This window comes from Asaia lannensis NBRC 102526, from assembly GCF_024054035.1.
GTDB classification, from domain to species: Bacteria; Pseudomonadota; Alphaproteobacteria; order Acetobacterales; family Acetobacteraceae; genus Asaia; species Asaia lannensis.
Map to the genome: position 1 here is coordinate 1 of NZ_JAMXQU010000008.1, position 115,343 is coordinate 115,343.

General features: G+C 58.9%; 96 protein-coding genes, 1 pseudogene and 1 riboswitch (1 of these 98 running past the window's edge). Of the genes and pseudogenes, 45 read left to right on the forward strand and 52 right to left on the reverse strand.

The window, feature by feature from the left end; translation table 11 throughout:
- Positions 1-139: 139 nt before the first annotated feature.
- From NF685_RS10690 to gap, 3 genes are all read right to left on the reverse strand, one after another.
- Positions 140-475 (reverse strand): hypothetical protein, encoded by a 336-nt coding sequence (locus NF685_RS10690; protein ID WP_252849581.1) that lies wholly within the window; start codon positions 473-475, stop codon positions 140-142.
- Between the two features lie 345 nt (positions 476-820).
- Complete coding sequence (locus NF685_RS10695) at positions 821-2,038, reverse strand: phosphoglycerate kinase (RefSeq protein ID WP_252849582.1); 1,218 nt, start codon at positions 2,036-2,038, stop codon at positions 821-823.
- Positions 2,039-2,062: 24 nt separating this feature from the next.
- A complete protein-coding gene (gene gap, locus NF685_RS10700; protein WP_252849583.1) occupies positions 2,063-3,082 on the reverse strand; it encodes a type I glyceraldehyde-3-phosphate dehydrogenase in 1,020 nt (339 codons plus the stop codon).
- A gap of 171 nt (positions 3,083-3,253) precedes the next feature.
- Here gap and NF685_RS10705 point away from each other — a divergent pair, with 171 nt between their 5' ends.
- Positions 3,254-3,739, forward strand: coding sequence for a hypothetical protein (locus NF685_RS10705; protein WP_252849584.1), 486 nt, complete (start codon positions 3,254-3,256; stop codon positions 3,737-3,739).
- A 312-nt stretch (positions 3,740-4,051) separates the two neighbouring features.
- A complete protein-coding gene (locus NF685_RS10710) occupies positions 4,052-4,969 on the forward strand; it encodes a glucosamine inositolphosphorylceramide transferase family protein (RefSeq protein ID WP_252849585.1) in 918 nt (305 codons plus the stop codon).
- Between the two features lie 55 nt (positions 4,970-5,024).
- Here the strand turns inward: NF685_RS10710 and NF685_RS10715 are convergent, their stop codons facing one another.
- Entirely contained in the window at positions 5,025-6,428 is a 1,404-nt protein-coding gene (locus NF685_RS10715) for an RtcB family protein (protein WP_252849586.1), read from the reverse strand.
- A 185-nt stretch (positions 6,429-6,613) separates the two neighbouring features.
- Here NF685_RS10715 and NF685_RS10720 point away from each other — a divergent pair, with 185 nt between their 5' ends.
- On the forward strand, positions 6,614-8,215 hold the full coding sequence (locus NF685_RS10720) for an RNA repair transcriptional activator RtcR family protein (protein ID WP_252849587.1): 1,602 nt from the start codon (positions 6,614-6,616) through the stop codon (positions 8,213-8,215).
- Between the two features lie 22 nt (positions 8,216-8,237).
- Here NF685_RS10720 and NF685_RS10725 read toward each other — a convergent pair whose 3' ends face one another.
- Complete coding sequence (locus NF685_RS10725; RefSeq protein WP_252849588.1) at positions 8,238-9,680, reverse strand: protein adenylyltransferase SelO; 1,443 nt, start codon at positions 9,678-9,680, stop codon at positions 8,238-8,240.
- A gap of 251 nt (positions 9,681-9,931) precedes the next feature.
- Here NF685_RS10725 and NF685_RS10730 point away from each other — a divergent pair, with 251 nt between their 5' ends.
- Complete coding sequence (locus NF685_RS10730) at positions 9,932-11,341, forward strand: lipopolysaccharide biosynthesis protein (RefSeq protein WP_252849589.1); 1,410 nt, start codon at positions 9,932-9,934, stop codon at positions 11,339-11,341.
- Positions 11,342-11,353: 12 nt separating this feature from the next.
- Here NF685_RS10730 and NF685_RS10735 read toward each other — a convergent pair whose 3' ends face one another.
- From NF685_RS10735 to NF685_RS10765, 7 genes are all read right to left on the reverse strand, one after another.
- A complete protein-coding gene (locus NF685_RS10735) occupies positions 11,354-12,742 on the reverse strand; it encodes an NADH-quinone oxidoreductase subunit D-related protein (protein WP_252849590.1) in 1,389 nt (462 codons plus the stop codon).
- Positions 12,739-13,893, reverse strand: a complete 1,155-nt coding sequence (locus tag NF685_RS10740; protein ID WP_252849591.1) for a hypothetical protein — start codon at positions 13,891-13,893, stop codon at positions 12,739-12,741. Before NF685_RS10740 ends, NF685_RS10735 begins: the two co-directional genes overlap by 4 nt.
- Positions 13,886-14,440, reverse strand: coding sequence for a hypothetical protein (locus NF685_RS10745; RefSeq protein WP_252849592.1), 555 nt, complete (start codon positions 14,438-14,440; stop codon positions 13,886-13,888). Before NF685_RS10745 ends, NF685_RS10740 begins: the two co-directional genes overlap by 8 nt.
- Positions 14,437-15,339 carry a hypothetical protein gene (locus tag NF685_RS10750; protein ID WP_252849593.1) on the reverse strand — a complete coding sequence of 301 codons (903 nt, stop codon included), beginning with the start codon at positions 15,337-15,339 and terminating at the stop codon, positions 14,437-14,439. Before NF685_RS10750 ends, NF685_RS10745 begins: the two co-directional genes overlap by 4 nt.
- Positions 15,336-16,931, reverse strand: coding sequence for a hypothetical protein (locus tag NF685_RS10755; protein ID WP_252849594.1), 1,596 nt, complete (start codon positions 16,929-16,931; stop codon positions 15,336-15,338). The genes NF685_RS10750 and NF685_RS10755 overlap by 4 nt, the downstream gene beginning before the upstream one ends.
- 353 nt (positions 16,932-17,284) lie before the next feature.
- A complete protein-coding gene (locus NF685_RS10760) occupies positions 17,285-17,560 on the reverse strand; it encodes a hypothetical protein (protein WP_222548313.1) in 276 nt (91 codons plus the stop codon).
- Positions 17,561-17,741: 181 nt separating this feature from the next.
- Complete coding sequence (locus tag NF685_RS10765) at positions 17,742-18,587, reverse strand: aldo/keto reductase (RefSeq protein WP_252849595.1); 846 nt, start codon at positions 18,585-18,587, stop codon at positions 17,742-17,744.
- Positions 18,588-18,778: 191 nt separating this feature from the next.
- Between NF685_RS10765 and NF685_RS10770 the strand changes: the two genes are divergently transcribed.
- Together NF685_RS10770 and NF685_RS10775 are read left to right on the forward strand one after the other, a co-directional pair.
- Positions 18,779-19,810 (forward strand): cupin domain-containing protein, encoded by a 1,032-nt coding sequence (locus NF685_RS10770; RefSeq protein ID WP_252849596.1) that lies wholly within the window; start codon positions 18,779-18,781, stop codon positions 19,808-19,810.
- 185 nt (positions 19,811-19,995) lie between these two features.
- Positions 19,996-21,411: an L-serine ammonia-lyase gene (locus NF685_RS10775; protein ID WP_252849597.1), complete on the forward strand. Its 1,416-nt coding sequence runs from the start codon at positions 19,996-19,998 to the stop codon at positions 21,409-21,411.
- Between the two features lie 141 nt (positions 21,412-21,552).
- Here the strand turns inward: NF685_RS10775 and NF685_RS10780 are convergent, their stop codons facing one another.
- The 3 genes from NF685_RS10780 to NF685_RS10790 form a co-directional block, all read right to left on the reverse strand.
- The gene (locus NF685_RS10780) at positions 21,553-22,332 is read right to left on the reverse strand and encodes an acetoin reductase (RefSeq protein WP_252849598.1); all 780 of its coding nucleotides are present in this window, start codon (positions 22,330-22,332) and stop codon (positions 21,553-21,555) included.
- 181 nt (positions 22,333-22,513) lie between these two features.
- Positions 22,514-22,960, reverse strand: a complete 447-nt coding sequence (locus NF685_RS10785; RefSeq protein ID WP_252849599.1) for a DNA polymerase III subunit chi — start codon at positions 22,958-22,960, stop codon at positions 22,514-22,516.
- Positions 22,957-24,456 (reverse strand): leucyl aminopeptidase, encoded by a 1,500-nt coding sequence (locus NF685_RS10790; protein WP_252849600.1) that lies wholly within the window; start codon positions 24,454-24,456, stop codon positions 22,957-22,959. Before NF685_RS10790 ends, NF685_RS10785 begins: the two co-directional genes overlap by 4 nt.
- Positions 24,457-24,642: 186 nt before the next feature.
- Between NF685_RS10790 and NF685_RS10795 the strand changes: the two genes are divergently transcribed.
- Positions 24,643-25,428: a sulfite exporter TauE/SafE family protein gene (locus NF685_RS10795; protein WP_222548306.1), complete on the forward strand. Its 786-nt coding sequence runs from the start codon at positions 24,643-24,645 to the stop codon at positions 25,426-25,428.
- Positions 25,429-25,562: 134 nt separating this feature from the next.
- Here the strand turns inward: NF685_RS10795 and NF685_RS10800 are convergent, their stop codons facing one another.
- From NF685_RS10800 to NF685_RS10820, 5 genes are read right to left on the reverse strand one after another with little or no spacing between them, the layout of a single operon-like run.
- A complete protein-coding gene (locus NF685_RS10800; RefSeq protein ID WP_222548305.1) occupies positions 25,563-25,997 on the reverse strand; it encodes a molybdenum cofactor biosynthesis protein MoaE in 435 nt (144 codons plus the stop codon).
- A complete protein-coding gene (locus tag NF685_RS10805; RefSeq protein ID WP_252849601.1) occupies positions 25,994-26,236 on the reverse strand; it encodes a MoaD/ThiS family protein in 243 nt (80 codons plus the stop codon). The genes NF685_RS10800 and NF685_RS10805 overlap by 4 nt, the downstream gene beginning before the upstream one ends.
- Before the next feature lie 32 nt (positions 26,237-26,268).
- Positions 26,269-26,745: a cyclic pyranopterin monophosphate synthase MoaC gene (gene moaC / locus NF685_RS10810; protein ID WP_222548303.1), complete on the reverse strand. Its 477-nt coding sequence runs from the start codon at positions 26,743-26,745 to the stop codon at positions 26,269-26,271.
- Between the two features lies 1 nt (position 26,746).
- Positions 26,747-27,787: a GTP 3',8-cyclase MoaA gene (gene moaA, locus NF685_RS10815; protein WP_252849602.1), complete on the reverse strand. Its 1,041-nt coding sequence runs from the start codon at positions 27,785-27,787 to the stop codon at positions 26,747-26,749.
- On the reverse strand, positions 27,777-29,054 hold the full coding sequence (locus NF685_RS10820; protein WP_252849603.1) for a molybdopterin molybdotransferase MoeA: 1,278 nt from the start codon (positions 29,052-29,054) through the stop codon (positions 27,777-27,779). Before NF685_RS10820 ends, moaA begins: the two co-directional genes overlap by 11 nt.
- 585 nt (positions 29,055-29,639) lie before the next feature.
- Between NF685_RS10820 and NF685_RS10825 the strand changes: the two genes are divergently transcribed.
- The 22 genes from NF685_RS10825 (at position 29,640) to cobJ (ending at position 55,663) form a co-directional block, all read left to right on the forward strand.
- Positions 29,640-30,761: an HlyD family secretion protein gene (locus NF685_RS10825; protein WP_252849604.1), complete on the forward strand. Its 1,122-nt coding sequence runs from the start codon at positions 29,640-29,642 to the stop codon at positions 30,759-30,761.
- Positions 30,758-32,338: a DHA2 family efflux MFS transporter permease subunit gene (locus NF685_RS10830; protein WP_222548299.1), complete on the forward strand. Its 1,581-nt coding sequence runs from the start codon at positions 30,758-30,760 to the stop codon at positions 32,336-32,338. The genes NF685_RS10825 and NF685_RS10830 overlap by 4 nt, the downstream gene beginning before the upstream one ends.
- 62 nt (positions 32,339-32,400) lie before the next feature.
- Positions 32,401-33,954, forward strand: a complete 1,554-nt coding sequence (locus tag NF685_RS10835; protein WP_252849661.1) for an efflux transporter outer membrane subunit — start codon at positions 32,401-32,403, stop codon at positions 33,952-33,954.
- A 96-nt stretch (positions 33,955-34,050) separates the two neighbouring features.
- Entirely contained in the window at positions 34,051-35,553 is a 1,503-nt protein-coding gene (gene zwf / locus NF685_RS10840) for a glucose-6-phosphate dehydrogenase (protein ID WP_252849605.1), read from the forward strand.
- Positions 35,554-35,676: 123 nt separating this feature from the next.
- The gene (locus tag NF685_RS10845) at positions 35,677-37,497 is read left to right on the forward strand and encodes a glycoside hydrolase family 15 protein (RefSeq protein WP_252849606.1); all 1,821 of its coding nucleotides are present in this window, start codon (positions 35,677-35,679) and stop codon (positions 37,495-37,497) included.
- 266 nt (positions 37,498-37,763) lie between these two features.
- Positions 37,764-38,219 (forward strand): NADH-quinone oxidoreductase subunit A, encoded by a 456-nt coding sequence (locus tag NF685_RS10850; RefSeq protein ID WP_222548295.1) that lies wholly within the window; start codon positions 37,764-37,766, stop codon positions 38,217-38,219.
- Between the two features lie 2 nt (positions 38,220-38,221).
- Complete coding sequence (locus NF685_RS10855; RefSeq protein WP_147092016.1) at positions 38,222-38,863, forward strand: NADH-quinone oxidoreductase subunit B; 642 nt, start codon at positions 38,222-38,224, stop codon at positions 38,861-38,863.
- A gap of 13 nt (positions 38,864-38,876) precedes the next feature.
- Positions 38,877-40,655, forward strand: a complete 1,779-nt coding sequence (gene nuoC, locus NF685_RS10860; RefSeq protein ID WP_373317788.1) for an NADH-quinone oxidoreductase subunit C/D — start codon at positions 38,877-38,879, stop codon at positions 40,653-40,655.
- On the forward strand, positions 40,642-41,151 hold the full coding sequence (nuoE, locus tag NF685_RS10865) for an NADH-quinone oxidoreductase subunit NuoE (protein ID WP_222548294.1): 510 nt from the start codon (positions 40,642-40,644) through the stop codon (positions 41,149-41,151). The genes nuoC and nuoE overlap by 14 nt, the downstream gene beginning before the upstream one ends.
- The gene (gene nuoF / locus NF685_RS10870; RefSeq protein ID WP_222548293.1) at positions 41,151-42,467 is read left to right on the forward strand and encodes an NADH-quinone oxidoreductase subunit NuoF; all 1,317 of its coding nucleotides are present in this window, start codon (positions 41,151-41,153) and stop codon (positions 42,465-42,467) included. Before nuoE ends, nuoF begins: the two co-directional genes overlap by 1 nt.
- A gap of 13 nt (positions 42,468-42,480) precedes the next feature.
- Positions 42,481-45,192, forward strand: a complete 2,712-nt coding sequence (gene nuoG, locus NF685_RS10875) for an NADH-quinone oxidoreductase subunit NuoG (RefSeq protein ID WP_252849607.1) — start codon at positions 42,481-42,483, stop codon at positions 45,190-45,192.
- Positions 45,189-46,151, forward strand: coding sequence for an NADH-quinone oxidoreductase subunit NuoH (gene nuoH, locus NF685_RS10880; protein WP_222548291.1), 963 nt, complete (start codon positions 45,189-45,191; stop codon positions 46,149-46,151). The genes nuoG and nuoH overlap by 4 nt, the downstream gene beginning before the upstream one ends.
- A 13-nt stretch (positions 46,152-46,164) precedes the next feature.
- Entirely contained in the window at positions 46,165-46,677 is a 513-nt protein-coding gene (gene nuoI / locus NF685_RS10885) for an NADH-quinone oxidoreductase subunit NuoI (RefSeq protein ID WP_222548290.1), read from the forward strand.
- A gap of 2 nt (positions 46,678-46,679) precedes the next feature.
- Positions 46,680-47,183, forward strand: a complete 504-nt coding sequence (gene nuoJ / locus NF685_RS10890) for an NADH-quinone oxidoreductase subunit J (RefSeq protein ID WP_222548289.1) — start codon at positions 46,680-46,682, stop codon at positions 47,181-47,183.
- 1 nt (position 47,184) lies between these two features.
- Positions 47,185-47,496: an NADH-quinone oxidoreductase subunit NuoK gene (nuoK, locus tag NF685_RS10895; RefSeq protein WP_222548288.1), complete on the forward strand. Its 312-nt coding sequence runs from the start codon at positions 47,185-47,187 to the stop codon at positions 47,494-47,496.
- Positions 47,497-47,506: 10 nt separating this feature from the next.
- Positions 47,507-49,339 (forward strand): NADH-quinone oxidoreductase subunit L, encoded by a 1,833-nt coding sequence (gene nuoL / locus NF685_RS10900; protein WP_252849662.1) that lies wholly within the window; start codon positions 47,507-47,509, stop codon positions 49,337-49,339.
- Entirely contained in the window at positions 49,339-50,838 is a 1,500-nt protein-coding gene (locus tag NF685_RS10905; protein WP_318286348.1) for a complex I subunit 4 family protein, read from the forward strand. Before nuoL ends, NF685_RS10905 begins: the two co-directional genes overlap by 1 nt.
- Positions 50,838-52,286: an NADH-quinone oxidoreductase subunit N gene (locus NF685_RS10910; RefSeq protein ID WP_252849608.1), complete on the forward strand. Its 1,449-nt coding sequence runs from the start codon at positions 50,838-50,840 to the stop codon at positions 52,284-52,286. The genes NF685_RS10905 and NF685_RS10910 overlap by 1 nt, the downstream gene beginning before the upstream one ends.
- Positions 52,287-52,392: 106 nt before the next feature.
- Positions 52,393-53,496, forward strand: coding sequence for a precorrin-3B synthase (locus NF685_RS10915; protein ID WP_252849609.1), 1,104 nt, complete (start codon positions 52,393-52,395; stop codon positions 53,494-53,496).
- 54 nt (positions 53,497-53,550) lie between these two features.
- Positions 53,551-54,186 (forward strand): precorrin-8X methylmutase, encoded by a 636-nt coding sequence (locus NF685_RS10920; protein WP_252849610.1) that lies wholly within the window; start codon positions 53,551-53,553, stop codon positions 54,184-54,186.
- A complete protein-coding gene (locus tag NF685_RS10925) occupies positions 54,183-54,905 on the forward strand; it encodes a precorrin-2 C(20)-methyltransferase (protein WP_252849611.1) in 723 nt (240 codons plus the stop codon). Before NF685_RS10920 ends, NF685_RS10925 begins: the two co-directional genes overlap by 4 nt.
- The gene (gene cobJ / locus NF685_RS10930; RefSeq protein ID WP_252849612.1) at positions 54,902-55,663 is read left to right on the forward strand and encodes a precorrin-3B C(17)-methyltransferase; all 762 of its coding nucleotides are present in this window, start codon (positions 54,902-54,904) and stop codon (positions 55,661-55,663) included. Before NF685_RS10925 ends, cobJ begins: the two co-directional genes overlap by 4 nt.
- Here cobJ and NF685_RS10935 read toward each other — a convergent pair.
- Positions 55,646-56,407: a cobalt-precorrin-6A reductase gene (locus NF685_RS10935; protein WP_252849613.1), complete on the reverse strand. Its 762-nt coding sequence runs from the start codon at positions 56,405-56,407 to the stop codon at positions 55,646-55,648. The two genes, cobJ and NF685_RS10935, sit on opposite strands and share 18 nt — an antisense overlap.
- 3 nt (positions 56,408-56,410) lie before the next feature.
- On the opposite strand from NF685_RS10935, the gene cbiE reads away from it, so the two are divergent.
- From cbiE to cobM, 3 genes are read left to right on the forward strand one after another with little or no spacing between them, the layout of a single operon-like run.
- Positions 56,411-57,652: a precorrin-6y C5,15-methyltransferase (decarboxylating) subunit CbiE gene (gene cbiE, locus NF685_RS10940; protein ID WP_252849614.1), complete on the forward strand. Its 1,242-nt coding sequence runs from the start codon at positions 56,411-56,413 to the stop codon at positions 57,650-57,652.
- Positions 57,649-58,104: a cobalamin biosynthesis protein gene (locus NF685_RS10945; RefSeq protein ID WP_252849615.1), complete on the forward strand. Its 456-nt coding sequence runs from the start codon at positions 57,649-57,651 to the stop codon at positions 58,102-58,104. The genes cbiE and NF685_RS10945 overlap by 4 nt, the downstream gene beginning before the upstream one ends.
- Positions 58,101-58,898 carry a precorrin-4 C(11)-methyltransferase gene (gene cobM / locus NF685_RS10950; RefSeq protein ID WP_252849616.1) on the forward strand — a complete coding sequence of 266 codons (798 nt, stop codon included), beginning with the start codon at positions 58,101-58,103 and terminating at the stop codon, positions 58,896-58,898. The genes NF685_RS10945 and cobM overlap by 4 nt, the downstream gene beginning before the upstream one ends.
- Before the next feature lie 102 nt (positions 58,899-59,000).
- On the opposite strand, the gene NF685_RS10955 is transcribed toward cobM, so the two are convergent.
- Positions 59,001-59,384, reverse strand: a complete 384-nt coding sequence (locus tag NF685_RS10955; RefSeq protein ID WP_222548278.1) for a helix-turn-helix domain-containing protein — start codon at positions 59,382-59,384, stop codon at positions 59,001-59,003.
- A 77-nt stretch (positions 59,385-59,461) separates the two neighbouring features.
- Entirely contained in the window at positions 59,462-60,388 is a 927-nt protein-coding gene (locus NF685_RS10960; RefSeq protein WP_252849617.1) for a LysR family transcriptional regulator, read from the reverse strand.
- Positions 60,389-60,476: 88 nt separating this feature from the next.
- On the opposite strand from NF685_RS10960, the gene NF685_RS10965 reads away from it, so the two are divergent.
- From NF685_RS10965 to NF685_RS10980, 4 genes are all read left to right on the forward strand, one after another.
- Complete coding sequence (locus NF685_RS10965) at positions 60,477-61,178, forward strand: pirin family protein (RefSeq protein WP_252849618.1); 702 nt, start codon at positions 60,477-60,479, stop codon at positions 61,176-61,178.
- Positions 61,179-61,239: 61 nt separating this feature from the next.
- Positions 61,240-61,506, forward strand: coding sequence for a metal-sensing transcriptional repressor (locus NF685_RS10970; protein WP_222548275.1), 267 nt, complete (start codon positions 61,240-61,242; stop codon positions 61,504-61,506).
- A gap of 14 nt (positions 61,507-61,520) precedes the next feature.
- Positions 61,521-62,822, forward strand: coding sequence for an efflux RND transporter periplasmic adaptor subunit (locus tag NF685_RS10975; RefSeq protein ID WP_252849619.1), 1,302 nt, complete (start codon positions 61,521-61,523; stop codon positions 62,820-62,822).
- A 9-nt stretch (positions 62,823-62,831) separates the two neighbouring features.
- A complete protein-coding gene (locus tag NF685_RS10980) occupies positions 62,832-65,897 on the forward strand; it encodes an efflux RND transporter permease subunit (RefSeq protein WP_252849620.1) in 3,066 nt (1,021 codons plus the stop codon).
- A 7-nt stretch (positions 65,898-65,904) separates the two neighbouring features.
- Here the strand turns inward: NF685_RS10980 and NF685_RS10985 are convergent, their stop codons facing one another.
- Positions 65,905-66,285, reverse strand: a complete 381-nt coding sequence (locus tag NF685_RS10985; RefSeq protein ID WP_222548272.1) for a VOC family protein — start codon at positions 66,283-66,285, stop codon at positions 65,905-65,907.
- A 293-nt stretch (positions 66,286-66,578) separates the two neighbouring features.
- Positions 66,579-69,116, reverse strand: coding sequence for a TonB-dependent receptor plug domain-containing protein (locus tag NF685_RS10990; protein ID WP_252849621.1), 2,538 nt, complete (start codon positions 69,114-69,116; stop codon positions 66,579-66,581).
- Between the two features lie 657 nt (positions 69,117-69,773).
- Between NF685_RS10990 and NF685_RS10995 the strand changes: the two genes are divergently transcribed.
- A complete protein-coding gene (locus tag NF685_RS10995; RefSeq protein ID WP_252849622.1) occupies positions 69,774-71,864 on the forward strand; it encodes a S46 family peptidase in 2,091 nt (696 codons plus the stop codon).
- 279 nt (positions 71,865-72,143) lie between these two features.
- On the forward strand, positions 72,144-73,328 hold the full coding sequence (locus tag NF685_RS11000; RefSeq protein WP_252849623.1) for a hypothetical protein: 1,185 nt from the start codon (positions 72,144-72,146) through the stop codon (positions 73,326-73,328).
- A gap of 399 nt (positions 73,329-73,727) precedes the next feature.
- Here NF685_RS11000 and NF685_RS14350 read toward each other — a convergent pair.
- Positions 73,728-73,991, reverse strand: a pseudogene (locus tag NF685_RS14350) (transposase); the annotation flags it as partial.
- Positions 73,992-75,176: 1,185 nt separating this feature from the next.
- Between NF685_RS14350 and arfB the strand changes: the two are divergent.
- A complete protein-coding gene (gene arfB, locus NF685_RS11005; RefSeq protein WP_252849624.1) occupies positions 75,177-75,599 on the forward strand; it encodes an alternative ribosome rescue aminoacyl-tRNA hydrolase ArfB in 423 nt (140 codons plus the stop codon).
- Between the two features lie 284 nt (positions 75,600-75,883).
- On the opposite strand, the gene NF685_RS11010 is transcribed toward arfB, so the two are convergent.
- Positions 75,884-76,747 (reverse strand): SDR family oxidoreductase, encoded by an 864-nt coding sequence (locus NF685_RS11010; protein ID WP_252849625.1) that lies wholly within the window; start codon positions 76,745-76,747, stop codon positions 75,884-75,886.
- A gap of 131 nt (positions 76,748-76,878) precedes the next feature.
- Positions 76,879-78,249 (reverse strand): NAD-dependent succinate-semialdehyde dehydrogenase, encoded by a 1,371-nt coding sequence (locus tag NF685_RS11015; protein ID WP_252849626.1) that lies wholly within the window; start codon positions 78,247-78,249, stop codon positions 76,879-76,881.
- 198 nt (positions 78,250-78,447) lie between these two features.
- Positions 78,448-78,661, forward strand: a riboswitch (cobalamin riboswitch).
- Between NF685_RS11015 and NF685_RS11020 the strand changes: the two genes are divergently transcribed.
- Positions 78,651-78,794 (forward strand): hypothetical protein, encoded by a 144-nt coding sequence (locus tag NF685_RS11020; RefSeq protein ID WP_252849627.1) that lies wholly within the window; start codon positions 78,651-78,653, stop codon positions 78,792-78,794. It overlaps the preceding riboswitch by 11 nt.
- A complete protein-coding gene (locus NF685_RS11025) occupies positions 78,791-79,831 on the forward strand; it encodes a HoxN/HupN/NixA family nickel/cobalt transporter (RefSeq protein ID WP_252849628.1) in 1,041 nt (346 codons plus the stop codon). Before NF685_RS11020 ends, NF685_RS11025 begins: the two co-directional genes overlap by 4 nt.
- Positions 79,832-79,886: 55 nt before the next feature.
- Here the strand turns inward: NF685_RS11025 and NF685_RS11030 are convergent, their stop codons facing one another.
- The gene (locus NF685_RS11030; RefSeq protein ID WP_252849629.1) at positions 79,887-83,183 is read right to left on the reverse strand and encodes a TonB-dependent receptor domain-containing protein; all 3,297 of its coding nucleotides are present in this window, start codon (positions 83,181-83,183) and stop codon (positions 79,887-79,889) included.
- 1,408 nt (positions 83,184-84,591) lie between these two features.
- On the opposite strand from NF685_RS11030, the gene NF685_RS11035 reads away from it, so the two are divergent.
- Positions 84,592-86,217 (forward strand): glycosyltransferase 61 family protein, encoded by a 1,626-nt coding sequence (locus NF685_RS11035; RefSeq protein WP_252849630.1) that lies wholly within the window; start codon positions 84,592-84,594, stop codon positions 86,215-86,217.
- 72 nt (positions 86,218-86,289) lie between these two features.
- Here NF685_RS11035 and NF685_RS11040 read toward each other — a convergent pair whose 3' ends face one another.
- The 12 genes from NF685_RS11040 to gspG form a co-directional block, all read right to left on the reverse strand.
- On the reverse strand, positions 86,290-87,150 hold the full coding sequence (locus NF685_RS11040) for a type II secretion system minor pseudopilin (protein WP_252849631.1): 861 nt from the start codon (positions 87,148-87,150) through the stop codon (positions 86,290-86,292).
- On the reverse strand, positions 87,147-89,561 hold the full coding sequence (gene gspD / locus NF685_RS11045) for a type II secretion system secretin GspD (RefSeq protein WP_252849632.1): 2,415 nt from the start codon (positions 89,559-89,561) through the stop codon (positions 87,147-87,149). Before gspD ends, NF685_RS11040 begins: the two co-directional genes overlap by 4 nt.
- The gene (locus NF685_RS11050; RefSeq protein WP_252849633.1) at positions 89,558-90,061 is read right to left on the reverse strand and encodes a hypothetical protein; all 504 of its coding nucleotides are present in this window, start codon (positions 90,059-90,061) and stop codon (positions 89,558-89,560) included. Before NF685_RS11050 ends, gspD begins: the two co-directional genes overlap by 4 nt.
- Positions 90,058-90,660, reverse strand: a complete 603-nt coding sequence (gene gspM / locus NF685_RS11055) for a type II secretion system protein GspM (protein ID WP_252849634.1) — start codon at positions 90,658-90,660, stop codon at positions 90,058-90,060. The genes NF685_RS11050 and gspM overlap by 4 nt, the downstream gene beginning before the upstream one ends.
- Positions 90,657-91,445 carry a PilN domain-containing protein gene (locus NF685_RS11060; RefSeq protein ID WP_252849635.1) on the reverse strand — a complete coding sequence of 263 codons (789 nt, stop codon included), beginning with the start codon at positions 91,443-91,445 and terminating at the stop codon, positions 90,657-90,659. The genes gspM and NF685_RS11060 overlap by 4 nt, the downstream gene beginning before the upstream one ends.
- Before the next feature lie 295 nt (positions 91,446-91,740).
- Positions 91,741-92,325 carry a prepilin-type N-terminal cleavage/methylation domain-containing protein gene (locus NF685_RS11065; RefSeq protein ID WP_252849636.1) on the reverse strand — a complete coding sequence of 195 codons (585 nt, stop codon included), beginning with the start codon at positions 92,323-92,325 and terminating at the stop codon, positions 91,741-91,743.
- Complete coding sequence (locus NF685_RS11070; RefSeq protein ID WP_252849637.1) at positions 92,322-92,723, reverse strand: prepilin-type N-terminal cleavage/methylation domain-containing protein; 402 nt, start codon at positions 92,721-92,723, stop codon at positions 92,322-92,324. The genes NF685_RS11065 and NF685_RS11070 overlap by 4 nt, the downstream gene beginning before the upstream one ends.
- Positions 92,720-93,157 (reverse strand): prepilin-type N-terminal cleavage/methylation domain-containing protein, encoded by a 438-nt coding sequence (locus NF685_RS11075; RefSeq protein ID WP_252849638.1) that lies wholly within the window; start codon positions 93,155-93,157, stop codon positions 92,720-92,722. The genes NF685_RS11070 and NF685_RS11075 overlap by 4 nt, the downstream gene beginning before the upstream one ends.
- Before the next feature lie 34 nt (positions 93,158-93,191).
- Entirely contained in the window at positions 93,192-94,442 is a 1,251-nt protein-coding gene (locus NF685_RS11080) for a type II secretion system F family protein (RefSeq protein WP_252849639.1), read from the reverse strand.
- A 23-nt stretch (positions 94,443-94,465) separates the two neighbouring features.
- Positions 94,466-96,148: a GspE/PulE family protein gene (locus NF685_RS11085; protein WP_252849640.1), complete on the reverse strand. Its 1,683-nt coding sequence runs from the start codon at positions 96,146-96,148 to the stop codon at positions 94,466-94,468.
- On the reverse strand, positions 96,141-96,911 hold the full coding sequence (locus NF685_RS11090) for a prepilin peptidase (protein WP_252849641.1): 771 nt from the start codon (positions 96,909-96,911) through the stop codon (positions 96,141-96,143). Before NF685_RS11090 ends, NF685_RS11085 begins: the two co-directional genes overlap by 8 nt.
- 9 nt (positions 96,912-96,920) lie before the next feature.
- Positions 96,921-97,406 carry a type II secretion system major pseudopilin GspG gene (gene gspG, locus NF685_RS11095; protein ID WP_252849642.1) on the reverse strand — a complete coding sequence of 162 codons (486 nt, stop codon included), beginning with the start codon at positions 97,404-97,406 and terminating at the stop codon, positions 96,921-96,923.
- Positions 97,407-97,500: 94 nt separating this feature from the next.
- Between gspG and NF685_RS11100 the strand changes: the two genes are divergently transcribed.
- Complete coding sequence (locus NF685_RS11100) at positions 97,501-97,911, forward strand: lytic transglycosylase domain-containing protein (protein ID WP_252849643.1); 411 nt, start codon at positions 97,501-97,503, stop codon at positions 97,909-97,911.
- Between the two features lie 7 nt (positions 97,912-97,918).
- Here the strand turns inward: NF685_RS11100 and NF685_RS11105 are convergent, their stop codons facing one another.
- From NF685_RS11105 to NF685_RS11140, 8 genes are all read right to left on the reverse strand, one after another.
- Entirely contained in the window at positions 97,919-99,541 is a 1,623-nt protein-coding gene (locus NF685_RS11105) for a glycoside hydrolase family 32 protein (RefSeq protein WP_252849644.1), read from the reverse strand.
- Positions 99,542-99,613: 72 nt separating this feature from the next.
- Positions 99,614-101,353 carry a glycoside hydrolase family 68 protein gene (locus NF685_RS11110; protein WP_306414236.1) on the reverse strand — a complete coding sequence of 580 codons (1,740 nt, stop codon included), beginning with the start codon at positions 101,351-101,353 and terminating at the stop codon, positions 99,614-99,616.
- Positions 101,354-101,729: 376 nt separating this feature from the next.
- Complete coding sequence (locus NF685_RS11115; protein WP_222548249.1) at positions 101,730-102,428, reverse strand: response regulator; 699 nt, start codon at positions 102,426-102,428, stop codon at positions 101,730-101,732.
- Between the two features lie 17 nt (positions 102,429-102,445).
- Positions 102,446-105,115, reverse strand: a complete 2,670-nt coding sequence (locus NF685_RS11120; protein WP_252849645.1) for a sensor histidine kinase — start codon at positions 105,113-105,115, stop codon at positions 102,446-102,448.
- A 96-nt stretch (positions 105,116-105,211) separates the two neighbouring features.
- Positions 105,212-105,832 (reverse strand): potassium-transporting ATPase subunit KdpC, encoded by a 621-nt coding sequence (gene kdpC / locus NF685_RS11125; protein ID WP_252849646.1) that lies wholly within the window; start codon positions 105,830-105,832, stop codon positions 105,212-105,214.
- 10 nt (positions 105,833-105,842) lie between these two features.
- Positions 105,843-107,876 (reverse strand): potassium-transporting ATPase subunit KdpB, encoded by a 2,034-nt coding sequence (gene kdpB, locus NF685_RS11130; protein ID WP_252849663.1) that lies wholly within the window; start codon positions 107,874-107,876, stop codon positions 105,843-105,845.
- Between the two features lie 92 nt (positions 107,877-107,968).
- Positions 107,969-109,675 carry a potassium-transporting ATPase subunit KdpA gene (gene kdpA, locus NF685_RS11135; protein ID WP_252849647.1) on the reverse strand — a complete coding sequence of 569 codons (1,707 nt, stop codon included), beginning with the start codon at positions 109,673-109,675 and terminating at the stop codon, positions 107,969-107,971.
- 2 nt (positions 109,676-109,677) lie between these two features.
- Positions 109,678-109,767, reverse strand: coding sequence for a potassium-transporting ATPase subunit F (locus tag NF685_RS11140; RefSeq protein ID WP_222548244.1), 90 nt, complete (start codon positions 109,765-109,767; stop codon positions 109,678-109,680).
- Positions 109,768-110,242: 475 nt separating this feature from the next.
- Here NF685_RS11140 and NF685_RS11145 point away from each other — a divergent pair, with 475 nt between their 5' ends.
- Complete coding sequence (locus NF685_RS11145; protein WP_222548243.1) at positions 110,243-110,404, forward strand: DUF3309 family protein; 162 nt, start codon at positions 110,243-110,245, stop codon at positions 110,402-110,404.
- Between the two features lie 247 nt (positions 110,405-110,651).
- Here NF685_RS11145 and NF685_RS11150 read toward each other — a convergent pair whose 3' ends face one another.
- The 3 genes from NF685_RS11150 to NF685_RS14355 all read right to left on the reverse strand — a co-directional run bounded on the left by NF685_RS11150 (position 110,652) and on the right by NF685_RS14355 (position 114,914).
- Entirely contained in the window at positions 110,652-111,281 is a 630-nt protein-coding gene (locus NF685_RS11150) for a glycosyltransferase family 4 protein (protein ID WP_252849648.1), read from the reverse strand.
- 587 nt (positions 111,282-111,868) lie between these two features.
- Entirely contained in the window at positions 111,869-113,143 is a 1,275-nt protein-coding gene (locus NF685_RS11155) for a capsule biosynthesis protein (protein WP_252849649.1), read from the reverse strand.
- 7 nt (positions 113,144-113,150) lie between these two features.
- Positions 113,151-114,914 carry a capsular polysaccharide export protein, LipB/KpsS family gene (locus NF685_RS14355; RefSeq protein ID WP_252849650.1) on the reverse strand — a complete coding sequence of 588 codons (1,764 nt, stop codon included), beginning with the start codon at positions 114,912-114,914 and terminating at the stop codon, positions 113,151-113,153.
- 175 nt (positions 114,915-115,089) lie between these two features.
- On the opposite strand from NF685_RS14355, the gene NF685_RS11165 reads away from it, so the two are divergent.
- Positions 115,090-115,343, forward strand: the beginning of a protein-coding gene (locus NF685_RS11165; RefSeq protein WP_252849651.1) for an LTA synthase family protein. It continues 1,222 nt past the right edge of the window; 254 of the gene's 1,476 nt are visible here — the first part of the coding sequence; its start codon is at positions 115,090-115,092; the stop codon falls past the right edge of the window.

Sequence of the window (115,343 nt, forward strand, 5' to 3'; positions counted from 1 at the left end):
GCCGCCAGGCTATGGCTGAGGTCTTTTGTCAACGCAGCCTAGTCTGATTTTTCGCTGAATTCCTGACGTTAGCCGTTCGATACGCTGGCAATGTTACGCCCGTTCCCGTCGGGCTTCGCTCAGCAACGCGCCACGCTCCTCAATCCATCGGAATGGCAACGGCTACACCAGCAGCCATGGAGCCATGACCGCGTCGCTGGTCGTTGGCACCTGCGCCACCAGCGAGTGCATCTCCCACCTGATGATGGTTGCGCTGGAAGAAATCGGGACGCAATGTCGCATCGCCGTCATTCCCGCGCTCTTTGGGAGCATCGAGATCGTCATCGGGAAGAGGGGCCTCTGTAAAGCCATTCCGGCTGACAGGGGCTTTGGCTTTGACCGTCAGCGAAGCCTGCCTGATCAACGGTTCTGTCGATGACACCGGCGCGAGTGAAAAGGCAGAAGCCGATTCGAGACCCGTAAGCCCGGGCTTCACATCTGTTGGCCTGGAGTGACGAGGCCAGGAATTTCGCAGATTTTCCCTGCTCGCAACCCGGTCATTCGCGTCATGCGAAACGACAGCCCGTTGCGCGTTGTCCTGTGCATGGACCGCAGGGATAGCAAGGAGTGTTGAGACGCCGACAAACAAGGCAGAACAGATACGCAACAGCGTGATCCTCTTTCCCGGTGGAACCGTAATTTCGCTAGAATCCGGTTTTTTTGCCGGTCGCTGCGACTGTATGCGGGTCGGAAAATACTGCGCAATAAAAACCGGCCGATTGTATCACGTTGTCATGAAACGTGATGCAACCGGCCGTATCCTTCCCGAAGGATCGGGGGGTCAGAGCGGGAAGACGTTACGCGCTGCGTCGTTCAGCACGGCAATACCGGGCAGAAGCTTGCCTTCGAGCCATTCCAGGAAGGCCCCGCCGGCTGTCGAAACATAGCTCATTTCGTCGACCACGCCTGCGTGACGCAGTGCAGAGACCGTATCGCCACCACCGGCGATGGTCTTGAGCTTTCCTGCCCGTGTCAGTGCCGCTGCCTTCTGGGCCACGGCCACTGTTGCCGCGTCGAAAGGCTTGATTTCGAAGGCGCCGAGCGGGCCATTCCAGACAAGCGTTTTCAGCTGCTCAAGCTTGGCCTCGATCAGCGCAACCGTCTTGGGGCCGGCATCGAGGATCATCGCATCGGCAGGTACGGCATTGATGTCGCATACTTCCGACGGCGCACCTTCGCGAAATTCGCGAGCGATCACCGCATCGACCGGCAGGATGATTTCGCACTTGCCGTTCTTGGCCTGCGCCATGATCTTGCGTGCGGTTTCATGCATGTCGGCTTCCTGAAGCGACTTGCCGACAGCAACGCCCTGCGCCGCGAGGAAGGTGTTGGCCATGGCACCGCCGATGAACAGCACATCGACCTTGCCCAGCACGTTTCCGATGAGATCGAGCTTGGTCGAGATCTTTGCGCCGCCGATCAGCGCGCCCACAGGGCGTTCCGGCAGTTCGAGCGCTGCGTTCAGGGCGTTCAGCTCGGCTTCCATCAGGCGTCCGGCAAAGGACGGTAGATGATGGGCCAGGCCTTCGGTCGAGGCATGGGCACGATGAGCCGCCGAGAATGCATCGTTCACGTACACGTCGCCCAGACGCGCCAGCATATCCGTGAACGCCGGGTCGTTCTTTTCTTCACCCGCATAAAAGCGTGTGTTTTCCAGAACGCAGACTTCGCCATCCTTGAGGTTGGCAACGGCTTCTTCTGCTTTCGGGCCAACGCAGTCAGGCACGAAATAGACCCGGTGCTGGATTTTCGATTCCAGCAGTTCGGCCACGGGCGCGAGTGACATGCTGGGCACGACCTGACCCTTGGGGCGGTCGAAATGGCTCAGAATGATCACGCGTGCGCCCTTGTCGGCCAGCTCGCAGATGGTGGGAATGACGCGATCGATACGCGTCGTATCCATGATGGCACCCTCGCGCACCGGCACGTTGAGGTCAGCGCGCAGAAGAACGCGCTTTCCCTCAGGAGACAAATCGTCGAGCGTATGGAAACTGGCCATGCTCTTTCTCCCGCTTTCTTGGTTTTACAGGCTGCCGAAAAGAGCTGCCGTGTCGGACATGCGGTTCGAGAAGCCCCATTCATTGTCGTACCACGAGCAGACGCGCACCAGCTTGCCGCCGTCGATCACTGCCGTCTGGGTGGCATCGAAAGTGGACGATGCATAGGAGTGATTGAAGTCGCTGCTCACCAGCGGTGCTTCGTTGTAGTCGAGCACGCCCTTCAGCGGGCCTTCAGCGGCAGCGCGCAGCGCGTCGTTGATGACCTGGACAGAAGCCGGTGCGCGGCTCGGGATGAAGTCGAGCGAGACAACCGAAACATTCGGCGTCGGCACGCGGATGGAGGTGCCATCCAGACGCCCCTTGAGGTGCGGCAGAACCAGGCCGATAGCCTTGGCGGCGCCCGTCGAGGTCGGGATCATGTTCAGTGCGGCTGCGCGGGCGCGGCGCGGGTCGCGGTGATGCGTGTCAACCGTGCGCTGGTCACCCGTATAGGAGTGAATGGTCACCATGTAACCGCATTCGATGCCGACCGCTTCATCCAGCACCTTGGCGACAGGTGCCAGGCAGTTGGTGGTGCAGGAAGCATTGGAGATGACCGTCATGTCCTTCGTCAGCATGTCGTTGTTCACGCCATAGACGATGGTGGCATCGACATCGGTGCCCGGAGCGGAAATCAGAACCTTGCGTGCACCGGCCTTGATGAGGGCCGAAGCCTTTTCCTTGCTGGTGAACAGGCCGGTACATTCCATGGCGACATCGACGCCCTCGAACGGCACCTTGCTCGGATCGCGTTCGGCAGAGAAGCGGATCGGGCCGTAGGTGCGGCCATTGGCTTCGATGATCAGGGCATTGCCATCGACGCGGATCGTGCCGGGGAAACGGCCATGAACACTGTCATAGGCCAGCAGATGGGCGCTTTCCTCGACGGAGCCGAGGTCGTTGATGGCGACAGGCACGACATCCGTACGTCCGCTCTCAATGATACCACGCAGCACCAGACGTCCGATACGTCCAAAACCGTTGATCGCGATTTTCACAGCCATTGTAGTCTCCCGGCCAGTAGGCGGTTTCGTTATAAGAGGCGAAACCATAGCACCCTTGGAAGACGAGACGAGAGGGGGCTACCAAAAATCTTATCGATATTTTCGTGAAAACTGGTCTTTCTGTTCCCGCTCTCTTGCTTGTGTCCGGTCTTCCTGCAAGTTCTTTAGGTCATGACGATGACGAATGCTTCGAATTGTGGTTTCCTGAAATTTCGGTCTTTGGCGATTGCCGGTTTGTGCCTCGTTCCGGTGGCCCTGTCAGCCTGCACACCGCCCGATCAGCGCCTGTTCGATCCCAATGCGGGCAAGCCGCCCAAGCCCTATATTCCGCCTGCTCCGCCAGCCAAACCCGCCCCGGCGCCGTTCCTCCAGATCGTTGCGGGAACACCGAAGGAGGAATGGGTGCCAGCGGTTACGCGCAGCACGAAGCTCGCACTGTCGCGCAAGCCCGATCTTCTCTTCGTGGTGACAGTCCTCTCTCCGGTGACAGAGAGCCCTGCCGCTCAGGTCAAATCGCTCGAAACCCTGACAGCGCAGGACGGCAAGGACGTGGCAGAGCAGATTGTGGCTTCGGGTGCCCCAGCCAGTCAGGTCCAGATCGAAGCCAGGACAGACGCCTCCAGCCCCAAGGGGCGCATTCGCATCGACCTGCGTTAGAAATCTTTCCGTCGGTCCGGCAATTCTGAGGTCGCCTTTGCGTCATCTGTCGGAGGGTGCCGGACTTCGCGGCCCTGAGATAACTCTCCGATGATACCCCTCCGATCGGCAGGACGCTGAACGGACCCGTATCCGCGCAGGCTTGCGTGTCGGGCCGAAAATCGTCCTGCCCTCTCATTGGAACGCTCCTGTAGTGCCGGGGTGGTACCGTATTGGCCCGGCAGTTTTCGCATCCTGTTGCGCATCGGCCATTACGCACCGGTTCGTTCTGACCTATGGAGGCGGGAGAACACGACCGGAGAGGGACATTTCATGGGTTTGCGCAAGGATATCTGGCGAACAGGCATTCTGGAGGCTCCCCTCGCAAGCCTGATCCAGAACCCTGACTGGACAGCCATTCCCTGCCATTTCCTGCCGGACATGCCGCGTGGGTTCCAGTTTCGCGCCGATCCGTTCGGCGTATGGCATGACGGCAAGCTGCATGTGTTCGTCGAGATCTACGATTACCGCAATCGTGTCGGCGAGATCGAGCTCTTCGTTTACGATGCCAGCTACACCCTGCTGCGCAACGAGATCGTACTGCGTGAAAAGTGGCATCTTTCCTACCCGCAGGTTATCGAAGCCGAGGGCTCGTTCTGGATGCTGCCTGAGGCCCATCGCTCTGGCACACAGACGCTTTACCGCGCCGAGCGGTTTCCCGATCGCTGGGTTCCCGGTTGCCAGATCGATCTGGGTGGGGAAATCGCTGTCGATGCCACACTTCATTTTCAGGACGGTCTGTGGTGGATGATCTATACCCCCGTCGAGGCAGCGAAAAAGGCACCGAGCCGCCTTCACGCCGCCTATGCCCCCTCGCTGTGCGGTCCATGGACGCGGCACCACCAGAACCCGATCAGGCTCGATCCTTCGAGCGCCCGCGCCGGTGGGACGCCTGTCACAATCGACGGGCGTCTGATGCTGCCGGTTCAGGATTGCGCCCATACCTATGGCGGGGCGATACGTCCGCTCTGGTTCGATGAACTGACTCCTGAACGTGTCATCACCCATACCGGTCCGGCCTTGCCGATCGCACCGTATTTCGCGCCTTATGCCGAGGGCATGCACACTCTCTCGGCAGCAGGCCCCGTAACCCTGTTCGATATCAAGCGAACGGAACTCTCCCCCCATGGCCTGATGATCGAGGCCGGACGCGAGATCGGCAAGCTGCGTCGACGGCTGGGGATTGGCTGACCTCAACCCTGTCGACACGAGCCTTCTGCAGCGCGACATTGGGCGATTGCCGATTCTAGCGCCTGCCACCGGCGCGGCGGCCACTGAGCCAGGGCGGTAACATATCGCCTGCCATGATGCAGCCAACCGGATCGATGTAGTCCTCGATATCTGCAAGATTGTAGCGTCCGATCTGCTCCACAACACTCTTCGCACGCTTGTAACTTGAGGGAAGTTCTGACACGTCGATCCTGCCTCCGAAAAACCGGATATCGAGGCCCGGAGTCTCGGCTGCAAGCAGGGCTTCAGGCGTTATATCCCCCATACGACGGCGATGCTCCGTACGCGTCATGTTGCGCCCTGCACCGTGAGGGGCGAAGCCCAGCCCATGAGCTGCGTCGCGTCCACGGGCGACAAGAACCGGCTCGGCCATGTTCAGCGGAATGAGTACCTTACCCGTCGCGTCGTCGGCATAGCTGCCCCAAGCTGGCGTTGCACCTTTCCCGTGATGGAACAGCCCGTTGCGCTCGAAAACGAAATTATGTTCGTTCCAGAAACGCTCGACAGGGGTGACCCGCAGGTTTTCAGTCACAGCCTGATGGATGGCATTGTGGTTTGCCTTGGTCCAGCGACGGATGATCTGAAGTGCATGCCAGTAGTCCCGCCCCTCATCACTATCGGCCGGGATCCAGGCATTCTGGCGCAGTGTCTCAGGTGACAGGAGGCGTCTCCAGCGCTCTGCCACTTCAACGCCTGCACGATATAACTGGGCACCGGGACCGCGTGATCCATGATGCGTCACCATGGCGGTATGGCCCGTGGCGCGTGAACGCCCCACGAAGAGGAAGTGATTGCCGTCGCCCTGCGTCCCCATATGGGTCTGTGCTGCATGCACGATCTTCGGCGAGGAAAGGAACGGATTCTCGCGAAACGCATCCAGAAGATCCAGCGAGAGTGTGAAGCGCCGGCCCTGATCGCGCCCTCCGGCACCGAAATGTGTAATACCCGAGGCGGCGTCGAGTACGGATACGGGATCGACCGGCCCAAGGTCGGTCATCATGACGGAACAGCAGATATCGGGTGAATGCATGCCTGGATGAATGGCGTTGCGCGTACTCACGATACCGCCAACCGGAATTGTGCCAAGCGGGCCTGCCGGGCAGGCATCGGGCATGATCGCTGCAGCGACAACGGTCGGCGTGCGGATCAGTGTGCGCATCGTTTCGATGACACGCTCGCGGTTCTCTGTCTCGTCAGGCGTCTCGGCTTCGAGCGAGACGTGAAGAGGCACATCGTCCGGGTCCTGCAGCGGTAACCGTGTCGGCGGGGGTGCCGGTACGATGGCAGCCCGTATGGCTGTTTCGTCATGGCCCTCCTGAGCGAGGAAACGGGCCCGTTCTAGTGTTGCGGCGAAGCCTGGTCCTGGCGTGTGGCCCCAATCAATCAGAACGGTGCCGTCGATATGTCTTGGATCGGTCATGATCCTCTGCCTCTCTTTCGTGAATAACCAGAGGGCTGAGCATGAGAGAGAATGTATTTCATCGGAAAGAAATATCTAAAGTAGAAGCAAGATATTGAAAAACAACATTAAAATTTCGAACGGGGGTTTTTGGCTTAAAAAAATACGATCTTTTTATATCGTCATTTATCTGGAATAATCGTGTCATGAGAAATGTCGTTATCGGTTTGCTTGGCACGAAGATTGATCGGATACGGGGCAGCGGGGCGTGGCAGCCAAGCGTAAAGCTTTGTGCTCACGAGACATTTCCAGTCGATCGCTTCGAGTTGCTTTACCCCAGCTATGCGCAAGCGCTGGCAGGTCATGTGGCGCGCGACATCGCTGCCGTTTCTCTTGAAACCGAGGTGCGACTGACACCACTCGATTTCGACGATCCGTGGGATCTGGAGGAAGTCTACGGTAAACTTTACGACTTTGCTGTTGCTTATGGCTTCGATGAGGATCGTGAACGGTATTTCGTCCATCTGACGACGGGGACTCACGTTGCACAGATATGCTGGTTTCTCTTGACGGAGAGTCGTCATATCCCAGGTCATCTGATCCAGATGGAACCGCCTCGTCCCGAAACAGGGCCTTATGGTCGCCTGAGCGTCATTAATCTCGACCTCGCCCGCTACGATGCGCTCCAGTACCGGTTCGAGATTGCCGCAGCCCAGCAGTCGCAGTTGCTGCGGGGCGGCATTACAGGCCGCGATCCGGTGCTGGACCGCCTCATAGGTCGACTGGAGTCGATCACCTTGCGTTCCGATGCGCCAATTCTCATCGTGGGCGAGACCGGATGTGGCAAATCCACGCTGGGTACGCGTATCCATCTATTACGTGTTCAGCGTCATTTGCTGCGTGGCCCTCTTGTCAGGATCAGTGCAACCGTTCTTGCAACGCCGGATGGACCCGCCATGCTTCTGGGTCAGAAGCGTGGCTTGGGAAATGGCGGCGGAATAGAACGAGTGGGTCTGCTGGCGCAGGCGCATCGTGGCACACTTCTGATCGACGATATGGAGCATTTGCCGGTCTCTTTGCGCGCGTGTCTCGCACGAGCTGCAGATGAGGGGCGTTATCGTCCGATTGGTGGTGAAACCGATCTTGATATCCAATTCCGTCTGATAGGCACGGCACATGAAGCGGAGGGGCTGGAATGGCTTTTTCCATGGATCATGCGCATTCCGCCTCTCCGGGAGCGTCTGATCGATCTGGAAGCCGAATTCGATCATGCGCTTGGCATGGCAGAACGTCAGCTCGGAACCAAGACCGGCTTTGCCCCCGGCGCAAGAGAGCGCTATCTGCGCTTCGGGCGTTCTGCGGAGGCGCGATGGCCGGGGAATTACCGTGATCTTGCCATGTCCATCCTGCGTCTGTGTACTTTCGCCGAGCGCGGTCGCATCACCGTTTCCATGATCGAGGATGAGATTATGGAACTTGGAGACCGCTGGCGCAGCGCGGCTCCAGCAGGGTCGCATGGCTACGTGCCCGATGACACACAGCTACTGGCCGATATTCTTCCCGACCCGGAATCGATCGATATGTTCGATCGTGTTCAGCTTGCGACAGTGGTGAGGGTGTGTCGCCTGTCCGCCAGTCTTTCCGATGCCGGACGTACCCTGTTCTCTGTCTCGCGTACGCAACGATCGAGCCGCAACGATGCTGACCGGCTGCGCAAATATCTTGCGCGCTTCGATCTCGATTGGGAGCGCGTCCAGAAAGAAAAAAAGCCCCCTCTCATGCTATCGAAACCCGTTGGACGCCGTTAGCGAGCCTCTGGTTGGCGACCTCTTACGTGCCGCAGAACGTCGCCCTGACGATTTGCGCGTCTTCGGGGGGGCGTTCATAGGTGGCATCATCCTCGAACGGTCGGGTGATGCGCGTCAGAAGCGCTTCGAAAATACTGAAGTCCCCCGTCTCCGCAGCCTCTATCGCTTCAGCGATACGGTGATTGCGTGCAATGACGGCCGGGTTGCTTTTCAGCATCAGGGCCTGGCTTTCGGCCTCCGAAAGCGGGTCGAGCGCGCGACGCGCCTGCCAGCGCGACATCCACGAAGCGAGGTCGTCCGGCATGGCGTCGGACAGGCTGGCATCGAGCAGGTTTTCTCCACGGGCAAGCCGTCTGAATGTCAGGGTCCAGTCAAGCTGGTGCGTTTCCATACAGGCCAGAAGTGCCGCTATCAGAGCAGGATCGTCGTCATGGGGCTGTGACAGACCGAGTTTGGCCCGCATCAGATCGTCATAAGCCTCGGTGTAGAGCGGTAGAAACCGCCCGAGGGCCGATTGCGCGTGGTCCAGCGCCTTGTCTTCATCCGGGTCGAACAGAGGCAGAAGCGTCTCGGCCAGCCTTGCCAGATTCCAGCCCGCCAGTTTCGGCTGATTGGCATAGGCATAACGTCCGTTGCGGTCGATCGAACTGAACACCTTGCCTGCGCTATAGCTGTCGAGAAAGGCACAGGGACCGTAATCGATCGTCTCGCCCGAAATCGCCATGTTATCGGTATTCATGACACCGTGAATGAAGCCAAGGCTCATCCATTGTGCAATCAGCCGTGCCTGTGCGGCCACCACGCCATCGTAGAGCGCCCTGACGGGATGCGCTGCCTCACGGGCACAAGGGTAATGACGTGCAATGGCCATATCGCACAAAAAGCCGATGGCCTCGCTGTTTTCCCGCACGGCGAAATACTGGAACGTCCCGACACGCAGATGACTGGCGGCCACACGTGCCAGAACGGCTCCTGGCTGAGGGCGATCGCGCCAGACCGTCTCACCTGTCAGCACCGCCGAAAGGGCGCGCGTGGTCGGTACATGCAAGGCCGCCATGGCTTCGCTCACCAGATATTCGCGCAATACCGGCCCGAGTGCAGCAAGCCCGTCCCCACGGCGCGAGAACGGGGTCGGCCCCGATCCCTTGAGCTGGATGTCCTTTTCCCGGCCATTGCAATCGGTCAGCACACCCAGAAGATGGGCCCGCCCGTCGCCAAGCTGGGGCACGAACTGCCCGAACTGGTGACCGGCATAGGCCTGCGCGACGGGTGCCACATCGTTCAGCCGCAACTGTCCCCCGAGAAAGGCAAGTCCTTCATCGGATTTCAGCCAGTCGGGCGACAGGCCGAGCGACCGGGCTAGCGGTTCGTTGACCGCAATACCGCGCAGGCCGGTGAAGCGGGCCGGATCGGTCTGGACGGCCATGGTCGGCGGAAACGGGGCCGGGCGAAGGGGAGCACTCATGAAACCTCGGCTGAAAAACACATGCTGAAATTATATGTTTGAGATTATGCTGGGCCTGTCCAAGCCCGTAGGACACCCGGCAGAACATGCAGGAGAAAGACCTGCCCGGTGTGTGTCATCTCCATGTGGCGTTTTGTCAGAGATGGCGAGCGCGGAGAATGCTGCAAGGCTCGGGCGGTAAATGGGAGGATCGGATAAGTTTTTTTACCCTCTCCCTTCCCATTTCGCGACCGGACGTCCAAAACCCCCTCATGTCGAAACACCCTTCTGCCGGCAGACGGATCGTCCATAATGTCAGCTTTCTGACACTGGGGCGCATTGCGACGGCAATATGCAGCTTTGCCTATATTGCCTTTGCCGTCAGGGCGCTCGGTCTGGCGTCGTTCGGTGTGCTGATCCTGATCCATTCCCTTGGCATCATGGCTTCGACATTTTCCCGCATGCAGTCCTGGCAGACACTCATACGCTATGGCAACGAGCCCTATGCACAGCGCGATCTCGATCTGTTGCGCAGGATCATCGGGTTCTGCATCCGTCTCGATCTGCTTTCGGCCTTGGTGGCCGTCTCGATCGGTCTGATCAGCGTGACATTCTACAGCCATGTCGCGCACTGGACTTCATGGGTCACCACACTGGCCTATTTCTACGCGCTGATCTGTCCTTTCATGTATACCGGATGGAGCAATGGCGTTCTGCGCCTGACCGAGCGTTTTCACCTCGTTCCGGTCAGCGATACCATAACGGCCATCTTCCGGACGGCAGGCACGGCCGTCGGGTACGTGTTCCATCTCAAGCTCGGATTTTTCGTTCTGGTCTGGGCAGGCGCGGTGCTTCTGGATTACGGGCTGTTCCTGTATTTCGCCCTTTCCACGCTGCGTCATCAGATCGGGTTGCGCCTTCGCGTGCGCGATGTGTTGACCGGGTGGCGCTGGCAGTTGCCCGGCATGTGGGCGTTCACCCGTTCGACCAGTATCAATCAGACCCTTGGGGCTGTCTCGGGCCATATCAGCACGCTGGTCGTAGGCTCTCTGCTCGGCTCGGCCGAGGCCGCCGTATTCAGGATCTGCCGCCAGATTGCCGACGGGATCGTCACGCCGGCCCAGATGCTTTCGCCCGTGCTTTATCCCGAACTCGTCAAGATGCGCGACCGGCAGGACTGGTCGGGGCTCAAGCGCCTCACATGGAAAATCTTCGGTATTCTCTGTGCTGTGTCTGTTGTCCTGCTTCTGGTCGCAGCGTTTTTCGGCGGTCGCATTTTCTCGCTCATGCTGCATATCCATCTGCATGGCACGACCTATTACATCTCGATCATGTTGGTTTCTGCTGTCCTGACCCTGCTGGTCGTGCCACTGGAGCCGCTTTTGACGGTCATGGGGCAGATAGGCTTTCTGATGGCCAACCGGACCTGGATTACCCTTGCCTATTTCCCCGTCCTTTATGGCCTGACCGCGCATTTCTCGCTCGCCGGGGCCTGTTATGCGACGACGTTCAGCAGCTTTCTCATGTTCGTGACACGTCTGTGGAAAGCAGCGATGTCGTCCCTGCGCGTCCATGGTACGACGCCTCCCTCAGTGAGCCAGCCCTTAACGCCCGCTGTGCAGGAGGACGCCGCTGCTTCCGATGCTGCACGCTCCGAAGAGGGGCTGATCGTCAAGGCGTAAAGGCCTTGGAACCTACTGCTCCGCTCCGCCAGGATCGAAGCCGAAAGACGCCAGAACAAGCCTGTCATCCCACCGGTTGTGCAGCATCTGCGGCAGAACCCCCAGAAGCGCGCGTGCCGGATCGCGGAGCATGATTCCTTCGATACGCGAGTCCTGAAGGCGTACCCAGCACCAGATATCGCCATGCGGACCTTCCACAGCGCCAATACCCTCGCCCGAACCGGTCGGCAGAGCGGGCGTGGTAGGGAGAGGCGTGCCGAATTGCGAAGCCACACGTTCGATGCGGCGCAGGGAATCGCGTATCTCGTCCAGTCTCAGGGATTGCCTCGCCCAGGCATCCCCGGCCATACGGGAACCGGCCCGCCCGGGAACATGGCGCATATCGTCCTCAAGCTGGCGCAGATCGAAAGAGCGTCCCGAAGCACGCCCTGCGATCCCCCCCAGACAGAAAATGCGGGCACGCGACGATGTCAGCGTGCCTAGCCCTTCGAGGCATTCGGCCATCTGGGCATGAAGCGTCTCCAATGGATCCAGACGCGGCATGAGCGCGTCGTGAACGGCATGGGCGAGGCCGCAGATATCGAGTCCTGATGCAATGCCCTCGGGCGTGATGGAATCCGTCAGCCGTCTTGTCGCCCCATGATGCGCACATAGACTGGCGCAGAGATCTTCGGCCAGACGGGCATGGGTGGCCAGCAAGCCGAAGCCCGACAATTCCGCCAGCAGGGCAATATCGCGGCAATGGACGGCAATGCGCTCGATTTCAGACAGCAATGTGCGTGCATCGCGCACATCGTCGCCCGGCACGATGCCCAGCGCCTGTTCCACAGCACGCGAATAGGCCAGGGGTGCTGCAACGAAGGCAGAAGAGACGCTGCGCCCGATGAGCTTCAGAACTGCTTCAGGAGGCTGACCGATGAGTTGCTGAAGCAGTCCTCTATGGGCAGCACCCGGGATAATCGTGCCATTACCCCAGGCAAAGGGAGCCATGTCGCTGTGGAGCGCATCGAGAAACGCGGGAGAGGGCGGGGCATGATCCGATGGGACGGAACGGCGGGACAGCGGCGCGATGCTCGCCCATCCGCCTCGGTCCAGCGCAGGCTCCGTATCGGCCGCGCCCAAGGGCAGACATCCCCATAGATCCTGCGCGATGCGCTCTGGCCATGATGCGGGCGGCAGGACAGCCGAAAGCGCGAAATAACGTCCGTCGATCAGAGGCGTGCTCACCATGAGCGGTGTGCGGTGATCGAGAAACAGCGCATAGGCAAAGCTGTCATCGCACCAGTGCGCAATGAACCAGCCGGGCGCTTTTGTCAGCATGTCCCGCCACTGTCCCTCATCCAGACGGTAATGCTGCGGCGCTATGGCCTCTCCTGCCCGTATTGCGGCAATCATGCTCATGGTGCCCGCCATTTCAAAGGCCAGTCAGACAGGATAGGGAGTGCCCCTCCAGAGGGTAGGGACGTCGTCCACCCTGTCACGATACCTGCACCAAGACCGAGACCCAGAAGGGCCAGCACGATCGCACGGTCGCGCCACGAGGCAGGAAAGCAGGAGGTAAGCTGGCAGCGACTGGCCAGCACGCAAAGCGCCAGACCGCAGAGCCCGGTAAGAAGAATGCCCGATCGTGCCAATCCCGCGAGTACCATGCAGCTTGCTGCAAAGCCCGGCCAGGGTGGCAGGCCGCACTGGATCCAGCGTCGCATGGGAAGCGGGAGGACGGGTTCGGCTGCAAGGGCGAATGCGCTGGTCAGAAAGAGCAGCGATGGCACGATACCTATCGGCAGGGCGGCAGCGATAATGGCCAGTGCCACAGAGATCCGCGGGCTGTCCTGATCCGTCAGAACGCAGATCCAGAGTCCGGCGAGCCCTGCAAGAAGAAGCACCATATGGGTCATGTCGCGCTCTGGTAGGCGCAGCATCAGGGCAATCGCACTGAGGCAAAGCAGCATATCGAGCAGGATCGCATTTCTGTAATCGGCCCGTATGCTGCGACCGGAGGTCCCCGGCAGACCAAGACCGGCGAGAAGACAGAGGCCGACGGCCATGAACAGATCGCCTAGGCGAAGCAGGGCAGGATCGGCCCCAAGAGTGGTGAGGCTCGTGCCGAGCAGGGTCATGACAAGACCTGCCAGTCGCAGGCGCATCGGTTCCCAGGCCTGTTTGGCCCGTGAGGTGACCAGTGTTTCATTGAGCGCGAGCACGAGCGCAGCACAGCCGGTCAGACAGGCCACGGGCAGGACGCTTTTCGCACAAAGGGCCAGCATGATCACGGCACTGGCCAGAAAATTGAGCGATGTTGGAATGCGTCCGTTTGCTTCGCGCCATGCGAGCAGGGGAACAGTGCTCGCAAGCAGGCATCCCCAGCGTGCCAGAAGATCCTGATTGTAGAGAAGCGGTGTGAGAACGAGCGTAAGGGCAAGGCCTGCAAGCGCGAAAATCCGCGCGGAACTGCGCGCGCGCGCTTCAGGCAGAAGAATGAGCAGACAAGCTGCAATGAGCGGCCAGGCCGGGATCAGGAATTGCGCGATCTGGTGCAGGGTCTCACCCATCGATGTTGCTCCCGATGCGTGACCAGGCGAGACGCGGCATCAACCAGCCCCCTAGCGCAAGCAGCCCGCTCCAGACGAGCGCGGTGCCGAGAATGAGGGGCCAGCTTTGCGTATGTCCCCCGAGGAGGAGCAGACCGTTAAGCGCGCACAGAAGCCCGGTCAGCTGGAAAAGCGGCGTCGGTAGGGCCGCAGCGCATAAACCGGAAAGTACGATCCCCGTGCAGATCAGGACCGGCAGCCCTGGCATGGCAGCAAGGGCCGTCAGCAGAACGAGCAGAATGGCTGCACAGACGGCGAGTGCTGCAGATTGCTGGGCGGCACGCCGCTCGCGCAGATCGCCGGAGCGCCAGGCGATATAGCGACGCAGGACGATCCACCCTGCCCCGTTGAGCAGGGGCAGTAGAATGAGCGCGGCAAGTGCAGGGGCACCATGCCCGATCCCCGACACGCACGCTGCGGCGCAGGTGCCGTGAAAAGGCAGGATACGGGCATCCCGCCCTATGGCGGCAAGGGCAATCAGCAGGGTCAGGCCGAGCAGGACTGTCATGATGCGATTCTCCCGGCCAGGACCAGCAGAATGGCTGCCCCGCTCAGCACAAGGGCCAGGCGGGCCGAGGGCAGCGGTCGCAGAACACGCCAGCCTGTTGCCAGAACCACGAGCACCGCAAGTTTGGCCGGGGCAGCCACACACCAAAGCAGGGCAAGATGGCCGAATGAGCTCGTGGCAGTGGCAATGGAATCCGGCCAGACCAGATCGGCAACGAGCAGATACCAGCACAGACAGGAAAGATCGTGTCTGTAGCGCAGCAGGCTTCGGTGTCGCCCTTCGGCACCGGCACTCAGCCCTTCAAGAACGGCGTACGAAAGGAAATTCCGGTTCAGGATCAGCAGAACTGCCGTCGCCACGAAGACGAGACCACCGAGCAGGGCAGGGGCGGGTTGAAGGAGACGCTGTTGCAACAGCCCGTCGAGCGTTGCCGCACCGGGCAGGCCGATCGTGATAAGCGTGCCTGTCAGGGCAAGGAGCGGGACAAGAAAAATCAGATCCTGACCGATCGCTGCGAGGCTGGCGCGGTTTCTGAGGGCGATCATGCGCGTGGGCGCCTGACTCTGGGCTTGGGCCCAGATCGGCACGCAGGAGAGGATCAGCAGTATGCCGCAGGCCAGTGGCTCGGACAGGAAGCCGAAGGCGGAAAATGTGCTGGCATAGGGCACACCCAGACAGGCCAGACCCGCTGCACAAAGCGCCATCCATCCCGATGCCGGTACCGTTCCCGGCTGGTTCCAGCCTGTACGGATCTGACGCCAGCGCCAGCCCGGGCGTGGGCCGTGGCGCCCGGTGAACAGGGCCTCCATGGCGCATTCCAGATCGGTCAGAAAGGGGGCAATGACGGCAAGGATCGCGAGCTGCGCGAGGGTTATGCAAAGACCGAGTACGATTGTCATGCGGCCCAGCCCAACCATGCCAGTGCACAGGCCAGAAGGACGAGCCACAGCGGGAGGATCTGTCGGTTGAGGACCCCGCCCAGACGCCCTGCGGCCGGCGCAGAACCGTCTGCGGACGCTTGTGCGGAATGGTGCATGACGCGGCCAGCGATATCACGCATCAGATGTCGTCGCGATGCCATGACCCGTCTGAGTCCCCAGGGGAGACGAAGACGAAAACCCGGTAAAGGCCAGTCTGTCAGCAGGGGTATATGGGTAGGAAGATGGGCTGCCAGATGCGGCATAACGAAGGGAGCAAGCAATGCGGGTACTGCAAAGATCAGGGCAGGATACCAGAACGCGCCATCTCCCCCAGCGATCGACCAGATCGGCCATGAGCGCCAGAGTTCCGGGGCGACGCCTGCAACATGCTGGACAGCCTCATGAACGAGCCCCAGCAGAAGCCCCGGACAGATCGACAGGCATAATCCCAGTGTCAGGGCAGGCATTGCTGCGCGATCGGCCCAGACAGCCGGGCTATAACCAGGTGTGGGGATCTCGCCTGCCATAGAGTCATGATCGGATCGAACGGGATCGGACAATGGAACGCGCCGCTTCCCCGAGAGGCTCTGCCATGTCTCCAGCCAGGCCCTGACCATAAGGAGACCGATGACGAGGCTCAGGATCATGGCACCCGCTGTCCAGCTCGGCGAGAGTCCGGCCAGACCACTGACACAATGGAGCCCGAGCCAGAATGGCAGAAAGCCTGCAAGAGGAGGAAGGGGTGTTCTGAAGAACCCTGTTATGCGGTCGGAGGCGCTCAGCGCCAGAGCCAGAATGAATGCTTCTCCTCCCGCAAGGGCGCTGTCCGGCAGGCCGCCCGCCCGGGCACTGAGGGTTAGTCCAAGCAGCAGAACGGGCCAGAAAGTCAGTGCGAGCCTGACTGGAAGGAGCAGGCAAAGCCCACTTCCCAGAATGCACAACGCGACCGGCCAGAAAAACCCGTGTTGCGCCAGAAGCCCCGGCACGAGGAGCGCATAGGCCAGAACGGGCAGGTCGATGAAACCGGGCAAAAGGACAAGGCTGAAGGCCGGCGCGAGCGGACCGAGTGCGGGAATGATGGCCGCGACGACTGCAAGACAGCCGCCCGGTGCCAGAAATCCGAGTTTCCAGCGCTGGAGCCGGGAGGCGGAAGAAGGTGATCGCCCCTCGATCAGGCACGGCATGAAACATATCAGGCTCAGGGCAGGCGATGCGCAGATCAGTCCGAGTGCTCCGCTCGCCGCGCTGACCGGTTTGTCCTTCAGGGCAGGCGAGAAACAGGCAATGGACCAGAGAAGAAGCCAGCATCCACGAAGCGGATCGAGAGCGAGAGGTCCGAGATGGATTTCATGCAGCCCACAGGCAGCCCATCCGGCGATGACGATCTGTGCGATGAGCGCTGCAAGACGCAAAAGGATGAGGGCATGGCTTTGCCCGAACATTGCCGACAGCCTGATGGCAAAACAGACAGGCAGAAGGGCAAGGGCGAAGGTCGGAAACAGGGTCTCATCCTGACAGAAAAGAAGCGATATCCGGCGGATTGCGTCGTCGTTGTGACGTGATACCGGCAAAAGGCCCGGTCATGCTAGCCCAATGCAGGAGGGTGCCCAACCGACGTGCCCCGGGTATCGACCGGTTATCGCTCGGCTATCGTGAACCTTGCAGCACGGCTTTGCTGTTGTGGATCGGGCATCGCCAGTATCGGCTCTGCCAGTATCGGGCATTGCCGGTCAGGATGTGGGTCCTCAGCCGATCAGCAGTTTATCCTGATGTCAGCGCTACGCGATCATGCGCCACGTCACATGGGTTCGAAACCGGGTCGAGGACCCGGATTCACGGTCGCTGTCAGATCGGTTTCCACAACTGGAATGTTTCTCGCTCGACAGGGCCATCTTAACCGGACGGTGCGAGGGCCGTAAGGCGGTTAAATCGGAAGAAATTCTCCTGCGCGCTCGTTGGCGGCATCGATGAGGGCATTCTGGCTGTTACCCTCGAAATGCGGGTCGTAGAAAACGAACTCCAGTTCCGGCTCCATTTGCGTGCAGGCCAGTGCGCATTCCAGATAGTCGCTCAGATGACCCGTGAAGCTCGGCAGATGAACGCTCGGCAAATGCGAAACCCATACGCGCCTGTCCGATTCGAACTGATGGGAAATGCCGGGGTGAGCCGCAAGAAATTTCTCGAATTCTTCCTTGGTCATCAGGGTATACCTTCAGCTTATGGACTGACATTCATTATTTTGAACGAATATTAACAATATAATTGCATCTTAGAAACCACTTTCTGTGACGTGCTGTTCGCAGTGCACTCACGCTCGGTTTTTCTACGTGGATTTCCTGAGGTTTTTCCCGGTGGCTCGCCGAATTCCCCCCCCCTGCTTCTCAGATCATCTGGAGCGGCGTTTTGTGCTGAGGCGGCCTGAAATGCGCATCGAGTTGCCTCAGATCGTCGTCACGCAGTGTGATCGACAGGGCTTCTAGATTTGCGCGCAGATGCGCCCTCCTGCCTGCTTTGGGGATTGAGAGCACATTCGGGTTTCTCAGTGTCCAGGCGAGGGCGATCTGCGCCGGTCTCGCGATGCCCGAAGGGGTTTCGTAGGTACGGGCAATCTGCCCCAGCACAGAATCGTCGAGCAGTTCGCCTCCCTGCCCGAGGGGAGAGTAGGCAATCGACACGACCTTGTTGTCACGATCGTGGTCGAGCAGATCGTATTCGATCCCGCGCGCCTCGAGATTGTAGAGTATCTGATTGGCTGAACAACTCGTATCGAGTGCATCGAGTTCTTCCATATCCTCGGTGTCGAAATTCGATACCCCCCAGCGCCTGATGGCTCCACGCGATTTCAGATGTTCCATGGCCTCCACGGTTTCCTCCAGAGGTACGCCGCCACGCCAGTGGAGCAGATAGAGATCCAGATAATCCGTACCCAGACGCTTCAGTGAGGCCTGACAGCTTCGTATGGTGCCATCGAATGTCGCGTTGGAGGGCAGCACCTTGCTGATGAGAAAGACCGCGTGACGTTGCCCGTCTATGGCTTCGCCCACCAGTCGCTCCGAACGCCCGCTACCGTACATCTCTGCCGTATCGATCACGCTGAGCCCGGCATCGAGACCTGCGCGCAGACTGGCAATCTCCTCGGCGCACGAAGCATTGGAGTCGCCCATGTTCCAGCTGCCCATGCCGAGTGCCGGAACCGAGCATCCATCCCGGAAAGTAACGGTTTTCATCAAAAATTCCTTTTCAATCTCCTTTCTCAAGCGCCACACGGAAGGAGACGTTTGCCTTTTGACGATCCTCGTGGATCACGAATCCGTGATTTTTGGCAGCAATCAATCTGTTCGGCGTTAGTCTGACGAACGGGTCGCAGGGCCCAGGTCTGCAAAAAAAAACTGGTCCGTGCGAAAAAGGGAGGGCGGTCATGGCGTCTTTCGATCCTCACCTGCTCCAGCGACTATTCGGTGCAGGTATGACGAACGGGCATGGATGGGCAGGCATGTCGCGTCGTGGCGTGCGGGTCGGTTGGCCTGAACGACTGCGCGCGTCCCAGCGTGCCGGGCATGCACGGGCTCCGATGCTGGATGAAGATGCACCCACAGAAGGTGTTGCAGGCGGGGGATGGTCCTGGTCGGAACGCGTGGCACCGTTCGGTGTGCATGATGTGCGGGTACAGCATCACACTCTTGCCGGTGTTGCGCATGGCGCATCGCACCGATGCCGGGCGACAGGCTGGGGCATGGTCATATCTGGCAGTGCGGTGCTCGAAATGCGCCGTGAGAATCACCGTCCGGCACGGTATGAGCATCTCGAGGCGGGCGATGTCTGGAGTGTGCCGTCATCTGTCTCAGCCTGGTTCCACTGCAATGAAAACGAGAAGGCCAGCGTTGTAGCGCTCATCGGAGGGCGCGAACATGACGATACCGGTTTCTCCGAACAAACCGCGACCGGGCAAACTGCGGATGTGCCCTGCTCGATGGGAGAGAGCTTTCGACACAGGCTTATGGAACAGCCGCCTCAATCGACATCATGGGGCAGGCTACGTGTCGTAGAGGCCGATGCATTCAGCGACCCGGATGCACTCTCTGCCGCTTTGGTCGAGATCGATCCGGGATGCTGTACCGACCTTCACTGGCATCTGAATACGTCTGTCTGGCAGATCTGCCTCGACGGCACCGGAAGCCTCCTTCGATTTCCTTCCGACGGGCGTCGACCCGTTTCGGTCATGCGTGCAGGAACAGTCGCGCATGTCCAGCGCGCCGAAGGGCATTTCATTCGCAATCACGGGTCGGACACGCTGCGCCTGCTCGAGATTTTCAGATCGGATCATTATCACGACCTGTCCCTGCCGCAATGGCTGGCTGCTGCATCGCCTGAGACGATAGCCGCCTATCTTTGCATCGATGTCGGCATGGTTGCGGGTCTGGCCCGTGTGCAGGATCGACGCGCCAGCTAGTTTTCCGTTCCGTAAAAGGAATGGACGGATCTTGTGAGGCCTATGGCGCAGCTTTAGGATGGCATTGCCCCACATAAGCAGGAAACCCTGTATGTCGGGCGAGAGCGCCTGTCCGGACAAGCGCTGCAGCGCCACGTTCATACGATCCTGCATGGCAGGTATCCTCACCTGTCAGGAAGCGCCTTATGATCAGCCTGTTCGATCTGTTCAAAATCGGTATCGGTCCGTCGTCATCCCATACGGTGGGACCGATGCGTGCAGCCCAGCGTTTCATGGCATCGCTCGGTCATGCCGTGGAGGCCGGACATGAAGGGACCAGGCTCAAAGAGACCGGGCTCGAAAAAATCGGGAGATTGCGCGTCACGCTCTACGGATCTCTGGCCTGGACGGCACAGGGTCATGCCACTGACAAGGCTGTTATTCTGGGTCTGGGCGGTGCCTTGCCGCATACGGTCGATCCCGATCTGGCTGACGACATCGTTGCACGTGTGCAGCGCACGCGACATGTCGTGTTCGAAGGTATTTCCGTTCCCTTCGATCCCGAGCAGGATCTGGTCCTCGATCGGGAGACCATTCCTCCGGTTCACCCCAATACCCTGCAGTTCGAAGCCTTCGCCAATGATGGCACGATCATGGGACGCGCTCGTCTGTGCTCCGTCGGAGGGGGCTTTATCGTTTCTGAAAGCGTGACGGAAAGCGCTGGTTATGCCCAGCCCGACGTACCTTATCCGTTTACGAGCGGCGCTGCATTGCTAAAACAGGCGCGTGCGCAGGGCATGAGTATCGCGGCTCTGGTGATGGAGAACGAATGCGCCCTGCGTCCGCGTGAAGAGGTCGAAGCGTATCTCGACGAAATTATCGCCGTCATGATGGCGTGTATCGAGCGAGGCATTGCACAAAAGGGTGTTTTGCCCGGCCGGCTCAAGGTGCGCCGCAGAGCCAATGCGCTTCATGAAAAGCTCTGTGCACATGAGCAGAGCAATGCGCGCTCTGCGCATGCCATCATGGACTGGATCAGCCTGTTCGCCATTGCTGTGAACGAGGAAAATGCTGCGGGTGGACGTGTGGTAACGGCACCGACAAACGGTGCTGCAGGCATCATCCCCTCGGTACTGCGTTATTATCGCGATTACTGTCCGCCTCTACCTCCTGCGACTGCACAGCAGGGTATGCGCGATTTTCTACTGACAGCTTCTGCAATCGGTGGGCTGTTCAAACTCAATGCCTCGATTTCCGGGGCGGAGGTGGGGTGTCAGGGTGAGGTCGGCGTCGCTTCGTCCATGGCGGCCGCAGGACTTGCTGCGGCACTTGGCGGAACACCGGCACAGATCGAGGATGCTGCCGAGATCGGCATGGAGCATCATCTGGGCATGACATGCGACCCAGTTGCGGGGCTGGTGCAGATCCCGTGCATCGAACGCAATGCTTTCGGCGCTGTGAAGGCGATCAATGCCGCCTCGCTGGCTCTGAATGGCGATGGGGCGCATCTTGTCTCGCTCGATCAGGTCATCAGGACCATGGCCGAAACGGGCCGGGATATGAACCAGCGTTACAAGGAAACCTCGCTTGGCGGTCTCGCCGTCAATCTGCCCGAGTGCTGAGCAGGGTGACTTGCTGAAAGGGCATGCTGCCCAGGGTCTCCCGAACAGTTTTTTCCTTCTTTCCCGCGGCCAGAGGCGATACCGACAATGCTGGCTGCGGTACCGCCTGACTGAATGTGGCGTAGCGACCGGGATGCACGATCAGCGATAGACGATACCACCATCTGTCAGAATGGACTGACCCGTGATGTAATCGGAATCTCCACTGGCGAGAAACGCGACGAGAGCGGCCACGTCGTCAGGTGTCTGGGCACGTCCGAGCGCAATTCCTTCCACGTATTTCTTGTAAGTCTCGCCTTTTTTCGTGCCGGTGATTTCGGAGAAACGTTCGTCGATCTCGACCCACATATCTGTGCCGACAATCCCCGGACAATAGGCATTCACCGTAATGCCGGCACTGGCATATTCCTTGGCGGCTGTCTGTGTCAGCGCACGAACGGCAAATTTTGTGGCGGAATAAATGCCGAGCAGGGCAAAGCCGTCATGACCGGCAATGGACGAGGCATTGATGATCTTGCCCTTGTGTTTACGCGCCTGGAATTTTGCCGCAGCGGCCTGAATACCCCAGAGAACACCCTGAATATTGATGCGGAGAATACGTTCGACATCCTCCGGCATGACGTCGGCAAGGGGTTTGACCTGAGCAATGCCGGCATTGTTGATCATGATATCGAAGCCGCCTAGCGCGGCCTCAGCATGATCGACTGCTCGATAGACGGCATCGCGATCACTGACATCGGCGGCACAGAGCGTTGCGCGTCTTCCGAGTGCCTCGATTTCGTTCTTCACGTCCTGCAGCTTGTCGGTGTTGAGGTCGACCAGGGCGATATCGGCCCCGTCTTTGGCCAGTCGGAGCGCTATGCCGCGCCCAATCCCCTGCGCAGCCCCTGTCACCAGAGCGATTTTCCCATCCAGACGCATCGATATCTCCCCTGAACAGGGAATATCTGCGCCCGATTGCGCCTGAGACTGCCCTGTCGTCGTCAGGAAAACGGCTCAGCCAGGCGCAGGATCACCCCGGTGAGCGGCTTGTGAATTCTGAAACATTCGATGTCAGAAAATACCGCTCCAGCTGGCGCAGATGCTGCAGAAAAGCGGCAGGTCAACCGGCTTTCTGCCAGCCGCGCTCGCCCTGCTGCCAGTAGGCCAGATTATGCCCGGCCTGTCTGCTCCTGCTCCAGAATGCGCGTGCCCGGCTGACAGCCTCGGTGTCGTTGCCATCGAACAGGGTAAACACACGGTCGAAAACCTCTATTCCCTGATCGATGCCGCCATCGAGCAGAAACAGGAAGCGGGCCTCGTTGGGAACGTCCTCACCCTTGGTCAGCCAGATCGGCTGTCTGGGTCCATGGCCCATGCTCTGACTACCATGGGGCAGCCAGACAGGGGTTTTCGCTTTCCAGAGCGCCTCGTCGAGCTGCTTGACCTGCGCGGCATCGCGACAGCGTATGACGGCACGCTGTCCCACTTCCAGTGTGCGGCCCAGAAGCGGAGCAAGGGCATCTTCAAGCGTGGTGCGGGTCAGATGATAAAAGCCGATATCGCTCATGAGGCCTTTTCGTCTGTCGTTTCGTGATGACGCACAAGCGCATCGAGCAGACGTACGCCGAAGCCTGTGGCGCCCTTGGGGCATTGAGGCACCGCATCCGAACGCCAGGCAACACCGGCAATATCGAGATGGGCCCAGGGCGTCTCGCCTACGAAGCGGGCCAGGAACTGTGCCGCCGTGATCGAACTGCCGGGACGCCCGGTGATGTTTTTCATGTCCGCAATGTCCGAGCGGAGCTGACGATCATAGGCCTTGCCCATCGGCATGCGCCATACGGCTTCGCCCGTGGTCTCACCCGCTTCGAACAGGGCGCCCGCCAAAGCGTCGTCATTGCTGAACAGGCCAGCGCGTACATGGCCCAGACTGACGACGATCGCACCTGTCAGTGTGGCCAGATCGATCATCAGACGCGGCTGGAAACGCTCTTTCGTATAGGCAAGCACGTCCGCCAGAACCAGTCGCCCCTCGGCATCCGTATTCAGCACCTCGATGGTCTTTCCGGCATAGCTGCGCACCACATCGCCGGGGCGCTGGGCATTGCCCGAAAGCATGTTTTCGACCAGTCCGACCACGCCGATGACATGAAGTCCGGCCTTGCGTCGTGCGACAGCTTCCATTGCCCCGACTACAGCCGCTGCCCCGCCCATATCGGTCTTCATTTCATCCATGCCGGCTGCGGGCTTGATGGAGATACCGCCTGAATCGAACGTTACGCCCTTGCCAATGAAGGCAATCGGGGCATCTTCCGATCCGCGATAGCGCATGATGGCAACGCGGGCCTCCTGATCGCTGCCCTGTGCCACGCCCAGCAGGGCGCCGAAACCCAGTTCGCGCAGTTTGGCAGCGTCGAGAATATCCACTTCGACGCCCAGATCGCGCAGCGTCTCGATACGACGCGCAAATTCAGGCGGTGTCAGCACGTTCGGGGGTTCGCTCACCAGATCGCGTGCGCGGAAAACACCCTGGGCGACAGCCTTGAGGCTCGCCCATTCCTTGCGCGCGGTCTCGGGATTCTCGACGCCGAGATGCAGGCGCTGAAGCTGAGGCGCATTTTCGGGTTCATCGGTATGATAGAGATCGAAGCTGTAGCGTCCCAAAGCGGCACCATAGGCTGCATGTGCGGCATATGCCGCACATGCGCCGGCAAAGGCCAGGTCGGCATGGGCCGTATCGCGTACGGCGCGTGCGGCCTGACCGCCAGCGGCTTCCATCGTCGGAATGTCCAGCTCGTTTTCAGGCCCGCAGCCGATCAGAACGACACGGGCAAGTGCTGCGCAGGGGGCAAGCAGGACGCAGCTCTGATCGCGCTGACCCTTGAAGCGCGAGATCGCGACAGCGCGACGCAGAGCCCCGCCTGTTGCACGGTCAAGATGCGCAAAGGGACCATTGGCGACGTCGAAATCAGGTCCGGTCAGTAGAACGAGTGTCTGCTCGGATTTCGGGACGCCATTGCCCTGAAGAATTGGAAACGGTTCCTGAATCTGGATATCGAGCATGATCTGTCCGGTCTGTGACTGAGAATAGCGCCACTATCGTCAGGCTGCCCGCATAAGGCAAGGCATAGGGTGAATAACAACGATCTATCGTCGTTAAATTAATTCAAACCACTATCAACGTTGATTGTTGTTCGGAAATATGGCCTAGTCGCCCTTCCTTCCCGCGATGCGCATCAAGGCCCCTTCATGTCACTGCTTGCCGATCTGAATCTGCTCTATGTTCTCTCCGGTCTGGGGGTCGGGTTTCTGGTGGGGATGACCGGGGTGGGCGGGGGCTCGCTGATGACGCCGCTGCTCATTCTCCTGTTCAAGGTGCATCCTCAGGCGGCGGTCGGCACTGACCTGCTTTATGCGGCCATCACCAAATCGGTCGGGACGCTGGTGCATGGCCATCGCGGTGCGGTCGAATGGCGTGTCGTGCTGCGTATGCTGGCGGGCAGCCTGCCTGCCACGCTGATCGCGCTGCTGTTTCTGCACTGGTATGGCAGCCCGTCTCACGACACGACGAAACTGGTTTCGACGGCGCTCGGTGTTGCATTGCTGATTACGGCCCCGAGCGTGTTTTTCCGCAAGGAATTGCAGGCCTGGTCCCATCGTAACGCCGGAGAGCTCTCGCCTCGTATCGCTGCGATCCTGACTGTCGTGCTCGGCGCGGTGCTCGGTGTGATGGTAACATTGTCTTCTGTCGGTGCAGGGGCGATCGGCATGACCGTTCTGATTCTACTCTATCCCTCGCTCAGCACGGCACGTCTCGTCGGGTCGGATATTGCCCATGCCGTGCCGCTGACGCTGATTGCAGGCATGGGGCACTGGTGGCTGGGTGCGGTGAAAATCCCCATGCTCGTTTCGCTGCTTTGCGGATCGATCCCCGGGATCGTGCTGGGCAGTCTGTGCGTCGGACAGGTTAATGAGCGCGTGCAACGCTCCGTTCTGGCTGCGGTGCTGTTTATCGTCGGCTGGCGCCTGATCTGATCGTTGCGATCTGCATGCTCTGATGTGGTGCGCCCAATAGCTGCACGCTGGTTACTGCACGTCCGATAACTGCCTGTCCGATAACTGCACGTCGGCAAAGGGTGCGCCCGGCATCAGGAACGGCCCCGTTCGGCTCAGTCCGCTGGGGGCACGTCATGGCAGGCAATCCATTCTGACTGCCCGTCTGCATAACGCTCGCGTTTCCAGATCGGCACGCGTCTCTTGATGTCGTCTATCACGAACCGGCACGCCTGAAAGGCCGCGTCGCGATGGGCCGCAGCCACACCGATCCATACGGCCATATCCCCGATGTCGAGGCTGCCGAAACGATGAATGGCCGATGCCGCGATAATATCGAAACGATGTTCTGCCTCGCGCAGAACGGCCAGCGCCTCAGCCTCTGCAAGGGGACGATAGGCCTGATAGTCGAGTCCGAGCACGGCGCGGCCTTCGCTGTGATTACGCACCCACCCTTCGAAGCTGCAATAGCCGCCCGCCTCGTCGCGACGCAGTGCCTCGGCGAAATCGGTGGGATCGATGGGAGATTCGGTGAGGTGAAACGCGCTCATCCGCCCGATACCGGCGGAATGAATACGATATGATCGCCGTCTTCCGGCAAGCGACCCCAGACAGAGAACGCGCCATTGACCGCGACGCGCAGACGCGCTCTCGGCAGGCTGAAACCATGGGCGATGGCAAGGTCGTCATAGAGCATGGCGAGTGTATCTGCTTCGGTCTCGATGGTTTCCGTAGTGCACTTCGCTTCATCGCGCAGGGCAGCAAAATATTCCAGAGTGACCCGTTTCATGTCATCAGGCTTCCCTGTTGTGCAACGGCGTGTCACGCAGCATTGAAATCGCGCTTGCCGCCGCTTTTCCCCATGAGACGGACATCATAAATCACCATGTCGTGGCTAAGTGCCTTGCACATGTCATAGAGCGTGAGTGCTGCAACTGTGGCACCGGTCAGGGCCTCCATTTCCACGCCCGTCTTGCCTTCGCATTTCACCGTGCAATCGATAATGGCATCGCATGCCTCGATGGTGATCTCGACGCGGCATCCCGTGAGGGAAAGCGGATGACAGAGCGGGATAAGCTGTGCCGTTGCCTTGGTGCCCATGATGCCTGCAAGCTGCGCAACGGTCAGCACGGCGCCCTTGCTTGTCATGTAGCCCGCATCGGCCAGGGTCCTGGCAACATCGGGCGGAAAACGCAGCCGCGCCTGTGCGTGGGCTTCGCGCTTCGTCACGCTCTTATTGCCAATCTCGACCATACGGGGCCGTTCACCATTGGCATCCACATGGGACAGGGCAGTCATATCAGCCTCCGATATAGTACATCTCGATGCGTGTATCGCCATCCGGCATGTCCGTCAGCTTCGTTTGCGCGTCAGGGTGTCGTTGCTCACTATAGCGATCGGTACGATCCTTCCAGATATTGCGCAGCAGGCCGTCAAGTGCGTCATCGGTCGGTGAGGCAAGGGCAGGGCGCAGATCCGTGCCCTTGCTGGCAAACAGGCAGGTGTAAAGCTGCCCTTCCGAGGACAGACGCGCACGCGAGCAGTCGCCGCAGAACGGCGCGGTGACCGATGAAATAAAGCCGATTTCTCCACCGCCATCGGTAAAGCGATAGCGTGTGGCAACCTCTCCCGGATAGCGCGCCGCAAGCGCCTCTACCGGCCAGCGCGCGGCGATGCGCTCCAGCAGGACGGATGACGGCACGACGGCACTCTGGGACCAGTGATTACGCGTGCCGACATCCATATATTCGATAAAGCGCAGCGTAACGCCCGTATGGCGAAAACGCTCGACCAGAGGCAGGACTTCGCTTTCATTGATGCCGCGCTGTATGACGGCATTGATCTTGATCCCCCCGGGAAAGCCGCGCGCCACCGCTGCATCGATTGCTGCCAGAACCGTTTCGACCACGGCGCGACCGCCGCTCATATGGCTGAACACGCTGGGGTCGAGTGCATCGAGACTGATGGTAAGGCGCGTCAGACCGGCCGCGTGTAACGCATCGAGATGACGCTGAAGCAACACGCCGTTGGTTGTAAGCGCCACATCCTCGATGCCCGGTATGGCGACGAGACGTTCGATCAGATGGGGCAGGGCAGGGCGCAGAAGCGGTTCGCCCCCTGTCAGGCGCAGCTTGCTGACGCCAGAACGCGCCGCAGCCCGTGCAATACGCTCTATCGCCTCGAAATCCAGACGCTCGGCCGGGTCGAGAAAAGTGAAATCGTCATGAAAGACCGATTGCGGCATACAATAGGGGCAGCGGAAATTGCAGCGATCCATCACCGATATGCGCAGATCGTGCCATGGACGCCCGAACGCATCGCGCAGCGTGTCACCACTCATGAAAGGTCACGATATCACCTGCCTGCAAGGGCCTGTCTCCCGGTGGCAGGCTGACGATGCCGTCCGTCATGCCGAGCCGGTTGAAATCGCCGGACGTGGGCATGGGGTGAGGCGTGGCGCGCATCGATCCTGTCCCGTCGCTTTGCAGCTGCACCGGAACGAGCCGGGTCATGCCTGACAGGGGAGCAAGAGCCTCACTGAGAACCACCCTGCGGGTCGATAGGGCGTGATCCTGTGCGCGCAGCAGGGCCGGAACGACATGACGACTGCAGCATGCCAGAGCGGAAACCGGATTGCCCGGCAGGGCGAAGACAGGCTGACCTTTGTCCGAAACGCCGAACCAGAACGGTTTGCCGGGGCGTTGCGCGACTTTGTGGAACACATTGCGGACATTGAGTGCGGCAAGGGCTTTCGGAACGAAATCGAACTGCCCCATGGACACGCCGCCGCTGATAACCAGCACATCATGTGTTTCAAGCACCTCACGGAAATGATCCGTGACCGCAGCGAGATTGTCCGGCACGAGAGAAAGGCTTTGCAGTGTGAAGCCCTTTCTGCTGAGCGAGGCGGAGATCGCATATTCATTGGAGCGTCTGATCTGCCATGCCTGAACGGGTTCATCCGGCGCGACGAGCTCGTCGCCTGTCGAGATGATGGCGATCGAAGGGATTATCGCGACACGCGGCTCGGCAACGCCGTTGGCCGCAAGAATGGCCAGGTCGGGCGGCGAGAGACGTATGCCTGCGTTCAGGAGCACGGTTCCCGCGGCGCAATCTGACCCTTCGGAATGAATATGCTGCCCCTTGCGCGGATGTACGCCGTCCTCGAGCCGGATGATCGTACCATGCGTCCCCTCGGTGAGGTCGTAATCCTCACGCGGGATCACCGTATCGGTCCCGTGCGGAAGAACAGAGCCGGTCATGACAGCGATCGCTGCAGGCAGCGGCGCGTTTTCAGACGTCACGATTGTTCGGAGATCGAGGGGCGGCCTGCCGGCAGGCTGTGTGGCAGCCAGAACGAAGCTATCCGGTATTTCCTGCTTCCGGGTTCGCTGTCCCTGGGCCTGTGCCCCTCGGGTGTCCTGCCATCGAATGGCGATGCCATCGAGAATGACCCGATCATATGGCGGCAGGGCGCGTTCTGCCCTGATCTCCTGACGCAGGATTCTCCCGGCACTGTGCAGGAGCGATACGGTTTCGGATCCGAAAGGCGCAAGAGCCTCGCCGATGAGGCGGTCGGCAGTCTCGATGCTCAGCAAATCGTGCATGAAAGGTTTTGTCCGATTCCTCACAGATACAAACGCCCGTTCATCGACCCGGATGACGGCGTGCCATCGCCCTATCGTGGCGATGGAAGAGCGGAACGGCAACAGGCCGAGATGATTTTGCGGCACCTTGTGAACGCGGTATGGCCGGGAGGCCGACTACCCGCCTTGTGGCTTTTCCGTAACAGAAGAGAACGATACTCCCCTGAAGGCGCAGTCTTCGGCAACCGGTCGTCCGCGATATGTTTATGGTTCTCCGGTGAGCGGTGTTCCGCCACCTGTCTGAACCGGTGCCTGTATAACGGGTGCCTGTATGTTGAACGGAGCGATAGCGGGTTTCCGCACGCGCGTTACAGCCATCAGAGGCGCAACGTTTTGGTCGGTAATCCGCCCAGAGGAAACGCACGGGATACGTGATGTCGGATGCGGGACATTGTCTGCAACAGATGATTGATGACCCGGTCGAGCTATGCTAGTCCATGACCGAACCGAACGGTCATTTTCAGCCTAGGCGAAGAGAATTCGGGGTCACAGAGCCAAAAACTGAGTTGCCATACGCGAGGGCGGGGCAACGCCGAGAGGATGCACATGGCGCAGGGCGACGAGCAGGATAATCGCGCATCGCAGGGTGATGACGGTAAGAACGACAAGCAGGACAAGAAAAACGGGGGCAAGAAGCGTAGCCCCCTTTTGCGTGTTATCCTGATTGTTGTCGTCATTGTCGTGGCGATCGCCTGGATCGCGTACTGGTTGCTGACACGCAACCAGATCGAAACGGACGATGCCTACACGGCAGGCCGCAAGGTGGCGATTGCGCCCCATGTGAATGGCTATGTTACCCAGCTGCTGGTGAACGACAACCAGTTCGTCCATGCCGGTCAGCTTCTGGTCAAGATCGATGACCGCGACTACATCGCCTCGCTGCACAAGGCAGAAGCCAGCATCGCGCAGGCTCAGGCCAATTTCGCTGCAGCGACGCAGATGGTGATGGTGGCGCAGCAGAACTTCCCCGGTCGCCTGATTGCGGCAAAGGGCGCTCTGGCTTCGGCGCAGGCGCAGCTCTTCAAGGCCGAGACGGATTATCGTCGCCAGCACAGCGTTTCGCGCGCTGCCACGACGCAGCAGGACATCGACTACTCCAAGGCGGCACTCGATCAGGCCCACGCCGAAGTCATGCGCGCCGAGGGTGAGTTGCAGCAGGCGACGCCGGTCAAGCCCAACATCGAAAACCAGCAAGCCACGATGAAGCAGCAGAACGCTGCCCTCAAGGCGGCCGAGGCCGATCTGGTACAGGCACAGCTGAATTACGGCTGGACTGAAGTGCGCGCGCCGCATGATGGCTGGATTTCGCAGCGTAATGTCGAGCAGGGCGATTTTGTCCAGACCGGGCAGAAGCTGTTCTCCGTGGTCGAGCCTGAAGTCTGGGTGGTTGCGAATTACAAGGAAACGCAGATCCAGAAGATGCGCCCCGGACAGAAGGTCGAGATCGAGGTCGATGCCTATCCGAACCTGACGCTGCACGGCCATGTGGATTCCATCCAGCTCGGTGCGGGCGCGGCATTCAGTGCATTCCCGCCCGAGAACGCAACGGGCAACTTCGTGAAGATCGTCCAGCGCGTACCGGTCAAGATCCTGATCGATAGCGGGCTCGATCCCAATGTTCCCCTGCCGCTTGGTGTCTCCGTCGTGCCGACGGTGACCGTCCCATGAGCGACGCGTCCAGCGATAGCAACCATTCCGACTGGAAGCCCAAAGCCAACCCCTGGTTGATTGCAGTGGTTGTGACGCTGGGCGCTTTCATGGAGGTGCTCGACACCACCATTATCAACGTGGCGCTTCCGCATATTTCGGGTGCGCTTGGCAGTTCCTATGACGATGCCACATGGGCGCTGACCTCCTATCTGGTGGCGAACGGCATCGTGCTGACCATCTCGGCATGGTTCGGCAAGCTTCTGGGGCGCAAGCGCTACTTCCTGATCTGTATCGCCATGTTCACGGTCTCGTCCTTCCTGTGCGGATTGTCGACGAGCCTGCCCATGCTGATCATTTTCCGCCTCATGCAGGGTTTCTTCGGCGGCGGTTTGCAGCCAAATCAGCAATCCATCATCCTGGACACCTTCCCGCCTGAAAAACGCGGTGCGGCGTTCGGTCTGACCGCCATTGCCACCATCGTGGCCCCGATCCTGGGCCCGCTTCTGGGTGGCTATCTGGTCGATAATTATTCATGGCGCTGGATTTTCTACGTCAACGTGCCTTTCGGCATTCTGACGCTGATCGGCGTTTCGGCGCTTGTCGAGGATCCGCCATGGGAAAAGCAGAAGCGCGAGAAAGTCGACGTTATCGGTATCTGTCTGATTTCACTCGGTCTCGGCTGTCTCGAAGTCATGGCCGATCGTGGCGAGGATGACGACTGGTTCGGCTCCACCTTCATCATCACCATGGCCGCACTCGGCGTGGCCGGTATCGTGGGCGCGGTCATTTGGCTGCTACGTGCCAAAAACCCGCTTCTGAACCTTGCGATTTTCAAGGACCGCAATTTTGCGGTCGGCACGTTCCTGATGGCGATGGTAGGTGGTCTGCTCTATGCCTCGGCGATCATCGTGCCTCAGTTCGCCCAGCAGGTACTCGGTTATACGGCAACGATTTCGGGCGAAGTGCTCGCGCCGGGCGGTGCGGTGATTATCTGTCTGATTCCGATTGTGGGAAAACTCATGGGCTTCATTCAGGTGCGCAACCTGATTGCCTTCGGGTTTTTCCTGATGGGATTGGCCATGTTCTATTCGGCTCATCTGGTGCCTACAACGAGCTACGCGCATCTGGTGGAGTATCGTATCTTCCAGACGTCGGCTCTGGCTTTCCTGTTCGTGCCGATTTCGACCATTGCCTATTCCACACTGCCCAAAGAGCTGAATTCCGATGCCTCGGCCATGTTCAGCATGTCGCGTAACTATGTGGGCTCGCTGGCCATTTCGCTGGCCACAGCGGCAATTACCGAGACCAAGCAGATCCGTCAGAACTATATGGCGCACTGGTCGTCGGACTATAATGCCAACGGGCAGGATTACCTGAATACCGTCCAGAAGGTCGCGACCGATTCCGGGTTGACCCAGTCGGCAGCGCATCAGTTCGCGATCCATAGCTACTATCAGAATTTCATGCAGCAGATCTCCATGGTGGCCTATAACCAGACCTTCATGGTGATTGGCATCATGGCATTCTTCGTTGTGCCCTTCTGCTTCCTGCTGTCCCCGGTGGCCAAGAAAGGCCCGGCCGGAGGTGCCCATTGATGACCCGTTTCACGATTTCCCGGAGCCATGAATTGAAGACTGGCCGTTCTCCGCGTGCGCTCATGCTTTGCGGCGCGTCACTTGCCATGGCCATTACCCTGCCAGGATGCGTCGGGTCGAAATACCACAAGCCCGATCTCTGGTCCCCCAGCCAGTACGACATGCATGCTCATGCAGGGCAGGCGGGCAGCCAGACAACGCCGGATGCGCCGGACCCGAGCTGGTGGAAGGTCTTCAACGACCCGACCCTGACCTCGCTCGAAACGCGTCTGGCCACGCAGAACCTCGATATCCAGCGCGCTACGGCCCAGCTGGCGCAGAGCCGCGCCCAGCTGCTGATGGCTGGTGCGGAGCGTTTCCCCGGTCTTTCTGCCAGCGGCTCATACACCCGCTCGCAATACAGCACCAAAACGCTTCAGCGCATCCTGTCGGGCATTTCCAAGGAAAATTCCGCAGCACTCGGTCAGCAGAATGCCAATCTGCTCGACCAGAGCGTTGGCGCAGCGACGATCCCGGTGCTGAACCAGTGGAAATATTCGATCGACGCGCAATACGAGGTCGATCTCTGGGGGCGTGTCGCACGTCAGTACGAAGCAGCCAAAGCCGATCTTCAGGCCACGGATGAAGAGCGTCGTGGCGTTCTGATCGCGCAGCAGGCCGATATGGCCAATGATTACCTCACTCTGCGCGGTCTGCAGGAACAGCTGCGTATCACCCAGGCCAATCGCGATACGCAGGCACAAACCCTGTCTCTGGCGAAAGAGCGTCAGAAAACGGGTCTCGTGACAGAGCTCGACGTAACAAGCGCAGAAAGCCAGCTCGATTCCACAACCGCCCAGATCGCCCAGATCGAGCAGCGTATCGAGCAGCAGATCAATGCCATAAGCCTGTTGCTCGGATCGCCGCCGGGCACGCTCAATGACGAGCTGACCCGTACGGCGGGTATTCCGGTCGTGCCGCCGCGCGTACCGGTCGGTGTCCCGTCCGAACTGGCCCAGCGTCGCCCCGATATACGTCAGGCCGAGGCCCAGCTTCATGCGGCGGTTGCGAATGTGGCCGAGGCAGAAGCCGAGTTTTATCCCAAGGTTACACTCAACGCGGATTTCGGCCTCCAGTCCCTGTCGTTCCGCGATCTCGGCTTCTGGAATGCGCGGGCCTGGAATCTCGGTCCGTCGATCTCCCTGCCTATCTTCCAGGGCGGCAGATTGCGCGGCCAGTTGATGCTCAACCGCTATGCCCAGAAGGCAGCGGCGATCACCTATCGTGAGACCGTGCTCACGGCATGGCGCGATGTCGATAACGCGCTGATCGCCTATCGTGACGAGCAGCGTCGGCGCGATGGTCTGCAGGCTGCCGTTTCAGCCGGTGAACATGCGCTGCGTCTGGCGCAGGATCAGTATCGCAGCGGTCTGACCACCTATCTCAATGTGTTGTCTGCCCAGCGCGATCTGCTGTCTGCCCAGCTTCAGCTGGCTGACAGCACCACCACCATCGCCAGCAATCTCGCGCATTTGTACAATGCACTTGGTGGCGGGTGGGAAACGCAGTTTCCGCAAGACGAGCCTGAGGATTCCACTGTTCGTCAGCTGGGCGGGGACAGTCCCCGTCACGGCTGATCACGTTATTGTTTGAGATCGCGAAAATAATTAGGCGATCTATTGGGGTCGGTTAAGCTTTTCCATTCTGCTCATTGGGACAGATGGAGAAGCACCATGCCGGCATCGACTGACCAGCTTAAGGCAACCCTCAGCCAGGCTTCCGCGCGGACCTGCAAGCTGGTCATATTCGGAGCCGGCGGCGATCTGACACGCCGTCTGCTGCTCCCCTCGCTTTACGATCTGGCCGCTTCTGACGCGTTGCCTTCCGCATTCGGCATTGTCGCGATAGACCGCGCCGAACGAACGGGCGAGGACTGGGCCGCGCATCTGTTCTCCCTTGCAGAGCAGGACGCCAAAGACCCCTCTGCCGAATTTTCCTGTCCTCAGCTCGATCGTGCTTTGTGGGACAAGGTTACGCGTAATGTGCAGTATATCGCGGGCGATTTTACGCAGCCTGCGCTTTTCACCACTTTGCGCGATGTGCTGGGCGAGAGCGATGCCATTTTCTATTGTGCCGTCGCAGCAAGGTTTTTTGCGCCCATCGCAACGGCGCTGGGTGAGGCCGGACTGCTTGAGGAAGAGGGGCGGTTCAGACGTATCGTGATCGAAAAGCCCTTCGGTCACGATCTGGCCTCGGCACGCGTGCTGGATGACGTGCTGAGACATCAGGCGAAAGAAAGCCAGATCTACCGGATCGATCATTTCATGGGCAAGGAGGCCAATCAGGGCATTCTGGTGGCCCGGTTCTCCAATGTGCTGTTCGAGCCGATCTGGCGGCGGGAATATATCGACCACGTGCAGATCACGGCGGCAGAGACGATCGGTGTGGAGAGCCGCGGTGCATTCTATGAGCAGACCGGTGCCTTGCGCGACATGGTGCCCAATCACCTGTTCGTTCTGCTCAGTCTGATCGCCATGGAGCCGCCTGCCTCGCTCGAGGCCGAGGCCATAAGGCAGGAGAAGACACGCCTGCTGCAGGCGATACGGCCGATACGCCCGCAGGATTATGTCCGGGGTCAGTATGTTGCTGGCGATATCGAGGGTATTGCATCGGTCGATTATCGCGATGAGCCGGGTGTGGCTGCAGATAGCTGCACCGAAACCTATGCGGCCATGCGGCTCGATATCGATAACTGGCGCTGGGGTGGCGTGCCCTTTTATCTGCGCACGGGCAAACGCATGAAGGCGCGTCGGACCGAGATCAACATCGTCTTCAAAAAGCCGCCTTACGCGCTGTTCGATCAGGATATGAACGATCCGCGCACAGGCAATGTCATACGTTTCCTGCTCGATCCTGTGCGTGGCGTCTCGATCTGCTTCGATGCCAAGCAGCCCGGTCTGGGCGAGGTGATCGCCCCGGTCAATACGCGCTTTCTCTATGATGATTTTTTCAGGAAGGCGCCCAATGTGGGTTACGAAGCCCTGCTTCATGACTGCATGGCGGGCAATCAGATGCTCTTCCAGAGTGCCGGGACGATCGAGGCGGCTTGGGCTGCGATCGATCCAGTCGTCAATATCGGGTCGACGCCGTCGTTTTATCCTGCCGGTTCCCAGGGGCCAGCCGAGGCAGATGCCCTTCTGGCGCGAGACGGACGCCAGTGGATTGCCGTGACGTAAATTGGACAAGATCGTGCTGTGTCCTGAGTGCGCTTCCTGCCAGGCAGGGGGGCTGGCAGCAGGCGGGCAGCACTTCATTCAGTATCCTGCAAAAGCTTCGGGTCGAAAGTATAGCGAATGAGTATGGCAATCGAGAATCATGCCGTGATCGGCGATCTGCGTACGACGGCGCTTGTGGCGCTCAATGGATCGATCGATTTCATGTGCTGGCCCCGTTTCGACAGTCCGAGCGTGTTCGCGTCGCTCCTTGAGCCGAGCGCCGGGTTTTTCGAACTGGCGCCCGTGCTGGAGGGGGGACGTTTCAGGCAGTTCTATGTGCCGGATACGAATGTCCTGCTGACGCGCGTTCTCTCTCCGGAAGGCGTGAGCGAGATCTCGGATTTCATGACACTCGCGCCCGACTATCCCGAGCAAAGGGTAATCCGGCGTGTGAAAGCCGTTCGCGGCACGCTGAAATTCAGACTGCATTGTGCGCCGCGCTTCGATTATGCCCGTACGGGGCACAAGGCGCGCGCGCTCAGTGACCGGGTCATCCTTTTCGAGCCCGAAGGCGATCATCTGCCCTCTCTGCGCATCAGCTCTACCATTCCCATGCAGATCGTGGATGGCGATGCCTGTGCGGAATTCGTGCTGGAGCTGAATGACACGGCTATCTTCATGCTCGACAGCGTGACGACGGATGAAAATCTATGCCTTGAGGATCACTGGTCCTCCAATGCGTTCAAGGCGACGTGCAACTACTGGACCGACTGGGTGGCGCGTGCCCAGTATCACGGTCGCTGGCACGGGCACATCACGCGTTCGACCCTCGCGCTCAAGCTGCTGACCTCTGCGGAATACGGATCGATGGTGGCGGCCGCGACCTTTGGCCTGCCCGAAGACCCCGGAGGTGTGCGCAACTGGGATTACCGTTACTGCTGGATCCGCGATTCCTCCTTCATGGTCTATGCCTTCATGAAGACGGGCCATACTGAAGAGGCTACGGCGTTCATACGCTGGCTGCATGAGCGACGTCTCGACGCCCGACCGGGCGAGGCGCGCCTGAAGGTCATGTATGCGATCGACGGTCAGGCTTTCGTGCCGGAAACGGATCTGACGCATTTCAGAGGGTTCAGGGACTCGCGTCCGGTCCGTATCGGCAATGGGGCCGAAGACCAGCTTCAGCTCGATATCATCGGCGAGATGATGGATGCCGTCTATCATGCCGACCGGCATTGCGAACGCATCAGCTGGAAAGCCTGGGAGTCCATTGCAGAGGGGATCGACTGGTTGTGTACGGCCTGGAACCAGCCCGACGAGAGTATATGGGAGGTACGCGGCGGGAAAAGACACTTCCTGTTCTCGCGTATCATGTGCTGGGTTGCTCTGGACCGCGCCATAAGAATGTCGGAAGAACGCGGACTTCCGGCACGAATTGCAGTATGGGTGCGTGAACGAAATTCCATATACATGGACGTACAGAATAATTTCTGGAATGAAGATCTTCAGTACTATGTGCAGTACAAGGGCGGTACCGCAATCGACGCGTCATGCCTGCTCATGCCGCTCATGGGATTCATAGGCGATCACGATCCGCGCTGGCAGGCAACGCTCAGGGCGGTCGGTGACCAGCTGCTCGATGACAGCCATGTCTTTCGCTACCACGTGGCCGAGGGTGACAACGATGACGGGCTGGAAGGTCGTGAAGGCACATTTACCATGTGTTCGTTCTGGTACATCGAATGTCTTGCGCGCTCGGGCGATCTGCTGATGGCGCGTTTCCTGTTCGACAAGACCCTGTCCTACGCCAATCATGTCGGGCTTTTCTCGGAAGAAATCGGCCCGGCGGGCGAGCATCTGGGCAATTTCCCGCAGGCTTTCACGCATCTGGCGCTGATCAGGGCGGGGCAATATCTGGATCAGGCACTGTCTCACAAGGATGCGGGCAGGGACCCGGGGAGTTGAGAACAAGTATCAACAAGTCATCCCGAATGGGGGAGAATGATTGATATCGCGTTGATAATGAATATCAACAAAAACAGGACTGTTCAAATACTGATAATCACGGGTTCGTGTGCTCCCTTTGAGGTGATAGGCAGGGACTTGATGTGATGCTAGGCATTGGCGCAGAAAAAAACCTCACGACCACTGGCTTTTTAGTTCCAGACCGGTGTTACACGCCGTGATGGAACGCAGGCCTTTGGTCCCGTCGGGAATAGGTGGTTGCGCCAGTGTCTCAGTTTCTCGCAGATCATGCTTTAGCGATCTACGTGGCCTTTACGGTCATTTTCCTTTGCATCGTGGTGGCGCTGTCAGCTGCTCTTGGCCCTCGTCGTGTTGGTGCGGCACGTGGCCGCTCCATGAGCCTTCCTTATGAATCGGGCATTCTGTCCACCGGTTCGGCGCGTATCCGCCTGCCGGTGCAGTATTATCTGCTCGCCGTTTTCTTCGTCATTTTCGACGTGGAGGGCGTGTTTATCTATTCATGGGCTCCGGTGGTGGTTGAGGCCGGTTGGGCTGCCTTCATCTCGGTTGCGACCTTTGTCGTCTTTCTGACGCTCGCCCTGGTTTATCTCTGGCGCAGCGGTGCCCTCGAATGGGGCCCCAAGCACCGCCGCATGCCGGTCAAGGTGCCGCCCAACTCCCCCGTTGAACTTGTCAAAATCCCCGAGCGCGAGGTCGTATAACGATGACTTGGACTCTTACCTCCGCCGTCGGCGAACCCCGTCTGCAATCTCCTGAAGATCTTCTGGCGCACGAGGACGTGCGCCGTAACCTTGTTGTGGGCAAGCTTCAGGATTTCATCTCCTGGGGGCAGAAGAACTCGGTCTGGCCGTTCAACTTCGGCCTGTCCTGCTGTTACGTGGAAATGGCGACGGCCTTCACCAGCCGTTACGACATTGCCCGTTTCGGCTCCGAGGTGCTGCGTGCTACCCCGCGTGAAGCCGATCTGATCGTGATTGCGGGCACCGTGTTCCGCAAGATGGCCCCTATCGTGAAGTATCTGTACGACCAGATGCTGGAGCCGCGCTGGGTTATCTCGATGGGCTCCTGTGCCAATTCGGGTGGCATGTACGACATCTACAGCGTCGTACAGGGCGTCGACAGCTTCCTTCCGGTCGATGTGTATGTGCCGGGCTGCCCGCCGCGCCCCGATGCGCTGCTCGAAGGGCTGATGCTGCTTCAGGATTCCATCGGCAAGCAGCGCCGTCCGCTCAGCTGGATGGTGGGTGATCAGGGTGTGACCAAGGTCACGCCTCCCAGCATGCGCGACCTCAAGCGTGAAGAGCGCATGGCGGTCACCAAGCTGCGCACGCCCGACACGATCTGAGGAGCCGGCAGCAATGAGCGAAGTTTTCGACAACAGCCGGGCAGCAGGCATAGGCACGGGCAGCATGGGGGCGGCAGTGGCCGCTTTCCCGCCGCACATGATCATGATGGAAGAGGCCACCCGCGACGGCGTGCCGACCTTCTGGGTGTCGCGTGGCCAGATTCGCGCCGTGCTCCAGGCCGTCAAGGCCGGTGGCGCGCTGCGTATGCTGCTCGACCTGACCTGTGTGGATGAGCGTCAGCGCATTCATCGCGACGGTCTTCCGGCATCCGATTTTACGGTTGTCTATCACATCCAGTCTTTCGACGGTCCGATCGACGAAGTGCGTTTCAAGGTGCCTCTGGCAGCCGATGACGCGAATATCGCCTCGATTACCGATATCTGGCCCAACTCGAACTGGCTCGAACGCGAAGCCTGGGATCTGTTCGGCGTTGTCTTCGAAGGGCACCCGCATCTCTCGCGCATTCTGACTCCGCCCACATGGGTCGGTCACCCGCTGCGCAAGGATCATTACGCCCGTGCCACCGAGCGTCCGCCTTATACGCTCTCCGAAGACCAGGTTTTCGACGAGCAGGAAGCACTGAGGTTCGACCCCGAAGCCTGGGGCATGAAGCGCCATTCCGACAACAGCGACTTCATGTTCCTCAATCTTGGCCCGAACCATCCTTCGGTGCATGGCGTGTTCCGCGTCGTGCTTCAGCTGGAAGGCGAGTTCATCGTCGATGCCGTGCCCGATATCGGGTTCCATCATCGCGGTGCCGAGAAAATGGCCGAGCGCCAGACCTGGCACAGCTACATCCCCTATACCGACCGTATCGACTATGTCGGCGGGGTGATGAACAACTTCCCGTACGTGATGGGTGTCGAGAAGCTTGCGGGCATCACGGTGCCGCCGCGCGCGCAGCTTATCCGCATCATGCTGGCCGAGTTCTTCCGTATTTCCAGCCATCTCGTGTTCTACGGAACCATGGTGCAGGATCTCGGTCAGCTCTCGCCGGTGTTCTATATCTTCACCGATCGCGAGCGTGTTTTCGAGATCATCGAAAAGATCTGCGGTTTCCGCATGCATCCGGCCTTCTTCCGCATCGGCGGTGTGGCCATGGATCTGCCGGAGGGCTGGGATGGCGAGGTGCGCGCTTTCCTCGACTACCTGCCCAAGCGTCTGGACGAGTACAACGAACTCGTCATGAAGAATCCGATCTTCAAGGCCCGTACCAAGGGGGTAGGTGTTTACAATACCGAAGAGGCGATCGACTGGGGTGTGACGGGTCCGGGGCTGCGCGCCACGGGTCTCGAATGGGATTACCGCCGCAAGGCGCCCTACTCGGGCTATGACCAGATCGATTTCGATATTCCGACCGCCGTCAACGGCGATTGCTATGACCGCGCTGCGGTGCATATCGAAGAGATCCGCCAGAGCCTGCGCATCATCCGCTACTGCCTCGATAACATGCCGGGCGGTCCGTACAAGGCCGAGCATCCACTGGCCGTTCCGCCGCCGAAGCCGCGCACGATGCATGACATCGAGACGCTCATCCATCACTTCGTGGGCGTCAGTTGGGGGCCGGTCATTCCGCAGGGCGAAGTGCGCTCCTGCATTGAGGCGACCAAGGGCCTTAACCAGTATTACCTTGTGAGCGATGGCGGCACGATGTCCTACCGGACGCGTATCCGCACACCGTCGTTCATTCATCTGCAACAGCTTCCGATGCTGTCACGCGGCACCATGATTGCCGATCTGATCGCCATCATCGGAAGCATCGATTTTGTGATGGCCGATGTCGACCGCTGAACTTACGGCGCAGGACGCCGAACTCCCCAAGGATCTCGTCGATACGTTCATCGACATGGCGGCCCATGAGCATCATCCGCGTGGCGCCGCTATCGAGGCGCTGCGTCTGGTGCAGGAACGCTTTGGCTGGATCAATGACGCGCATCTTGCCCAGACGGCACGTATTCTGGGCATGTCCCAGGCCGATCTGGACGGGATTGCCACCTACTTCAACCTGCTGTTCCGTAAGCCGGTCGGCAAGAACGTGGTCATGCTGTGTGACTCCGTTTCCTGCTACATCATGGGCGCCGAGCAGACGCGCGAGCGTCTGTGCAAGAAGCTGGGCGTGAAAATGGGCGAGACGACGCCGGATGGTGAATTCACCGTTCTGCCCATCGTCTGCCTCGGCCACTGCGACCATGCGCCGGCCATGCTGGTCGGCAAGGACCTGTTCGGTCCTGTCCGTCCGGAAGATATCGACGGCATCATCGACGACATTCGGGCGAGGAAGAAGTGATGACTGGTCTCAACCCCGAAAAGCAGCCGCTTCTGGCGCTCGTCAACCGCGAGACACCGCTCGATCCGGCTGGCTACGACAAGAAGGGTGGATGGCGCGGTCTGCGTCGCGCCCTTGGCATGAGCCCCGCGGAGATCATCACCGAGGTGACGGACTCCAAGCTGCGCGGACGCGGCGGCGCCGGGTTCAGTACCGGCATGAAATGGAGCTTCGTTCCCAAGGAATCCTCGAAGGATCGCCTCAAATACATCGTCGCCAATGGTGACGAGATGGAGCCGGGCACCTTCAAGGATCGTATCCTTGTCGAGGGCAACCCGCTCCAGCTTATCGAAGGCATGATCATCTCGGCCTATGCCATTCAGGCGCGGCACGGCATCATCTTCCTGCGCGGCGAGTATCATCTAGGTCTGGAGCGTCTCCAGCAGGCGGTCATTCAGGCGCGTGAGGCTGGTTTCCTCGGGAAAAACATCCTCGGTTCCGGCTTCGATTTCGACCTGCATGTCCATCCCTCCGCCGGACGCTATATCTGCGGTGAGGAAACGGCCCTGATCACGGCGCTGGAAGGCCGCCGCGCCAACCCGCGTGCCAAGCCGCCATTCCCGCAGATCGGCGGTCTGTGGGGCGCGCCGACGGTCGTGAACAATATCGAGACCTTCAGCAACATCCCGCATATTCTGGCCAACGGCACGGAATGGTATCTCGGGCTCAGCGCCTGCGTCGATGGGGGCACCAAGCTCTACGGTGTCAGCGGTCGCGCCAAGCGTCCGGGTGTGTTCGAACTGCCTCTGGGCACGTCGCTCGGTGTGATCCTGAACGAATGTGCTGGCGGCATGCAGGACGGTTACAAGCTGCGTGCCTTCCTGCCCGGTGGCGCCTCGACCGCGTTCCTCGGGGCCGAACACGCTGATATCATCATGGACTACCCGACGCCGGAAAAGGCGGGCAGCCGCCTCGGTACGGGTCTGGCCATTCTGCTCGATGACAAGACCAGCCCGATCGGGATGATCCGCAATCTCGAGCATTTCTTTGCGCAGGAATCCTGTGGCTGGTGCACGCCCTGTCGTGATGGCCTGCCCTGGGTCGAGCGTCTTCTGATCGCCATCGAGGAAGGGCGCGGCACACAGGAGGATATCGATCGCCTCCATGATGCTGCCCGTCTGATCGGCCCGATGGGGCGCACGTTCTGCGCCCATGCACCGGGTGCGATTGCGCCTCTGGCCAGCGGCCTGAAGATGTTCGCCGAGGATTTCCAGCGACTGGTTAGCAAGCCCACCTCCGGCACCGCAGCGAGCGGCGCCGCAGGGCAGGCGGCGTAGGAGGAACGGCCCGATGGCAAAAATCGTAATCGACGGCCGCGAGGTTGAAGCACGTTCAGACGTGAACCTTCTGCAGGCCTGTCTCGAGGCAGGGGAAGACCTGCCCTATTTCTGCTGGCACCCGGAGCTCGGGTCTGTCGGTGCGTGCCGTCAGTGCGCCGTCAAGCAATATGCCAATGCCGACGACACGCGCGGTCGTATCGTCATGGCCTGCATGACGCCGGTGACAGAAGGCGCGATCATCTCGGTTGCTGATCCCGAAGCCAAGGAATTCCGTGGTGAGGTGGTCGAGTGGCTGATGACGAACCATCCGCATGACTGCCCGGTCTGTGAAGAAGGCGGCGAGTGCCACCTTCAGGACATGACCGTCATGACCGGTCATCGCGAGCGCCGCTATCGCTTCGACAAGCGTACGCACAACAATCAGGATCTCGGTCCTTTCGTGAAACACGAAATGAACCGCTGCATTGCGTGCTATCGTTGCGTGCGTTTCTATCGCGATTATGCGGGCGGCCAGGATCTGGGCGTGTTTGCCTCGCATAACAACGTCTATTTCGGCCGTCATGAGAGCGGTACGCTGGAGAGCCCCTTCTCGGGCAACCTCATCGAGGTGTGCCCGACCGGCGTGTTTACCGACAAGCCGTTCTCCAAGATGTACAGCCGCAAATGGGACATGCGCGGCGCGCCGTCCGTCTGTTCCAACTGTGCGACGGGCTGCAACACGATCATCAACGAACGCGCCGGCAAGGTCCGCCGCACGCTCAACCGCTACAATGATGAAGTGAACCGCTACTTCCTTTGCGATCGCGGTCGCTTCGGTCATGGCTGGGTCAATGCCCCCACCCGTCTGCGTTCGGCTGGGTATGTCATCGATGGCGACATGACGCCGGTCCCGGCTCAGGCCGCTCTGGATCATTTCGGCAAGATCGCAGCCTCCGGCAAGCTGGTGGGTATCGGATCGCCGCGTGCCTCGCTGGAATCCAACTACGCTCTGCGCAAGCTGGTCGGTGCCGAGAATTTCTCCACCGGTATGGCCGAGCCGGAGCACGGGCTGGTCATGCTCGCTGCGTCGCTGATGCGTGTCAGTCCGGCACGCATCGCAACCATGCATGAGATGGAAACAGCCGATGGCGCGCTGATCCTGGGTGAGGATGTTTCGGCAACTTCACCGCGCATGAGTCTGGCGCTGCGTCAGATCAAGCGTACGGCCTTCAACAAGGCTGCCGATCAGGCGCGTGTCCCGCACTGGATGGACGCTTCGGTGCGTACGCTCGGACAGGACACCATCTCGCCGCTCTTCGTGGTGTCTCCCACGGTGACCGATCTGGATGGTTTCGCGCAGGACGCGATCCGCGCCATGCCCGAAGATGCAGCACGTCTCGGCTTTGCCATCGCGCATCGCATCGACTCTTCCGCTCCTGACGTGACGGGCCTGAGCGATGCGGAAGGCGAGGCAGCTACACGCATTGCCGAAGCCCTCATGGCAGCCGAAAAGCCGCTTCTGGTATCGGGCCTGCAATACGCGTCCGCAGCTTTGCTTCAGGCAACAGCGAATATTGCTTCGGCTCTCGCGGCCAAGGGCAAGACGCCGCTTATCAGCTTCGTTCTTCCCGAAGCCAACTCCATGGGTCTCGCGCTCATGGGGGGGCTCTCGCTCGACGAGATCGGGGCACGTGCAACCGATGCCACGCTTATCGTGCTCGAAAACGACCTGAGCCGTCGTCTCGATCCGGCCCGTTTCAACGCGCTGGTGGACAGAGCGGCCAATCTCGTCGTGCTCGACCATTCGGTGACGCCCACAGCGATCCGTTCCCAGGTAACCTTCCCCGCGTCAGCCTATTCCGAAGCGGATGGCACGCTGGTCAGCGCCGAGGGTCGTGCCCAGCGTTTCCTGCAGGTGGTCTATCCCGATGCACCGCTTCAGGCGAGCTGGCGCTGGATTGCCGATATGGCGCAGGCGGCAGGCTTCAATCATGTGCAGCCCTGGGCCAAGCTGGACGATCTGATTGCTGAGATCGCCATCGAGATGCCGGTTTTCGCTCTTGTTCCCGAGGCGGCTCCCGGTGCGGATTACGAGCTTGAAGGCACGCCGTTGCGTAGCCAGACGCATCGCGTGAGCGGACGCACGGCCATTCGTGCCAATATCAGCGTGCGCGATATTCCGCCGCCGAGCTCGCCGGACACACCGTTGCACTCCACGATGGAAGGCTCCTACAGCACCGACATGCCCGGTACGCTCATACCGTTCTATCAGGTGCCCGGCTGGAACTCCGAACAGTCCCTGAACCGTTTCCAGCAGGAAATCGGCGGCAAGATGCGCGGCGGCGATTGCGGCGTGCGTCTGGTCGAGGGGGCCGCCAATGGGGCGGGTTCCTATGCCATGGACATTCCTTCGGCCTTCGCCCCGCGTGCAGGCCAGTTCATGCTCCTGCCAGAAGCTCGCGTGTTCGGTACGGATGAAATGAGCATGATGGCCCAGCCGATTGCCGAGCGCGCCGCACCTGCAGTTGTGCGTATCGGTGGGGATGTGGCTGAGGGCGCGCAGGTCCGCCTCATGCTGGATGGCGAGATCTTCACGGTCGATGCCGTGTCCGATCCGAACCTGCCTGCAGGTGTCGCCACCTGTCCTCCGCATATGGTGTCCCGCTCCTGGTCGGCTCCGGGCTGGGTCTCTCTTGAAATTACGGCGCCTGCCGAGCGTGTTGGAACGGAGAGCGCGGTATGATGCCCATCGTGTGGCCAATTCTTGTGATAGTCGTGACCGTCTTTGGCGTTCTCGGCGTCGCTGCGGTCTCGACCATGCTGGAACGCCGCCTTCTCGGCGTGTTTCAGGATCGTCCCGGCCCGAACCGCGTAGGTCCGTTCGGCCTGTTCCAGGTCATCGCTGATGCGATGAAAATGCTGTTCAAGCAGGACTGGATTCCGCCCTTTGCGGACAAGCCGGTCTTTCTTGTGGCTCCCATCATCGGCTTTCTGGCCGTTCTGCTCTGCTTTGCGGTCGTCCCCATCACGCCTATCTGGAGCGTCGCGGGCGATCTGAACGTCGGTCTGCTCTTCATTTTCGGTATGCTGGGGCTTGGCGTCTATTCGGTGGTTCTCGCCGGATGGTCGTCCAACAACAAATACGCCCTGCTCGGCGGTATGCGTGCCGCGGCCCAGATGATCTCCTATGAGGTTTTCATGGGGCTCTCGGTCATGGGTGTGGTGATTGCAGCCGGGTCGTTCAGCCTCCGCGATATCGTGGATGCACAGACCCATGGCTGGTTCATCATCCCGCAATGCCTGGGTGCCGTTATTTTCCTGCTTGCCGGTATTGCTGAAACGCATCGTCTGCCTTTCGATTTTCCGGAAGGCGAAAACGAAATCGGTGCAGGCTTTCATACCGAATATTCGGGCATGAAATTCGGCATGTTCTATCTTGCCGAATATGCCGGCGTTGCGCTCAGCTCCGCCCTGATCACCACGCTTTACCTTGGTGGCTGGCATGGCCCGTTCCTGCCGCCTTTCCTGTGGTTTGCGATCAAGGTTTTCCTGCTGATCTGCTTCTATATCCTGCTGCGTGCAGCACTGCCCCGTCCTCGTTACGACCAGCTGATGTCCTTCGGCTGGAAGGTGCTGCTGCCGCTGTCTCTTCTTAACATTCTGGTCACCGGCGCGGTCGTTCTGCTGCGCGCGGGCGTCTGAGAGGGGGCGCGCCATGCTTGGTATTCTCCGCACCATATGGATGACGTTCCTGCACGTGTTTCATCGCAATGAAACCGTGCAGTATCCGGACGTCAAACCGTACCTGTCCCCCCGCTATCGCGGTCGTATCGTTCTCACCCGCGATCCCAGCGGTGAAGAGCGCTGCGTGGCGTGCAATCTCTGCGCGGCAGCCTGCCCGGTGGATTGCATCAGCCTGCAGAAAGGCGAGAAGGAAGGACGCTGGTATCCGGAATTCTTCCAGATCAATTTCTCACGCTGCATTTTCTGCGGTTTCTGTGAGGAAGCCTGCCCGACCTATGCCATTCAGCTCACGCCCGATTTCGAGATGAGTGAATATGTGCGCCAGAACCTGGTTTACGAGAAGGAAGATCTCCTGATCAGCGGACCCGGCAAGGTACATGATTACAGCTTCTATAATGTGTCGGGGCTCAAGATCCCGGGCAAGAATAAAGGTGAAGCCGAAAATGAAGCCAAGCCTATCGACATTCATGCACTGATGCCCTGATCATGAATATCATGCTTGAACTCTATGGGTTGATCGCCATCGGCGCGACTGCGTTGGCGATTACTCGCACCATCCCCGTGCACGGCCTGCTTTATCTTGTCGTGTCTCTTCTGGCGCTTGCCTGCATGTTCGAACAGCTTGGCGCACCTTTTGCCGCCATGCTCGAAATCATCGTCTATGCCGGCGCGATCATGGTCCTGTTCGTCTTCGTGGTCATGATGATCAATCTCGGCCAGCCGGACCAGCTTCGTGAAAAAGGCTGGTTTGCCGGTGGCGCCTGGGTCGGACCGGGCGTGATCACGCTGATGCTCATGGGCCTGCTGATCTATGGCGTAACCCACAGCACCATGGCGGTGGGCACGGTAGGCGCGCCGATCGGTCCCAAGGCAGTCGGCCTGACGCTTTACGGACCCTATATCCTGACCGTCGAGCTCTCCTCTTTCCTGCTTCTGGCAGGTCTTGTGAGCGCCTATCACATCGGCCGCCGGATCGGAGGGAAATCCTGATATGACTGCTGCCGATCCCAATGGCGCGCTCATTGTCGCCGTCATACTCTTTTCACTCGGAGCGTTGGGCGTTCTCGTGCGCCGCAACCTGCTCTTCATGCTGATGTCGACCGAAATCATGCTTAATGCCGCGTGCCTCGCGTTCATCGCGGCGGGCACACGCTGGCATATGGCAGACGGTCAGGTCATGTTCATGATGGTGGTCGCTTTTGCCGCAGCAGAATCTGCTGTCGGTCTCGCCATTATCCTGCGCATGCATGCAGCCGGACGCTCCACGCTTGATGCCGATACCGGCAACCGTCTGGGGGGTTAGTCTCGTGGCCATGCTGCTTCCGCTCGTCATTTTCTGCCCCCTTGCCGTCTCCATCATCCTGATGCTGACCGGGGGCAAGCTGCCTGCACGGGCCACCACGCTGCTTGTCGGCGCGGGTATGGGTCTTTGCGCGCTTTTTGCCGTCATTTCGGCTTCCAGCTTTCTGACGGGGCCTGACTCGCTCGGCTCCCTGCACGTCGTGCTGTGGAACTGGATGAATGTCGGTTCCTTCAACGCCCAGATTGCCCTGACGCTCGACCGGCTTTCGCTGGTCATGATGCTTGTCGTCTCCTGCGTCGGCTTCCTGATTCTCGTCTATGCCTGTGCCTACATGTATGACGATCCGGATATCGCCCGGTTCTTCACCTACATGACGCTCTTCGTCGCCTCCATGCTGCTGCTGGTTCTGGCGTCCGATCTGCTGGGTGTGTTCATCGGCTGGGAAGGCGTGGGTCTTTGCTCCTATCTTCTCATCGGGTTCTGGTATGGCGAGCAGGCCAATGCCATCGCTGCACGCAAGGCCTTCGTGGTCACGCGCGTGGGCGATGCGCTCTTCCTGCTGGGCATGCTGCTGATGGCGACCGCCATCGGCTCGCTCGATATTCCCACCCTTCTTGCCGTCGGTCCGCACGCGGCTCCGCGTACGCTGACGCTCGGCATGTTCCTGCTTCTCGGCGGTGCCATGGCCAAGTCGGCTCAGGTGCCGCTGCAGACATGGCTGCCTGACGCCATGGCCGGACCGACGCCTGTTTCGGCTCTTATCCATGCCGCGACCATGGTGACGGCCGGTGTCTATCTTCTGGCGCGTCTGCATGGCCTGTTCGTGCTGACGCCGCTTGCAATGTATGCCTGTGCGATCGTCGGTTTCGTTACCATCCTGCTCGCCGCGGGCAGTGCTCTGGTCCAGACCGACATCAAGCGCATCCTCGCCTATTCGACGATGAGCCAGCTCGGCTACATGTATCTGGCGCTGGGCTGCGGTGCTTGGCATGCGGCTATGTTCCATCTTGTTACCCACGCCTTCTTCAAGGCGCTGCTCTTCATGGCCGCAGGGTCGATCATCCTGCGCGTCCATCACGAGCAGGACATTTTCAAGATGGGCGGTCTGCGCAAGGATATGCCCTGGGTGTTCACGGCGTTCCTGATCGGCTCTGCCGCTCTTGCAGGACTGCCGCTGATCACGGCCGGGTATTTCTCGAAGGAACTCATTCTGGGCAGTGCCTATGATATGAGCCCCGTTCTCTGGGCCGGTGCGCTTTTCGGAGCATTCCTGACCTCCATCTATATCTTCCGCTGCGTGTTCATCGTGTTCTGGGGCGCTCACCGCACCCATGCTCACGGCAAGTCGGGCATCGCCATGGCATTGCCCATGGGTATCCTCTCGGTACTGGCCATCGCTGGCGGCTGGATGGAAATGCCCGACGCCATTGCGCACGTGCATATCTTCTCCAACCTCCTGGCACCGGTACTCGGTGCGATGCCTGAAGAGCACAACACCAGACTGCTCATCATCGGATCGCTCGTGCCGATCGCCGGTGTGACCCTTGCCTGGACGCTGTGGCGCCCGAAGGGCACTGCGCCGGTGGCAGCAGAAAGCCCCGCCATTTCGACGCTTCGCGCCGATTGGGGTTTCGACACGCTGTATGACTGGGTTTTCGTGCGGCCGTTCATGGTGCTTGGTCATCTGAACCGCCGTGATTTCATCGATCGTTTCTATGATCTGGTTGCAGCCCTGACCCAGGGCGGTGGATACGCTGTTGCGAAGCTGCAGAGCGGCCAGGTGCGTCGCTATGCCGGCTGGATCGCAGCAGGAACGGTTGCAGCTCTTTGTCTGGCGGTATGATGATGTTGGCACTTCCCGCTCTTGTTCTGATCCCCTTCATCGGGGGGCTCGCGGCCTGGCTTGTCGGGCTGCGCGGTGCCTCGCGTGCCGCCTGGGCTTCTTCTCTCATCACGCTCGTCCTGACGGTGATCCTGCTTGCGCAGGTCACGATCAGCACGCTTTCCTCAGGCGCAGGTACGGGGGGATGGCTGGGTCATTTCTCCATGGCCTGGGTGCCGATGCTGGGCATCAATGTCCGGTTCGACATCGACGGTCTGAGCCTGGTCATGCTCTGGCTCAATGCGCTGATCTCGCTGCCTTGCGCGCTGCTTAGCGCACGCAATGTGACCGACCGTGCCGGGCTGTTCCAGTTTCTGCTTCTGGCGACGGTGGCCGGGATCAACGGCGTCTTCATGGCGACCGACCTGTTCCTGTTCTTCTTCTTCTGGGAGCTGATGCTGCTGCCGCTGTTCGGGGTCATCCTGATCTGGGGCGATGCAGGCCGTCAGCGCGCTGCGCTGAAATTCTTCCTGTTCACGCAGGGCAGCGGTCTGCTGATGCTTCTGGCCATTCTCGGCCTCGTCATCGTCAATGCCCAGCGGACCGGTGTGATCACCTTCGATTACTTTGCCCTGTCGCAGACGGCGATGATCGCCCCGATCGCTCCCGTCCTGATGCTCGGTTTCTTCATCGCTTTTGCGGTCAAGCTGCCGATGGTGCCTTTCCATTCATGGCTGCCTGATACTTATGCCGCATCGCCTACCGCTGCGAGCATTCTGCTTTCGGGCGTACTGGCCAAGACGGGTGGTTACGGTCTGATCCGCTTTGTGGTGATGCTGTTCCCGCAGGCTTCGGCACATCTGGCACCGATCGCCATGACACTGGGTGTCGTCGGCATTCTCTACTGTGCCTGGCTGGCTGTGGCGCAGGACGATATCAAGCGCCTGATCGCCTATTCCTCCATCAGCCATCTCGGTTTCATCCTGCTGGGCGTGTTTTCGGGCACGCGCATCGGTATGGAAGGTGCGATCGTGCAGATGGTGGCTCATGGTCTGAGCACCGGCGCGCTCTTTGTGATTGCCGGTCTGCTCGAAGACCGTCTCGGCACACGAGACATGTCCAGAATGGGCGGTCTCTGGCCCGCCATGCCGCAGTTCTCGGCTCTTGCCATGTTCTTCGCGGCGGCTTCGCTGGGCTTGCCGGGGCTGGGCAACTTCATCGGTGAATTCTTGGTGCTCATGGGCACGTGGCAGGTCAGCCATGTCATGACGTTCTTTGCAGCCGCAGGCCTCGTATTGTCCTCGGTCTACTCGCTCACCATGATGCTGCGCGTTTTCTACGGTCCTAAAAAGACCGACGCGGCGGCACCGCTCGGTGCGCCTTCCATGCCGCATCTGGCCGTTCTCGGTGTGGCAGCCCTTCTTCTCCTCGCGCTTGGCGTCTATCCGCAGCCGGTTCTGAACCTTTCGGCACCGGCCAGCCCCCATGTCGTGAGCATCGCTCAGGAGCAGGCCCAGTAATGTCCTTCTCGTTCCTCCCCAATGCGGTGCTGGTGCTGTGCCTCGGAAGCCTGGTGCAGCTCGCAGCCATCTCCTGGCGGCGTCATGTCGCACGCGATGCGATCTTGTGCGTAATCGTCCTTCTGGCTTCCCTGGTCTCGATCATGATGCCGACGGCCCTGATCATGACGGGAGCCATGCCGCTTTTTGCGCCCGATACCTGGTCGTCTTTCTCGGGTGCGCTGATCATTCTCTCGGCACTCGCCATTGTCCTGATGTCGCGTCATGGCGCCATCAGCGCCGACCCGACCGTGAATAGCGAGTTTTTCCTTCTGCTCACGCTGGCAACGCTGGGTGCGGTCGCAATGACCGGCGCAGTTCATTTCGTGTCGTTCTTCCTCGGTCTGGAAACGCTCAGCCTTGCTCTTCTCGGCCTGATTGCGTTCCGTAACGAGCGTCTGGATGCCGGCGAAGCAGCGATGAAATATCTGCTGCTCTCCGGCGTGGCCTCGGCCACGATGGTGTTCGGTTTTGCCCTGATCTATGCGGAAACGGGCTCACTGCGTTTCGCTGCACCCGATCTGAGTCATGTGCCCGAACCCATGATCGGCACGATGGGTATGATTCTCATCCTGACAGGCATGTTCTTCAAGCTTTCAGCCGTGCCGTTCCATCTGTGGCTGGCCGATGTGCTTGAAGGTACGTCCATCCCGGTTGCGGCACTGGTGGCGGTCACATCCAAGATTGCCCTCTTCGCGGCCATGCTGCGCTATTTCTCTTCGGTCAATCTCTATGTGCCGAGCGCACAGGTGAACGAGATTCTGATCGTGGCGGTGCTCAGCATGCTGGGCGGTAACCTCATGGCCGTCGTGCAGACCGATCTGCGTCGCCTTCTGGCCGGGTCGTCCATTGCCCATGTCGGTTATCTTCTGGTGGCTTTCCTGTCGCCGGGTCCGTTCGGTGTGGCTTCTGCAGCCTTCTATATGGCGGCTTATGCCGTCTCGACACTGGGTGTGTTCGCCATCATGAACGGTGTGATGCCCCAGGGCACGGATATCCGTGAATGGCACGGTCTGTTCCGTCGCAAGCCGGCAGCGGCTCTGGCGATGTCGATCATGCTGATCTCTCTGGCAGGTATCCCGCCAGCAGTTGGCTTCTTTGCAAAGTTCTACGTCGCGGCAGCCGGCGTTTCGGCGCATCAGACATTGCTGCTGTTCGTGCTGATCCTGAGCAGCACGATCGGTCTGTTCTATTACCTGCGTCTGATCCTGATCATGCTGACGCCCGCGCCGTCCGATCGAGAAACCCGTGCAGAACTGACGGCTCCCACGCCGGTCAATGCCGCTCTGATCACGGTTCTGGCTTGCGCCACCATCCTGCTTGGCGTCTGCCCCAGCACGCTGGTCCAGCGCGCCCAGTCCCTGGTTGTTGCGCCGCCTCTGCCTGCGGCACCGATAAACCTGCCCTGACAGGGCAGGGCATAGGCCGTCATTTGCTTATCGAAAGCTGCATGTCCCCGGGGCATGCAGCTTTTTTTATGGGTGCCTGTCTTCAGGGCGGGCTATCACAGGACGCATGACACGCGTTCCGATACGAAAAGGCTGGTGCCCCGGCCTTTACGCCCCCATGCAGACCCATGATGGATGGCTTGTGCGTGTGACGCCCGATTTCGTGGGGCTTACCGCAGGTCAATTCCGGTTTCTCATCGATTATGCCATGCGTCACGGTAATGGCAGCATGACCCTCACCCTGCGTGGCAATCTCCAGCTGCGTGGGCTCGATGAGGCAAGTGCACGCGCTTTTGCGTCTCGGGCCGTTATGCATCGTCTCGGACTTGCCGATCCTGCGCAGGAGGCACGACGGCGTATTCTGTTCACCTCGCCCCTGGCCGGTCTCGACCCCGATTGCGCACCGGACACACTTGCTCTTGCACGCGATATCCAGTGCGTATTGCAAAACCTGCCCGCGTACTGGCGTGCACCTGAAAAATTCAGTCTGGCGATTGATGGTGGCGGCCTCGTTCCTGTTGGTGCCTTGCGCGCCGATCTGGCATTACGTTGTGAAAATGGTGAATGGCGCCTGTATGAGGGAGCGCACTGTCACGCGCCGTGCAGAGAGGATCTTATCCAGTCTGTCATGGCGGCGCTCTTGCGCATGACAGAAGCGGCCGGGACGGGACGGGCCCTGCATCGCGCCGCGCCTTTCACTGGGCATGTGCCGCCTCTTCTGGGAGCATTTCTCCCGGGCTGTTTCGGGGCGAGAGCGGTGCTCGGCACACTGGACGCGCGGCATTGTGAAATACTTGCTGATAGCGGCGCCACACTCCGGCTGACGCCATGGCGGGGTCTTGTGCTCGACCGGGTCATTGCAACGCCGGATCTGATTACAGACCCGGACGATTACCGTCTTGATGTTGTGGCCTGTCCGGGGCAGGCGCGCTGCGCGCAGGGACTGGCCTTTACCCAGCGCGATGCGCTGTCTCTCGCTCCCGATCTCGGGGGAAGGAAACTGCATGTCTCGGGCTGCGCCAAATCCTGTGCTTCGCACGATATGCACGATGTGACGCTGGTTGCCAGCGAACGAGGATACGATCTGATCTGGCAGGGTAAAGCCAGTGACACACCCATAGAGACTGGTCTTGGCGTCGAGGACGTGCGAAGGCGTCTGCGTCAGACGTGACAGGCTCGGATGTGACAGGCAAGGACAGGCACCGCCCATGATTGAGGGAAACCCATGACCCAGGGGAGCTACGATTACATCCATGACGGCGCGACGATCTATGCGCAGTCTTTCGCAACGATCCGGGCCGAGGCCGATCTGTCGGCCTATGCGCCAGATGAGGCACGCGTCGCCGTGCGCGTCATTCATGCCTGCGGCATGGTGGATATTACCCGTCACCTCGCTTTTGCGCCGGGCTTTGTAAAGGCCGCCCGCACTGCGTTTCTGGCAGGAAAACCGGTGTTGTGCGATTCGGAAATGGTTGCCCACGGTGTGACGCGCGCCCGTCTGCCTGCCGGTAATCAGGTCATATGTACGTTGCGCGACGAGCGCACGCCTCCGCTCGCGGCATTTTTGGGTAATACGCGCTCCGCCGCCGCAGTCGATCTGTGGGGAGACGATGTCGATGGCGCTGTCGTGGCCATAGGCAACGCCCCGACGGCGTTGTTCCGGCTGCTCGAACTTATAGAGCGCGGTGGCAAGCGCCCTGCCGCAATTATCGGCATGCCCGTCGGTTTTATCGGGGCAGCTGAGTCGAAAGAGGCACTCGCCGCCTTCAACGAAATTCCCTGGGCCATTGTGCGTGGCAGACAGGGGGGAAGCGCCATGGCTGCCGCCTGTGTGAACGCTCTGGCTAGCGAGAAAGAATGACAGGCATCTGCCAGATTCTCGGCATGGGGCCGGGCGATCCCGAATTGCTGACGCTCAAGGCCGTACGCCATCTGGCCGGAGCCGAGGTTGTGGCGTGGTTTGCTGCCTGCGGCAGGCCCGGCCATGCGCGTGTCATTGCGGGCGAATATGTGCCCGCAAACGCACGCGAGCTGCGCTTCGATTATCCTTTCACGACCTCAGTCTCTGTGGAGGATCCGCGCTATCTTACCGATATGGCGGCATTTTACGACGGCTGCGCCCAGACCCTGTCTGCCGAGCTGGCACAGGGGCGGCGCATTGCGCTGCTCTGCGAGGGCGATCCGTTCCTTTACGGTTCGGCCATGTATCTTTTCGACCGGCTCAGCCCACGTTTTCGCTGTGAGATCGTCCCCGGTATTACGGGAATGAGCGGTTGCTGGTCGGCCGCTCATCTGCCCATGGTGCATGGCGACGATATACTCAGTGTGCTGCCCGCCACACTCGACGAGGCGAGTCTTTCTGCCTGGCTCGAACGCGGCGATGCCCATGTCATCATGAAAATCGGGCGTAACTTTGCGAAAGTCCGTGCCGCCTTGCAGCGTAGCGGCCGCCATGAAAAGGCGGTTTATGTCGAGCGGGGCACGCAGAGCGGACAAGTCTGCCTGCCGCTCGATCAGGCACCGGAAAAAGCGCCCTATTTCTCGATGGTCCTCGTACCTGGGCGGACAAGAGCGCGATGAATCCGGTTCTGTATGTCGTCGGCCTCGGCCCCGGATCTCCGGGCCAGATTACCGATGAGGCACGCAATGCCCTGGCGGAAGCGACGGATATTCTCGGCTACGGGCTTTATGTCAGGCGTGCTCTCGCCTTGGGGGCATCGCCTTCGGCTGAGGCGCATGTGACCGATAATCGCGAGGAACTCGATCGTGCCCGCCATGCGCTGCAACTGGCCATGACAAATCAGGTTCCGGTGGTGGTATCTGGGGGCGATGCTGGTGTGTTCGGCATGGCGAGTGCCATTTTCGAAGCGGTGTCGCAGGGTCCCGAGGCGTGGCGCAGTATCGACATACGCGTAATTCCCGGTGTGAGTGCGGTACTGGCGGTGGCAGCCGCGCTCGGTGCGCCATTGGGTGGCGATTTCTGCGTGATATCGCTGTCGGACAATCTCAAACCCTGGGAAGTCGTCGCCAGACGGCTCGCCTTGGCCGCAGAGGCGGGATTTGTCATCGCACTCTATAATCCACGCTCCATGGCGCGCCCCGATCAGCTCGATGAGGGTCTTGCCGTATTGCGTGAGAAACTGCCGGGTGAAACGCCTGTCGTTTTCGCCCGTGCGATCGGTCGCCCGGATGCACAGGTGAGGCATGTCTCGCTGGCTGAAGCAAAGGGCGAGTATGCCGATATGAGCACGCTCGTGCTTGTCGGCTGTGCCTGCACGCGGATGATCGAGCGCGCAGAAAAAATGCCCTGGCTCTATACGCTAAGGCGCGTCCCCTGAGCCTTGCAGACGACGCCTGAAATCGCGCACCCAATTCAGGGCAGTCTCCAGCGTTTCACATTCCTCCGCAGGTGGCAGTACCGGGCGATCGACCATGATGACGTCGACCCCCAGTTGACGGGCCGCCTCCAGCTTTGGTGCCGTTGCAGATGCGCCGGCATTTTTTGTCACGAGACAATCGATGCGATGCTCGCGAAACAGGGATAATTCGTCCTCCAGTGTGAAAGGGCCACGTCCGAGCAGAAGACTCGCACCGCGAGGCAGAGGACCCGTCGGCGGATCGATACTGCGCAGGAGATAGTGATGCGGCGTATTTATGAACGGATCGAGATCCTTGCGTCCTGTCGTCAGGAAAACCCGTCGAGGCGCCGGTCCCAGAGCATGGGGAACCGCATCGATCGCGGGAACATGGCGCCACAGGCCCCCCGGGCCAGCACGCCATGGAGGACGCACGAGCCTGATGAGCGGTATGGCGAGGCGCTTCGTGGCCGCAACCGCATGATGGCTCATTTGCGCAGCGAAGGGATGGGTGGCGTCGATCACAAGATCGATGCCCGTCCGTTCGAGCCATGTCGCCAACCCCTCGATACCCCCAAAGCCGCCGGAGCGCGTCTTTGCCGGGACCGGCAGGGCCGACGCAGTGACCCCAGCCAGCGAAAACGTGATATGGTCGAGACCAAGAGACTCCAGCGCGCAGCAGAGTTGTCGCGCTTCGCTCGTGCCCCCCAAGATCAGGATATGCATCTTTTGTCCTCACTAACGTCCCTGACAGGCACCCAATGCTGGCTGACGGTCATCGGCCTGGGAGAAGACGGGTTTGAGGCGCTTTCTCGCGAGGCGCAACGGGCAATTGCCCAGGCAGAGGTGCTGGTCGGTGCCGCGCGACATCTGGCGCTGGTCGAAAATGCCGGGGCAGAATCTGCAATACGCGAGACCTGGCCGTCACCCTATACGCAGGCGATGGCCGTTCTGGAGAGGCATGAAGGACGAAGGGTTGTGGTTCTGGCCTCGGGCGATCCGTTCTGCTTCGGTATCGGCAAACAGATTATCGGCCATTTCGGCCTCGCGGCGATGCGGGTCGTACCCTCGCGCTCCTGCCTGACGCTGGCCTGCGCCCGACTGGGCTGGTCTGCGCAGGATATCCGTCTGGTGTCGCTCTGCGGACGTCCCATGAGCAGACTGGTGCCTCTCATCCAGCCCGGTGCGCGCCTCGTCATACTGTCTGCCGATGAGAAGACACCAGAGAGACTGGCAGAATGGCTATGCGCCCGAGGGTGCGGTGAGAGTGTCCTGCATCTGCTCGAGGCCCTCGATGGACCATACGAGAGGCAGCAATGTTTCCGGGCATGCGAAGGGCCGTCAGGCGACGTGGCGCGTCTCAACATGATCGGTGTCGAGGTGGTGGCTGGGCCGGATGCACAGATCGTGCCTCTTGCCTCGGGGCTGCCTGACAGTTTTTTCGACCATGACGGGCAGATTACCAAGCAGGAAGTCAGGGCGGTTACACTCAGTGCGCTCGCCCCCCGTCAGGGCGAGATATTATGGGATCTGGGGGCCGGGTCGGGATCTGTCGGGATCGAATGGATGCTACGCCATCCGACCAACAGGGCTTTTGCGTTCGAGCGCGATGCTCAGCGCTGCGCGCGTATTGCCCGCAATGCAGAGGCACTCGGTGTGGATCAGCTTCACGTGGAACAGGGCGATCTGCCGGTGGCTTTGCCCGCTCTTCCCGCGCCGGATGCCGTTTTCATCGGCGGCGGGGTCGGTTTGCCGGGAATGCTTGAAATGGGATGGTCGGCGCTCGCACCGGGCGGGCGTCTGGTGGCGAATGCCGTGACGATCGAGGGAGAAAAGCGGCTTTTCGAGGCTTTTCAAGCCTGGGGCGGTGCGCTATCGCGCATCGGCATAGAGCGTCTGGGATCGATAGGAGATTTGTTTGGGTTCAGGCCGGCCATGACAGTGACACAGTACAGGGCTGTCAAACCATGATCATGGGTGGATTGGGCTGCAGGCTCGAAGCTTCACCGGAAGCGATGATCGATGTCGTCAGTCGGGCGATCGACCAGTGGGGGCTGCCGCAGGGATTTGCAGTGCCGCCTTTTCGTCAGAACCATGCTGCCGTGCAGGCCGTGGCGCGTGTGTTTTCCCTGCCGGTAACCGTTGTCGATCTGCTGGCTCTGGCCTCTGCGCAGCCAAGATGTCTGACCCATTCCGAACGCGCGCGGGTTACGATGGGATTCGGTTCGATCGCCGAGGGCTGTGCCTTGGCCATACTCGGGCCGCAGAGTCAGCTTCTGGGCGCGCGTCTGGCGGGTGAGGGCGTGACCTGCGCTTTTGCCATGATCGGAAACGCACAACCCAACGGACAGGCAAGCGGGAACCCCAGTCAGAATTCCAGTGGCAGTTCCATTGGGCATTCCACCGGATATGCCGGGGTATGACGGTTCATTTCATCGGTGCAGGTCCCGGGGCGGCCGATCTCATGACTCTTCGCGGTCGTGATATTCTGGGGCGCGTGCCGCTCTGTCTCTATGCGGGATCGATTATCCCGCCAGAAATTCTCGGGTTTTGTGCCCCCCAGACGCGTCTTGTCGATACGGCCCCGCTTTGCCTCGATGAAATCGAAGCCCTTTTTGTCGAGGCCTATCGCAACGGGCAGGACGTCGCGCGTCTGCATTCCGGGGATTTGTCTCTTTACAGCGCGGTGGCCGAGCAGGTTGCGCGCCTTGAGCGTCATGGCATTCCCTACACATTGACGCCCGGCGTACCGGCCTATGCGGCGTCTGCTGCGCTTCTCGGGCGCGAGCTGACTGTGCCGGGCCTTGTCCAAAGCCTTGTCCTGACACGTATTTCGGGCCGTGCTTCTGCCATGCCTGCCGCAGAGCAACTTGAAGCGTTTGCCGCAACAGGGGCAACGCTTGCCATCCATCTCGCCATTCACAGACTGGACGATATCGTTACCCGTCTGACGCCTTTTTATGGCGACGATTGCCCTGTCGCCGTGGTGGCGCGCGCAAGCTGGCCCGATGAACGTGTCGTTCTTTCGACACTGTCCGGGATCGAGGCCCTTATGGCTGTCGCACCCGAAACACGCACAGCCCTCGTCCTTGTCGGCAGGGCGCTTGGCCCCGGTGCATTTCGTGAAAGCGCACTTTACGACCCGCATTACCAGCGGCGTTTTCGTCAGCGAGGCAGTGAGGCGGCTTCGTGGACAGAACACTCCACAATTTCCTGAACGAAGCGGACTGCTCTCAAGCCGTCGCTTCAGGACTGGGTGCGTGCGGCGCCTTCCGGCTCCCTTCTGTGCAGCGATCTGCTGCATGAAAGGGCTGTCGTATCAGGTGGCAGTTTTACGCATTGCCTCGCCTTTTTTGACCTGACGTTCCATCCATTTCTGTGCTGTGAGTTTCATGGCCGGGTCGAGAAGACGATAGAACCGCAGGAGGTCGTCTTCATCGGGGGTGAGAACAGCAGGAATATCTTTCTCGATCATCCCGGTCAGAAAGGCCTCGGTAGAAACGCCGAACAGATCTGCGAGCTTGGGAATGTACTTTCTTAAACTACCGACGCGTCCTGTTTCCCAAAAAGCAACAGCGGATCGAGAAACGCCGAGGGCGTCCGCAAGTTGTTGCTGACTAAGGCCCTGACTCTTGCGAAGCATAGCGATGCGTCGCGTCAGGGTGAAGCTTGGGGATATCTCTGACGTCTGGCCGCTGGACATGATTATACATTCTCTATTCTGGCGAAAGAATTGACATCATAGGGTAACATTTATCCGGTCTCCAGATCATCCTTATTTTAATGCGTGTTTAATCTTCTCCAAGGTGTGTTGCGTAGCGCCCTACCTATATGATCGAGAAAGGCTGAAACGCGCGCAGGATGAGAGCGACCTGGCGGTGTCAGCAGACAAAGGGCGGTATCCGGAAAAGACCAGTTCGGCAGGACGCGCTCAAGCAGGCCCTCTCCCAGTGCTTGCGCCACCATGAATTCCGGAAAAAGTCCTATGCCCAGTCCGGCATGCAGGGCTGGCAGGAAGGCCTCGGCATTATTGGCCCGGTAGCGGCTGCGCGGTGGCTCGACCTGAAGACTCTTCCCCTTGCGTGTCATTTTCCATGGGCCGGAACCGGAGAGGGTCTCATACATGAAACCGTCATGATGTTTCAGGTCCCGGGGATGGGTCGGGAGGCCTCTCAGCGCAAGATAGGTGGAAGAGGCGACCAGCAGAAGCGGAATCGAGCAAAGATGCAGTGCGCGTAGTGAAGAAGGCGCATGGGCGGCGATCCTGATCGCCACATCGAACCCGCCACCGATCAGATCGAGCTGCTCGTCTGTATAGGTCATGGCCAGTTCGATATCTTCGAAGCGTGACAGGAAAGCCGGGAGAAGGGGGGCGATATGGCTGAGCCCGAAGCCGATCGGGGCCGTGACGCGCAGTAACCCGTGCGGGTGGTGAGCGGCCCGACGCAATTCGGCTTCTGCGGCTTCGCCCTCGCCAAGCAGTTTCACCGCATGAGACAGGACGCGTTCGCCTGTTTCCGTCAGCGACAGACGGCGCGAGGTTCGGTTGAACAGGGCGGTGCCTGTCGCCTGTTCCAGCCGGGATACGGCCTTGGAAACCGTCGGACGCGACAGGCCGAGCACGCGTGCGGCTTCGCTGAAGGAGCCATGCTCGACAATGCGCGCGAAAATCGCAAGCGCCTCGAAATCAGGAAGTCTTTCTGTCAAGAAATGGCACCGATCCGTTTCTGTCATTTCTATATCTTGACGTATGCCGGACTGTCTATGGTCTTGGGCAGAACAGGAGGACCGTTTTATGATCGAGCTTCGTAAATTCTCTTCACTGGGTCATGCGGATCATGGCTGGCTCAGAGCCGCGCATCATTTTTCGTTTGCCGGATATCACGACCCTGCGCGCATGGGCTGGGGGGCGCTGCGCGTCTGGAATGACGATGAGATCGCGCCCGGGGGCGGGTTTCCATCACATCCGCACCGTGACATGGAAATCATTACCTATGTCCGACAGGGTGCAATAACCCACAGGGACTCGCTCGGTAACCAGGGACGTACCGAAGCAGGTCAGGTGCAGGTGATGTCAGCAGGAGCGGGTATCGTTCATAGCGAGGCCAATCTTGAGGATGTGACGACCACATTGTTCCAGATCTGGATTCATCCGGATCGGCGTGGTCATGCGCCTTCATGGGGAACGAGGCCTTTTCCGGTCGAGGCGCGCGCCAATCGTCTCGTCACGCTGGCATCCGGCGTTGAGGGCGATGACGAGGCTCTCGGTATCAATGCGACCGCGCGCGTCAGGGCTGCGACAGTGACAGCGGGCGAAAGTCTGACATGGTCGCTCCCGACGGGCTGGCTGGGCTATGTCGTGCTGGCTTCGGGTCTTATCCGTGTCGATGATGTCACGCTTGAGGAACGCGATGGCGCAGCGATTACGGATATGAAAGAGGTGACGATACGGGCCGAGAGGGATTCCGAGATCGTCATTGTCGAAACGCCTGCCTGACAGGATTGCAGAAACGACTTCATGCTTTCCTGCACCCTCCCCCCTAGGGTATAGGGGGCATATGAGTCCGCCCAATCACAAGAAGATCGCCCTGCGCCTTAAACAGGCTCACGGGCATCTGGCAACCATACTCGAGATGATCGAGGCCAATCGTAGCTGCGCCGATCTGGCGCAGCAGATCCAGGCTGTCGAAAACACGCTGCGCAACGCCAAGCGCACCCTGATTCAGGATCATGTCGAGCATTGCATTGTCGAGGCGCTGGCCGATGGAGGAGACAGCCGCGACGAAACGATGCGCGAATTCGCGCGTCTCGTCCGGTATCTTTGAAGGGGCCGGGTTCGATGGCATGTTTCACGGCCCTGCGATGCCATGCTGCGCTGGCACTGTCTTTACTGGCACTGTCTTTAGTGGCGCTGCTTCCTGCTTTGGGGGTGTCGGTCAGTTCGCGCAGCGAAGCGGCCGAAGCCTGGCGTCACGAGCTGGAGCTCTCGCAGGATGCGCAGAACAACGAGCATATGTCTTTCGTCACGATAGGCAGGGGCATTGTGTACGACCAGATCCTTGCGATGGCCCGCGTGGATGCCGATACCAGTCGCATTATCGACATCCACTCAGCCGGATCGGGCAAGGTGACCGCCGTGCATGTGACCCCCGGTCAGCATGTGCGACAGGGTCAGTCGCTCATATCCTATACCGATCACTCCCTGCATGAACTGGCGCTCCAGCGCGAACAGGTCGAGGCGGCTCTTGCTTCAGCACGTGCTGCAGAAACGGAGGCGCGCCTGTTCTATGATCGTGGTGTCGTTCTGGTCGGCAGCGCCGTTTCGCGCGGTGAACTCCAGCGCCGACTTATGGTGCTGGAACAGCAGCGCGATGCGGTAAAGGCGCGTGAGGCCGATCTCGCCACCCTGAACCACCGTCAGACCGAGGAATTCACCTCCGTGACCGAGCGGATCGTTCAGGACGAGGCCTCGGATCTCATCAGCCCGGTCGATGCGGTCGTGCAGGCCATAAGAACCTCAGTCGCTGCCGATATCACCGCTGGCGATAATTTGGTTACGGTGGTCGATCTCTCGCGCCTGTGGCTCATAGCCGATCTGTCGCCTGAAGATGCATCGCAGCTTTCGGTCGGCGGATGGGTTGCGTTTCATCCCTCAGGCCAGACTGAAATGCAGCCGGACACCCGGACCGACAAGCAGCTTTCGAACCCGGCCGGGCCAGAGACAGTCACAGCCAGAATAGATACGATTGCCGGTCTGGCCGATCCGTCGACCGGGCTGGTGCGTGTGGTCTCGGTCATCGATCACCCATCCTCCAGGCTCAGGCCCGGCATGATGCTCGATGCAGCGTTCAGAACGGGCGAAGGGGTGGAAGGGCTTGTCGTGCCACTCGCAGCTCTTCAGCAGATCGAGGGTGAGGATATTGTTTTTCTGCGCCGCGATGCGACCCATTTCGTGCCGGTACCGGTCAGGATCCTGAGACATGACGAGGCGCAGGCTGTCATTCAGGGTGCGCAAAGCCAGGATATGCAAGGCCAGGATACGCTGAGCAAGGAAAAGCTCGTTCAGGGCCAGCAGATTGCCGGTGCAGGGAGCTTCGCGCTCAAATCCATGGCGCTTCTTTCTTCCATGGCGTCGGACTGAGACCCTCTCATGTGGCAGTTTCTGCAAAGCAACAGGCTGGCGGTGCTTGCTCTTTGTCTCCTGCTCGTTCTGGGCGGTCTGTGTGTCGTGCCCGGCCTGCCTGTCGAGCCGGTGCCCGATATATCGCCCCAACAGGTGCTTGTTTCAGTCACGGCGCCCGGGCTGGCGACAGAAGAGGTCGAAAAGCAGATTACCTTTCCTCTGGAGGCCAGTCTGACCGGGCTGCCCGATCTGATCGATCTGCGCTCGGTTTCGCGCACAGGGGTCTGCGTCGTTTATCTGCAATTCGACGACCGCTCCGATCTTGACCTCGATCGTGCGCGTATTGCCGAAAAGCTGCAAAAGGCCAAGGAAACCATCGCCGTACCGGTCAGCCTCTCGATGGGACCGCTCGCGACCGGCATGGGTGAAATCATGCAGATCCAGATCAAGGGTGATCGCCGCTATTCGCCGCTGGATCTGAATCGTCTTATGAGCTGGGCTGTGGCCCCGCAACTGCGTCTCGTACCGGGTGTGGCCGATGTCAATGTAAATGGCGGGGCGGAGGAAACCTATACTCTTGCCCTCGATCCGGCGCGGATGCGTGCGCATGACGTGTCGATCGGGCAAATCTATGCAGCCGTCGAAAGCAACAACGCCTCGTCCGGCGGCGGCTGGATTGCCAGACAGGCGGAACAGAATGTTGTGGTCGGGCGTGCACTGATCGGCTCGCTGGCCGATTTTGCGGCGATACCGGTCAGGATGGCTCCCAATGGCGTCGCCCTGCGGCTGCGCGATCTTGGTACCGTCTCTCTGGGCGCGCGTCTGCGTCTTGGGGCTGTGACACGCGACGGAAAAGGCGAGATCGTCAACGGTGTGGTGCTGATGCAAAAAGGCGCAAGCTCCAACGCCACGCTCGCCGCCATCGAAAAAGCCCTGCCTGCCATCAGTCAGACGCTGCCCCCCGGTGTGACGCTCGCGCCCTTCTACAGTCGTGCCACCCTGACCGACGAGACGGTTCATACCATCAAGGAAAACCTCGTTCTTGGGGCTGTGCTGGTCTTTCTGACCCTGCTTCTGGTGCTGGGCAACTGGCGCGCCGCGCTTGTCATCATATCGGTGATTCCGGTCTCTCTCGTCATGGCCTTCGTCGGCATGCGCGTATTTGGAATATCGGCCAATCTGCTCAGTCTCGGTGCGATCGATTTTGGCATGATCGTCGATGGCGCGCTGGTCGTCGTCGAGCATATGCTGGTCGAACGCGCCAGAACGCAGGGCAGGGTCGCGCTCGAAAAACTTGCGACCGAGACAGTCCAGACGGTCATCCGTCCGGTCAGCTTTGCAATTTTCGTCATCATCATGGTCTATCTGCCAGTTCTGACCCTGCAGGGTGTCGAGGGGCGCATGTTCCGCCCCATGGCGCAGACGATCATCATGGGGCTCCTGACCTCCGTGGTCTATTGCTTTGCCGTCGTGCCGGTTCTTTCAGCTCTTGTTCTGAGAAAAGCCCCGCAGGACCGCGAGACGCGTTTCGTTCATCTGATGCGCGGTATCTACGATCCTGCCCTGTCATGGTGCGCACGCCATGCGCGCATCGTGTTCATGACGACGGCTGCCGTTTTCATTTTCGCCCTCGCGCTGGCCTCGCGTCTGGGAGGCGAGTTCGTGCCCCAACTCGAAGAAGGCGCTCTTGTGGTCAGCGCCACACGCCTGCCGAGTGCTTCGCTGCCGACGGTGCTGGCAGGCGTCACCCAGGAAGAGCGCCTGCTGATGCAGTTTCCCGAGGTGGAAACAGTTGTCAGCAATACCGGTACGGCCGCCATTCCAACCGATCCGATGGGCACGAACGAGACGGACAGTTTCGTTTTCCTCAAACCCAGATCGCGCTGGCGTAGTGGCATGACGCAGGCGCGTCTGGTCGATGCCATGAGCAGGACCCTGAATCAGGGCCTGCCTGACGCGGCCTATTCCTTTACGCAGCCTATCGAGATGCGGATGGATGATCTGCTCTCGGGTGTACGCACGCAGCTTGCCGTGTCGATCTATGGCGACGATCTGGCACTGCTGGACAAGCTTGCCGCAAAACTTGTGGGTACGATCGGTGCAGTGCCGGGGGCTGCGGATGTGGCACAACAGGGCGAGGGCAAGGTGCCCTATCTGCATGTCGATATCAATCGTGAGGCAGCCGCCCGTCTGGGTGTGGGCGTGCCGGATATTCTGGCAACCGTCGAGGCCATTGGAGGGCATATCGGCCGACCGGCCATTGTTGATAACGCGCTCGTTCCTACCCAGATACGGTTTCGCGATACGGCAACCGCCACCCAGGCCCGTATTGCCGGACTGCAGATACGACGCGAAGACGGACAGGGCTGGGTTCTGTTGCGCGATGTCGCGCGTATTGCTGTGGATGAAGGCAGTGCGCGTGTTGATCGGGACTCGCTGCACAGGCGTGTCATCGTTCAGGCCAATGTGCGTGGGCGCGATGTGCGGTCTTTCGTGAGCGAGGCGCAGCGCAAGGTCGGGCAGGAAATGGTTCTGCCTTCGGGTTATCGTCTGGAATGGTCCGGGCAGTTCCGTAATCTGGATTCAGCCATGAAGAGGCTGGCGCAGGTCGTGCCTGTAGCACTCCTCATGATTTTCGTTTTTCTCGTTCTCGCGCTCGGTTCGCCGCGTGCTGCCTTGCTGGTGTTCATCAATCTGCCGGTTGCGGCAACCGGAGGGATTTTCGCTCTGGCGATACGAGGTCTGCCGTTCAGTATTGCTGCAGGTATCGGGTTTATCGCGCTTTTTGGCGTCGCCATTCTGAACGGCGTGGTCCTGGTCAGCCAGATCACGGCTTTTCGCCGGGAAGGGCTCGGTGCGGCCGATGCGGCTTTTGCTGCGGCCAAAGCGCGGTTCCGCCCTGTTCTGGCAACGGCTTCGGTGGCCAGTCTCGGATTTTTTCCCATGGCGTTTTCAGGCAGTGCCGGGGCAGAAGTCGAACGCCCTCTGGCAACCGTCGTGATAGGAGGGCTGATTACCTCAACCCTCCTTACCCTGCTGGTTCTGCCGCTGCTCTACGCGCGGTTTTTCGCGCGGCACGATAAAACAGCGTGAAGGGCGTTCAGCCCATATGGTGCAGGGCGCAGAGCTTGTTGCCTGCGGGGTCGCGCAGATAGGCAAGATAGAGCGTGCCGATCGGGGATTCACGCGGACCGGGCGGATTTTCGATGGCTGTGCCGCCATTGGCGAGGCCTGCCTTGTGCCAGGCTTCCACAGCGTCGGGTGAGTTTGCAGCGAAGCCGATCGTGCCGCCATTGGCGCCCGTTGCAGGCTTGCCGTTGATCGGATGACCGACGATCAGTCTTCCACCGCTATGGACGTAGAAAAGCCGTCCTTTCGTATCGGCTTCGCCGGGAGGACAGCCAAGAGTACCGAGCGTTGCATCGTAGAAAGCTCTGGAGGCTTCCAGATCGTTGCCGCCGATCATGATGTGACTGAACATGGAAATCATCCTTTTCTTATGGGCCGATCATGAACGGCACGCTCTTGCGGGGCTGTCGTCATCATGTCGTTTCCGGGCAGAGGACTCTGCCTGCCGGGAGCATTGAAAGATCGGCGTTTGCTGTCAATGCACAGATCTTCACAGCTGCGAGCCCAAGACCTTGCTGGACAGTCATCCGGTTCAGGTTTCGTGCTGAAATGACGAAGAACCGAAAGATGAAGGACCAGAGGCGTGACGGCTTCCGGTCCTTTGTCGGGATGATTATTTCCCCGCACACTGCCGCGCCGGGCAGATCAGAGGCTGGCGCTGACCCGGCCGAAATAGTAGCCGCCGGTGAATGGGACCTGATTCGAGAACTGGTCGTACATCGACCCACCTGCTGGCACGAGATTGCCCGGGAGACGACGGGGGCGGACATTGAATACGTTATTCACACCAATCGAGGCATGGACGCGCGAGGTGATCTTGTAGCCCACCTCAAGATCGGTCAGCCAGCGCGGGGTGTTCTTGAACTGGCCGAAGCAGGAGTTCGAGTAACGCAGCGCACCGCCACTGGCGCAGGTGGCCGAGGCCGGCGTCCAGTCCTGATAGGTCATCATGTTTGTGGTCTCGCCATAACGGCTCTGGCGGATATTCACATCCCATTTGCCAACGGTCCACAGCGCGTTGAGGATGATCTTGCTGCGGGGTGTGGCGGTGGTGATATAGGCGATTGTCTGTTCGTTCAGCAGCGGCTTGCCGATGGTCGAAATGCCATTGTGATGCAGGCGTGTGCGGTTGAGATTGAAGGCGGCTGTCAAAGCCAGATTGCCGTAATCATGCATACGCACCAGATAATCGGCCTTGATGTCGAGCCCCTGCGTGCGCGTGCTGGCACCATTCGAGAGGAAATAAGCCGAAGACGCTGCAGAGTTGGTGGCCGTCGGAGAGACATCGAAACCGAAGGACCGTATTGCTTCGAGTGCCTGTGCGCCGCGCACCGTGCCACCCTGCACGATACGATCACGCAGATTGATCTGGTATACATCGGCCTCGACATGCAGGCCTCGTACCGGCTCCATGGTAAAGCCTGCACTGGCATTGACCGAGCGTTCCGGCTTCAGACCCTGCGCACCCAGTGAGCGGGCTGCGGCGGACTCAACCGGGAGCTGACCGCCAACGCTGCCAGTACCGGCAAAGATGTTCAGACGACTGAAATGCGATTCCTGCAAGGTTGGCGCACGGAACCCGTTGGCGATGGTGCCACGCAGCGCGAAACGATTGGTGAAGTCGTAACGTGCGGAAAGCTTGCCGTTTTCGGTGTTCTCGGTGTCGGTATAATATTCATAGCGACCCGCCACATCGATGGAGAGCTTGCGTGTGGGGCGGAACGTCGCATCGACATAGGCCGAATAGATGTTGCGATACCATGTGCCCGCTGATTGCGGCGGTATACCGGCATGTTCCACCGGACCGCCATCGAGATAGGATTCAGGATTGCCGGAAATGATCTGATAGGAATCCAGACGGTGTTCGCCGCCGAAAGCCAGACTGACCGGCATGGACCATATTTTGAAGCCGCGACGCAGGTCGAGATTATTCGTCCATTGCGTGTTTTTCTGGGTGTAGTCCCAGAATTTACTCGGTGAGTAACCCGTGCGGGCCAGTTCGCCCAGGTTGACGTTGTCGCGAATGCTGATGCGTGAATTATCGCCGCCATAAACGGTCGAGAGATTCCAGTCGAAGCCGAACAGGTTTTCGCCCTTGATCCCGAGTTCGGCGGCATAATCAAGCTCGTCATCGCCAGTGATCGGGCGCAGCTCCTCGATTCCTGCAGCTGGGACGACATAGGGGTATTTATAAGCCATCATATCGGCATGGCGGTAAGCGAGCGTGGCCTGACCGTATAATTCGATTCCCTCAGCGAGAGGCTTGCCGAAATTGAGCGCAAAATTCTCACGCGTTTCGCGCGGCGTGCTCAGATAATCGGTCTTGCGGCCACGCCAGCTCTCCGATCCCGGTTTGACGCCCACAAAATAGTTCTTGGTATCAGCGCCAGCTGGCCAGTAGCCGAGCAGGGCATGATCCGGCCCCCAGGCTATGGCATGCTCGGTGTGATAGAACTGCGCGCCAAGATGAACGTATCCATCCCTGCCAAGCTTGAACCCGCCATCGGCATCGAGCTGATATTGCTCGCCACTGCCCAGATAGGCATTGGCACCGCCCTGCGCGCTGAGATTCAGGCCATGGTCCTTTTTCTTGGTGATGATATTGACCACACCGGCGATGGCGTCAGAACCATACATGGCCGCCGCACCGTCTTCGAGCACTTCGATATGGTCGATCATATTGCCCGCGAGCATGTTCAGATCGACGCCGGAAGAGGCAAACTGTGGACCGGGTTTCTGCACGATATTGGCTGTGGAATGACGGCGCTTGCCATCGACCAGAACCAGCGTCTCGTTTGGCCCCAGACCGCGCATCTGAATGGATGACACCAGCGAGTTGGTGTTGGAACCGCGAGCGCTCATGGTGATGGAAGGATAGGTGCGTGTGAGCGCATTGGCGACATTCAGCTCGCCCGAGCGCTCCAGCGTCCTGGAGGAGATCACCACGACGGGGCTGATGCTCTGGCGCGCTTTCACATGGCTTTCACGCGTGCCTGTCACGACCACCTGTTCACCGTCATCCGGGCCTTTGACGAATTTGTTTTTCTTCGTCAGAGCGGTGGTCTTGTCCGCTTTTTTCTGCGCGATCTCCTGAGCATCGGAGGCGCTTGCGGCATCGGCAGCGCGGCTCACGAACGGTGTGCAGGCAGTCGTTGCAACGAGGAACAGGGCAAGTCTTTTCACCGGTCTCTCCGACACGTGTCTTTGATGTAACCGGTCGCAGAAGCGTTACTCGTTGCGTTTGAGTAAAGTTAAGATTTTATGGCAATATGTCGTATTGTTTCTGATATTTGTATAAATATGTCGAACATTTTGGTGTAATCTGAAGTGGTGATCTGTAGTTATTTATTGTTGAAGTATTTTCAAATACTGAGTGGGTCGTGCTCGTATCGGGACTGGAAGCAGGGCCGCCTTATGGAGATAGCCATAGGATATGCATGATAGGGAACGGGTCGTGAAACGGGTACACAGGGTGCGTGTTGTCCCGATTGCCCGACATTCTGCGATAACGGACGGTGCAGAACCACGAAACAGCATGTAACGACTTTCTAAAATGACGTTTATTTTTCAGGAATTTTTGCCGCTTTCCTGTGAAGGTTTTTCCGGTGCAAGCGCGCGTTATGAGCGCTGTCAGAAAACTGTCATACCGTCAGATCGGTCCTGAGGGGTGGTTTCAGCCCTCTGCCGGACGTTTGGCGCGATGATGCTACCGTGCCCGTCGAATACTCGGCTTGCGATAAACGATGATTCGGTATCGCATCGTTGCAGGCGCCGCGATTTGCAAATCGGTCCGGCTTGTGGATTGATACATTATATCATTGTTGTTTCGAGAGCCTGCCCATGTCGAGATCCCTGTCGTCGCTACTGCTTTCAACCACCCTGATCGGGGCTGTCGCCTTGAACAGCACCGCTCATGCCGATGAGGGGATGTGGACGTTCGATCATCTGCCCAAGGCAGCGCTTCAGAAAGTCTATGGGTTCACACCGGATTCTGCCTGGATCGACCATGTCGTCCAGTCTTCCGCACGGCTGGCAGAGGGCTGCTCGGCCTCATTCGTATCGGGCGATGGTCTGGTGATGACCAATCACCATTGCGCCAATTCCTGCCTCGCAGCCCTGTCAGACAAGGATCACGACTATTTCCGCGACGGGTTCTACACCAAGGATCTGGCAGACGAGCGTCAGTGCCCCGGAATGGAACTGGACCGTCTGGATACGATGAAGGACGTATCGGCCCCTGTGGCCGATGCGACAAAGGGTAAACAGGGCGCCGCCTATTCTTCAGCCCTTCAGGCCGTCGAGAGCAAACTCACCAAGGACTGTGTGGGGGGAGACGATGCGCATTGGCGATGCGACATGGTGTCTCTCTACCATGGCGGTCAGACAGCGCTTTATCGTTATCGTCGCTACAAGGATGTGCGTGTGGTAATGGCGCCCGAGCAGGGCATCGCGTTCTTCGGAGGCGATCCGGATAATTTCGATTATCCACGCTACGATATCGATCTCTCCATGCTGCGTGTCTATGAGGGCGGCAAGCCGGTTCACACGCCTTTTCTGCAGGTCGATCCCAACGGGCCCAAGGCCAACGATCTCGTCTTTACCTCAGGTAATCCCGGGCGCACGCAGCGTGGCCTGCCCGCAGTCGCTCTCGCTTTCCAGCGTGATGTTGCCAATCCCGCCATTATTGCCATGCTCTCCGTGCAGGAGGGAATGCTCTGGCAATATAGCCGTGAAAGTGCAGAGCACGAGAAACAGGCCGAGAATACGCTGTTTGGCATACAGAACGGCCTCAAATCCTATTCAGGTACGCAAGCCGCGCTGCAATCGAGCGATATCGTCGCCCGGCGCGCCAAGGAAGATGCAGCCCTCCAGGCCTGGATCGACGCAGATCCTGCACGGCGCGCTGCCTATGGCCAGCCTTTCGTTGCGATGAACAAAGCCATCGCGCTGGAAAAAGACCTGTTTGCGCGCAATCTCGCCATCGGCATGGTGTTCCGCGGTTTTCTCGATAATGTCATAACGCTTGTCGAAGGGGCGCATGAACGCGTCAAACCCGATGCCCAGCGTCATGCAGGTTATCACGATGCCCAGCTTGGTGAGATCGAAACCCAGCTCGGTGCTCAGGAACCGTTCTACCCCGAGCTTCAGACAGGTCTGCTGGCGCTGAACCTGACAAGCCTGCGCCAGACGATCGGTGCAGACGATGCCCTGACCCATCTTGCTCTGGGCAACGAGACCCCCGACGCTGTTGCCGCTCGTCTTATCAAGGGGACCACGCTGGGCGATCCTGCCAAGCGTCTTGCCCTGTGGAAGGGCGGACTGACTGCAATCGACGCATCAACAGATCCTCTGATCGTTTTTGCACGCCGTCTTTACCCGGCCTATTCGGCTCTGCACGACAAGATGCGCGACGAGGTTGCAGCACCGTTGCGCAAGGCTCAGGGCGATATTGCGCGTGCAAGATTTGCTCAGGCGAAGGCCGAAAACCGTCTTGATACGCTTTATCCCGATGCGACATTCTCCCCACGTCTGTCCTACGGAACGGTGAAAGGCTGGCGCAAGAACGGCACTGACGTTGCACCCTTTACCGATTATGCGGGGATGTATCGTCATGCGACGGGAAGCGAGCCGTTCGCATTGCCGAAGCGCTGGCTGGATGCGAAGTCGAAGCTTGATCTGACGACGCATCTGGATTTCGTATCGACCAACGATATCGTCGGTGGAAACTCAGGCTCGCCCGTGCTGAACCGTGAAGGCAAGGCTGTCGGTCTGATTTTCGATGGGAATCTGCCGAGCCTGGCTGGCGATCTGTATTACGACATCAGCAATAACCGTGCCGTCGCAACCGATACGAGTGCGATCGTCACGGCACTGCGCATTGTCTATCACGAAGATGGTCTGGCTGACGAACTCGTCAACGGTCATCGTTGATCTCACGCCGGATCTGTAGGGGATACAAGACTGAACCTTCCGCCTGTTGCAGGCTGGAAGGTTCAGGCTCTGCCGCGCAGCGCAGGATTCTGCCCTCTCATAACGATGTGCACTATTCGTCATGAGAAGGTCTGAAACGGGGGGTACGGAAAGCCCGCTCTGCGCAAAATATATGTATAAGCAGACGCTCGTGAGCGAAAAACCGGGTCCACCTTTTCACACCTGTCCCTAGCAGGTAGGGTTTTCAGCAAACAGACTGAAGTAAAGGCCCTGCATCATATGTCAGATAACAAAAAAAAATCTGAATTACTTTTTGCACAATCTGCTGCTGCGATTTTGAATGTAAAGTGGAATTTCCAAGAATCTGAAGAGCCTGACTTTTTGGTTTCGTCTTCCGATGGAAATTTTGGTCTGGAAGTTACGGAGTGCTCCTCAGGAAAGATCGGAAAAGGCGGATCGGTAGAACGTAAAGATGCGGCATTTCGAAAAAAGAAAATGAGCGACATGCAAGCATGTCTTTTGAAAAAATACCCTGAAATAGAAAAATGGAATCTACAATATATAAATGAATGGAATATAGATATTAATAGTCATATCATTTGCGCTATAGAAAAAGCGCTAAAGGATGAAAGTAAAACAATAGGATATCCAATATTTCCTGAAAATAAAGGTTCTCTTGATTTTAGATACATAATGATCCAGAAGGACAAAAGTAATGGTAGAGGTTGTTGGATTTTTTCTGCTGATAACAGCCCGGTAAGGGTAATTGCAGATTATCCACTCGAAAGAGCAATCAAAGCGAAAAAAGAAAAACTACCAGCGTATCGGAATAAATCGAATGATACACGTCTTCTCGTCGTCGCCACCCCCTTTGAATCTGGGGCAAATGTTAGTCTAGGTTTGGAAGAAATACCAGATTTACACGGATTTAACAAAATATATTTTATGCATTTTCCTAATTATATTATTGAATATTATATGGATCAGAATGGTTCTGTATCCCAGAAAGAGTACACGTTAACAGGTAGGACTGCGGAAAGTGCGATTGAAGAATCCGCCCGAATGCGCGGCATGTCGGCTCTCAATTGCATGGATCCTGCCCATTCTTTGCGCGAAGCTGTTAATTTGCTAGTAACAGGCACGGTCGACAGTCTGGTTGACCCGAAAGGCGATGTTGGTTGCTTGTTTAATATCGACATAACAACAAACCACCCCGATTATAAAGACCACGCGCGTGATCTGGCACAACGACGCTCCATTTTTGGCAAACTCCTGTCCGTACGGTTGCAAAAATGGTTACAGCTCGATCAGGCAGAAGCGCTTTCAGCGTCCATCGTCAATGTTATGCAAAATATAGCGAATCAGGCGCGTGAAGGCTCTGACAGAGATGCTCTTCTGATTTTCGCGGCTGATGCCGTTCGGGCCATTACCGATGCAGAAGACCAGCTCTCCCCGCCATCCTGACCACTCAGGGTGCGACCGCTCCTTTGAAAGACTAGGTCGCTTAATTATCGGTATCGTCTTCCTTGCTCAAGGTCACCTTTCAGGAGGTTCAGGCTCAGAGGGCAATGGCCGACACCTGCGAGAGCAGAGCGTCGACCGCCCGGCATATACCGGCTATGGTGGCTATCTGCATGTAAGCAGCAGATAGAGGGAGTGACCATGGAATGTTTCCGGATTGATGAAAGCGGCTACACAGGGTTTGACCTGCTCAGTTCGCAACAGCGTTTCCAGGGAGCTGCGGCAATTGCGATTAGCGACGCGAACGCTAGTCGCCTGCTCAACAAACACTTTCCGCGCCTCCAATCCGCAGAGTTGAAATACCGTGCTCTATCACGACGCCCGGGCAACCGGCCTCATTTACTAGGTTCTATGGACAAAGCTGACCCAGAGGAATGCTGAAGCGATGGAGACGAAGCCAAGATAGGACTGTGCGGTCTTGTCGTATCTGGTGGCGACCCTCCGCCAGTTCTTGAGCTTGTTGAACATGCGCTCGATGCGGTTCCTCAGCTTGTAAGCGTGCCGATCATGACTGGCAGGGTTCCGCCTCCCGCGTTTGGCCGGGATCACCGGACGGGCACCGTTGTAGGCGATGTCGGCGCGAATCTGGTCGGCGTCGTAGCCGCGATCCGCTAGGAGCTAGTCGAGACGCCTGCTGATCATGAGCCTGTCCGGGCGTCAGGATGAAGGCGAGCGGTAGCCCCCGGGCGTCGCAGCAGGCATGGAGTTTGGTTGTGAACCCTCCCCGCGATCGGCCGAGCGCCTCGCTCAATCCCGTCAGGCTTTGTCCACGGAACCTAATTGCGAGGGCACGACATTCAGTCATACCTTACGATACACTCTGTTCGATACGCCCAGTGTGCTCTCGAACGAGGGGATTCATCTGCGCTTCGCTTATCTTAGTACTCGCAGTGTCTTCGACGTCTGGTGGGTAGCAGTCAACGGCGATCTCATCTCGACCGGTTTGCTACCCGGTCGATTTGGTATCCATGTCCATCTATCCTGCCCGCTTCCGCCCAGAAACCCCGCCAATGGTGTAAAAATTCTCTTTGATGGAATCATTGCAGCCCTACAAGAAAACAGCATAGTTCCGGCAGATGATGTGGTGCTAAGGCTCTCTCGCAAGCATGGCATCGACGCAGAGCTACTGCGCAACAGGATTGGCCGGTCAATTTATCCATTTTACAAGGGGACTATCCAACCAGCGACGTGTAATGAAAGAGGTACATTTCGCGTCCCTCCTACTTTCGATTTTCAAAGAAACGGAGATAGATCGGTGCCCATGTGAAGCCCACTCATGAACGCCACGTCTGGTTTGGGGGGCTTTCGGTCGGTCCGTTTTGAAGCACCCAAACCATGGTTCTAGCCGTTTATTCGACGACGTGAGGTAGCGACTGTGCGCTCATCCCGGATGCTTGTACCTAGGTCGGTCTGTTCGATTGTAGATGCGGTAGTCTGCTGTTACACGCATGATTCGGCATGAGACACTAAAACGTCTTCGACAAAGAGTTGCGCAGCGAATTTGCTGGGCGCGGTCTTGCACGAGAAACCCGGCGACACCTCCAACTCCGTCCCAACCGCAATACGACCCGACTTTGAGGCGTATGGGTAGGCGCGCAACCCCTACACCCTAACCAGCGGCCTGCCGAGATGGCCGCCCGGCCGCAACCCATGAAAGAGAGATAGGGGCGTGCTCTGCGGCACCTGCATGGGGCGCGTTGCTGGGGAAAAGACCTCCTTATGGGAGCACTTGAAGGCTTCATGCACAGCGCATGCGGGTATTTCGCGGTGCGATATGCTATGAGGCGCCGCATGGCAATTTCCATTCTTCCCGGCCTGTCTCTTCCCGACAGTGAGCTTGAAGTCAGCTATATCCTGGCGTCCGGGCCCGGTGGCCAGAACGTCAACAAGGTTGCGACCGCTGCGCAGCTGCGTTTCGATGCCGCGCGTTCAGCGTCCCTGCCCGAACGGGTTCGTATGCGGCTGCTGGAGATCGCCGGTAGTAGGGCGACACGAGATGGTGTCATCGTCATCACGGCCCGGCGCTTTCGCACGCAGATCCGCAATCGCGAAGACGCAATCGAACGTCTGGTAACAATGATCCGCGAAGCCGCCCACCGTCAGGCCTTCCGCGTGCCCACGCGCCCGGGCCGGGCGGCGCGAGCGCGCCGAATGGATGGAAAATCCCACCGTGCGGGGATCAAGCGCGGACGGGCTGCGCCTCGCGAAGACTGAGATCCGCGGCCTGGGTCTCTGAAATGCAAGGGTCGAGACGTTCCTCTGCGGACGATGCAACAGAATCAGTTTCGCCGGTGACGTCACGTTAACTGATGGACGGGGGTCGAAGCTCGTGAAGAGGTTTTTCAAACGCTGAAAGCAATTGCCTTGCAGAAGAGCGTTTCGGACCGTCCTTCGCCGTTTTGCGCTCATTGCGCCTACTTCCGATAATCCGAAGGAAGCGGAAGTAGGCCTGCATACAGGAAGCGCAGTTCCTGGCTGATTGTCCGGGATGGGAGAAATCAGATGACGGGGGTACCGCCTGTTACGGCGATTGTCGCGCCGGAAATATAGCTGGCCTCGTCGCTGGCGAGCATGACATAGGGCGCAATCAGCTCGACAGGCTGACCCGGGCGTCCGAGCGGCGTGTCTTCACCGAAAACGTGCACATGATCGCCATGCATGGTTGCCGGGATGAGCGGCGTCCAGATCGGGCCGGGTGCGACGGTATTGGAGCGTATGCCTTTTTCTCCCAGAAGCTGGGCCAGACCGCCACTGAAGTTCTGAATGGCTGCCTTGGTTGCCGAATAGGCGAGAAGGCGCGGTTTGGGGCTGTCTGCGTTCACCGAGATCGTATGGATGATCGAGGCCCCGCGCTTCATATGCGGCACAGCATGGCGTGTCAGACGGAAGGTCGCGCCAATATTGGTCGCAAATGTGTCGTCCCACTCATCTTCGGAAATATCCTCAAGCGCCAGACGCTCGACCTGGAACGCCGCATTATTGACGAGAACGTCGAGTTTGCCGAAGGTCTCCATGGTCTTATCGATAATGGATTTGCAGGTTTCACGGGACTTTAGATCACCGGGGAGAAGAAGCGCCTTGCGGCCGGCTTTCTCGATCCAGTGCTTTGTCTTCTGGGCGTCTTCCTCTTCTTCGGGAAGAAAGGAGATTGCGATATCGGCCCCTTCGCGGGCGAAGCCGATTGCAACGGCGCGACCGATCCCTGAATCGCCACCGGTAATCAGGGCCGTTTTCCCTTCGAGCCGCCCCGATCCTTCATAGCTTTCCTCACCATGGTCGGGCAGGGGCGTCATGGCGTTTGTCTGGCCGGGAATGCGGTCCTGAAGCTTCGTATCGAAGGGGGGCTTGGCGAAATCGGTCATGGTGGGGTTATCCGCTTTTGTTGAAGGGCACTGCCTGCATGCAGCGATTACCCCTCTTCATCGCGCCACCGTGAGGTCGGGTTTCATGGCAAACTCTGTCAGGGGAAAAATGCCCCTGACAGAGGGCTTAATCAAACCGAGCGGATCAGCTTGTGATTGATGAATTCCTGAATGCCGTATGAAGAAAGCTCACGACCATAACCGGAATTCTTGACGCCGCCGAAAGGCAGTTCAGGCGCGGTGCCTGTCACGTCATTGATGAATACCATACCAGTCTCGATACGCTCGGCGAGCTTGCGGCCGCGTTCGACAGACGATGTATGAACGGAACCACCGAGACCGAACGGCGAATCATTGGCCAGAGCGACAGCCGCATCCTCATCGGCGACCGGATAGACAATGGCAACCGGACCGAAGATTTCTTCATAGAAAATCGGATTATCCTTGGTGACGCCAGTGAGCAGGGCCGCCTGCATAAAGAACCCTTCGCGATCGAGCTTCTTGCCGCCAGTTACAAGCTTGGCCCCGTTCTTGACGGCCTTGTCGACCTGGCTGAGTGCCAGCTTCATGGCGTTTTCGCTGCTCATCGGGCCATGTGTCACGCCCTGTTCCAGCGGATCGCCGTAACGGAACTCGCTGATCGCTGCGGATAGACGACGAACGAATTCATCGGCCAGCGATTCATGGACGATCATGCGCTTTGCTGCCGTACAGACCTGCCCGTTGTTGGACATGCGCCCGGCCACCGCGCGTGGAATAACCTCATCCAGATTGGCATCGTCCAGCACGATGAAAGGATCGGATCCACCCAGCTCCATCGTCGATTTCTTGAGTGCCTTGCCCGCCTCGGCTGCAACGGCGCTACCTGCGCGCTCGCTCCCCGTCAGGGCTACGCCACGCACTTCAGGGCGTTCGATCAGCTCTGCGGAAACATCGTTGTCGATGAACAGATTGGTCCAGATTCCCTTGGGAGCCCCGGCTTCTTCGAAGAGGGCTTCGAAGGCCAGTGCACATTGCGGGACGCCCGGTGCATGCTTGGCCAGAACGACGTTGCCTGCCATCAGATTGGGCCCTGCAACGCGTGCCAGCTGGTAATACGGGAAGTTCCAGGGCTCGACGCAGTAGATGACGCCAAGAGACTGGCTGAGAACGGTGGCGCGGCCTTCGGCAACCTCGATCTCGCGCGGCGCGAGAAAGGTTTCAGCATTTTCTGCGTAATAGGACAGGATCTTGGCAGAGAGCTCGGTTTCGGCAATCGCCTCGGGAAGGACCTTGCCCATTTCGATTGAAATCAGGCGGGCATATTTTTCCTTGTTCTGTTCAAGGATCTGCGCTGCCTTGCTCACGATGGCCTTGCGCTCGGCAAAGCTGCGATGACGCCAGTCACGCCTATAGACCTCGTGGGCGGCATCGAGTTTTTCGAAGGCCTGAGCCTTGGTGTGAAGGTCGAATTCGCGCTCGGTCTTGCCCGTTGCAGGGTTGATCGTACGATAAACGCTCATCGTTCTCTTCTCCTGTTTGTCGCTGTCCCGGCACGGGGCCGGGTGATTTGTCTGGGGGTAAAAAGGCCCGAACACCCGGTTGGTTGCGTCCAAAAACGGGTAACGGGTCGTCGCGATGCTCTGTGGAGGCGTGCGTTGCCCGGTCAAAAACACGGTATTGCAAGGCGAAACGGGCTTGGCGATGCTGTGCTGTAAAGGCTAGTTTCCGGTGTCGAAGGTCTCGCGCGAGCGAGTGAAAAGGGAATGCCGAACGCAGGGCCGATCTTTCGGGATCGGCGGCGAGACGGCAGCTGTCCCCGCAACTGTGAGTGGTGAGTGTCCCGCCGGGACCACTGGATGGCAAACCATCCGGGAAGGGGCGGGAAGACATGGACCCATGAGCCAGGAGACCTGCCTTCGTCATGTCTGATTGTCTGGCCGGACGGGTCGATCCGGCAGCCGGAGAAACCGATTTGATCTGCTTACCCGCTTACGGCCCGCCGCGCCGGTCCTGGCGCAACGTTCCTGCCGCACTGCATGCCGCATTGCATGGAAAAGCCGCATGAGCGCCCAGCCATCCAGCGGGGCAGGTGAGACGCGCAGCCTGCGTATGCGCGTAACCATTCTCGGTGTGGTTCTGCTGCTTGTGAATGCTGCCTTGTGGATATGGAGCTTCATCCTGTTTCGTGACAGGCCTCTGCTTCTGGGTAATGCCCTGCTGGCATACGGCTTCGGGTTACGCCACGCGGTCGACGCCGATCATATTGCCTCGATCGACAACGTAACGCGCAAGTTTATCCAGATGGGACGTCAGCCGCTCCTGACCGGGTTCTGGTTTGCGATAGGCCATTCGCTGGTGGTGGTGCTTGCGGCGCTGGGCACGGCCCTGCTGTCTCAGGCGATGCAGGACCGTTTCGGGGCATGGCGTGCCGTGGGAGGGATGGCCAGCACGCTGATCTCTGCCGGGTTCCTGTTTGCTCTTGCAATCACGAATTTCATCGTCCTGCGCGGGGCCTGGCGTGCATGGCGCCATGTCAGGGTCGGCGGTGCGATCGAAGAGGAAGATATCGATGCGCTCATGAGCCGGGGCGGCATCCTGTCACGTCTGCTTTATCCGCTTTTCAGGCTGGTTTCGCGCAGCTGGCATATGGTGCTTCTCGGGTTTCTTTTCGGTCTGGGCTTCGATACGGCGACCGAAGTGTCGCTTCTGGGTCTGTCGGCTTCCCAGGCCAGCCGTGGTGTTTCCCTTTCTGCCATCATGATTTTCCCCGCACTTTTTGCCGCTGGCATGGCACTGGTCGATACGGCGGACGGCGTGCTGATGCTGGGGGCCTATCGCTGGGCTTTTGTCGATCCGCTGCGCAAGCTGCGCTACAATATTGTCATCACGCTGGTATCAGTTATCGTTGCAGTCGGGATCGGCAGCATTGAAACGCTCAAGCTGCTGGGAGACCAGATCGGTTTTGCGGGCCGTTTCTGGAATGCGGTCTCCGCCCTGAGCGACAGCTTCAACCAGATCGGATTTATCGTTATCGGGCTTTTTGTGCTGGCGTGGATGCTATCGCTTCTGCTGCATCGCGCCGATTTGCGCCGCAAGGGATAGGCCTGCACCCAGCATTCTGTGTCCTCCTTTTTTCGAGGAGACACAGGAATGCCGGTCAGAAGCTGGCACCTAAATGCATCTGGAAGCTGCGTCCGATCAGTGCTTCGTAATAGCGGCCGATATTATAGATGCCTGAGTCTCTGGGCAGGGCATCGGTGATATTGTTGATGATGAAACTGGTCGAAATGTTTTTGGTGACGGCATAGTCCAGAGAGAGATTGAAATAGGCAAAAGACGGGCGTTTATTGCCCTCATATCGCGATGAGGAAACCTGAAGCGCATAGTGGCTTGGTCCATACCAGAGCGTTTGCCATTGTGCAGTCAGTTTGCCGCGCTGCCAGGTGGTGTTCAGGGTGAAATTGTCGTTGGGCGCGCCAATCGTGCCGGCGAGCAGATAGGTACTGCCCACATAGGTCTGTGTGCTTTTGACGTAATGCACATAATTGCCGCGCAAATCGAGAATTCCGGCATTGTCGGGCAGGCCGAAACGCGTCAGGGGCGTGGTATAATCCAGCGTTGCCTGCAGGGCCTGTGTTTCGAAACTGGCGATATTGTAATAGCCGGACCGGAAAGACGAAATCTGTCCATTGGCGTCACGCGTGAAGGTCGAGCAGAACGCATTATGACCGTAATCGGCTGAGTCGTAGCACGCATCGAGCAGATTGGTTGCGCTCAGATAGGTAATGGCATCCGAAACCTGAACATCGACAAAAGAGGCCTTCATGTCGAACCCTCTGATGAGATGGGGTCTGAATTCAACACTGCCGGTATAGCTTTTGGAGCGCTCGTTCGACAGGTGGTTGTTGCCGCCAGCCGTCCCTTCGATGGAGTAGGAATTGAAATTCGAGGTGAAAGGCTGCGTAATTCCGGCCTTCGCACAATTGGCTGCACGCAATGCCGGATTGGGGCCGGATGCAAGGCCTACATCCGAACAGGGGTCGACCCCGCTCTGATAGGTGGTGGATTGTGGGGCATAAAGCTCGCCGATAGCGGGATTGCGCACTGAGACGGCGTAATTGCCGCTCAGGCCGACATCGCGCATGGGCCACCAGGCTGCACCCGTCATGTAGGTCCAGTACGTGCCGGTGATGCTGTTATAGGTCAGTCGCCCATTGGCTGTCAGGGACAGATGATACACACCCGGTATCTGCATCGCAGGTGCGACAAGTGGGATATCGAGCTCGCCGAAGGCTTCATGCGTGTGATAGGCACCGCCCGTATAGGGAATTGAGGTCTTGTTGCCGTAGGGCTCATAGCTGCCATCGCTCTGTTTCCAGCCAAGCAGATAGGCTCCCGGATCGAAATGGTAGGCCTCGCGTCGATGTTCGTAACCCAGATCCCATTTCACCGGCCCGGCGGGAAGGGTCAGCACGGTCGAGCTGATTTCTGCCTGCAGGTCACGTTGGGTATTGCGGTTTGCGGAGCGCGATTGTGCCGTCACGTAATCGCGTGCTGCAGGGGTCATCCTGTCATAGCCGAACGGGTTGAGCGGTGCGCAGACGGCGCTGCCCGTTGCGATAGGGGCGTTCCGGTACCCCGAAGCGCATTCGATCGTCCCATCGGCCGCTGTCACGGCGTTCAGTGCGTTGACGAGATTGGGAATGACGAGAGCAGGTGCCGTGGTGGCATCGGTGGTACGCGTATATTCACCGCGTATCTTCCAGTCGAACTGCCGCCCCAGCGTATGGAAATCACCCTGCAGCCCCCCCTGAAAGCGGAACATCTGCGCAGTCGTGCGGAATGTTCCTGAGTCGAGGTCCTGATTGAGCCGGTTCAGATAGAACTGATCCGTCGGCAGGCCCTCGGCGGCTAGGGCATTCTTGATGGTTGTGCGCTCGTCGCTTGTCAGATAGGGGTTATCCGTACTCAGGGCGAGCGGCCCGGTGGTGACGCCATCCTGATAATAGCTGCTGCTATATGGCCCATTGTCATTGAGTGTGAGGGCGTTGTTGAAGGCCGCGCTGCTCCACGTTCCCTGGCCAACCTGGTTCTCTGCATTGCTTCTCGCATACCAGCCCTGCCAGTTTGCATGGATATGCGGCGTGAGATCGTAATGGCCGAGAAGCGTCAGGTTCAGCCTGTCGTTCGGCGTGACGATCTGCTGATAATTGCGTGTTGCAACGCCATTGCCCCCAATACCTGTGGCGTTATCGCCCTTGAGCAGTGTTCCGGCATCGAGAGCGACAAGAGATTGCCCATCCTGGCTGAACATCAGCGGCGCCCCATTGGCATTGGCTATGCCCGAGGCGGCAAGGCCTGCATAGGCGCTGCCATAGACTCCTCCATAAACCGGAAGGTCACCGTAATTACCGGTCAGAGACGGCATGCCTGTCAGGGAAGCCTGCAGAAACCGCGCGCCCGATCCGAGAACATAGGTGTAGGGCGAGCTCTGTCCCAGCTCGACGCGATGATAGGCTACGGCATTGGCACCGAACGTGTCTGGCCGGTCACTGGCCACGACACCGGCCTGATTGCGGTATTCCACATCGAAAACGATGCCGCCCTTGTCGTGGTCAAACCCCGTTCCTGCCTTGAACGCGATTTTTTCGCTCGCCGCATCGAGCTGCTGTGACCAGCCTCCCTGACTTTCGAGTGAAACGCCTTTGTAATGATCGTCCAGCGTGTAGTTGATGACGCCCGCTACGGCATCCGCCCCATAGGCGGCGCCCGCGCCCCCAAGGCGTGTATCGACTGTTTTGATGAGCGATGTCGGCAAGGTGCTGACATCGACCTGCGATCCCGATCCTACGCCGTAGATCGAAGCGGTGGCGCCACCACCCATGCGCATGCCGTCGACAAGGGTAAGCGTGCGCTGCGATCCGAGATTGAGCAGGCTGACAAAAGACTGTCCCGCGCCGAAGAGGTTCTGCGCGCCCAGAGGTGAATTATCTCCTACGCTCACCGCCGGGTTCTCTCTAAGCAGCGCAAGACCGAGATCGTTATAGCCACGCAGGGCGATCTGCTTGTCATCGAGTGTCGAGCCGGCCATGACACTCGACAGACGGGATTGAGTCAGGCGTGTGCCGGTGACGAAGATCCTCTCGGCGGGAGAAGAGTTCTTGCCGGCATCCGCGCTGAGTACTGTGTTCTTCCGGTTCTTGTCCGAAGCAGAGGCAGATCGCGTCTTTCCTGCTTTCGTCTCTCGTACGGGCGTGGACATCCGGACGGTATCGGGATGCTTGGAGGGTGTCGTTGCGACCCATGCCGCCTCGTTGCGCGACGCCTTCGCCTTGTCGGCGTAAACGATCAGGCCGGTCGTAGTGCTGCCCAGAAAGAGGGCAATCGCGCGTAGGTAAAGAGTCGTGCGGTAGGATCGTCTGATCGCGCCGTTTGAAACATCTACTCGCTGCATCCTGTCCCCGGTTTGTCCTGTCCTGAAAAAGTCTGGTTAGCGTCCGCACGGGCTACCGATCCGGACCGGGAAGTCACGATTGCCGGAGGCTGGTATCGATCGGATTTCGTGAAGCTGGGCTGTCGACCCCCTCCCTAATCTCGTTTCATTCCATGCGGGAACAAGTAATGCATGGGCGCGTCGATATTGTATCGTTCTGTTGTAAAGCAAACACAGTTGAAGGGAGTAGGCTCAAAGCGGAGTACTGCTGCGCGGTTTGCACAAACATAACAGATACAGTGAGCTTATTGCGATCCATCCCTGCGGGATTTGAAGGGTCTAATGTATGGACGCGTGCAGGCTCTGCAATGTCTTGATGCAGCCTGCTGCGGCCGCGGCCGCAGCAGGCTGTGATGCAGTTCACAGCTATGAGGAATGGGGTGGTTTTCCTGTATCGCGTGACGTGGGCGCTCTATTTCTTGTGGCGCACCCACAAGTTATTGAATGGATATTGTGCCCCTTTCCCATGAGGCTTCGCGAAACCAGTTCAAGGCATAGCCTCGGTCTACACAATGCAACACGGAGCATGTGGCAGCTTGTCGAGAATGATTATGGCTAAGAGGTTTTTCATGGGCTTGCCCTGGCGTCAGGGTGAAAGACAGGGCTTTGCCCCGCCTGTGAGCGGCGACGCAGGCCTTGCTATCGATGCCTCTACGCAAGCAGCCAGATGCTTCACAATCACCTCAGCGCACAAGGACTTCCCTTTTGGGGCTGTTCCTGCCGCCTTGTGACGAGGCCGAATGTTCGTGCCATCGAGGAACATCATGCCCAGAGCAAGGTCCGTTTTTTCACCCTTAAAAAAAGACCTGTAAGTCGCCGAGCGTCGTCTGGTGGCTGAAGAGTTGGGCTGCGATCTGCCAAGGGCTGAGCCCGGACGGGGAAGCTCTGTATTTCGTTACGTTCAGATGCTGCCTTCGGTGCTTGTGGAAAACTGCCGACATGGTCCGCCGCAGAACGCGCGGCGGGCGTCTTGCCTTTCAGTCGAACTGCATCGATCAGTGCTTCCATACCGCCCCTGCATCATGGGGAAACGCTGATCGCAACATGATCACCGCAAGAAGCTTGGCGGCCCTATCCACGCCTAAAGCCCTAACGCGCTGAAGGAGCAGTTGAAATGACAGATAACTGAGTGGTCACAAACGCGTCATTCCACGACAACAGATTAATAGACATTCCTCATATATCTTCGCCCTGCTGCGTATTTACGAGGTGTGGCAAGGGTACGGACGGTGATGGTATGAGTTTGTCATATTTGTATCTTCGTGTGGTGATTTCATTATGTTTATTTATTTATCGTTCGAGATCTATTGTTGTGCCACAAAGGTGTGGTATTAACCTGTATCTTTGTCATTTCTGGTAAGTGATCGTCGTGAGCGAATATGCAAGCTTTTATAGCCCCGTTTCAGGTATAAGCCTCTTTTCTGAACCCGATATACTACATTTCAGGAATGCTTTTTACATTTGCGGATGGAATAATTTCGATCACTTGCACGGTGTCTATAGTCAGGAAGGGTACCTGATTCCCCAAGCTGCTTTTCATTGCCACTGGCCTCCTGTCAATAAGGGGCAGCGTCTTTGGAGTGATCCGAATGTGGCAAGAGGTTTCCCGGTAATCAAATCGGCAATCTTCGTCGGACATATGCATGAGCAGTATGGTCACTTTATCACTGAATTCCTTTCTCGTCTCTGGGTGGCAAAGCAGATCTGGGACGGCACGCAGAAGCTTATCGTTAGAGCGATTAAGCCCAAGGCAGATCTATTCAAAGTTCCATGGCTCGTCCAGATAATCGAAGCCTTGGGATTTGCCGAAGACGATTTCTACTTCCCGGAAACGTCTGTCACTATTGAGAATCTGGTCGTCGCGTCCCCGCTCTTTACAGAAGATTCTGTTTGCTATGCCGGGATGGCAGAGTTTTGCAACTCTATCGGTTTCGCGTTGAATCCAGTCTTACCAGTGCAAACGGCTCCTGAGCGGATTTATCTCTCCCGCTCGAAACTGATCTGTGGAACGGTACGTATCGATAACGAGCATGAATTTGAGCGGGAACTGGAACAGCACAATTTCAGGATTGTCCATCCACAGGATCTTAGCGTAAGCGAGCAGGTTGAACTTTACCGTAACGACAATTTTATTGTAGGTCAGATTGGATCAGCCTTCCATACAAGTATTTTCGTGCCCGCACCGCAAGGTATTTGCCTGAAGAGCAAGGTATACGGAGGGATAGGAACACCTCCAGCGCTTAGTTACCGAGTAATGGATCAGGTGAATGGGTCGGCATTCGAATATCTCGACTTTCCGGGATTGATAGAATCGTCAGATCCGAACGGAAACTTTTATGAAAACATGACGATTTCCGATGTCGAACTTGCGGCATCGATCCTGAGCGACCGCATCGCCGCCAGAGAGACCGCTTTCTATCTTTCCAATATGGGGCGGAGATCATGCATGGAGGCGGCTGATCTGATCGCCTATGAGCTGATCGCTCATAATGGTAATGCCGTTGCAAGTGATCTGCGTACGGGACAGGCATCGACTTATATCGGCGATACGGTCGAAAAGCTTCTTCTTGTCACCCAGCGTAGTAAAATTCAGGATGCACGGTCATTTCTCGTATCTGCTCACCCTGATGCTCCGGCTCTTATGCTGGGAAATACCATGAGGTATGGACCAGCCCTGCCAGTACATCTCGAATTTCTGGATGGTGGCAAGATAGCACTGCGGTCCTGCGAAAATAATGCATATATCTTTGCCTGCGACGATCAGAGAGGACAGGGTCTCTTCGCAGAGGGGCCCCAAATTATGGCGTGGGAAAAATACGTTCCTCTCGAGACATCACTTCACCTGCACGGCCGTGCTTCTCGTCGTCATGCGTTGTTGTCGCTGATTGCACTGTTTCACTACGGCAGTTCTCTGGAGAACCTTGCTTATTATCAGTGGCGACATTCAGATCTCGTTGCGTACGTATCGGGTCTTTCAACAAGTTTTCCATTCTGATTAGTGAGGCACTGGGGTAGGTTAATACAGCTCATCGAAATCGGGCGTGATCGGGAGCGTGTCCGAAATTGTCTACACGCCATCATGGAGTTCGATAACGTTCGCGACGTCGTCTGCTGTGGCGGCCCCAGGGATCATCAGGATTGTCGCGCTGCGCCGGAATGCCCCGCCCTGCCGGTCAGTTACCGATACATCGATCGTCATGCTCTCTGATCTCGGACTGTGGAGCGCGGGCAGGGCAGGCAGGCCCGATCGTGAAAGGGCACGATGCATGACGGGGTCCGACACAGGAGTATGCAGTTCTTCGGGCTGGGCGATCGAGAGATGCGGTGTAAGTCTTGCGAGCAGCGTAGCGTTCATGCCCGGCACCAGTGCGAGTTCGCCAAGGGTCTGGAATGGCGCATGCGGGGGCAGATAATGCAGGCCCTGAGACAGGTAACGTTGTCGCTCGTTTCGATCGCCGTCCTGCGCCTGTCTTCGCCATGAGATGATTTCGCGCCCGATCGTATCGGCCTGTTCGTGCGAGGCTCCGCATTCCTCAAGCAATGCCACGACAAGTGGCAACGGTGCTGTATTGGGATTGATCGTTGCAGCTTCACTCTGCATACGGATGGTGAGCCTGTATCCATCAAACATCATGACATGGGCGCTGCCATTCGCGACCCAGCGTGTGTTGGGCGAACCTTTTGCATGAAAGATCGCGCTTTGCAGGCCCCCTTCTGCCAGGGCACGCATCTGCGCGGCTTGACGCAGCAGGCGTGTTTCACGCAGGGCCGATCCCGCACTGGCGCTGACCATGGCGGTGAGGAGAGACAGGCCGGCAAGTGCCCATAATACGATCAGAAGGGCGAAACCTCTCTCATCAGTCGCGCGTAGAGCAAAAGCCGATCTGCCACGCAAAAAGGGGGGTTGGCGGGCTGGCTTGTCGGTCATCGATCCAGCCCAAGCCCTTCGCGAATGCGCTGCTGGGGGTCCGCGCTGCCGGTGCGATGCATTTTTCTCATCTCATTTGGTACATCAGCGGCATCGGGATGCGTGTCGCGCAGATCTTCCATCAGGTTCACGGCATCGCGCTGATCGTGAATGACATGGGGTGTGATCAGGATCAGCAATTCGGTCCGCTGGCGGTTGTTATTCTGCGTCCCGGCCAGAAAGCCCAGAACGGGAATATTCTTGAGCCAGGGAATACCGCTATTGGCGCGGCTCGAATTTTCTGTAATCAGCCCGGCGAGACCTACTGTTTGTCCATCCTGCACCACCACGCGTGAATTGACCGAGCGATCGTTGAATGTCGGGTTGGCTGCACTGCTGCTGTTGCTTGCAGCATTGGCGCTGACCGAACTGACCTCTTGCGAGACGTCCAGCGTTACCAGGCCGCTCTGGCTGACATGGGGTGTTACTTCCATGATCACGCCCGTCGGTTGATAGGTGAACTGGTTATAGACCGAAGTGCCGATCGTGCTCGATTGCGAGCCGATCTGGACGGGTACGAGCTGACCGACCTGCAGACGGGCCGCCCTGTTATCCTGCACCATAAGCTGAGGCGATGACAGTACGTGAACCGTGGTCACGTTCTGCAGCGCATCGATGGCAAAAGGCGCCCCGCCGCCGCTGGCCCCACCGATGATGATGCCTGGCAGGGTATGGCTGAAGGCTGCTGTTGCAAGCGTGCCTGCCGTAATGGACTGGCTGTTATTGCTCAGAACGCCGTTGATGCCGCCCGATTTGAAGAAGAACTGCGTGCCATATTGCAGGGCATCGTTGAGCTGCACCTCTGCCACGACCGCATCGATACGGACCTGAAGCGGCATGACGTCGATACGTCGCAGCATCTGCTCGACCGTATCGCTTTCTGCGTCCGTGGCATGAACGAGAATGGCGTTATGCTGGGCATTGGAGAGAATGCGCAGCGCATCGGTATTCCGGTCCCCGCCCCCTGTATTATCCAGCCCTCCGAGGAGAGGATTGTTCATCGAAGCTGTATTACTGCCCTGCGTGGCGGGCTGCCCTGTCTGGTTTTGCCCTGTCTGACTCTGACCTGTCTGGCCCTGTGCCGTCTGACCCAGTGTCGACGTGCCAAGGCCTCCACCTGTGAGCCCCCCGAGACCACCGCCGCCAAGTCCTCCAGTCAGACCGCCACCGGCTCCCCCGCCCATTCCACCTCCCATCGCTCCATTGAATCCTCCCTGAGAGGTCTGGGGACCGGCATTGCTGCCGGGTGGGAGGGCAGTGACGTTGTCCGGGGTGAAGGCCTGTTGCAGGGTGTAGGTAACGTCATTGACGCTCGAATTCTGGACATAGAAAATGTGCCAGCTTCTCACTGTGGCACGACGATGCTGCTCGATCAGCATGAACAGTCGTCTTGCATCCTCTATATAACGCGGTGTGCGTGCCACAACGAGCACGGCATTGACACGACTGAGCGGCAGAACCTGCACGACTTGCGAAAGCGCGTTGCCTGACCCATGCAGTGCGTTTTGCAGGGCCGTAGCCATGTCCTTGGCACTCCCTGAGTCAACGGGCAGAAGTGCGTAGGACTGGCTGCTCAGCCAGTCGACATCGAAAGCACGAATGACTTCCACCAGGGCATTGCGCGCAGAAGGATCGCCGCTCACCATCAGGGTATTACTGCTGTCTATGGCCGTAACGCGCGCACCACCCTGAACAAAAGGCTGCAGGGCATGAGCAAGCGTGCTGGCCTGCGCGTAGCGCAGCGGCACCATCAGATCGCCCCCCATCGAAAGACTATCGGCAATGCCTGCTGCTGCGCCCTGTGCCGCACCCGGAGCGGCCTGGCTCGGCACGATGCGATAAAGCCCGTCATTATGGATCAGGACGGCGTGAACCTGAGACAGGATCACCTGTAGAGCGGGCAGGACCTGCGCGTTGGTCAGTGGCTCGCTTGTGCGTAGGGTAACCTGTCCATGCACAGCTGGATCGATGGCATAATTGACATGCAGGATATCGTTGAGCATTTGCGCCACTGCATCGCGCACATCGGTGTCGGCAAAATTGAGCGATATCTGGCCTATACCGGTTGTATCGGCGTGACTGCCGAGTATGGGTATTGCAGCGTGCGCCAGACTGTATCGGGCAGAAGGCCCGGTCTGCGGTGTCGACAGACGCCCTTCACGCCCATCATCCGTGTATCCGGCAAGGGGGAGGGGGCCGCCAAGCGGCTTCACCTTGGGTGTTCCCTTGTCGCACCCGGTAAGGCCCAGAATGAGCGCGAGACCCAGATAAATACCCCAATGTAAGTGCGGGAACGAGAGGCTTGTGTTGCCGTTTGTCCATTCGTTACGCGATGAGAAAGGGCGGAGAACCTTGCGGAACGAGACGGTCATTGCGGCATACCTGAAGGAGCGTTGTCGAATGGGGCGGGGTCGGACGAGGCCGGGGGCGCGAAACCCGAGGAATCTGTTGGGGCGAGATTGTTCCCGGTAGGCGAGGATGACACTGACTGGCTGGCATGTCGGTCGCGATCAGGACGCACTATCCTGTCGCGTCCATTTTCAATGATGGTGACGCTGTTGCCTGCAATCGCCTTGAGGTGCCACGTGCCGACTGTACCGCCCACCGGTACGATCAATCCGCGCTCACGACCCGGTATCATGAAAATCGCACTGCCATGTCCGTTATGATCGATGATCGCTGAAAGGCGCGGCGTGCCGCTCAGCGCAGCCTTGCTCAGCGCAGGACGGCGCGACGGACTGAAAAGTGGGCGGGCAAGGCTTTGTTGCTGCCATGATGTCATGTCGTCAGCACAGGCATAGGGCATGGCGCAGATCGCAGAGCCAATACAGAGCCATGTCATGAGAAGCGAGAACGAGGCATGTCGTCTCATGGCGCAGGTTCCTGATGCGACGGTGTCGGCGCGGTCTCACGCCGAAAAGCGAAAACGCTCATATCGCAGCTCATGGCATTGCCCGCATTGGCGTCTTCCGGCGCATGAAGGTGCAGCCCGTCGATAACCATCGATGGTGATGCCCGCTCCACGGCGCCGATAAACGTTACAATGGCAGGATAAGGGGCCAGCAGGGTAATATGCAGGCCGATGCGCCTTGCACCTCTTTCTGTCGACGGCGTAAGCGTTTCGCTGCTCCCGATCTCGGTTCCGGCTGTCGCGGCGAGATGGGCCAGATGGTCCTGAAGGGTCGCACTTGCAATGGAATCGCTCGCCCCGTCGATCAGACCCGGTGCTGTGTCCGGCAGGCGTGAGGCAGTTCGACGCAGATGCGGCAGAATGTCCTGCAGATAGGTCATACGCGCAATCGTTTCACGGTTCAGATCGATATGGGCCGCGCGCTGCATGAAGAAATCGGCCAGTGGCGCGATGACAGAGACCCAGAGCATTAGAGTTGCAAGGCCCAGTAACGCGACCGCCAGAAACTGCCCGCGACGACCTTTTGGCAGATCACGAATCAGGCGTGCGGCACGGCTCATTGTGCGGCTCCTTTGGCGCTGGGCTGTGCAGCCTTGCCGATATCGGCACGTATCGAAAACAGGCTTGCTGTCTGTCCTGTAAGGTGGGTCACCGGCGCTACGAAAACCGGATTGTGCAAAAGAGGTGAGGCGCTGAGCGTCCGTATCAGGCTCGCGGGTTCCCCGGACTGGCCGCTGATCAGCAATTGTCCCTGCTTAAGGCTCAGATCGGTCAGAAAGGTGTCGTCGGGCAGGAGCTCCGTCAGAACGGAAAGAATTTGCATGGGATCACCGAGACGCGTTCTGGCATCCTGCACCAGTCGCGCGCCTGCGCGTTTTTCCTCGATCATGCGGCGCAGTTGGCTGGCTTGCAGAGCCGGTGTGCGCAGGCCGGCAATCCGGCTTTCATCGATCGCAAGCCGGTGGCTCTGATGGACCGCACCGACCAGCAGAAAAACTACCAGAAGGACACATGCCATAACAGGCAGGGCAAATCTTGGGTCTTTTACCCTGTCCAGCGGCGCGCTCTGCCGGAGCAGGGCAATACGCGCCGAGCCATGGTCGTTTTCAAGCCAGTCCGGCGTGATGCCCATGGAGGTCAGCTGGTCCATGACCGGATCGACCAGATGACGCGGTGCGATCCAGAGTGCGAGAACAATCTGGTTGAGTGCTGTGTCACGGTGCAGGAGCGTTTGAGCCCAGAACAGGGCATCAGCAGGAAATGGCGTGAGCCGGTCCATCTCGAAACGAAGGACCGCATCGAGATCGTGCTCTGCAGCAAGAGGCAGAGTGACGCTGCGCTGCATGATCTGTCCTTCTGGTAAAACGAGAATACAACGAGGCGCAGGTGCCCATTTCCCGACTATCTTCTGCGCCTGTTCCCGAGGCCCGATTGAGGTCCCGGTGTCATTCGTTAGCGGCACGGTTTCTCGGTCCGTGTGGAGGAAGAAGGTTAATCCTTCCGGTCCGGTCCGGACCTGCATGACAGGGCGTGCGGGCAGAATGACCGTCTTTGCGAAACGTTCCGGAATCAATGCGTATAACTGACGTCCCCACCAGTGCAGAAACAGGCCGATCGCCATCAGTGGATACTCCTGCGCATCAGGGCATGGCCTCTAGTCTTGTGGCGATGACAATATCAGGCCAGCGCCGTGAGCTATCGGCTGAAAAAACGAGGCGTAGACGCACCAACTCGGGTAGGCCGGTGCCATACCATGTCGATCTCCATTGCCCGGCGGCATAATACTGGCAGTCGAACCCGGCCACGCCGGAGAGCAGCCGCGAAGCGTGGGGAGCGGCTGCAGGTTCGATGACATGGCGATAAGGTGCCCAGATGAGCACGATATGCCCGTTGCGATCGAGTGAAACCTGCATGGTGGCGCGTGCATCGGGGCGGTTGTCGAGCGCGGCTGGAGGCGTGCCACGCCATGAGAGACCGTGCGGTCCCCCGGTAAAAACCGGGCCATCCCGCCCATTGCCCGGATCTGCTGTGGCAACAATCTGTCTGAGCAGACGATCTGCGGCATAGAGATCGTCCTGCGATGACAGCATGACACGCTGGCGTTCGAAAACCCGTGTCGCTGCATCGAACCCCTGGTGCAGGACGAACAGCACGAGCGAAAACACGACCAGTGCGACCAGCAGTTCGAGCAGGGTAAAGCCGCTTTCGGCACGTCGGGCTGTCATGGTGTGCCGCCTGTCGGGCCCGTGCGCAGGCTGGTCAGCGTGACTGAGCGCTCTCCGGTTGCCGTCATGGTGTCTGGCCAGGATTCCGTTACGCGCACATGATAGAGCGTGGCATGACTGTTGCTTTCCACGGGAGTCATGGTGATGCGCCAGTGGAAATGATGGCCGTCCTCACCACTCCGGGTATAGGCGCCGGGTGTCATGCCATGACCGATGGCCTCCATGTGCGATTGTGCCCGTGACAAAGCTTCTCGTGTGGCAGCCGTCACATGTCCGGCGGTTACACCACCCAGCATGCCTTCATAGAGCGCGCCAAGAGACAGGGCGACGATCATGAGAGCAATCAGAACCTCGATCAGGGTAAAGCCGTCGTCGTTCCGCTTGGGTCGTGTTGTCATCCTCCGGCGCTCTCCACGGCACCCGTCAGCCAGTTCACACCAAGCGTGGCCTGACTTGCGCCACGGCTCAGATGAAGAACAGGACCCGAAGCGCTGCCATCGGGGTAGAAACGGTATGTGCTGACAGTGATCGGGCGTATCGAAAGAGGAGGCAGGGCGCGTGGCGGCGCGCCATCCACCCTGTAAAGCCCTGTGGCTGGGGAAAAAACGACAGACTGGACCTGTCCGGTATAAAGCGCCCGCGCATGAGCCTCACGCAGCGAGGATGCAATCTGGCGAACCCCCTGCCGCAGTTCGAGACGCGCAGGATGAAGCGGGCCATGGCCGATCGCGATGGCCCCGATCACGCCCATGATGACAAGCACCACGAGCATTTCTAGCAGCGTGAAACCGGCAGCGTTGTCGGCTGTGGAGGGTCCAGCAGGCCGGAGCATGATGCGCGCCCGGTCAGGAGAGGGCAAGGGCCGGTTACTGGGCAAGGTCGTTCAGGCTCAGCATGGCAAGAAGCAGAGAGGAGACGATACCGGCCACCGCCAATCCCATGACAATAGTGATGGCTGGCACGAGTATGGCGACGAGACGTTGTATGGCCAGCTTTGCCTGATCCTCATGGATATCTGCGGCGCGCAGGGCCATCGGACCCAGACGCGCTGTTTCCTCGCCCAGCTGGAGAAGGTGGACCAGTCGCACTGGAAAAATCCCGGCCTGCGCGAGAGAGGCAGAGAGGCCTCCACCTGAGCGTGCTGTGTTGCTGGCCTCTGTAATGGCCCTTGTAGCTGCGCTATTGCCGAGCGCATCGCGCACAATGCCGAGTGCCGTCAGCAGCGGCACCCCATTGACCAGCAGGGTTCCCAGAATACGGGCAAACCGCGCAGCGAGGACTTCGCGCATCAGGGCACCGAGACCGGGCAGACGCAACAGCATGGTATCGGCGCTGTGCCGGATAGAGGGGCGACGCAAGGCGATACGCACGACCAGACCGAACCCAAGAAAAACGAGAAGCAGCACGGTCCCATACTGGCCGAGCCAGGCTCCTGCGGCGGTCAGAAGCCGCGTCGAGGCTGGCAGGGTTGCGCCATTCTGTTCGAAAAGCGGGGTGAATTGCGGCAGCACCTTCGTCAGCAGCAAGGTTACGGAGCCTATAGCGGTCAGGGTGAGAATGGCAGGGTAAATCATGGCCGATTGTACGGTGCTGGCCAGAGCGCGCTCCCGTTCGAGTAGGGTCGCCAGTCGATCCATCGTCGGGGTAAGATCTCCCGATGCTTCGGCTGCTCTTACCATGCCGAGATAGAGCGGCGGAAAACTGCCGGGGGCGGAGGACAGTGCGAGATGCAGGGCCTGACCGCCGCGTATCCTGTCGCGTACGCCCTGCATAACGTTGGTAGTTCGCGTATTTCCTGCCGTCTCGGCAAGAAAACGCAGTGCGCGGTCCATGTCCTGGCCGGCACCCAGCATCACGGCAAGCTCACGCGTGACAGCAGACAGTTCCGCACGCGTCAGGGAGCGTCTTGCGAGAGAAATTCCGGCGAAAGACGGTCCCTGTTTCAGCCCCCGGGCAATGAGGCTTCCTGTGGAACGTTCTCCTGCCGCGCCGACATGGATGGGCATATGGCCCATCTGCCTGAGCTGCGCGATGGCCGCATCGCGTGTTACGGCGCTCAGTGTGCCTGAGAGCATTGTGCCTTGTCTGTCGATTGCCCTGTATGGAAACTCTGCCATGATGTGTCGGTCCCGTGCGCTGCTCAGGACGTCGCGCGCACGCTGCGCATGACGTCATCCAGCGTGGTTTCCCCTTCGACTGCCGCACGCAACCCGGCATCGAGCAGCGTTTCCATGCCTGCATCGACGGCCGCGCGTTCGATCGCCAGATGGTCTGCCTTCTCGAAAATCAGGCGTTCGACAGTCGTATCGGGTTCCAGCAATTCGGCGATGGCCAGTCGCCCCCGATATCCTGTATGGCGACACGAATTGCAGCCTGCTGCGTGATACAGGGTGAGTTTCCCGCTTGTTGCGAAACGGTCCAGACGCAGTGTCTCGATCAGGGCTGGCGGGGGTGTATAGGGTGTCTTGCAGGCCGGGCAGAGCCTGCGCACGAGGCGCTGCGCCAGTATGCCGCGCAGCACCGCGGTCATGAGGTAATCCTCTACCCCCATATCGCGCAGGCGGATAATGGCAGCGGCGGCAGAATTGGTATGCAGGGTCGACAGAACGAGATGGCCTGTCAGGGCTGCCTGAACCGCGATCTGTGCCGTTTCGCGGTCGCGTATCTCGCCCACCATGATCACATCCGGATCCTGACGCAGAATGGCGCGCAGAAGGGCTGCGAAATCCAGCCCGATCTGGGGTTTGACCTGCACCTGATTGATACCGCCGAGCTGGTATTCGACCGGATCCTCAATCGTGACGACCTTGCGTGTAACGGCATTGAGATCGGAAAGGCCGGTATAAAGCGTGGTGGTCTTGCCCGACCCTGTCGGACCAGTGACCAGAACGATACCGTTGGGCAGATCGAGCAGTGAGCGCAGACGCGTCACGATGCGTGGAGGAACGCCGAGCGTGGCATAGTCGAAGCGTGTGCTCGACCGGTCCAGTACGCGCAGGACCAGTGTTTCGCCATGCAGGGAGGGGATGGTCGATACACGAAAATCGACTTCATGTCCGCGTACGACGAGCCTTATACGTCCGTCCTGTGGCAGACGCCGCTCTGCGATATCCAGACGTGCCATGACTTTTACGCGTGAGAGAACTGCAGGGATGAGCGAGGCCGCCAGTGTCTCTGCTTCATGCAGTACGCCATCATAGCGATAGCGCACACGCAGTCTGTCTTCGAAAGGCTCGATATGAATATCCGACGCATGCGTCTCGACGGCGCGATTGATGATCTGGCTTACGAGCCGGATCACGGGAGCTTCCGAAGCAAGATCTTTCAGGCGTTCGGCATCGTCTTCCAGCGGTGCGCCCTGCGTCTCGTCGGGTGTGGGAGGGACATCCTGCGGGTAAAGGCGATCGAGCGCGGCTTCCAGCTCGACGGGACGGGCCACACAGGGGACAATGTCGAGACCGGTGGCCGTGGCGAGTGCAGTCTGGGTGAAGCTGTCGAGCGGGTCACGCATGGCGAGAGCAAGCGTGTTATCCTCGATAGAGAGGGGCACCACATGCGCATCCCGCAAAAAACGCGGTGACAGACGATCGGGCAGAACCGGTTCCTGCGGATACAGGGCAGGTTCGACGAGGGGAATGTCGAGCAGCTCGGCATAACTTGTCGTCATCACTGCCTCGGATACGAGACCGAGTTGCAGCAGGATACGGTCGAGGCGACCGCCACTCTGCTCGGCGGCCCGCGCGGCCCTGTCGAGGGCACGGCGGTCGCAGCGTCCCCGTTCAAGAAGCAGCGTAGCGAGTGCGTCGATCATCGTATCAGTCATAGGCTTGCCCTATGATCTGAAAGAGCCATCCGCCCCATAGCGCCAGAGCAAGGCCGGGTCCGAACGGGAGCCTCGTGCCTGAGGCGAGCGTCCCTTTTTGCGTGAGCCAGGCGCCTGCGAGAGTAAGGAGCGCGCCGGACCCCAGGATTTCCGGCAGGAGAGCAGGGCCGAGCCATCCACCACCCGCCGCCAGAAGCTTGGCATCGCCTCCGCCCAGACCCTCACGACCGCGCAGTCTGCGGTACACCAAGGCCACAGCCTCCAGCATCAGCCAGGCAAGAAGTGCAGCAATGCTGTGGAGATGAAACACATCCCTGCCACGCAGTGTGGCAAAACACAGCCCCGTACCGAGAAGCGGCATGGTCAGATAATCGGGCAGTGTGAAGCTGCGCAGATCGACCGCTGCAAGTAATAAAAGCCACCAGCCGAACAGGCAGCCTTCGATCATGAGCCGCGAGATATCCATGATACCGGGGCCGGAATGCACGGCTATATCGGCAGCACCGGCAATGGCAAGGGCGGCAATCTCCACCGCCGGATGAAAAGGGTCGATCGGGGCCTGACAGTGCCGGCATTTGCCGCGCTGTATGGCATAACTCACAAGCGGTACGAGATCGCGCGCAGCCAGAATGCCATCGCACACAGGGCAACGCGAGCGTATGAAGAATGGTGAGCGTCCCTCAGGCAAGCGCCATGCGAGAACCCCGAGAAACGAGCCGATAAAGGGCGAGGCAATAACCAGATCCGTTGCGATCGAGAGCATCGGGGGCGCTCAGGGATTGCAGATCATGGCGGCACGGTCTGTGGTATTATGAGCGCCGCGTGAGCAAAGATCGTAGTCATGGCCCGGACGCTCTGAAGGCGAGGCGTAGAGATAGGGGTGATGCCATGGATCTTTGGGTTCTGCGCCATCCTTGAGATAGGGGCCGTTCCAGCTCTCCGCCTCTTGCGGGCGCTCGATAAGCGCATGGAGGCCGTCCTCCGTGCTTGGATAGGCCCCCACATCGAGTTTGTAGAGGTCGAGAACTTCCCCCAGTCTCTGGATCGATTGATGGGCGACGGAATTGCGTGCGCCGCCGAGTTGTCTGAGTGCGGCCGGGGCAACGAGGCCGATCAGCAAGCCAAGTATGGCGATGACCACGAGCAGTTCGAGTAGGGTGAACCCGCTCTCCTGTGTATCGCTTTGGCAACGGTCATCCCGATTGTGCGGAGGGGAGGTACAAAGGCGAAGAATACGCAACAGAGACGTTTCAGACATGGAAAATTCCGCAATAAAATAAGCTGGGAGAAAAAGCCTGTGTCCGGCCGGTATTTTCCGGATAAATGGGCTGTGGCGATGAAGGGGAAATGCGATGCCGGTTGCCTATGCGCAGTGCATGATGGTTGTAGCCTCGCTCTACCATTTGCCCCCTCGTGTGCTGCCAGCCATACTGGGTGTGGAAAACGGTCGTAACGGTCTCGTGCATCATAATACCAACGGCACGGACGATCTGGGACTGATGCAGGTCAATACGCGCTGGGTGATGCCCATTGCGCAATTCACCCATACGATGCCCGCTTTCGTCTATCGTAATCTTCGTATCAGCCCGTGTTACAATATCAGTGCGGCTGGTGCGATCATGCGTTTGTATCTGAATGAAACGCATGGCGATCTCATGCGTGCCGTAGGCAATTATCATTCCCATACGCTTGCGCTCAACCGCGCCTATCAGCAGCAGGTGCTCGGTTCTGCACGTCATCTGTTCCAGTCCATGCATCCCTGAACCGGCCTCAAGGGTCGAGCCTGACGACACGCAGCCCATCGATCGAGGCGGGAGCCCCTTCGGTGAAAAGCGAGAGGAAAGTACTGTTTCGGTCTGGAAAAACCAGATCGGTCATGCGCAACGCGCCTTCATTCGCAAAGACCTCGACCGAACTGCGATCCATGACCAGATGCAGGGTAACGGCCCGGTATTGCAGGGGGAGTGCGGCGATATGAACAGGGCTGAAATGGTCCGAGAAATCGCGCTGTCCGGCATGGCTGCGATCGAGCGTCAGGCGATGTGTCGCAAAGTCATAGATGACCGTCGTGCCCTCACGCCTATCTCGCGATTGATGAAGTACGACGCCCGCCCGCCCGGCCCCATCACTGCGCAGGGTAAAGCGTATATCGGCAACACCGGTGCGCAGCGGCAGGCGCCATTGCGTGTTCGCTGCCATTTTCCGGTCAGGCCAGACACGGCTTGCATGCCTGCTGACAAAAATCTCGTATTCCGGTGCCGGCGTCTGAAGCAGTTCGGTCGCGCCCTGTTGCGTCTTGAGTGACAGTGAGACGGGCAGGGTCATCTGACCGCGCCACGGCGTGGTTGGCAGGCGGTCTGCGTAATCCCAGTTGTTCATCCAGCTGATCAACTGAGGCGGTCGGTCACCCGTATTGGCAAAGCGTATGGCAGCGTAATTATCTGCACCATGATCGAGCCAGTGATAAGCAGCCGGATCCGCACCATTTCGAGGCAGGGGGTCTGAGACGAAATGTATGCCATCGAACCGACCGGTAAAATATTCTACTCCTGAGCCGCCCGCGATGCTCCAGGGATTGACGCTGACGATCATGACCCAGCGCAGGGTGTCCGGATTGCCATCGAGTGGCAGGGGAATGAGTGCCGGCATTTCCCATAACATGCCCGGCTTGCGATAGCCTGAAGGCTGGAAATCGCTCAGAAAGTCCCAGTGTATGAGGTCGGATGAGCGATAGAGCTTGACCACCTGCGCATCGGCGACGACGGTTGTCATCACCCAGTATTTCCCCGGTGCGTACCAGACCACCGATGGATCGCGAAACTGTTTCGAGTCCGGGTTCAGTGTCAGAACGGGATTGTGTGCACCGGACTGCCAGCTTTGCCCATGGTCAAGACTATAGGACAGAGACTGGGCTTGCGTACCCTCCGGATGGAGCGGATCGTCGGAGAATACGGTCGTGTAAAGAGCGATCAGGGGGGCGACGCCTGTCTGCCCCAAGCCCGAGCGGTTCGATTTATCGAGGATGACCGAGCCGGAAAAAATATCCCGTCCCGCACTGGAGGGAATGGCGACGCCCTCCTCCTGCCAGTGCAGCAGATCGCGGCTGGTGGCATGACCCCATGAGGAGTGCCCCCAGATCATGCCGTTGGGATTATACTGGTAGAAGAGATGCCATATCCCATCGAGCAGGATCGGCCCGTTCGGGTCGTTCATCCAGTGGGCCAGGGGCGTGTAATGCAGCGCCGGGCGCCATTGAGGCGTTGCCGGCCCGGCACCGTCTTCTGTCCCGGCGAAGGCGAGCTTTCCCGGGCCTGTGAGGAAACAGGCGCTCAGGACCATTGGCAACAGGAAAAAGCGGCGCTGGCGCTGTGACATCGTCACCTGAAGTAGCATGAAGGAAGGCGGCCCGTTTTGAAAACGTTACGGGCCGCCAGGCCGTATGGAATGTGACGGGACAAGACGACTTTACTGCGGCGTAGTGAGGAAGGCGCGCATACGGTTATTCACATCGGGACCGATCTGTTTGCGCTGGCTCAGCAGATCCTGAATGAACCCGACGATATTGATATCGGCACGATTGGCGGCAATATCGCCGTAGCCGCCCAAGCCGTTATCGCCGTAATGTCTGTCGACAATTGACGCATCACCACGAATACGAACCTTGACGGTTGGCGAGAGCGCGCCGCCGCGCCGTCCTTCCACCGTATCGATAAAGGATTCCACGAGGCCACCAGGCATCACGTAATGCGAGTAGGACTGGAAGGCGCGCGGGTTCTGGTTGGGATTGGCGTCGTAATCGGTGCCTGCGGCGACGTTCAGATCGGTCGGGTTGCCGAGCATGAGACCGCTGCCGTAATTCATGGGCTGGAAGTCGCTGCGGATACCGTTACCCACGAAGCCGTACACACCGTCAGGGCCGTCAACGCCTGCTGCATAGGTGGTACGATGGCTGATGGTGAAAATGTAGTATTTGCCGTCCTTGATATACATCTGTGGACGTTCGGTCTGATCGTTGACGCAATTGGCCTCGATCAGTGGCGAGAGGAATTTCCACTTCGACAGCGAACCGTTTTCGGCAACGGCAAGGCCGATTGCGGCTTTCTGGTAATAGGCGCCGGTATTCAGCACTTCCTGCACGGTTTCCGCATGCGGGTCGTTTGCGCGGTAACCCAGATCTTCGGCGGTGCAGTTCGCGACACCGCGCTGACCGGGCGTATTGCCCTCGAACACCATATAATTGGTGCCGGGATGCTGCGGGTCTTCGAACGTGAACGGGTCACGGAAGTTATAATACGGGTTCTGTGCGCCATTCTGGTACAGCACGCCATCGGGGCGCAGAAGCGGCGTGTGCCGGGTGAATCCCGTAAACCAGACATGGGTAAAGTCGGCATGAATCTGGCCAAGGCTCTGGGTGATCACCGCCTGCGAGGGTGTGATATCCTGACCGGCCGAATTCCGGTTGAAGGCCATATCGGTATAGAAAAGCGAAACCTTGTTGCTGTTCGGGTCGAGCAGACGCGTCGAGCCGGACCATTCGGCCGTAATGGTATAGGTCGTTCCGGCAAAAACCTGTTCCTGCGCACCTTCGGGGATCAGGTGACCGCCATAGATCCATCCACCGTTGGCGGGGCGTCGGCTGGCTGGCACGCCGGCACGACGATAGAAATAACCGATACGTGCGTGGGTATGACGGTCATCGAAGCCGTAACCCGCGTTCTTGTCTGCCGTCAGGCAGAAAATGACTTCCCACCCGTTATAGCTGAACTGGTTGGCTTTCTTGTCGATCAGGGTCCAGGTATCCCAGACCCAAACATCCGGATTGGTAGCCGGGAAATCGGCAGGAACATCGGGCATGACGAGTTGCTGGGGCAGGGAGTTCTGCCCGGCACCGACTGTCGTATCGGAATGGGCCTTGATCTGCATTGCATCCGCACGCGTCCATCGCGCCGTGAAACTGTCCTGCGGGTCATAGGCTTTTTGGGTGTGGATCGTCGGAAGCGGGAAGCCGGGCACGCCACTCAGCGAACTGCCGGGATAGAGACGTGCGCCATGAGGCATCATGCCCGGCCGGGGGGCTACGCGTAACGCTTCGCGCAGAGCCTCTGAGCTGAGCTGGGCGTGGGCCGTCTGTCCTGCAAAAGTTGCGACCACCGTACCGGCCAGCAACAGATTGAGCATCGCTCTTTTCGTGAACCTGTCTGCCATGTCACCCTCATATGTTTCTGCCATGAGACCAAGCCGGAACGTTGCCGTTTCGTCACGCTTCATGACGACGTGTCTCGATGCCCTGGTGGCATTCCACGCAACCCCGAGCCCCGTGACTGATCACGATTCTGTTATGTGAGTCAACTCTAAATTAACGACACTTTAATGTCAGAAGCGGGGCAGATTCACGGCAATCGAAAGGCGGATAATGTGATTCGGGTAGTTAAAAGATCATGGAACGGTAGTTTAAAATACTATTATGTTACAATTATGGAATGGTATAGGACATCGGCGTAGAGATTAATTTTTACCTAACAATGGCAGGGTTTATTCTTGATGTGTGAAATCAATGAAATAATTTGGATAGGTAAAGAGATCAACAGTCACGTTTTTCGAGCTGTACCAGACGGTAACCGATGCCGGTTTCTGTTACGATATACCCGGGACGTTCCGGATCGTTTTCTATTTTCTGACGGATTTGCCGGATATAGACGCGCAGCTGTTGTACATCGCCGCTGGCTCCCCACAAGGCATCCATGATGGTACGATGCGTCAGCACACGACCCGCATACCGGACCAGCATGCGCAGAATATCCCATTCCCGCGGTGACAGACGCAGTTCGGTCCCGGCCTTGAAAATCTGCCGCTTGACGAGGTCGATACGCAGATCTCCCGATTCATAAAGCGGTTGGGTTCCTTCCTGCTGAAGGGCATGGCGTAGCGCATTGCGAAGACGGGCGATCAGCTCCGCCATGCTGAAGGGCTTGGTGACGTAATCATCGGCGCCGGCCTCAAGCGCAGCGACTTTTCCGCGTTCATCGTCGCGTACGGACAAAATCACGACAGGCAGGGCGGGGTTTGCCTGTCTGAGCCTTTTCAGAACCTCCACGCCGTCATGGTCGGGCAGACCGAGGTCGAGGAGCACGAGATCGGGCGGTGTCTCTGCAGCGATGCGCAAGGCATTTTCGCCGGTTCCGGCTTCGAGAATACGCCAGGACTGGCTGGCCAATGTCGTCCGCAAAAGGCGGCGAATGGCAGGCTCGTCATCGACAACAAGCAGGGTCGGATCGCTCATGGGGCAGGAATTTCGCGTCAGGGATTAATGGGGAGAGGAAAGTACAGGGTGAAACGGGCACCATTGCGTTCATGGCGGTTGGAGGCGGCAATCGTGCCCCCCATGGCCTCGGTAAAACCACGTGCGATTGCCAGCCCGAGACCTGTGCCCGCACGGGTTGTATCCGCTGCGGCAAAGCGCGTGAATTTGCCGAAAATCAGCGCTGGGTCGCGATCGCCAAAACCGGGTCCCTCGTCTTCGACGATAATGGCGAGACCCGCACGGTCGCGTTGCAGACGAAGGGTTATCGCCGTATCGGGCGGTGTATATTTTGCCGCATTATCGAGAATATTGAACAGACATTGTTCCAGCAGTACGGCATCGAGCTTCAGCATGGGAAGGTCCGATGCCGTATCGAGTGTCACCCTGTGATGCTCCAGCAGTCTCGCAGCCCGGGCGAGGGCTGTGGCGGCAACTTCGGCGCAATCCACACTGTCGTGTCGCAGTGGAAGTGCTCCTGCTTCGAGGCGCGTCATGTCGAGCAGATTGCCGACGAAGCGGTTCAGGCGCTCGGCCTCATCGGTCAGGGTTGCCAGCAGCTCGTTTCGCCCGTCCTCACCCAGTACCGCGCCATAATCGCGCAGGCTGGATGCTGCACCCAGAATGGAGGCAAGCGGCGTGCGCAGATCGTGCGAGATGGAGGTGAGCAAGGCACCGCGCAGCCTGTCGGTTTCGGCTTCAAGCCGCACACGGTCGAGATCGCGGGTCAGCAGAATGCTCTCTATGGCTGAAGCCGTCTGGTCTGCCAGCGCATCGAGCAGGCCTTGCTGCTCCACATCGAGCAGATGTCCATCACGCTCACGATCGAGACCGAGCAAGGCGACCGGACCGCGTGCGGTACGCAGGGGAATGAATAGCCAGCGCACACCGGGCAGGCTGTCGGAGCCTCTTCCTGCAATACGCCCATGCTTCCAGGCCCAGCTTGCAGCAGCGAGATCGTCCTCGTTCGGCTGACCATGTGATGCGGAATGCGCCCTGACACCCAGCACGCCATCGTCAGGCATAAGCAGAACGACATGGCAGTCGAGCAGTTGTCCGATCTGCTGCGTAACCGACCAGAGAAGGGCGTCCAGACTGGACATGCCTGTAATCGTGCGACTGAAACGATAGAGCGACTGGGTGATCTCAGCGCGATGGCGGGCGACAACAGCCTGACTGCGCACGCGCGCGCCCAGATTGCCGGCTATAAGGGCTGTGGCAAAAAAGAAGAACAGCGCCACTACATTATCGGGAGCTGCAATCGTGAGGGTATAAAGCGGTGGCAGAAAGAAGAAATTGAAGCAGAGCATTCCCAGAACCGAGGCCCAGAGGGAAGGCCAGAGTCCATAGGCCACCGCCACGCCGAGTATGGCCGTCAGAAAGGCGAGCGAAACATTGCTGACCTCAAAACCCTGTCGCAGTAACAGTGCCACGCCGAGCGCGCAGAGAACCATGGCGGTGCTGGCAAGATAGGGAGACAGGCCAGGAGGGGCGCGCTCATGAATGCGATGGCCCATGGTCTCGCCAGAGCGCGGGACGACGTGAACGGGGAAATTTTCCGAACGCTGGATAAGGCGCTCGGTGGTGGAGCGCCCCAGCAGCTGTCTGATTCGCCCGAGCCAGCCTGTTCCGGCGGGATGGGCCGCGACGATCTGGGTTACGTTTTGCGCACGTGCATAAGCCAGTGCGTCGAGAGCGATATCATGGCCCGGCAGGGTTACGGTCTCGGCCCCCAGGGACTGGGCAAGATGCATCTGCGAGGCCATGCGCGCACGGACCTCATCGGTCAGATCGCGGCTGGTCTCGACATGCAGAACGATCAGAGGCGCATGAAGCCGGTCGGCAAGGCGCTTGCCGTAGCGTACGAGCCCGGCATCGCCATCCTGAAGGGTGAGACAGACCATGACGCGTTCGCCGGCGGCCCAGGGGCCGGCGATGGCGTTGGCTTTCATGTGATCGACAAGCTGGGCATCGACCTGCTGGGCAGTCTGACGCAGGGCCAGTTCGCGCAGGGCGGTGAGGTTGCCGGGAGAGAAATAGTGCAGCATGGCACGCCCTGCCGTGTGGGCGGCGTAGATCTTGCCATCGCGCATGCGTTGCAGCAGGTCGCCCGGTGTCAGATCGACCAGTTCGACCTCGTCGGCATTTTCGATAACATGGTCCGGAACTGTCTCGCGCACACGCACACGTGTGATCGAGGCCACGATATCGTTCAGGCTTTCCAGATGCTGGATGTTGACGGTGGTAAAGACATCGATCCCGGCGCAGAGCAGTTCCTCGACATCCATCCAGCGTTTCGGATGGCGCGATCCCGGCACATTGCTGTGGGCCAGTTCGTCTACCAGGACGAGGGCCGGGCAACGCTGGAGAATGGCGTCGAGATCCATCTCGTGAAGCACCTGCCCGCGATAGGGGATTATGCAGGGTGAAATCAGTGGAACGTCCTCCACAAGCGCCTGCGTTTCGGCGCGACCGTGGGTTTCCACAATGCCGATAACCAGATCGAGCCCTTCATGGAGCAGATGCCGCGCTGTGCTCAGCATTTCGAAGGTTTTGCCGACACCGGGAGCTGCGCCCAGAAAAACTTTCAGCCTGCCGCGTTTACTGTCCGCACAGCCCTGACGCAGGAGCGCGTCGGGGTCAGGGCGGGTGTAATCCTGTCTGGTCATGTCGCCTGTCCGATCATGGCATCAGCCGCATCAGGGGTAATACGGAGGTTTTATATGTGGCTCCGGCAGACCGGTTCGTTCTGTCGCCTTCTTCGCTCATTGCGCCAGTCTATCCAGTGCCCGGTTGAGCGCCAGAACATTCACATGTGGCTCTCCGAGAAAACCAAGGAAAGGTTGCTGTATCTGGGTCAATACCAGATGGCGTACGCGCTCTTCATCGAGATTGCGCGCTTTGGCCACACGCAGCACCTGAAACAATGCCGCACCCGGTGACAGGTCGGGGTCGAGCCCGCTGGCCGATGTCGTAACGAGATCGATCGGGATACGCCAGCCACGGGCCATGGCGTCCGGATTGTCCACCCTCAGGGTTGCCGTCGCCTGTGCGATACGCTCGATCATGGCTCTGGATGTCGGTCCTGCGTTCGAGGCAAGGGAAGCGGCCGCGTTATAGGGTGTTGGAACGGTTCTGGTCGTGTCTTTCGGGTCCGGGCCCATCGTGGCGGAGGGGCGGCCGTGGAAGTAACGGGGCGAGGTGAAATCCTGCCCGATAAGCGACGAGCCGATAACCCATCCCTTGTCATGGATCAGGCTGCCCGAGGCTTTCTCTGGCAGAATCAGGGCCGAGAGAGCCGTCATGCCAAGCGGATAGACCAGACCGGTCAGGACGGAGAGCAGAAGAAAGAGGACGAGCGCCGGGCGCAGCTGGGAAAGAACCATAATGACCTCCTCAGGTCAGACCGATATGGGTGATGAACAGGTCGATCAGCTTGATGCCGATGAAAGGCACGATGAGGCCGCCCACGCCGTAAATGAGCAGATTGCGCCGCAGCAGGGCAGCCGCGCCCACAGGTCGATACGCCACGCCGCGCAGAGCCAGCGGAATAAGTGCGATGATGATCAGGGCATTGAAGATAATGGCTGACAGTACGGCACTTTCTGGGGTGGCCAGATGCATGATGTTGAGGCTCGACAAAGCCGGATAAAAACCGACGAACATGGCCGGAATGATTGCGAAATACTTGGCCACGTCATTGGCAATGGAAAAAGTGGTCAGCGCGCCGCGCGTCATGAGGAGCTGTTTGCCGATCCCGACAATCTCGATCAGCTTGGTGGGGTCACTGTCGAGATCCACCATATTACCCGCCTCGCGGGCGGCCACCGTACCGGTGTTCATGGCGACGCCGACATCGGCCTGCGCGAGGGCGGGCGCATCGTTCGTGCCGTCGCCGCACATCGCCACCAGCTTGCCCGATGCCTGCTCGTTGCGGATCAGGGCCAGTTTGGCTTCCGGCGTGGCCTGGGCGAGAAAATCGTCCACGCCGCTTTCTGCCGCGATGGCAGCCGCAGTCAGGGGATTGTCGCCCGTAATCATGACGGTGCGTATGCCCATGCGCCGCAACTCGGCAAAACGCTCGCGTATGCCGCCTTTGACAACATCCTTGAGATGCACAACACCCAGAAGGTGCCCGTCATCCATGACCGCGAGAGGGGTGCCGCCCTGTCGGGCGATCCCATCTGCGATGCTGCGTATCTGGGTGGCAGAAGGGGTATCGGGGCCAATGGCGCTTATGACGCTCTCCACCGCACCCTTGCGTATCTGGCGGGGGCCGATATCGACCCCGCTCATGCGTGTCTGGGCGGTAAAGGGAACGAAGTGCGCGCCCGTAGCATTCAGTTCGCGCCCGCGCAGACCGAAACGCGTTTTGGCCAGGACGACGATGGAACGTCCTTCGGGCGTTTCATCGGCCAGGGAAGCCAGCTGGGCCGCGTCGCCAAGCTGTTGTTCGGTGATTCCGGGAACGGGGATGAAAGCACAGGCCTGACGATCGCCTATCGTGATGGTGCCCGTCTTGTCCAGAAGCAGCGTATCGACATCGCCTGCTGCCTCGACCGCGCGTCCTGACATGGCAAGCACATTGAAACGTATGAGCCGGTCCATACCCGCGATGCCGATGGCAGAAAGCAGAGCCCCGATGGTGGTGGGAATAAGAGTGACGAAGAGGGCCACCAGCACCATGACCGAAATGGACCCGCCTGCATAATGTGCGAAGGAAGGGATGGTCGCGACCGCAATAATGAAGATGAGCGTCATGCCTGCAAGCAGAATGGTAAGCGCGATCTCGTTGGGCGTTTTCTGCCGTTGCGCGCCCTCGACCAGAGAGATCATGCGATCGAGAAAGGTCGATCCTTGTGCTGCCGTGATGCGCACGATGATCCAGTCGGACAGCACTCGTGTGCCGCCTGTGACAGCGGAGCGGTCGCCACCGCTTTCGCGAATGACGGGTGCGGACTCACCTGTGATGGCAGATTCATCGACAGAGGCGATTCCTTCTATCACCTCGCCATCACTCGGAATGAAATCGCCGGTCTCGACAAGTACCACATCGCCGACCACAAGTTCCGGAGCAGGGATTTCCTCGTACAGTCCGGCGGGTCCGAAAGTACCGGTATTGCTTGGCAGGAGCCGCTTGCCGCGTGTCTCGGTGCGTGTGCGCCTAAGGGAATCTGCCTGCGCCTTGCCGCGCCCTTCGGCGATGGCTTCGGCAAAATTGGCAAATAGCAGCGTGAACCACAGCCAGAGGGTGATTTGAAGTGCAAAGCCCGTATGCGGCGCATTTTTGATAAGATCGCGGAACAGCAGGATCGTGGTCAGACAGGTGACAATCTCGACCACGAACATGACCGGGTTGCGTATCATCACACGTGGGTCGAGCTTGCGCAGGCTTTCCGTCAGGGCGGGGAGCACAAGAGCAGCGTTCATGACGCCGGATCGTACGCGCGGCGGTGCAGAAGCTGCTTCCAGCTGGGGTCGTGGCGCGGGTGAGGGAAAAGAGATCATCGGACAGGCGCCTTCTAGTAGGTCGTGCCGTGGAGCATGGCGAGATGCTCGACAATCGGGCCGAGGGCGAGGGCAGGGAGGAAGGTCAGACCACCGACGATCACGATCACACCTGCGACGAGGGCTATGAAGAGACCGTTATCGGTGGGAAATGTGCCTGGCGTGGGAGCAGCGACTTTTTTGGCAGCCATGGAGCCCGCAATGGCAAGGGCGGGAATGATCACGAAAAATCGCCCGATCATCATGCCGATGCCCAGCGTGATGTTCCAGAAGCCGTTTGCAGTCAGACCTGCAAAAGCGCTGCCATTATTGGCCGCAGCGGAGGTGTAGGCGTAGAGCGCTTCGGAAAAGCCGTGAGGCCCGCTGGCAGACAAAGCGGAAAGCCCGGCTGGCAGAACCACGGCCAGAGCGGTAAAGCCGAGCATGACGAGTGGCAGGCAAAGCACGGCCAGCATGGTCATCTTGATTTCCCGGGCTTCGATTTTCTTGCCCAGATATTCCGGCGTGCGTCCGACCATGAGACCGGCCATGAACACGGCAATGAGTGCAAAAAGCAGGAAACCGTAAAGCCCCGAGCCCACGCCGCCGAAAATGACCTCACCCAGCATCATGTTGATGAGGGGTACCATGCCACCGAGCGGAAGAAAGCTTTCATGCATGGCATTGACCGCACCGCAGGAGGCATCGGTCGTGACCGTGGCAAAAAACGCCGAAGCCGCAATGCCGAAGCGCGTTTCCTTGCCTTCCATATTGCCGAGCGTGCCATCGAGACCCAACGATGCCAGAAGAGGATTGGCATGGGCTTCCGACCAGTAGAGCACGCCTGCGCCGATCAGGAAGAGAACCGACATGGCCGAGAAAATGGCCCAACCCTGTTTTTCCTGTCCGATCATGCGGCCGAACATATTTGTCAGCCCGGCGCCGAGCGCAAAAATACATAGCATCTGGACGAAATTGGTAAGGGCGTTCGGGTTCTCGAAGGGATGGGCAGAATTGACGTTGAAATACCCGCCGCCATTTGTGCCCAGCATCTTGATGGCTTCCTGCGTGGCGACAGGGCCCAGAGCAATTGTCTGTTTTGCGCCTTCTAGCGTGAAGACGGTCGCCGATCCCGTCAGGGTTTGTGGAACGCCCTCCAGTACGAAGAACAATGTCAGCAGCATGCAGGCTGGCAGCAGCACATAGAGCGTGACCCGCACCAGATCGGTCCAGAAATTGCCGATGGTCGAGGCGCTGCGTCGTACGAAGCCGCGCATGATGGCTGCGGCAATCGCGATACCGGCCGCGGCGGAAACGAAATTCTGGACCGTCAGCGCCAGCATCTGACTGAGCGGGCTAAGAGTCGTTTCACCGCTATAGCTTTGCCAGTTGGTATTGGTCAGAAAGCTGATTGCCGTATTATAGGCGAGGTCAGGGGATACTGCGCCCAGACCTGCCGGATTGAAGGGGAAAAAACCTTGCAGCCGCAGCAGGGCATAAACGGCGATGAAGCAGAAAATCTTGAACAGGATAACGACCAGCGCGTAATGCGACCAGGATTGCTCACGCGTCGGGTCGATACCCGCAAGACGGTACAAGCTGCGCTCAAGCCCGCCCAATGGGCGCTGGAAGATATGTTTCTCACCTTCGAGCACGCGTTTGAGAAAACCGCCCAGCGGGCGGGTGATGGCCACCACGCACAGAAAGAACACCGCGAGGGTGATCCAGCCTGACAGGGTCATGATCAGAACCTTTCAGGACGTATGAGCACAGCTGTGACGTAGGCGAGTAGCCCGATGGTCACGAGACCGGCGAGAATGAGATCGGGCGTCATGTCAGATCCTTTTGCAGACCGAAATGAAACCCAGACACAACACGAAGCCGATCAGGCCCAGTGCACAATACAGAATATCCAGCATTGAGAAGCTCCCGGAATGAGGGAGCGATTATCCGGCTGGATGGCGTAGGGATGACAGAGGGAGTCCGAACGAGACATATAGGAATGTCATAGGAAAAGGCCTTCTACACTGTTAGGCCATGTATGGTGATCGATCCGGTCCCGATGTGGGGGGTGAGTGCAATTGTCAGGAGAGGGGCAGCTCCACGACCTGGCCGCTCAGCACGGGTTTTGATGCATGCGCGTACCGGAAAGAGGTAGCGATCGACCCGGATATGTAACAGATGTGGCAGGAATACACGGACAACCCATAATATGGGTATTCGGAGGAGTGTGGTGCGAACCGGATTTCATCTGGTGCGTGATAGGGTGACGGTGGCGCAATAGGGGCTACCGATTACGGGGTCTCACCATGAATCTCATCGTTGTCATTATAATCGTCCTGCTTCTGCTCGGCACATTCGGTGGCTATGGCGGCTGGTACGGAACCCCCTGGACAGGCTACGGCGCGGGCGGCGGTGTTGGCCTGATCGTGATCGTGCTTCTGATCCTGATCCTGATGGGCCGTCTCTGATCGTCGGTTTCTCGCACTACGAGTTCGTTGGGGGAAGAACGATCTTTCCCCAACTGACCGGTTGCTCTCTTGAAACCCGGTCTCGCGGGTGTCTGGCGTCTCGCATAAGCAACCCAGATGTATTCCTTACACCAGAGCCTCGCACACGTGGCCAGACTTCACAGTTCTGATCTGATTGCAGGCTTAAGAGCGGCCTTCTCGTGTCGGAGTCACCGTCTTTCGCAGTCGTATGTCGGACGGAGCAGGGTCATTCCATGTGGAGCGCGGCCAGTCCGAGACGAACCTGATCTGGCCAGGGAGACACTGAAGGAGAGATGCGAGCCTCATCGGTCTCAACGACAGAAGTGTCTTCCATGAGTTCCATGACCGCTTTTTTCCAGGCCGGGCCATCTGTAGGGTCGATATAAAGGGCATCCGATCCGGCAACTTCCCGAAGAACAGGCAGATCGGAACAGACGGTCGGAGTCTTTACGGCCATGGCTTCCAGAAGAGGAAGGCCGAACCCTTCGGTGAAGGACGGGAAAAGGAGGGCACGTGCACGACGAAGACAAGCAATGACTTGCTGATCATCCATGTTATTATATTCGATGACGACGTTCTGTAGTATCGGACAGCGTTCCAGCATATCGACAACGTTCTCGTTTTCCCATCCCCGCCTTCCTATTATGACGAGTGCAGGTGTTTCCCTGCCGAGATGATGGGCCATATCGCGCCAGATATTCAGCAGCAGGAGATGGTTCTTGCGAGGCTCGATCGTTCCGATGCAAACGAAGAATGGACCTTTCGGAAGGTTTTGCGGAAGGGTATCGGCCCCCTCGTCGACGCCCCAGATATGCAATCCATGCGCTACGACATGAATAGGAACGTCGGTAGGCATGAAAGGTGCGAGGGAGGTGCGGACACTTTGTGTCGGGACAATAATAGACTTTGCAAGGCGTCGAACCGTATCGAGCCTTTTCAGGTGGCGTTTATCTTCTCCCGGGCGGCTGTATTCAGGAAACTCTACAGGGATGATATCGTGGATCATGACGGCAAGTCGTGTCCGCGTTTCTGTCAGAAATCGCTCTATAGGCTGTGCGCGCATAAGATGATGATGGGAAAGAAGAAGATATATGCCGGGCGGTGTGTTGCCTTGGGTGCACATCCTTTTTTTACGCAGAGAAACGCCCAGAAGTATCCGGCGCGCCATCCATTTCAGGGTAGATGGATTTATCTTTCTTCCGTCCCAGAGTGCCGCTGTCAGTCCAAGGAATTGCGAAATTTTGTTCCGATCGATCGGGCAGATGCCATGCATCGGGTGATAAGCGACAAAGGTCAGAGGACCGGACCAGTTTTGCTGCAGATAGATCGCATATTCGTATTCTACCCGGTCGATTCCTGTAGGAACATGCATTCCCGCGCGCGATAGCAAACGCGATATGTCCATATAGACCGGAGAAGCGGGCATGGAAGTTAGAGACATGCTTACTCTTCGAGGTGTGAGGGAAGAAACACGATGTCGTCATGCTCGGACTCAAGGTTGTTGATCCGGCTCATCGCGCCTGACACGAGCGAAGCGAGGCCCTCGTCAGAGAAGAAGCCACCTTCGATCAGACAGCGGCTTATCATTACTTTCATAAAGGCTTCCAAAGTCTCGGGATCAGGGCGGGCCGGATTTATCCAGAACTGATCAAGTGACTGCTGATCGGTGACGCGATCGACATTGTAGACAGCGCGCCCCAGTACCTTGACCGGTATATTGTTGGCCAGGGCCAGAGTGCCGGTCGTGCTGTTGATTGTAACGACACCGCAGGATTTCGCTACGATATGGGCAATATCTCCGTATTCGACATAGCGAACACGATCAGAGATGCCCAGAGCCGCTGCGAGTTCAGAAACAAGCAGCTTCCAGTTCTTGACCCCATTATCGAGGGGATGTTCCTTGATGACCAGATAGAGACTTTTGGGAGCATGCTTCGCGAACGAGATCATGATCATGCTGAGTGCGGGGGTCATGCCCGCGAAATCAGAGTGCAGGTGGATTTGTGAGTCTGCGTCCAGCTGTAGGGGGCACAGCATGTAAGGTGCATTGTTTCGCTCCAGCCAGAGAAGCGACTCACGTGACCTTGCGATTGCTTTTTTCTTTTTTGCAAGACGTTTGAGCCAGCTTACGCCCTCATACCAGGCGCCCCATGGTCGATAATCCTCCCAGTGAGGAAAACGCCAGCGCGTCAGTATGTCGGAGGCATTATACGCTACAGCTTCCAGCGCGCGTCTTCTGAAAGACGACGGTACGGTTTTGTGCGGAGCCAGCGGAGGACAGCGCTGTGCCTGCTGGATATACCATTCCGAGTTGCGTGGGAGGGTAGAGTGTCCGTTGACGCCGTCTCGTTCGAGAGTGACCCAGTCTGGCCGGATATAGCCTTCCTCAAAGACATAGATGCGTATTCCGAGCTGCTGCCCGATCTTGATGGCCGTGCGATGCAAAGGGCGGCAATCGCCGAAGAGAATAATATCTGTGATGCCCAGCTTCTCAAGGACGCCCAAGAGAAATACGGGCCATTGCGTATCTGTTCCTCTGAACGATATACCGTTCGGCAGACGCCAGAAGCGACAGTCCCCCCCATTGAAGTTGATTTTCCATACAGCGTGATCTTGCGCCGCGAGAGCCTTGCCCAAACTCTCGAAGAACGGCCCCATCAACCCCTGCAGCAACAGGAAACGACGGTCGGATTTTTGTTTCTTTGTTTCAGTAAGCATCGTTTGATCAGGAAAACCGTGTGGAACGAGAGAGGGTAGCAAAGAGAAGTGCGGCGCGTTTGAGTGCCGCTATCTGCAGCCTGCGCAGGTGCATCCATACTGTTGGGCGCCAGAGATCCGGATCGTCAAAGCGATCCAGCAATATCTCCAGCGCGCAGGGAAGATGCGTTTTCGGATCAAGGTACCGAGGGTAGAGCAGCAGGGTACCTGCAACCAGCTCTTCAATTGAAAGCATGCGCCCCCGGCGCTTGGGAATAACACCCATATCCTGGGTGAGCCCCCACCCGGCGTAGAACGGAACGCCGTATGTGGTAACCGGTATCTCGCGGACGAGTGCTTCAAATCCTGCCAGAGACGTCATTGTATGGAGTTCGTCAACTTGCGTCATACACTCTATGATGTTACCCCCTCGGCTTATCTCATCGGCAAAACCGAGCGCGATCGCGTCTGGTAGCATACCTTTACGGTATCCGCCTTCGACGTCCGGATGAGGGCGATAGATGATATGCGCATCGGGTCGAGCAGCGCGAACGGCACGTAGCAGAGCCAGGTTGTCCTTGATTTCGCCACCGCCGCGCAGGACGGACAGGTCGTCTGCTACCTGTCCCGGAACGAGAATACGCAAGCGGGAGCGTTCTTGGGGCGCAGTGGATGCAACCGGGCGCTGGTGAGCATATTTCGATATACCTCGTGTCCTGAGGCGTCTTATGATATCGCGTGCACGCGACATCAACTCGGGGTCGAACCGCGCATTGGCAAGAATATATTCCAGATCGCTCGCCTGCGAGGGGTCGTAATAAACGCCGCGCGTATCAAGAAAAATGGATGCCGGGGGCTGAAGAGCGCTACCTAACCCAACCGATCGCACAAAGCCATCCTCGACGAGCACGACGTGTAGCCCAGCATCCTCCAGGGCGCCTCTGATCGTGTCAGGCAGGCGTGTTGCCCATATCGCGACCTGTTCCTTACGTGAGTGGGTGCATTGCCTTATCACTGAGCGTGCGGACGACGAGATCGGTGGAGAGCCGGGCGCCTGTGAGAGGAACCGCCGAATCTGAGGTCGCTTCCAGAGCGACATTCCCATGACAGCGCCGATGCGCCGGTTGGACTGTATGATTTCTTTCCAGAAAACGAGGAGCTTTATTGTTTCCAGACAAGACATCAGGCGTCCTGAAAAGGGACAAATATACTCTACTTCTTTGTATAAGGTCTCCAGAGCCTGCACGCGCGTTAAACGCTGCGGCTCCAGGCTTTTACGATGCCATATATGAACTGGTTTGTCGTGGATCGCGGCCAGGATACATAGGTCGTACTGACAGGCATCAGGCTCTATTGCGATAACTTCGTCGAGTCCGGGCATTAGCGAATGCGGGTCTTGTTTTCCGGCCGGAGCATAGTTCAGACCGAGAATTCTGGCGACTCTCAGCGACCGTGCAGACCGATACGGGACGACAAGCAGTATGTCGGCCCGATCAACCCGCTCATTGAGAGAGAGCAACACTCTGCGGATGACGGAGATGTTGATATTGTCTGGTACGGTAAGAATAACCTTGAAATGTCTTCTTGAAGGCTTCTCCCAGAATGTGCCTCCAACTCCTTCCGACCGAACGGCTTCGCCGATTGCGCGTAACGCCTCGTGGGGGATCTGACCTGTCTCTCCGTTTCCGGCAGAAAGGGGCGTTCGTGACAGGCGCGGCATGTCCTTTCTGAACGGCGGAGCGGAGAAAAAATGATGCTTTTTACTGTCCGCCGTCATGTTCACCGCAATCACCAACAACCTCAATAAAGAAACCTATGTCAAAGTAGGGTGAACCGCCCCATCTGGATGACCTTCCTAGGCGCGTTGCTCCATGTCAGGCAAGGCCAAGTTGGAACTTCAATGCGGCAAGAGTATGCTCGTTGACAGTGATAGCGTGCGTTTGGTCCTAAAAGGGGATGACGCGTGATTGTCCGCATCAACGAGGAAGAATGGCCTGCGATCGGTGATCTTGTATCTTATCCTGGGTATGGCGGCAGCTTGTCTGTGCAGTCTGCCAACTTTGCTTTTTCCGGTTGCTGGCAAGAACTGGATTTCGTCGCGGCAATCGGTTCTACTGTTCCATATTGCCGCTGCGGCTGGTTTGTTTTCGCTGGCTACACTAATATCTGGCTCAGTAATTGTTGGCTTTGTAATCACATTATTTCTGATGTATGGGTTATC

Bases quoted from the DNA above. Each gene is read 5' to 3' on its own strand.
- NF685_RS11070 (WP_252849637.1), bottom strand. From the start codon at position 92,723: ATGACAACACGACCCAAGCGGAACGACGACGGCTTTACCCTGATCGAG.
- NF685_RS10785 (WP_252849599.1), bottom strand. From the start codon at position 22,960: ATGAGCGATATCGGCTTTTATCATCTGACCCGCACCACGCTTGAAGAT.
- NF685_RS10710 (WP_252849585.1), top strand. From the start codon at position 4,052: ATGGGTTTGCGCAAGGATATCTGGCGAACAGGCATTCTGGAGGCTCCC.
- NF685_RS11010 (WP_252849625.1), bottom strand. From the start codon at position 76,747: ATGACCGATTTCGCCAAGCCCCCCTTCGATACGAAGCTTCAGGACCGC.
- NF685_RS11025 (WP_252849628.1), top strand. From the start codon at position 78,791: ATGAGCGCCCAGCCATCCAGCGGGGCAGGTGAGACGCGCAGCCTGCGT.
- NF685_RS11140 (WP_222548244.1), bottom strand. From the start codon at position 109,767: ATGACGCCCGATCTCATTCTCGCCGGTCTCGTGACCATCGGGCTACTC.
- cobM (WP_252849616.1), top strand. From the start codon at position 58,101: ATGACGGTTCATTTCATCGGTGCAGGTCCCGGGGCGGCCGATCTCATG.
- gspM (WP_252849634.1), bottom strand. From the start codon at position 90,660: ATGAGCCGTGCCGCACGCCTGATTCGTGATCTGCCAAAAGGTCGTCGC.
- NF685_RS10825 (WP_252849604.1), top strand. From the start codon at position 29,640: ATGGCGCAGGGCGACGAGCAGGATAATCGCGCATCGCAGGGTGATGAC.
- NF685_RS10795 (WP_222548306.1), top strand. From the start codon at position 24,643: ATGTCACTGCTTGCCGATCTGAATCTGCTCTATGTTCTCTCCGGTCTG.
- moaA (WP_252849602.1), bottom strand. From the start codon at position 27,787: ATGAGTGGTGACACGCTGCGCGATGCGTTCGGGCGTCCATGGCACGAT.
- NF685_RS10915 (WP_252849609.1), top strand. From the start codon at position 52,393: ATGACACGCGTTCCGATACGAAAAGGCTGGTGCCCCGGCCTTTACGCC.
- NF685_RS10750 (WP_252849593.1), bottom strand. From the start codon at position 15,339: ATGACAATCGTACTCGGTCTTTGCATAACCCTCGCGCAGCTCGCGATC.
- nuoE (WP_222548294.1), top strand. From the start codon at position 40,642: ATGTCGACCGCTGAACTTACGGCGCAGGACGCCGAACTCCCCAAGGAT.
- NF685_RS10705 (WP_252849584.1), top strand. From the start codon at position 3,254: ATGACGATGACGAATGCTTCGAATTGTGGTTTCCTGAAATTTCGGTCT.
- NF685_RS10695 (WP_252849582.1), bottom strand. From the start codon at position 2,038: ATGGCCAGTTTCCATACGCTCGACGATTTGTCTCCTGAGGGAAAGCGC.
- NF685_RS11020 (WP_252849627.1), top strand. From the start codon at position 78,651: ATGTCTGATTGTCTGGCCGGACGGGTCGATCCGGCAGCCGGAGAAACC.
- NF685_RS11060 (WP_252849635.1), bottom strand. From the start codon at position 91,445: ATGCAGCGCAGCGTCACTCTGCCTCTTGCTGCAGAGCACGATCTCGAT.
- gap (WP_252849583.1), bottom strand. From the start codon at position 3,082: ATGGCTGTGAAAATCGCGATCAACGGTTTTGGACGTATCGGACGTCTG.
- NF685_RS11120 (WP_252849645.1), bottom strand. From the start codon at position 105,115: ATGACCAGACAGGATTACACCCGCCCTGACCCCGACGCGCTCCTGCGT.
- NF685_RS10745 (WP_252849592.1), bottom strand. From the start codon at position 14,440: ATGACAGTCCTGCTCGGCCTGACCCTGCTGATTGCCCTTGCCGCCATA.
- NF685_RS10910 (WP_252849608.1), top strand. From the start codon at position 50,838: ATGTCCTTCTCGTTCCTCCCCAATGCGGTGCTGGTGCTGTGCCTCGGA.
- NF685_RS10725 (WP_252849588.1), bottom strand. From the start codon at position 9,680: ATGAGTGCTCCCCTTCGCCCGGCCCCGTTTCCGCCGACCATGGCCGTC.
- kdpC (WP_252849646.1), bottom strand. From the start codon at position 105,832: ATGGTTCTTTCCCAGCTGCGCCCGGCGCTCGTCCTCTTTCTTCTGCTC.
- NF685_RS10855 (WP_147092016.1), top strand. From the start codon at position 38,222: ATGACTTGGACTCTTACCTCCGCCGTCGGCGAACCCCGTCTGCAATCT.
- NF685_RS10790 (WP_252849600.1), bottom strand. From the start codon at position 24,456: ATGCTCGATATCCAGATTCAGGAACCGTTTCCAATTCTTCAGGGCAAT.
- NF685_RS11090 (WP_252849641.1), bottom strand. From the start codon at position 96,911: ATGCTCTCGATCGCAACGGATCTGGTTATTGCCTCGCCCTTTATCGGC.
- NF685_RS10740 (WP_252849591.1), bottom strand. From the start codon at position 13,893: ATGGGTGAGACCCTGCACCAGATCGCGCAATTCCTGATCCCGGCCTGG.
- NF685_RS11075 (WP_252849638.1), bottom strand. From the start codon at position 93,157: ATGCTCCGGCCTGCTGGACCCTCCACAGCCGACAACGCTGCCGGTTTC.
- NF685_RS10780 (WP_252849598.1), bottom strand. From the start codon at position 22,332: ATGCGTCTGGATGGGAAAATCGCTCTGGTGACAGGGGCTGCGCAGGGG.
- NF685_RS10730 (WP_252849589.1), top strand. From the start codon at position 9,932: ATGTCGAAACACCCTTCTGCCGGCAGACGGATCGTCCATAATGTCAGC.
- NF685_RS11000 (WP_252849623.1), top strand. From the start codon at position 72,144: ATGTCAGATAACAAAAAAAAATCTGAATTACTTTTTGCACAATCTGCT.
- NF685_RS10820 (WP_252849603.1), bottom strand. From the start codon at position 29,054: ATGCACGATTTGCTGAGCATCGAGACTGCCGACCGCCTCATCGGCGAG.
- nuoH (WP_222548291.1), top strand. From the start codon at position 45,189: ATGATGCCCATCGTGTGGCCAATTCTTGTGATAGTCGTGACCGTCTTT.
- NF685_RS10715 (WP_252849586.1), bottom strand. From the start codon at position 6,428: ATGACCGATCCAAGACATATCGACGGCACCGTTCTGATTGATTGGGGC.
- arfB (WP_252849624.1), top strand. From the start codon at position 75,177: ATGGCAATTTCCATTCTTCCCGGCCTGTCTCTTCCCGACAGTGAGCTT.
- NF685_RS10985 (WP_222548272.1), bottom strand. From the start codon at position 66,285: ATGTTCAGTCACATCATGATCGGCGGCAACGATCTGGAAGCCTCCAGA.
- gspG (WP_252849642.1), bottom strand. From the start codon at position 97,406: ATGTCTGAAACGTCTCTGTTGCGTATTCTTCGCCTTTGTACCTCCCCT.
- NF685_RS11040 (WP_252849631.1), bottom strand. From the start codon at position 87,150: ATGACCGACAAGCCAGCCCGCCAACCCCCCTTTTTGCGTGGCAGATCG.
- NF685_RS10970 (WP_222548275.1), top strand. From the start codon at position 61,240: ATGAGTCCGCCCAATCACAAGAAGATCGCCCTGCGCCTTAAACAGGCT.
- NF685_RS10800 (WP_222548305.1), bottom strand. From the start codon at position 25,997: ATGAGCGCGTTTCACCTCACCGAATCTCCCATCGATCCCACCGATTTC.
- NF685_RS11105 (WP_252849644.1), bottom strand. From the start codon at position 99,541: ATGCTACTTCAGGTGACGATGTCACAGCGCCAGCGCCGCTTTTTCCTG.
- nuoK (WP_222548288.1), top strand. From the start codon at position 47,185: ATGACTGCTGCCGATCCCAATGGCGCGCTCATTGTCGCCGTCATACTC.
- NF685_RS10965 (WP_252849618.1), top strand. From the start codon at position 60,477: ATGATCGAGCTTCGTAAATTCTCTTCACTGGGTCATGCGGATCATGGC.
- NF685_RS11050 (WP_252849633.1), bottom strand. From the start codon at position 90,061: ATGAGACGACATGCCTCGTTCTCGCTTCTCATGACATGGCTCTGTATT.
- NF685_RS10735 (WP_252849590.1), bottom strand. From the start codon at position 12,742: ATGAGCATGATTGCCGCAATACGGGCAGGAGAGGCCATAGCGCCGCAG.
- moaC (WP_222548303.1), bottom strand. From the start codon at position 26,745: ATGACTGCCCTGTCCCATGTGGATGCCAATGGTGAACGGCCCCGTATG.
- NF685_RS10945 (WP_252849615.1), top strand. From the start codon at position 57,649: ATGATCATGGGTGGATTGGGCTGCAGGCTCGAAGCTTCACCGGAAGCG.
- NF685_RS10845 (WP_252849606.1), top strand. From the start codon at position 35,677: ATGGCAATCGAGAATCATGCCGTGATCGGCGATCTGCGTACGACGGCG.
- nuoJ (WP_222548289.1), top strand. From the start codon at position 46,680: ATGAATATCATGCTTGAACTCTATGGGTTGATCGCCATCGGCGCGACT.
- NF685_RS10955 (WP_222548278.1), bottom strand. From the start codon at position 59,384: ATGTCCAGCGGCCAGACGTCAGAGATATCCCCAAGCTTCACCCTGACG.
- NF685_RS10925 (WP_252849611.1), top strand. From the start codon at position 54,183: ATGACAGGCATCTGCCAGATTCTCGGCATGGGGCCGGGCGATCCCGAA.
- NF685_RS10830 (WP_222548299.1), top strand. From the start codon at position 30,758: ATGAGCGACGCGTCCAGCGATAGCAACCATTCCGACTGGAAGCCCAAA.
- NF685_RS10905 (WP_318286348.1), top strand. From the start codon at position 49,339: ATGATGTTGGCACTTCCCGCTCTTGTTCTGATCCCCTTCATCGGGGGG.
- zwf (WP_252849605.1), top strand. From the start codon at position 34,051: ATGCCGGCATCGACTGACCAGCTTAAGGCAACCCTCAGCCAGGCTTCC.
- NF685_RS10975 (WP_252849619.1), top strand. From the start codon at position 61,521: ATGGCATGTTTCACGGCCCTGCGATGCCATGCTGCGCTGGCACTGTCT.
- NF685_RS11030 (WP_252849629.1), bottom strand. From the start codon at position 83,183: ATGCAGCGAGTAGATGTTTCAAACGGCGCGATCAGACGATCCTACCGC.
- NF685_RS10760 (WP_222548313.1), bottom strand. From the start codon at position 17,560: ATGACCAAGGAAGAATTCGAGAAATTTCTTGCGGCTCACCCCGGCATT.
- NF685_RS11065 (WP_252849636.1), bottom strand. From the start codon at position 92,325: ATGACAGCCCGACGTGCCGAAAGCGGCTTTACCCTGCTCGAACTGCTG.
- NF685_RS10805 (WP_252849601.1), bottom strand. From the start codon at position 26,236: ATGAAACGGGTCACTCTGGAATATTTTGCTGCCCTGCGCGATGAAGCG.
- nuoC (WP_373317788.1), top strand. From the start codon at position 38,877: ATGAGCGAAGTTTTCGACAACAGCCGGGCAGCAGGCATAGGCACGGGC.
- NF685_RS10770 (WP_252849596.1), top strand. From the start codon at position 18,779: ATGGCGTCTTTCGATCCTCACCTGCTCCAGCGACTATTCGGTGCAGGT.
- kdpA (WP_252849647.1), bottom strand. From the start codon at position 109,675: ATGACCCTGTCAGGCTGGATCACCCTCGCGGTGTTCTTTCTGTGCGTG.
- NF685_RS11110 (WP_306414236.1), bottom strand. From the start codon at position 101,353: ATGGCAGACAGGTTCACGAAAAGAGCGATGCTCAATCTGTTGCTGGCC.
- NF685_RS11015 (WP_252849626.1), bottom strand. From the start codon at position 78,249: ATGAGCGTTTATCGTACGATCAACCCTGCAACGGGCAAGACCGAGCGC.
- cobJ (WP_252849612.1), top strand. From the start codon at position 54,902: ATGAATCCGGTTCTGTATGTCGTCGGCCTCGGCCCCGGATCTCCGGGC.
- NF685_RS10980 (WP_252849620.1), top strand. From the start codon at position 62,832: ATGTGGCAGTTTCTGCAAAGCAACAGGCTGGCGGTGCTTGCTCTTTGT.
- NF685_RS11115 (WP_222548249.1), bottom strand. From the start codon at position 102,428: ATGAGCGATCCGACCCTGCTTGTTGTCGATGACGAGCCTGCCATTCGC.
- NF685_RS10775 (WP_252849597.1), top strand. From the start codon at position 19,996: ATGATCAGCCTGTTCGATCTGTTCAAAATCGGTATCGGTCCGTCGTCA.
- NF685_RS11150 (WP_252849648.1), bottom strand. From the start codon at position 111,281: ATGCCTACCGACGTTCCTATTCATGTCGTAGCGCATGGATTGCATATC.
- kdpB (WP_252849663.1), bottom strand. From the start codon at position 107,876: ATGAACGCTGCTCTTGTGCTCCCCGCCCTGACGGAAAGCCTGCGCAAG.
- nuoL (WP_252849662.1), top strand. From the start codon at position 47,507: ATGCTGCTTCCGCTCGTCATTTTCTGCCCCCTTGCCGTCTCCATCATC.
- NF685_RS11100 (WP_252849643.1), top strand. From the start codon at position 97,501: ATGCCGGTTGCCTATGCGCAGTGCATGATGGTTGTAGCCTCGCTCTAC.
- NF685_RS10835 (WP_252849661.1), top strand. From the start codon at position 32,401: ATGCTTTGCGGCGCGTCACTTGCCATGGCCATTACCCTGCCAGGATGC.
- NF685_RS10720 (WP_252849587.1), top strand. From the start codon at position 6,614: ATGAGAAATGTCGTTATCGGTTTGCTTGGCACGAAGATTGATCGGATA.
- NF685_RS10765 (WP_252849595.1), bottom strand. From the start codon at position 18,587: ATGAAAACCGTTACTTTCCGGGATGGATGCTCGGTTCCGGCACTCGGC.
- NF685_RS11145 (WP_222548243.1), top strand. From the start codon at position 110,243: ATGAATCTCATCGTTGTCATTATAATCGTCCTGCTTCTGCTCGGCACA.
- gspD (WP_252849632.1), bottom strand. From the start codon at position 89,561: ATGACCGTCTCGTTCCGCAAGGTTCTCCGCCCTTTCTCATCGCGTAAC.
- NF685_RS10920 (WP_252849610.1), top strand. From the start codon at position 53,551: ATGACCCAGGGGAGCTACGATTACATCCATGACGGCGCGACGATCTAT.
- nuoF (WP_222548293.1), top strand. From the start codon at position 41,151: ATGACTGGTCTCAACCCCGAAAAGCAGCCGCTTCTGGCGCTCGTCAAC.
- nuoG (WP_252849607.1), top strand. From the start codon at position 42,481: ATGGCAAAAATCGTAATCGACGGCCGCGAGGTTGAAGCACGTTCAGAC.
- NF685_RS10995 (WP_252849622.1), top strand. From the start codon at position 69,774: ATGTCGAGATCCCTGTCGTCGCTACTGCTTTCAACCACCCTGATCGGG.
- NF685_RS11155 (WP_252849649.1), bottom strand. From the start codon at position 113,143: ATGCTTACTGAAACAAAGAAACAAAAATCCGACCGTCGTTTCCTGTTG.
- NF685_RS11085 (WP_252849640.1), bottom strand. From the start codon at position 96,148: ATGACTGATACGATGATCGACGCACTCGCTACGCTGCTTCTTGAACGG.
- nuoI (WP_222548290.1), top strand. From the start codon at position 46,165: ATGCTTGGTATTCTCCGCACCATATGGATGACGTTCCTGCACGTGTTT.
- NF685_RS11080 (WP_252849639.1), bottom strand. From the start codon at position 94,442: ATGGCAGAGTTTCCATACAGGGCAATCGACAGACAAGGCACAATGCTC.
- NF685_RS10935 (WP_252849613.1), bottom strand. From the start codon at position 56,407: ATGCATATCCTGATCTTGGGGGGCACGAGCGAAGCGCGACAACTCTGC.